Source organism: Chryseobacterium sp. KBW03 (assembly GCF_003852415.1).
In the GTDB taxonomy this organism is placed as follows: Bacteria; Bacteroidota; Bacteroidia; order Flavobacteriales; family Weeksellaceae; genus Chryseobacterium; species Chryseobacterium viscerum.
On record NZ_QAJO01000005.1, the window covers coordinates 550,874 to 666,216 of the forward strand.

Here is a 115,343-nt window from a genome sequence, read left to right on the forward strand (position 1 = left end):
CCATATATTTTCAATCGTCTGGCTAATGGTGTTCACAGTGAATGATTCTCCTGTTTTTTTACCATACATCACTTTTACCAAAGGAGATTCAGCCGAAACAGTCATGACTTTCTGATTGTCAACAGCAATCTCTCCCATTGATACAGAGATATAAAACAACCCCTTATTGGTTTTCACCAATGCTCCGTTCTGAACTTTCTCTGACGGATCGGACGTTATTTTCTGCAAAACAGCCTGCTGGTTCAAAACTTCATTAAGCTGTCTCTGGAGATTATTAATTTCCTGCTGAAGCATTTCTCTGCCGGTTTCATATTTATCACCCATTGAGCTTTTCGTATCATTATTGGAAGCTCGTGTTTCTGCGATAAGGTTTTCAAAAGACTGGATTTTGTCCGCAGCTTTTGCTTTAATTATATTTATTATTTCTTGTTTGTTCATGGTAACACTGGGATTTTTTATTGTGAGTGGTAAACCACCCCGTCAAAATCATAGATTTCGACACCCCTCCAGCGGAGGGGAATTGAGCACCGTTTAAAGACTATCCATTAAGGTTTTACAATTTCAGCCAAAATTTTATGGCTTTCATTTTTGAAATACAGCGTATTCTGAAACCTGGAAGCTGAAATCTTTTCCAGCATTGAAATCTCTTTTTGTTTTATCAAAAACATTTCCGAATGTTCCTGATACATGTTCGTCTTCAATTGAAAAGTTAACAGGTTCTTTCGACATATTCAGAACTACCAGTACTTCATCTTTTCCGTTTTTTCTTACATACGCCAGAATCCTGTCATTGGCTGTAGTATTCAAAAGATAGGTCGTCACATTGGAATCTCCTCCTCTTAGAGCCGGATTGGAAGCTTTTAACTCCAGTAATGTTTTATAGAAATCTGCTGTCTGGTACGTATTGGTCCATTTGATAACATCTTTTTCGAAAAACTCCAGTCTTTTCATGTTGGGAAGTTCCTGACCTGAATATAATAACGGAACTCCATTCCATGTTGCTGAGAATACAGCCATAGGTTTTGTGATGACTCCATATTTTTCATACTCGGTCCCATTCCATGAGTTTTCATCGTGATTTGTTGTAAACCAAGCTCTCATTGAAGCATCTCCAATATTAGAGTATTGTTTCAAAAGGTCTTTAAGCTCCTGAAGAGGTTCATTCTTTTTATAATAGTCGGCAGATTTGTGCATCCACTTCCAGGAATAGCTGGCGTCAAAAACTTTTCCATATTCGGGACTTTCCAACTCATCAAATTCCCCCAGCCAGAAAAGAGGTTTTATTTTTTCTACTTCAGGACGTGCCTGCTCCCAAAAATCTACTTCTACCCATGAAGCCAGATCACATCTGAAACCGTCAATACGGGTTTCCTGCACCCAAAATTTCATAGCATCTATCATCGCCTGGCGCATTTCCTGATTTTTATAGTCTAGCTCAATGATATCATCCATTCCTGAAGCGATATGGAATTTACCATCGGGGTCTTTCAAATAAAATTCTGGATGTGTTTTGGTCCACACATGATCCCATCCGGTATGATTGGCAACCCAGTCTATGATCACTTTAAATCCTAATCTGTGCGCCTCATTTACCATATCTTTAAAATCCTGCAGAGTGCCGAATTCAGGATTAATGGAGGTATAATCTGCTGCGGCATATGGGCTTCCCATACTTCCTTTTTTATTCTGCTGGGCAATGGGGGTAATGGGCATAAACCAGAGTGTTTTTACTCCCATAGATTTCAGGCGGGGCATTTCTTTTGCAAATGCTTTGAAAGTTCCTTCCTGAGTATATTGTCTTATGTTGACTTCGTAAATATTCGTGTTATGTTTCCAATCTTTTGGCAGTTCTGTCATCTTCCGGGTATTTTTTTGAGTGGTACAGGAAACAATTCCCAGACCAATTACAGCTAACAAAATTAATTTTTTCATTAAACTATTTTTAACAAAAGTAAGGATTGTTTTTTGAGAAAAAGTAAAAGGGAAAGTGAAATCATTAAAAGGTTAATGGGTGAATTTGCGAATCAGCTTACTGGCAGTAAGCAGGTGAATAACTATTTTTGAAAATTTGTTTTTTGCCATAAAAAAGCCCCGGATCAAAATCCAGGGCTCATTATATTTTGTTGACTATCTTTCTTCGTCATTGTCATCCTCATCATCAAAGACATCATCGTTGTAGTCTTCTTCTTCCTCATCATCGAAGCTGTCATCATCTTCATCTGAAAAATTTCCTCCTGCTACAAAATCATCATCAAAACCGAACTCATCATCTGCCAGAGGCATTGCTGATTTTCTTTTGGATCCTCCAGCAGTTCCATTTTTGCTAGGTGCTTTCAATGGAACATTTCCAAATCTGTATACTGTGATCGGATAGTTTACGCCTTTTGTTTCTTCAATGACTTCTACAAGCTCACAGAAGAATTCCCAAAGGTCTAGCAGCCCATACTGAAACTGTGCTTTGTCACCTGCATTTGCAAAAGCCTCATCAATGTAAACATCTGACATAATTTCGCCATCACCATCATCACTCATATCTTCCAATGGGACACTTTTTACGATCGTTCCGTCATCTTCTAACAGATTAAAAGTAGAAAGCTCATCTCCCTGCAGACTGAATGCACTTTTAATTCCTAAATGTAAGTTCCATAACGTTTGTTTTCCCTTAACTTCGATATCTCGGAAAATATCTTCTTTCGCATCTAATATTACGCGGATTTTGTAAACCATATCAGTTTCTTAAATTACTTTTTTGCCTTTATAATTATGATAAATCTCTGGTGCAAATATATAATAAATGACATGTGACAAAAAAATATTTCAGGATTTTTTAAAATATTTTTTTTTCTTACATTTTGCAGGAATTATTTACTTTTTTCGAGCATAAAACTGAATTTCGTTCCTTCAAGGTAGACACTTTCTACAGTAATATTTTCGTTATGAGCTTCAAGGATGTGTTTTACAATCGCCAGTCCCAGTCCGGAACCGCCTTCTCTCCTGCTTCTGCTGGTTTCTACACGGTAAAATCTTTCGAAGATCCTTGGAAGAAGTTCAGATTTTATTCCCATTCCGTTGTCTATTACCTCTATCAGTACCTTATTTTTAAGGACACTGGTTTTTACAATGACTTTTGCTTCCTGTCTGTTGGCATAATGAATGGCATTGGAAATAAGGTTAATGAAAACCTGAGAAATTTTCTGTTTATCAGCTTCCACAAAAATCTGTGGATGAAGGGTCTGTATTTGTAAGGTGGTATTTCGTTTTTCAGCTTCAAGATCAAGCAGATCGAAGATTTCCTTGATCAGAAGATTGACATCAAATTTTGAAACGGTAAGGTTGATTTCGCCTGCTTCCAGCCTGTTGATCATATCCAGGTCTGTTACAATAGCAATAAGTCTTTCTACGGATTTGTCTATTCTTTCCAGATATTTATCCCGGATGGTAAGGTTGTCTACCCCACCGTCTCTTAAGGTTTCCACATATCCCTGGATAGAAAATAAAGGTGTTTTCAATTCGTGGGAAACATTTCCGATGTATTCTTTACGGTAGCTTTCCATCTCTTTCATCATATCAATTTCTGATACCTGCTGCTGATTGAGATCTGAAAACCTTTCCCCTAATTCTTTGATCGTGATATTTTCATCGTGATTCTGAACTATTTCCTGGGGAAGAAATCCGGAAAGACCTTTTACCTGTTTTCTGCTGTAGTAATTGAAAAGAAGTTCCAACACTACAGAGTTAATCAGAAAGATCAGGATAATACAGATCAAAAGACCCGTTTTGAACAAAGGGGTCTCATAATAGATATCTTTCAGTGAATCGAATACGACTACTAAAAGGAACATTACCAGTGTCAGCAGACAAGAGGCAACGAGGGTAAGTCTGTAAAATTTCAATTTTACAACATTTTAATGATTGAACGTAAAGGTAAGATTTCTAAATAATTAAACGATCAGTTTATATCCAATCCCTTTTAATGTCTGAATCGTATTGATTCCTAGTTTTTCTCTTAGCCTTCTGATATGAACATCGATTGTTCTTTCTCCTACAATCACATCATTACCCCAAACTTTTTCCAGAATCTCTTCTCTTTTGAAAACTTTTTCAGTGTTGGAAGCCAAAAGGTAAAGCAAATCAAATTCTTTTTTAGGAAGAAGAAATTGCTGTCCGGCTTTGGAAACTCTGAAGTTATCTTTGTCGATAACAAGGTCTCCGATTTCGATTAGTTTTGCATTATCAGAAACCTGAGAGGTCAACTGTAATAATGCATTCACTTTAGAGATAAGGATTTTCGGTTTGATCAGTTTTACGATGTAATCATTGGCACCCGCCTGAAAACCTGCTAACTGAGAAAATTCTTCGCTTCTTGCAGAAAGGAACACGATAAGTGTTTTTTGAAGTTCTTTCACTTTACGAAGTTCCTGACAGGTTTCTATACCATCTTTCTCAGGCATCATGACATCTAGTAAGATAAGGTCCGGAACAATTTCCTTTGCTTTTTCTATACCTTCATTACCATTGGTCGCTGTATAGATATCATACCCTTCCTTTTCCAAATTGTAAGACAGAATCTCTAAAATGTCCAGTTCATCGTCTATTAAAAGAATTTTTTTGCTCATCTTCTAGTTTAAGAATTCCCACAAAATTAATTATTTCAATTGATTTTATCTATCCGTCAAATGTTAACTAATTATTAAAAAACAACATTTTAACTTAAAATTACAAAATCAATAAAAAAATTAAACATTAAATACACATAAATCAAATATACGAAACAATATTGGAAATTAAAACAAAAAATATAATTAAAAAAATTAAACATCAATAACCACCTGTACCGCTCATTCGTTCATACAAACTTCACAATTAATTAAGATTATCCTAAAGTTTTCTTAAAAACTTAGCCCTTATTTTGCCCTTGAAAAAGAAGTAAAAGAAGTAAAATGAAAAAACAACTCCACAAGAGCATTATGCTACTTGCCTTGTTTTCTGCTGGCTATGCCTTTGCACAGAGTCAGATTCTGGAAGGTAGGGTATTGGATGAGAAAGACAACACTCCTATAGAAGGAGTAAAGGTAAAAGTAAATGGCCAGGAAGTAACCACTGACATTTCCGGATACTACTCTATCAACCTATCCCCTGGTGCCAATTACATTGTAACGGTAAGTTCCAATGGGTATAACAGAAAAGAGATCAGTGAGGTTATTATAAAGAATGAAGGTAATACTCATCTTGATATCGTTCTGGATAAGCCATCTACTAAGGAAAAAGAAATCGAGGGAGTTGTCATAAAATCAAACGCCAGAAAAGAAACCATAGCCTCTACAATCGGTTTACAGAAAAACGCCGGTGTAGTTTCTCAGGTTATCGGAGTTGAAGCTATCAAAAGAAGTCCGGACAGAAACACGGGTGAAGTTCTGAAAAGAGTTTCAGGGGTGAGTTTATCTGAAGGAAAATATATCGTAGTAAGAGGGTTGTCAGACCGTTACAACCAGGCGATGTTAAATGGTATTCAGCTATCCAGTACGGAACCAGACAGAAAGACCTTTTCTTTTGACCTTTTCCCTGCAAATGTTATCGAAACTCTTGTTATCAACAAAACTTTCATTCCTGAATATACCGGAGAATGGGGAGGAGCTTTGATTCAGGTAAATACTAAAGATATTCCCAATAAAAATTTCTTCAATGTTCAGGTAGGTGTAGGAGGAAACACAGCTACTATGGGACAGGAATTCCATATGCAGAAAGGTGGAAAATGGGATTTTTTAGGAATTGATGACGGCTACAGAAAGCTTCCTACCAATATGCCTGCAAAAAATGCGTTCAGCATTCTCACTGAAGGTCAGAAAACAGATATTGGTAAAGGATATACAAAGAACTTAGGATACAACAGTATTGGATATCCTGAAAATTTAAGTTTACAGCTTGACGGAGGTTTCAATACAAAGCTTTTCGGAAAAGATTTAGGGGTAATTGCAGTATTAAACTACAGTAACAATAAAAGAAGAACCGAATCTACCAATCGTTTCTTTACCATCAACGACCAGCTTGCTGACACCAACTTCGATTATTTCACAGAAAAATACACCAATGATATTATTTTAGGAGGGATGTTGAATCTTTCTTTAAAATTAAACAACAACAATAAAATTTCCTTAAAGAACATCATCACCAACAATACGGTGAACCATATGTCTTTCAGAACAGGAAAAGATTTTGAATTTGATCCAATCAACGGAACAAATATTATGGCAAGGGAAATTGGATTTAAAGAAACTACTTTCTATAACTCAACCCTTACCGGTACTCATAAAATTGATGCTCTTGGCGGATTTACCGTAAACTGGTACGGAAGCTTCGGGATTCTGGACCAATATATTCCTTTGCTACAGCGTTTGCAGTATAACCAATACACAACCATGGAAGGAAGCCCTTATTTGGCATTGATTTCTAATGGTCTTTCTCAAAAATCAGGAAGTGTATTTTATTCTACTCTAAGCGATTATCTCTATAATGCAGGAGGTGATATCTCCAAGTCATTTACTCTATTTGGGCAAAAACAAACCATCAAAGGAGGTTATTTGTTCCAGGTAAAAGATAGAATATACAACTCAAGACCTTTCTCTGTAAAACTTGAAAACTTCAACCAGGGATTACTTTCCCAACCTTTCGAAACGATCTTCAATCCAGGAAATTTCGGAGGTAACGGAGGATTTACATTTGATGAAATTGCAGGAAATCAGTACAGATATATTGCCAATACCATCCTTAACGCAGGTTATTTACAGTTTGACAACAACTTCACACCATGGCTAAGAGCAGTATGGGGATTAAGAGTTGAAAACTTTGACCAGTTGGTAGGAAGCACAAAAAGAAGTGATGACCGTTTTGTAAACACTCGTGTTACTGACTTTTTACCAGCCGTTAACTTGACATTCAAGGTAAATCCTAAAATGAATATCCGTCTTGCAGGTTCACAAACTGTTGTAAGACCAGAATTTAGAGAGGTTTCTCCTTTAGCATACTATGACTTTGATTTGGGAGCTACTGTAATCGGTAACAAGTCTATTGAAAGAACAAAAATAACGAGTGCTGACGTTCGTTGGGAATATTACCCAAGAAACGGAGAAATTATATCCGTAGCAGGTTTCTATAAAAACTTCAAAAAACCCATCGAGTTATACTTCAACCAATCAGGGGTAGGAACCAGTAACACCTTCAACTACCTTAACGTAGACAAAGCTGATGCTTATGGTGTGGAAGTAGAAGTAAGAAAAAAACTTGATTTTGTAAGTGCTCTTAAAAACTTCACGTTGGGTGGAAACGTAGCTTTAATTAAAAACAAAGTAACAGACGAGGCTACTAAGATAGACAGACCAATGCAGGGACAATCTCCATATACTGTCAATGTAAGTCTTCAGTATGACACTGAAAAATCAGGATGGTCTTCTACTGTACTATTCAACATGATCGGAAGAAGAATCCTTTATGTAGGAAACGATCAGGTACCCCCAATCTGGGAAGCACCAAGACCTCTTTTAGATTTCCAGCTTGCTAAAAAAATATGGAGCAACAAAGGAGAGATCAAGCTTAATGTTTCAGATATCCTGAACCGTCGTGCTAAATTCTACCATGACCTGAACGATAACGGTAAGTATGACAGTAAGGATGCTCTTGCTATTGAAAGGCTTACAGGAACCAATATCAGTTTAACACTGGGATACAATTTTTAATTCATTCAACAAATAATCTAATAAATAATTTAATTCTTTATAACATGAAAAAGTTCGTTTTATATTCTTTAATGCTTGGCGCTCTAGTATCTACTACCGCATGTAGAAATATAGAAGAAGATGGACCTACCATTATTCAAAATGGAGGTAACGGAAACGGAGAGACTGAAAACCTTATTCTTTCAGGAAAGATCACTTCCAGCCTTACGCTTAAAGCAAATAAAATCTATAAGCTAAGAGGGCTAGTATACGTAACTAACGGAGCTACTTTAACTATCGAGCCAGGTACAAAGATTGTAGGTGAAGCTGATAAAAACGGAGCTTTGATCATTACAAGAGGAAGTAAAATCATGGCAGAAGGTACTGCTGCCAACCCAATTATCTTCACTTCTGAAAAACCAAGTCCTAAAAGAGGAGACTGGGCAGGGGTAGTAATTTTAGGAAATGCTCCTACTAATGCTTCTTTCGGTGGAGCAAACGGAGTTGGAGAGATTGAAGGAGGTATCAATAACTCTGATGGTCTTGGACTTTACGGTGGAACTAATGCTGCTGATAACAGTGGTGTATTAAAATATGTAAGAATAGAATATGCAGGATATGCATTCTTACCAGATAAAGAGATCAACGGACTTACATTCGGAGGTGTTGGTAACGGAACGAAAGTAGATTACGTAGAAGTTGCTTACGCTAATGATGACAGTTTTGAATGGTTCGGAGGAACGGTAAACTGTTCTCACCTTATTTCTTACAAAGGTCTTGATGATGATTTCGATACAGATAATGGTTTCGCAGGAAATATCCAGTTTGGTATCGCAGTAAGAGATTCTCAGGTAGCTGACGTTTCAGGTTCTAACGCATTTGAGTCTGATAATGATGCTAACGGTTCTACTTTGACACCTCAGACATCCGCTACATTCTCTAACATGACGATCATCGGGCCAATCAACTCTGCGGCTCCAGGAACGATCAACGCATTATTCCAGAATGCATTACAGATCAGAAGAAACTCTTCGATCTCTGTATTCAACTCTGTATTTACAGGATTCCCAGTTGGTTTATTCATTGATGCTACCAAAGGTGCTCCAACAGATAACAATATTGTAGGGAACAAATTATTCTTTGAAAACAACGTTTTAGCAGGAAATACAACTCCTTTAAAATTCGGACCATCTACATCTACTCCGACAACTTACACATTAAACGATCTTACGACTTGGTTTAATATGAAAGGAAATACAATCCTTGCCTCTACAGCTGATGTAAAACTTGCTGGTGCATGGGCTCCTGCAGGAACTACACCAAACTTCACTCCTAGTGCCGGTTCTCCATTATTAACAGGTGGATTATTTACTAACCCTAAATTAGCTGCTTGGTTTACACAGGTAACTTACAGAGGGGCAGTAAAAGATGCCAACGATACTTGGTACGCAGGATGGACAAACTTCAACCTATAACACAATATAGCAGTTAGATTCAATTTTTAAAAGCCTTCGGAAGTATTTTCCGAAGGCTTTTTTTTATCATTATTATCTGATTTTACTGAAGTCTGACGTTTTCAACATTAAGGGGTGTTCATATTGTAAAAAGGAAAATTCCAATTTGAACAGCTGTTTTTTTATCGAATCCCAGATTGTCACAGATTCCCATATATGTTTATTGAGAAGTTTTGGCTAAAGCCATGGGAATTTATTTTTATTAAGTTTAAACGGGCTAAAGCCCGTTCCTATTGAATATAAAAATTACGAAATTTATAATCCGAATTACGAATCTCGAAACTCATTCAAAAAAATGCCATCAGGAAAAAATCCCGACAGCATTCACAAAAAAACAAGTGTATAAAAAATATATACTTCAATTAATTTCTCCAAAATAAATTCCCATCATTCATCAGGGCTTTTATTTCAGACATTCTGGAAACGGCTTCTGCAGAACATGAAGCATCTGTCAGAACAATCGCTGCTTCATCCCCTGTCTTAGGCCATTGCTGCTTCCCTTTTTCATCCAGAGGAAGAATACTTTGAGTGGCAAACTGCAGGGCTCTTGATAAGGCATATTCTGTCGCATAACCATACAATTCAGCAATCAGATTGGCTTTCTGAAGCATATTTCCGGACCCGAACGTACTCCAATAGTCTTGCACATTATCATTTCCGATGAGTACATTTACTCCATATTTCTTCAGGGTTGGGATAGGCATTACCGTTCCTTTAAAAGGTACAGAAGAAGCAATTCCCACTTTTCCTGCAGCCAGTCTTTCTGCAATCTGTTCTGTTTCTTTCGGTGAAAGGTGAGCCAAAGCAAATGCATGGCTTACAAATGTTTTCCCCTGAAGTTCCGGATTTTCGATCGCTTTATCAATCAGATAATTGATCGTTTTCATCCCGGACTCTCCTACTTCGTGCAGATGAATATCAATTCCTTTATGATGATCTAAAGCTAACTGAACCGTAAAATCCATTACTTTTTCAATGCTTCCGTCAATGCTTAAAGGATCCAATCCACCGATGAAGCTTACGCTTTTCAGCTGTGCGGCTTCTTTCATTAAAGGAGCAGATTCTGTATAATAAACTCCATGTTGCGGGAAGGCTACCAGCTCAGCTTTAAAAGAATCTTTCTTATTTTCAAGAGCCTGTTCAAGATGTTCAAGGGACTTCAATCCCGATGTAGGATCAATGTTGAAATGTGTTCTTGCAAAGTGAGTTCCGTAATGCTGCTGCAGACTGATCAGCTGTTCTGCTCTGCTTACGGAAGTTTTCAATAGCTCAGGAATGATTTCCTGTTCATAAGTAATCATGTCTTTCACCGTTCTTCTTTTCGGAGAAAGGGCCTGCCACGGAAGTCCGTATAATGTTTTATCCAAATGGATGTGCATATCTCTGAAAGCAGGAAGCATCAGATATCCTTTTGCATCTATTGCTGTGGATGTAGGATCGTTTGCTTTTATTGATTTGATCTTTCCCTCTTCAATTTCAATACTGAAAAGGTCAGTTTTTGTTCCGGTTACCTCTTCATTTTCGTATTCAAAACCTGTTTCCAGGCGGACATTTTTCAGGGAATAGTTTCCTTTTGCAGTTAATTGATAGGGAAATTGCATGATTTAAAATTTTAACAATACAAAATTAGCCCAGCTTCAGGATAAAACCGGTGTATCAATTATGTCTTGTTTTGTACAGATTATTCTTTGAATTGGGATGGCGTCATTCCCGTCTGTGCTTTAAAGAATTTGGAAAAGCTGGCATGATCGTAGAAACCAAGATCATACACAATATCTTTCACCGACATTTCGGAAACTTTCAATAGCCTTTTTGCTTCCAGTAAAATACGATCCTGGATAAGAGATGAAGCCGGAGTATTGAGATTTTTCTTGCAGACGATATTCAGATAATTGGCAGAAATATTCAGTTTGTCCGCATAAAAAGAAACAGACCTTTCTGTTTTGAAGTGTTCATCAATAAGATTCAGAAACTTTGAAATAATAGGATTTGAATTATAGACTTCAAAATCTTTAAAAGCTCCTTCCACAGACGTGCTCACCAGCAGACCGATCAGCTCACTCCTTTTTTGAATGAGTTCCCAAAAGATTTTTTCTCCGTTCAGCTCTTTCTGAATGGCTTGAAATTCATACCGGAAAGTCGCAAAGACTTCTTTGGAAAGATTGATAACCGGATGATTCTGATAATAAGAGGCCGAAAATCGTAAGGAAGGCAGAAAGCTTTCATACCAATCCCTGCTGATCATCAACTGATATCCGATGGTTTCTTTTTCAATCACCCATTGATGCACCTGCTCTGGAAAAACCAAATGAATCTGAAGGTCTTTCACCTGATATTCTGTAAAATCTATGGTATGTGAGCCAAGTCCGTGCTCAAAAAGATTGATGATAAAAAAATCATGCTTATGGGGATCGTCAATAGAGCGTGCTCCGTTGAGTTCATTAAACAGCAGGTGACAACCAGACATCTGATTTTCACTAAATTCCTTAATTCCTAAAATAGGAAAATGATCTGTATGGTAACCCATTTTGCCTGATTTTCTCTTAAAATTAATAAAAATAATGAGAGAAAAAATTAAAATAGCCACAAAAAGAAAACCTATTCTTTTTGTGGCTCAAAAACACACTGACTAAATATATATTTATGTAAGATTATTACCTGTTTTTCATTTTGAACTAAAAAACAATATTTCCCTCATGTACCAATGATTCTACCTCTGAAATTCTTGATACAGCTTCTGCTGAACAGCTTGCATTGATCAATACAAAGTCTGCTTTATCTCCTGCTTTTGGCCATTGCTGAGTTCCTTTATCATCTAGCGGCAGTATATTTCCTGTTGCCAGTTTTAAACTTCTCGACAGTAAAAACTCTGTTGAATATCCATATAATTGAGCCATTAAGTTGGCTTTCTGCAGCACACTTCCTGTTCCGAAAGTATTCCAGTGATCTACGATACTGTCATTTCCTGTCAGAACGGTTACATTATGCTTATAAAGGGTTGGTATTGGCATGATCATTCTACCAAAAGGGATTGTAGAAACAATTCCAATTTGAGCTTCTGCTAATTTCTCAGCGATCTCTTCCTGTTTTGCGGCTTCTAATTTAGCTAAGATAAAACAGTGGCTTAAATAGGTTTTCCCTTTCAGAGAAGGGTTTTCATTTACTTTTTTAATAAGATATTCTACCGTTTTCAATCCGGAATCTCCGGTTTCATGCAGGTGAATATCTATTCCTTTTTTATGATCTATGGCAAGCTGAACAGTGAAATCCACCACCTTCTCAATGTTTCCGTCTATGTTGAAAGGGTCTACTCCACCGATAAAATCAATATCCATCTTCGCCGCTTCTTTCAGGTAAGGCGCAGAATCAGTATAAAACACTCCATGCTGTGGAAATGCTACCAGCTCAGCTCCAAAACCTTTCTTTTTATTTTCTAAAGCTTTCTGTAGATTTTTTAGTGACTGAAGTTTTGAAGTCGGTTCAATATTTACATGGCTTCTTGCATAGGAAGTTCCTTTTGACTGTAACAGTTCAATCAATTTTTCTGCTTTGAAGGTCGAATTTTTCAGCATTTCCGGAAGCATTTTCTGTTCCAGCTCTATCATTCCTTTGATCCCTCCGGTTCTTTTTCTAACGGCCTGCCATTGATCTCCATAAAAAGTTTTATCCAGATGAATATGCATGTCTTTAAAGGCGGGAAGCATCAATAATCCTTTTGCATCTACTGCTTTAGCATTAGGCTGATTCGCGGTAATCTTTGTAATTTTTCCGTTTTCAACTTCTACATAAAATAGATCTGTTTTGGTAGACGCTACTTCTCCTTCCTGATATTCAAAACCAGTTTCAAGACGAACATTTTTAAGGCTCATTTTTCCTTTTGCCAAAATATTGTTTTCATCAAAGAAAGGCGATGCCGTCATGATAGTAGGTATTAAAGTGAATCCCGCGACAGCCAGTGCTGAATTTCGGATAAAATCTTTGCGGGAGATGGTATTGTCAGAAGTCTTCATTTCCAATCTATTTATGACAAAATTAAAAAGAAGTCTCCTGAACGAGGTGTATGGTTTATTACAAAATCTGTATGATTTATGCTTTGTGAATATTGATGTTTCAGATAATCATTTTAAAATAGAATTTCCCGTCAGATTGAGGGTACATCCTTGTATAAAAAAACCGGATATAAAATCCGGTTCTATTTATATTTACTTATTGGAATATTCAAATTTCCTTACGGCTTCCAGTGTCATATCAATCTCTTTATCTTTGATGGCATCACTGATGAAGTACGTTTCATAACCACTTGGTGGAAGATACACTCCATTCTGAAGCATCTGGTGGAAGAAGTTATTGAACAATGAATGATTAGCTTCCTGAGCCTCATCAAAGTTTGAAACCCTGTTGATATGGAAGAAAACAGACATCATAGAACCTTTTCTGTTGATTTTATGAGCAATTCCTTTTTCATTTAAAATTTTTCCAATTTCAAAATCTAAGGTTTCTGTTGTTTTATGGAGTCTGTTGAAAAATTCCGGATCATTTTTAATAAGCTGAAGGGTTTTTAATCCTGCTCTCATTGCCAAAGGATTTCCACTTAATGTTCCTGCCTGATATACTCCTCCTTTTGGAGCCAGGTGATCCATAATTTCATTTCTTCCTGCAAAAGCCCCCACTGGCAGTCCACCACCGATTACTTTTCCATAAGTCACCAAGTCTGCTTTTACATCGAAAAGCTCCTGAGCTCCTCCGAAAGCCAATCTGAAACCGGTCATCACTTCATCAAAAATTAACAAAGCTCCATTTTCATCACAGATCTTTCTCAGGTTTTGTAAGAAGTTGTTTTCGGGCAGTACACACCCCATATTTCCTGCAACCGGCTCTATAATTACGGCTGCAATTTCGCCCTGATTATGACGGAACAAATCTTCAACTTGTTCAAAATCATTATAACGGGCTAGTAATGTATCTTTAGCAGTACCTGCAGTTACTCCCGGAGAATTTGGGTTCCCGAAGGTAGCCGCACCGCTTCCTGCTTTAATAAGAAATGAGTCTGAATGTCCGTGATAACAGCCTTCAAATTTTACGATCTTATCTCTTCCTGTGTATCCTCTTGCCAGTCTTACTGCGCTCATACATGCTTCTGTTCCTGAAGAAACCATTCTGATCTGGTCAATGTTCGGAACATTTTCGACGATGAATTTTGCAATTTCTGTTTCCAGTTCTGTAGGAGCACCGAAAGAAAATCCTTTCTCTGCCTGGATTTTCAGTTCTTCCAATACTTCAGGATGTGTATGTCCTAAAATAGCTGGCCCCCATGAGTTGATATAATCGATGTAAGTATTCTCATCTGCATCGGTAAGGTAAGCTCCTTTTGCCGATTTCATAAAAACAGGCACTCCTCCAACGGATTTGAATGCTCTTACCGGAGAGTTTACTCCTCCCGGAATGTATTTGTAGGCTTCATCAAACAAAGCCGAACTTCTTTGATACTTCATATATACTTGGTTGCTGTCGACAGCTGCTGGTTGGCATTTGACTGTCAACGGTAAACTCTCAACAAAAAATTAAATTAGTTTCGTGGTTTTTTGTCTATTAAATAAATAAGCTGTCCTGCAGAGGGCTGCTGTCCTTCATCCATTCTGTTTTTAGCGTATAATTTATGTAATTTGATTCCGAATTTCTGAGCGATATCATGCATATCTTCACCAGATTCTACTTTATAGGTCGCTGTATTTCCTGTAGAATTTTTCGATTCAAGGAAAACAATATCATTCTTTTTTAAAGTTTCATTTTCTAGTTCATTCCACTTCATCAGTCTGCTTTCGCTCACTTTGAATTTGTTGGCAATGAATTTTACATCGGTATCTTCAGGAATGACAATATATTTCAGCCCGTCGTTTGGATGACTTTTGATAAGGATAGAATTCAGAATTTCAGCTTTCGTTTTGATTCTTTCTACTCTTTTTTGCTGTTGTGCGTAAGAAGTCTGTTTGTAAGGAACTTCTACCGTAACCGGTTCTTTAGCTTTTCTGGTTGCTTTTGAAGGCTCAAGCTGTGCCATGAAAGTTCTGTCATCTTTCAGATCCGGATACATTTTAAGAACAGCGTACAATACTTCATTAGAATTGGTATTGTCGTATTCGTATAACTTGTACTTTTCAATTTTGGTGATAAGAATGGAAGCATAACGTGGATTAGTAGCATACCCTGCTTTTTTTAACCCAGTCGCCCATGCTCTGTAATCTCTCATATCCAGCTTGAAAAGGTTGGTGTAATATTTTCTGGTGGACAAAAATATAGAATGATCTTCATAAGACTGTTTGGGATCATCATACACGCGGAAGCATTCGTTGGGTGCATCATCGGTATGTTTCATCGTTTTACCGGTCCAGTCTTCTTTACATTTTATTCCGAAGTGGTTTTTACCTTCCTGTGCCAATCTGCTTTGCCCGCCTCCGGTTTCTAACAACCCTTGTGCAAGCGTAATAGAAGCTGGAATTTTATATTTTTCCATTTCTTCTACGGCATATTTAGCAAACTTCTGAATATACTGATCTTCGGTTGCCCAAGACTGGGCAGAAAATTTTGATAAAACTAAAAGGCTTATGGATAGGAAAAGTCTTTTCATGTTTTTCAATTTTACTTATATAATTAAATTTCTGTTCTGTTTTTCTAAAAGCAGATTAGCCCCCTCAATTCCCTGCAATCCACCTGTGTGAAAGCATAAAATCCTGCTGTTCTCAGGAAAAAAATCTTCATCTATCAGTTCAAAAACTTTCTCCATCATTTTTCCTGTATAAATCGGTTCTAAAGGAATACCATATTTCTCTTTGAAATCATTGATAAAACGGATGTTTCCATCATTTATTTTACCATAACCTCCAAAACATGAATCTATTAGATTAAAATTCTGTCTCAAAGTTAATTCAAAAATTTTATTTTCAAGTGAAGCATCATCTACCACCTTACATCCTATAACTTTCTGATTGTCTTCACAAAATTTTGAAATTCCTGCAATGGTTCCTCCGGTTCCCACTGCGGTGCAAAGATAGTCAAAATCTTTTGTTTGTTCGTTGAGCATCATTTTCACCCCTTCTACAGCCTCTTCATTGGTGCCTCCTTCGGGGACTATTAATGCTTCGGGAAACTCCTGCTGAAGGAATTCTGTCAGTTTTTCTTTGTGTCTGTATTCTTCCCGGGTGACAAATTTCAGGTTCATGCCATTTCTTTTGGCAAAAAGTAAGGTAGGATTGTCACGCCACTTATCTTGCAGTTCTTCTCCCCGGATGATTCCCAATGTTGGAATACCTGCTAAGTTTCCTACTGCTGAGACTGCTGCTATATGATTGGAAAAAGCCCCACCAAAGGTAATAATGTAAGGTCTCTCAGAATTTTTTTCCAGATAGTGATTCACATTATAAAAGAGCTTCCAGTATTTATTGCCTGAAATCAGCGGATGAATCTGGTCTTCCCTTTTAATGAAAAGTCTTACATTTTTATGAATGAAAATTTCCTGAATGGGAATAGGCTCTTGGGGAAGTTGTAATAGCATTTCAGTTTTGACTACTCAAGGTTTATTGTTTGCAAAAGTAGGAAAAGATTTAGTGTTGTGTAGAGTTCTTATTTTTATGAGCTCTCGCTCATTGAGTTTTTCCCGCAGATGAAACAGATTTTCGCAGATGATTTTATTTGATAATGTACGAATTTCGTGTGATGAGGAGTATTAATTTTTTAAGTTTTGGCTAAAGCCAGATGCATTTTGATTGATTTGATAAGTGGGCTAAAGCCCACCCCTATTGAATATTAAATGTTGAATATTGAAAATTATAGTCTAAAATATGAAATCCAAAAACCAAGTTCCAAAGCCTTGAATCCCGAATCCCCGAAGCTCGAAACGCAAAACTCATCATTCGCAACTTTACAGATATTTTCTAAAGTTCCAGAACTTTCTTTTTTTAAGGTAGCTCAGGTTCTTTTCATTGGTATAAGCTTCTCTTTCAAATGAAATCCTTCTGTAGGCAAGATAACCGTCTTTGAGTTTGAAGAACCAATAGTAATATTCAATAACATAGAAAATATAAAAGAAAATGATGAGCATTTCCAATTGTTGCTGTAAATGGATTTTTTCGTGATTGATCAATACATTATTTTCCTTATCTTCGGGTTTCCTAATGAAGATAAAGGGAAAGAGAGCAATGCCATTAATTTTTAATTTTTTTAAAGGCTTTTGGCATACAATTATCATAGTAACAAATATAAAAAGTTTTTTGACAAGCATTTAACTTATGGCCCATTATGACATCAAAGAAGGTGAAGACTTCTACTATAATGAACAGGGGTACAAAGTTTTTACAGAAAAATTTCATCTGAAAAGAGGTCATTGCTGTAAAAGCGGTTGCAGACACTGTCCTTACGGGTACGATAAAAAGACTGATACATTCATTAAAAGCGATAAAAAAAAATAAATAAAATGAAAAAATATATTTTTATTTTGTTGGCGTCTGCTACATTAGGTTTAACTTCTTGTAGCCCTTTTCAGGTACGTTCAGATTATGCTGAAACAGCCAATTTCAATTCTTACAAAACCTATAAAATAAGAATTGATGATCTAAAATTGAATGATATTGATAAAGACAGAGTGCTGAATGAACTGTCGAGACAGCTTCAGAGCAAAGGATTACAGTCCGGAGAAAACCCTGATCTAATTATCAACGTAAAAGCGAATCATAAAAAGGTTACAGATATTAATTCCTCTACACCTTACGGAATGTGGGGATGGGGCGGACCATTCGGATGGGGCGTTGGCATGAACAGAACATGGACAACGAATTATAATGAAGGAGCACTGATTGTTGACCTGATTGATGCAAAAAGCAATAAATTGGTTTGGCAGGGTATCGGAAGCGGAATTTCTGTAGATTCTCCAAAAGCAAAACAGAGACAAATTCCTGAAATTATGGCTGAGATTATGAAAAATTATCCGCCACAAAGAAAGTAAAATTAAGTCATCCATTATATAAGCCGGTACGTTTTGTACCGGCTTTTTTTATGGTTTATGCTTTCCCACAGATGACATAGATTTTCACAGATGATTGTCAAATATGATCTTTTATTCTTTAAGTTTTGGCTAAAGCCGAATGAAAATTGTTTTTATTGTAAATCGAAACCGGGCTAAAGCCCGGTCCTATTGATGGAATAAAGAAACGCTGATATTTAATCACAAAATAATTCATAATTCATAATTCATAATTCATAATTCATAATTCATAATTCATAATTCATAATTCATAATTCATAATTCATAATTCATAATTCTTCCCTCATTACTTCTTACATGCAGTGCATTTTAAAATTAACGATTCCTTAATTTTTTATTCACAAAAATGTGGTAATCTTGTTGAAACTTGTATTGATATGAAAAAAATCATCTTATTTTCAGTATTTGCAGGACTTGCCCATGCACAGGCTCCTGCAGGATACTACAATTCTGCGAATGGACTGAGTGGTGCAGCGCTGAAAACTTCATTAAGCAGTATCATCACCAGCGGTCACCAGGATAAAGGCTACAATGGGTTGTGGACCGCCTATAAAACCACAGATATTGATAAGGATTATGAAAATGACGGTTCTATCCTAGATATTTATTCTGAAAAACCTTCAGGAACTGATCCTTACAAATATACTCCGGGAACCAACCAATGTGGTACCTATTCTACGGAAGGAAATTGCTATAACAGAGAGCATATTATTCCCCAAAGTCTCTTTAATGAAGCTTCCCCAATGGTTTCTGACATTAATTTCATCAGGGCTACGGATGGAAAGGTAAACGGAATGAGAAGCAATTATCCCTTCGGAAAGGTTGGAAGTGCTTCTTTCACCTCAAAGAACGGTTCAAAACTTGGAACTTCAGCTTCTTCAGGATATTCGGGGACCGTTTTTGAGCCGATTGACGAGTTTAAAGGAGATGTAGCCCGTATGATTTTCTATTTTGTAACCCGCTATCAAAGCAAGCTTTCTAGTTTTTCATCGGGAGATATGTTGGGAAGCTCTGCTTTCCCGGGATTGCAGACATGGGAACTGAATGTTTTGCTGGCTTGGCACAATCAGGATCCTGTTTCTCAGGCTGAGATCAAAAGAAATAATGCTTCTTATACTTATCAGGGGAATAGAAATCCATTTATTGATAATCCTAATTACGCTAATCTTATCTGGGGCTCTCAGCAGCCTTCAAGCGACACTCAGGCTCCTACCACAGCGACAGGACTGAATGTTTCAGGAAAAACGTCCAGCAGCATTTCTCTTGCATGGAATGCTTCTACAGATAATGTAGGCGTTACCGCTTATAACGTCTATATGAACGGAAGCCTGAAAACTACAGTAAGCTCTACTTCTACAACTATTTCAGGGCTTACTCCTTCAACTTCCTACAGCTTTTATGTTGTAGCAAAGGATGCGGCAGGAAATTCTTCATCGAACAGTTCTACCGTTTCCGGGACTACCAATGCCGGAACGACGACTCCGGCTACCAATTGTGCCAATGAAAGTTTTGAAACCATTCCTGCAGCCAGCGCTACTTATTCCAGCAGAACCTGGAGTAACGGAGGGATCTCATGGACTGCAACGGATGCAAGAACTGACCAAACTCTCAATAATAAAGCGATTACAGTAAGAAGCGGTTCTTTAACTTCTGGCAATTCTGCCAATGGTATTGGATCTCTGACGGTAACTACACAACTTAAGTTTACAGGGAGTAATGATACTTTTGATGTAAAAGTGAATGGAACAAGTGTAGGAACGATTCCTTACAGTGCTTCAGCAGCAACTACAACTATCAACAATATCAATATTTCCGGAAATGTAATGATAAGCCTGGTGAACAATTCAACAAGTAACAGAGTTGCTATTGATGATCTTTCATGGACCTGTTATTCCGGATCAACGGCAAGAATGGTTCAAAGTACGGCTTCGGAAACAACTTCTAACAGCTTTAAAATCTCACCCAATCCAATTACCAATCAGGAAATTTTTGTAAAAGGGGATCTTCAGAAGGTAAAAAAAGCGGAGATTTATAATCTTCAGGGGAAGGTGCTTCAGACCATTGATCAGCCTTTCAGAAGTGGAAATTCTATCAAAACAAGAAATCTTGGGCAGGGAATTTATATTTTGAAACTGGATCAGACTACAATACAGTTTTTAGTAAAATAATTCAAATATTCATTTAATATAAAATGGCTGGTCTTCTATGAAAACCAGCCATTTTTCTTTTTGAAACTCTCGCAGATTTTGCGGACTGAGCGGATGTTTTTTAACGCAAAAGTTTTATTTTCTTATGCCTTATTTTTAGAGAGCACAGAGAAATCAGCTGGCTGATTTGACTAAGCGGATGTCTTAATTTTTTTTGTTGCTTTTATCTTAATTCAATGAATTTTATCCAGATCGGGATACCCTGATCCTTTCAGGAGGTCTTTCCATTCTTTATTTCTGAATACAAAGAGATTGCAGCGGTATTCGTCTGGTCTGTTATCTATTTTGGTTTCGCAATAGTAATAGAGCATGTCTTTGTTTCTCCAGATCGCTACTTCCTGTGTGAGTTTATTATGTGTCTGGATGATCTCATTATCTTTAACTTCTGATTCAAAACCTTCATGGATGGTATCAAAACTAGGTTTCTGCAATGTTTTGTTTAAATTATCCAAGAGTGCTGTCTTTTGTTGTTCTGTATAAATATCAAGCTGATACATTCCCAGTTCATCTTCTTTTTCATTGGCAAGAGGACCTATTTCATGATCTACTTTTCCGAAGTGTAAAATTACTTTATTGGTATTTTTATTATTCTTCCCTTCCAGATCTATTCCGTTGAAGTGTAACAGTTCTTTTGAGGAAAAAGCCAGTTTTTCATTTCCTATCAGGGTAACTTCATTGGTACGTACAGCTTCTTTTGCTGTGGCTCCGGCAGATTTTAAAATTTCATTGATGTTTTCTCCAACAGCAATTTTGGCAAGATTAAAGGGTTCTGTCTGAGTACTGCCTTGCGTTTCAATCAAAGACTCAGTATCTTTATTTTTCTGATGGCCGCATGAAGCAAGCGTCCAACAGATCATTGGTATTAGAATATTTCTTAATCTTTTCATAATGTTAGTGTTAGTATCAGTTTATCAATAATAAAACAAAAAAATGATTCAAGTATCCGGAAAGGATTTTTTATTTGTCTTGTCCTATTTTAACTACCTTTATTTAATTCATATACTTATCCTGAGGGGTAGATATTTTAATTCAAAATTACTGATTTTGTTTTTCTTTTATGATCTTGGACCAATCTTTAAACATCTTGGTAATGGTATTGGCATTGATTAAACTGAAAATAAACATTCCCGTGAAGACCGTAAGCCAGCAGTAAGCCAGTTTCACGCCGTTTTTATCTGTGATAAAGAAAAGTACAAATATGGTAATAGCTCCCAATACAAATGTAAAAAGCAGGGTATACAGCAGTACATGAATGATGTACATATTGAATTTAAGCTTTCTGAAGATCCAGCCTATCAATGCAATCGGAATAACCAACAAAACCGGCAGGAGCATAGCTCCGAAAATGGTGACTTCCGGGTAATCTGTTATTCTATCTTCTAATCCGAAAAAGGTATTAAAACTGAACTCCATTATATTGTTTTTCAGCATCTGTTATCTCAAGTAATGTTTTGTCTTTATATGCAAGCATTTTTGCCAGTATAACATTTGGAAATTCATGAATTCCTATATTATAAAGGTTAACGCTATCATTAAAAAATTCTCTCCTGTCCGCTATTCTGTTCTCCAGTTCGGAGACTCTTTTCTGCAGCTCAAGAAAATTATGATTAGATTTCAGCTCGGGATAGTTCTCAGAAACGGCAAAGAAGGATGATAAAGCTTTTGAAGTTTCATTTGCCAAGGCTGTCCTTTGGTCTGCATCTGTAGTGTTGTTATAAAAAGTTCTGAGCTCCGTAAGGCGGGTAAGGAGCTTTTCCTCGTAGTTCATAAAGTGTTTGGCTACAGTGACCAGATTGGGGATTTCATCTGCCTGCTGCTTCAGCACCACATCAATATTTCCATATGCTTTTTCAACGTTAAATTTGAGCATAACCAATTTGTTATACAGATTGATAAAAAAGCTGATGATAACAACTCCCAACAGGATAAGTAGTATAATTGCAACGGTCTGATTCATTATTGTATGAGTATATAAATAATTATTAAAAGGATAATGGAGCAGGTAAACACAAATGACCTCAGCAGCGGCTGATACTTATTCCAAACGGTGATTCCTGATGCTGAAGTAATCCCAAGGATTTTATAATAATCATCTTTTCTTATGAAAGGAACTCCGTTTTTAGAATCTGTATATCCAACCAACAGCATTTTCTGACCATCCTTCAAAAGAGTTTCTGTATATCTTTTGCTGCCATGGCTGCTTATATTGGTTTCTCCCAGCAAAACAAGCTCAATTCCATCAGGTTCTACTTCTATGGCTCCTGTATCATCTTTTATATGAAAAACATTACATTGTGTCTCCCGGTGAACTGTGCGGTATGTTTCTTTACCGTCAGAATCTCTGTCTATATTTTCAATAGTATAATAATATCCGATACAAACTTCATTTTTCACCGGTGAAAATAAAGGATTCTTCATTATTAAAGTTCCTTCAACCTCTACCAACCCCTTGGCTACTGAATGTATCTTTGATGTTGGAAGGGATGACTGTAAACGTAAAAACCGTTTAGCAGCATTAGGTTTCATTAAAGCAATAAAGATGAGTACAAAAATCAATAGAGGAATAAAAATTATTGCCTTTTCTGCATAGCTGTCATAATTATTGGCAATTTCAAAAGCATATTCATGCAGCGGCATTTTTTCTTTGAAAATAATCCACAGTATAAAATAAACAAAGCATACGGCTATTATTCCTAAAATGATATATGCGATGTATGGTCTTTCTTTTTTTATTCCCATCTGTTCTGTTCTCAAGTCCAAGTAAAAATATCTGAGCGTTTATTCTTCTATTTTCACTTTTTTCTCAATGACTTTTAGTTCATGTATTTATACCACGGAGAAGCTGGAGGTGTTGGATATTTCAATCCAAATACGGCATTATTACGATATGCGTCTTTCGTAACGGAAATGTATTTATTTCTTATTTTCCCATCATCTTCAATAGAGATACTTAGTATAGAATAGTTTTTCCCATCATCCCAGAAGAAAGAGGTAGGATATGTAAAGGAATTTTTCTCATTTTGGTTCCATGACACTTTTTCCGGAGACAGTTTTTTAAGCTTTTCAAAAACCGGTTTTACCAGTTTGGCATCTACAGTTGCTTTATCTGTAATAGAAGCTGTAGGATTCCCATGTTTTTTTATTATTTTTTCCACAAATTCCAAAGAGTATTTTTCGGCAGCATTGGTATCGAGAGCCCCTACTTTTCCTTTGTATACTGTAATCCTTGTACCCATTGTATTATCTAATGGGATATTTCCGTAGGTCATTCCTTTGTTTTCATCAGCATAATATTGAATGATATCGGTTTTTGTGGCATCTTTCATAAATAAGTCTTTGTTTTCAAAATCATACTTTTTTGCATCATCGCCTAAGGAAACTGACGACAGGTCAAATGATTTATTTCCACAACAGATATTGATCAATACTACAAAAATCAATACCAGCACTCTTGCTTTTTTCATAATACTTTATATTTTGATGATTACTATAATTTGTTATCCTTTTGATAAGCTGCTTTTTTTAAAAATATTTTTTATGATTTCAAATATATGAATACTATACAGGAAATATTAATGAAAATAAGTAATAATGCAAGCCGGACGGACCAGCTCATTCTTTTTTTCATAGGATATGATGTTGTGTAGGTAGAAATTAAAGAAGCAAAAAATGCAGCAAATCCTGTGAAAATACAACCTGCAGCAAACATCACCCAATCCAGCTGAAGAACATTAGTACTTTCTTCACCTGCTTTATCTGTTATCTTTAGTTTCTGTCCCATAGAAGGTGGATTATCACTTGTAATATCTAGTGTTTTTATCACTTTTTTCCCATTGTTATCTGTATATTCTACTTTTGGAAAAAAAATCACTTTATCTCTATAAGTAGAGTTTGAAAAGCTTTTAAACTTCGTTATTTCTTTTTTATATCCCACCACGGTTGCTTCATACTTTGGCTCATCAAAGGTTCTGTAAGCCTTTTCCCAGAAAAAGGTATATGACAGTACGAACGTCATTGCATTTACCGAGATCATGATGATTGAAATGATAAAAAGAAGAAAGCATTTTTCCAGAAGACCTGCTTTTTTTCCTGACTGATCTCTATTTGCAGCAAATTTCGTAAAGATTTTATATCCTTTATACAGAGAGAATATGACAATAATTGTTGTAAAGTATCCTAAAAAAGTCATCTTCAATGATTAAATAATACTGAACCCTTTTTCTTTTGTTCTCATATGAAGCTTCACTTCTAGTTCTATATTGCTTTGTTTTTCAATATCCGGACTTTTGAATTGTAATGGCTGTGAGCCGTCTTTTCTCATCAGTCTTACTAGTTTTCCGTATCCCATTACTTCAAGCTGGAGATCAGTTTCATGGAGTTCTTCGACTTCTAAGTTCTGAGAAAACAGCTGGCTGGCACTCTCTAAAAAGCTTTTTTTTCTTTCTTCCGTATAGTATAAGGCCTGTTCCTGCAATTTCATTTTGTCCTGTGACATTTCCAGATATTTTCCGGCATTATGACTTTGCAATACCGTTCTGATTTGTTTATAATATTGTAAGACATCACTAAAAAGGTCTTCTTTTTTGATGTCTTTCAAATCTACTGAATTTTGCCATCCGTCTAATACAAAAGGAAGTTCAACTTCTATTTCATTTGTGATTTCAAAATGAGGATATTTGATATTGTCACTCAGGCCATCCCATGGTGATTCAAGTTTAGGATGAAAAGTAAACCGGGAAGCCTTCCAGTTATCAAGTTCAGCACAGAAAAAATCAATAGACATCATATCGTCTTCATCCAATACATTTTTTCCTAAACGGGGATACATTTTCCCAGTCACTTTATATTTTCCACTCTGAAGCAATGCCTGATTGATCATGGTATCACCTCCGAACCCTCCTTCCTTTGTTTCGTCTCCGTACCAGTCTATCACAGGCACATCATTTACGTAGATGGTTCCTGAGCAGTACAGTCTTGGATATACAGAATATAATGGTTTTTTGAAATTATGCATACGTCAATTTAAGTTAAATATTTTTTTTCCAGATAGAAAGTTTCTTCTTTTATTGCTTTTTCTTCTACTTTAAAATTACTTTTCCACCAGCCTACTTCTCCTTCTATTTCTACTGAAAGAACTACTCCTGAGAATTTCAGGATCGGCTGTATGAATAATCCTTTAGAATCAGAATCCAGTACAATATCTCCTCCAAAGTAAGAATCGGCTTTTGCAGCGGCTTTAAATGTCATAATCGGTTTCGATTTGGTTCCTTTTACTTTTCCGATCTCGACACTTACACTGAGTTCAATGGTGGCTCCCATTTTTCCTCCAATAGTGGTTTTCCCTTGCATATTGATCCCGTTGATGCTGTCAATTTTCAGGGCGTCTACCATTATCTCCAATTCGCCATAAAATGTTGCTGTAAAGGTCACCGAAGCTCCCAGTTTTTCTAATCCTCCACGGAATTTATTGATAATCCTTGCAGCAGCAGGGTTTCCTGTAGCTCCATAAGAGGCGGCAGCAATAGCGGCTCCAAGAATATCTATGATTACTTCAGCTCCTATGAGGGGTTTAAATCCAAATCCTACTTCACCAATTACGCTGAGTGTATTTCTTTCGTTTACCCTTTCCAGATACCATTTTCCGACGACTGTAAATTTTGGATATCTGACATTGAACCCTACCGGTATTGCTGTTTCTTTTGCTGCACTTTGCGCATAGTTGATTGCATTTTGTACAATATTTACAGCAGTGGCAATCATTCTTGCTACCAGTTTAATTTTATCTGCAAATTCATTGGTAAAGCTTCTCTTTTCTCTCCCGGCATCCCATTCAGCGGATAGGCCAACTCCTATTGAAATCGGAACTTTTCCGGTTTCATTCATTCTCATTCTGTTGTATCCTGCCTGTCTGGATTTTTCCTGATGTTTTGCATAAACAGATCCGGGCGGCATATTGGCAGCTTTATAATTGGAGACATTCACCAGAAACTCAAGAGCAAGTTCCCATTTGATATCAGGATAAGCTTTGATCAGTACCGTAGTTCTTTTTTCATTGCTAAAATATCTGCAGCTATGAACATGCAGATGAAACTGATTCGGGTTGGTTGCTGAAGGCCAGATATATTCTATTGGAAAAGCACTGACTCTTGACAGGTTTGAATATACTCCATAAGTAAATGAAGGAGTTGCAAATGTCTTTACGGTATCTCCTTTATCTATTGCCTGTCCTACATCTACCACCAAGGTTTGCTTTTTATGTTTTCCTTTACTGTCTCTGAAACATTCATTGGTTTGAAAGCCTGTGATATCAATGATCAGATTTTTCTTTGTAGATACACTAGGTGCTGTTACTTCATAATTAACAGTTTGTGCATCATGGGCGTTGAATACAAATGAGATATCTACTCTGCGGTTATTTTCGTAGTCTTTCTCATTTTTGTATTTGATATTATCTCTTCCCATTTTATCATCTGTGGGATCTACTTCTCCTTTTCCTACAGAGATAATCCTTCTGGGATCCAATCCTCCGTCAGCAAAGAATTTCTTTACGACATCAGCTCTTCTTTGTGAAAGTCCTCTGTTGTAATTTTCTTTTCCTATAACGCAGGCATAACCACTGAGATTCATGGTAGCATCTTTATGTTCCAAAAGGAATTTGAGAACATTATTCAATATTGTAACTCCATCTTTATCAATGACTGTAGAATCAAATTTATAAAAGATCGTTCTCTGAATATGTTCCTGTAATGCAGCGGAATGGATCTGTTTTACACCGTTCCCATTGTCAAAGACTTTGACTGTTGTATTGCTGGCTTTTCCGTCCTTCGTTTCATTTTCAGTGATCTTGATGATTTCAAACTTACATGGTTCAAGTCTGACTGAGTTTACATCCGGCTTATATACTTTGGTTGGAGTCTGATTCTGGGCTCCATTGGTATTGGTAGTAGCTATCTTGCTTTTTACATTAAGATAGATGGCATGCAGATCATCACCTAGTTTATCTTTAATATATTCTTTTGAAGCAATATCTTTTACTTTCACATAGAATTCTTCTACATTCTGAATGTTGTCTACAGAAGCCATCCAGGAAAAGGTATTCTCTATTTTTAGATTTACTTCACCGTCTATAACGTCTACATTGTTGTATACATGTACGAGTTTATCTTTTTTTGCAGACTGCTGGTTCCAAAGCTCAATGATAAGGGAATTTCCATTGAGACCTTCTGTCATTAAGTTCAGATGAACGATATGTCCGTAGGAAATATATTCAGTCTTTTTATTGTTTTTGATGCTCTTGCCATTCTTTTGTGTAGACCATTTGCTGCTGACAATTTTAGGTTCACACCAACCTTTTACATATAATCCTGTATTATTTTTAGGATCTCTTACTCCCGAAAGACTGGCTTCTATATAAAAATGATAGCTCCCGCTGTATTGCTTGTCTATTAAAAATTTATATCCGCCCGCAGAAGTCACCTGATTGATGATAATTTTCCTGCTGTTGTTCTGCCTCATCCAGGTAAGAGGTTTCTTTTTGTCTGCCTCTGTGGTATCCGGCAGCCATTCGTCAATACCGAACTGTACCCACTGATCAGGTTTTATCGTAACCCTTTGTCCTGATACGGACATTTTGGGATAATAAACTCCACTTACAACTTTTACTTTTTTAACGCCTTTTGCCATTTTTTATCATTTAGATTGCACTATCCTGCCCTCCTCCTGAAGGCTGCTCCTTATACATTTCCTCGGAATCTACCAACGGATTGATCTGCTGCTGGACATCTTTGTCTGCATTTTTAAAATTCTGCTGGCTGGCTTCCGCACGTTGTCCATGGTCTATAATTTCAATGCATGGGATACCCGCAACGGCACATACGGCCTTGCTGTCTTCTACAATGATATATCCTCCATTGCTGAGCTGTACTTTATCATAGAATTTCTGCCATTCTGTAACCATGATTTTGCAGGGCGGCGGCGGAACTCCCATTTTGGTACAGTTTCCGAATGTATTTTTTTCAAATGTGGCTCCTCCTATTTCTTTGGTCGTAACGATCAGTTTTTTAGAAGCATTTTTATCATTGGCATATTCTTTTTGGTGTGTAAGTACTTTGAGCTTGTCGGGAGCTTGCCCGAACTGGCATTTGCACATGGCTCCCTGTACTACAATATGTTTTTCTGCCATATTAATTTTATCTTTAGTGAAATGGTAATTTAGTTTTCATCAATTCCTGATACTGATACTGAAATCTTTTTTTCTTCCTGCAGCATGATTGTGCATTCCAGATAAAGTGATTCCGGCAATGCGTTTTCTTCTTTCATATAGCCTATTATCCTGAAAAATCCTTCTTCATTCATCACAGATTCATCCTCTATAATCAACGAGAAAGGGGATCTTCTTATAAAGTCATCAGTATCTCTTTCGTCATTTAATTTTCCTGATCCTTCGATGGTGATCAGTCCTGTTTCTCCTTTCAGCGGATCTGTTTCCAGTGTCAATTTATATCTGGGTTCCATCGCATTGTCCACTACCGGAAAGGTTGCTGTCATTTCTGTTCTATAATCCTGTCCGAAACTCTGGTGTATTCCAAAAAACAAAGCACGGATGAAGTAATCATTTTTGAGGTACAGATCAATAGCCTCAGGCTCGCTGATCACTCTTTCTATCTTCCCGCAGTATTCATCTACAGTTTCTCCATCAAATTCTTTATACAATTCTTCTTTAATCCCGGACCATCTTTTGAGAAATACATCCGCATTTTCAACGGCCTCAAATTTTCCCTTCTCATCTGTACTGATCTGTAAAGGATATAAAACCTTAGATGTTCTGTAAGCCAGCAAATCTGCAATTTCATTCACTTCTTCTTCATTAAGATAAAGGTTTGATGTTCTGTCTATCTCAAAAAAGTGAAGTCCTTTTTCCTTTTTCAGCCATCGGACTGAGGTTTCATATTTTAATTCGCTTTTACTTTCTCCTTTTTCAATAGTAATAACGACACTGTATTTTCTCACTGAACCTGCCGGCTGAAGGATAAGACTGTTTCCTCTTCCGAACTTTACCAATCTGCTTTTATCGGTGACGGCTGTTCGTGGTATAAAAAGCTCTTTCTGTCCGTTAAGATTGATCAGGATCATATCCTTAACAGTACAGAGATTGTTGTGGAATAACTTTAAAGCATCTGTATCCAGATTGTAAAGTGCCGCAATACTTTTTAAGGTTTCATCTTTCTGAACGGTATGTATGTTATATTTCTGCATAGAAATGTTCCTGCTTCAATTTCTTTCTTTGTATGATATTCTATTAAAAATGGATAACTCTTTCTCTGTTTGGTCTCGGATCCATACCAATGCCTTCTCTTCTTGCCGACCAGTGAAGATATTCATGGCGAAGCTTTCTTAAATCATCCTGTTCTTTTACTTCTTTCTGGTAAGCAGCATAACGGTCTTCCGGGATTTCGTTTCCTCCATAAGCATCACGCAGTGCTTTAAAATGTTTGAAGGAATAAGGTTTGCCATCTCCCATTACATAAGATCTGAGACGGTCTTTTATTCCTATTAAAAACTGATCATCCAAAATGGAATATTTTTCGTCTGTCAGTTTCTTTATGGTTATAGGAAGATTTTTATCTACACCATATTCCGCCATAAAATGTAAAGGAATATAGCTGAATGTCTTTAGCAGATAGCGCGACCCTCGTAGTGACAGATAAAATCCGGGCGTAATGGTAAGCTGGCCTTTTGCATACCATCCTTCGGTTTCAAGCTCTGTTTTTAATGCTTTTAGTTTGGTACTGGTTGTCCATGAAGTTTCAACTTCTTCCCATGTTTCCTGTCCGTTTTCGTAAGCTCCGCCTACATCACAGTGTACACCGGGGAAGTTTTTTTCAGTTCCAATATGTACTCTTGTCAGGTCAAAATTTTCTCTGTGCTCATCTTCTGCAGTAAAGTGAACTACAGTCTGAGCTTTCCCGATATCATTCAGGCTCAGTTCTTCAACGTCATTGCTGAAATTGGGTACTGGTGAGAGGTATTTTGAATAGGAAGAAACGGTATCGTAAATTCCCAGGAATCTTACTTTTAAAACATCTACTTTTAGTCCGGCTTCTTCGAGTTTAAGACCAAGATGTCCCCATTTTGGAAGTTCTTCTGAACCTACCCCTTTTCCGTCATCATCTGAATAGGTGGTAATGGAAACCGCTTCATTGGCAACTGTGCGGGAAGTGGCTTTATATTTTGCTTTTCCAATTTCGTATACAAAATTGCGGGCAGCAGCAGCTCCACGGCTGAAACCGAATACATCAAAAGTAAGCACGGCAATTTTATCGGCTTTCTTTTCTGCTTTAATGGTTTTCACCTTTTTTACGATTTCTTCACAGCCTTTTCTTACTTTAGATCTAATTCCGGTTTCGCCAGTTCCGAAAGCATATCCCAACGTAGCATCTCCTTCTTTATCCTGTGTACCGATACCTTCTATGTAAATACCGAAGTTTTTATCATAATTATCCCACATACGGGCTACATTACTCCAGTCATTGTTGTAGCTGGTATTGTCTGAAGATTTCCCACCATGTTTTTTATGAGCATCCGTCCCCTTTTTTCTTTCGTCTGTATTGGTTTTATTATTCAGGGTTCCGTCAAAAAAAATCCCAATGGTAATATCCAGTACTTCCTCTTTGGATACAGATGGTGTATAACTTCCAAATTGATTGTTGTGCATAGTTCTCGTTTTTAAATTGACTGATTGAATGCTATCATTCTATCTTTCGGGATACTCTGATTTTTGCTTTGGTAACTGCCAGGTTTTCTTTTCCAGATTCTAAAGACACTAAGATTTTGGTATTGTCTTCGTTTACTTTAATGGTAAGGTCAATATTTTTGTCTTTCCCTAATTTCTGAAACAGGTCAAATATTTCTTTGTCATCAAAAGCGTCTATCCATACTGCATATCTGTTGTTGTTTTTATCTTTCCAGTAAAAACCACAGAATCTTGGTACGGCTCTGCTTTTATAAGTATTCTCTTTTAAGCTCTGGTCAAAAAGATTTTCCTGTTCACCGTTATAATTGGTAAACCCGAAATCTATCCATGTTGCTCCTTCAGGAAGAATCACGGCAGGTTTCCAGTTGTATTTTTCTCTATAGACATTATAAATGTCTGCTGCAGGATAGCCTTCTTTTTCAATTTTCTCTCGAACTTCCGGCTTGAATGTCTTATAAGACGGGTCTTTCAGCATTCTGTCTGCAAATCCTTCTTTCAGCATATACTGAGCGTTATCGTAAGCTTTTTCTTTAGTAATAACAGTATCATGAGCCTGAAAAGCGCCTATTTCTTTCTGGTTTCCTGCGCCTTTCATCCAAAGCACAACTCTTCCTTGTGGGGCTAATCCTACAACAAAAGAGTTGTAAGTAGATTTCTTTTTTGTGTCCTGATCTACAAATCCTTCATCAAAAAGTTTTTTTATCTTTTCTTTATCCAGATTCCATTTTCCGGTATAGAATTTTTTTTCTACCAGAGAATACCATGTAAACTCCAGCTCATGAGGAGCATTCATTCTTTCGGTGGTCACGTTCATGGTGCCGCCTTCTTTACCCCATCCTGTATTCTGTGTTCCCCAGATTGCATCAAAGCTGTAAGTAAAACCATCGGCAACAATAGCTCCTTCATACACTTCCATCGGGTATTCCTGTGGGGCAGAAACGGTTCCCAGCCAACTGTATTTTTCTTCCATTTTTTTATTCTGACAATTCGTTAATGAAAAACACCATATAAAAAGAATCAGCAGGTTGTATTTACTTATGACCATGGGACATAATCTTCTTGTTACTTGCTAAAACCAGATTTTCTTTATGGGCTTCCACATTGATTTTCTTTGCAATTTTCTCCACCTTTTTGCCTACGCTCAGATGATAAGAATCTTTGACTGTAATGCGCAGATTGGTTGCTGTCTTTATGATCGCCATATTAGAAAAGTTTTGATTTTTCAGCACTGTTGAATTCTACGATCTTTCCACTTTGCATGGTCATATTTTCCATTTCGCTGAACATGGAAATTTCACCAGCTATTTCGTTAGATGTTTCAGATTGTCTCTTGAATTCTTTTTCAATCATTTCTGTCCTGGTATCTGAAGTTTCTGTAATATCTCCTGATGCCGTAAGTTTCATATCTTTTCCTGCTATAGAAACAATATTGTCGTTTGCTGTACTCGTAATACTTGCTCCTGCCCCTATTGAAATTTCTTTTCCTGCGGTGATATTGATATTATCGCCTGCATTTAAGGTAAAGTTTTTAGGGGCTTTCATACTGATATTCCCCTGTCCATCCATAAAGTAGGTATTACCACTTGGATCAAGAATCGTTACGCTTCCTTCCTCATCATTCATTAGAATTCTGATTCCGCTTCTGGTCTGTATCGATTTCAGGTGATTGTTAACACCTCCTCCTAAAGCGATACCACCATGGAACATTCCTCCCATTACAAATGGTCTGTCAGGATGACTGTGCACAAAGTTAACCATCACCTGGTCTCCCACTTCAGGAATAGCTACATAGCCTCTGTTTTGGGTAATCTGATCTGTTCCTCCTGCATCAGGACTCATCATACGGATAAAGTGAGTGGTATCGTTGGTCTGCCAGTCAAATCGCACCTGTATTCTTCCCTGTCCCTCCGGATCAGTATTGGAGATTACTGTAGCAGTCTGCGGCTCAGCCTTTGGAATGGTAAATTCTGGTTTTGGAAGAAAGCCTGTATCTGCAGCAATTCCCACGAAGCTTCCATTATAGTGACCAATGGTATCAATCTCATGTTCTACTTCTGTAATCATGATTCTGGTGAAATAAGAGGTTTCGTTAGAATCCTGCTTACGCATCTGTACATCTGCTACACAACCCGGATGCAGGAAAGGAACCGTTGTATTTCCTGAAGTGGAAAAAACATTGACCGCTTCACTTCCCGAAGCACTTTTTTGGGAGTACTCAACGTCTAAGTGGGTAGAAGCTTTGATGGGAGCCATCTGTAAAGCCGGTGTTTTATAAATAGATTCGTTATGACCGTATGCTGTTTTCGCCAGGTCACCTACATGTTTGATTGGCGTTGCACCGGAAGTCAGTTTTTCATTCCTGTTGCTGTTATACCCATAGTATTGCGGCTTGGTGTGTACTGCTTTCAGCTCAACTTTTATATCGTTGGCACTGCTTCCGTAGGTAAGGGTAATGGGTTTATTCTGAGCAGGAAGCTTTCCAAAGTGTAAAACTTCACCATCATAGTAGAACTGTTCTCCGTAAGCCTCAGCCATTCTTGCCAGGTAGTTATAATGGGTTTCATCATACTGGCTGCTGTAGATAATTTGAGAAAAATTATTAGCCTCTACCCTGATATCGAAACGGCTTTTATCAATTCCCTGTTTAATTACTTCTTCTGCAATAATTCCTACGTTAACGGGCTGCGTACCTCCGAAACTCTGAATATGAGGTGCTCCGTCAAGCAGGATTGTAGGACTGTATCCGGTAAGTACAATATTTCCTAAGCTCATTTGTTCCTGGCTGAATCCTACTCCGGTAATTACTCCTACAAAAGTTCTTTCAGGGCTGTTATCTATATCTTTATAGGAAATCACTGCTGTAAGTCTTTTTCCAAGAAACTTATTGGCTTCTTCCAATGAATGGGTCTGCCTGTCTCCCAGAGTATCGTGTGCCAGTGTCAGCGTAAATTCGTGGTGTCTTCTGGTGCTTTGTTTAAGCTTGAAATGTTTATAATATTTGATAATTTTCCCTTCTATGACAAGAGAAAGTTTTACCAAACGGTTGATACCTGTATGATGGTTTTCGGAAATACCATCTGCATTCTGCGTGGGACGAAAAGACGTCGCTTGTGATTTTCCAGGTGTATTTGACATATTTTTTGTGATTTGATTAGTTTTTGTAAACGATTATTCAGCAGGGTGGAAATATACAAGGATAACCCAAGGATCCTGCAGAATATCGTTTAAGGTAAAAAAAGACCGTCTTATAAGGACAGTCTTTTATTTTTTGTTCATGAAAGACTTAGCTCATTGGCCAAAGCCCATCATAGGATGAATTTCCATAGGTAATGCTTTCAGCACTTATGATAAAGCTGATCAGCATACTGTTACTATCGATAGCATCAAAGTCTACTTCATGCTGAATTACATATCCGTTTTCCCACTTCAAATTGATCAATGTTCCTTCTTCGTGAGACTTGTTGAATGTAATCTCTCCGCTTGTAGGTTTATATTTGCTGTTTAATAAGCTTTCTAAAACATCAGATTTTTCTGTTGCTTCAATTGTTACTTTAATCAGTGCGTTTGACGGATCAGATGCTACACGTCCTGAAATGTCTGTAGATCTTGATACGCTGTAGTTAAGCTTTAATAATTTCTGACCTTCTCCTCCATTGAATTTTAAGATTCCTCTTGAATTTCCTGCCATATTCTTAAATTTTAATCATTAACAATTGTTCCCTGCTATAGGATTTATAAAAACAAAGATAGACTTCATGTTCTAATGTAAAAAGTTTTTGAAGCACTGTTTCAGAAATTGTAGTAGTTCTACGACATTTATTAAATTTTCGCAGTAGAAATTAATTTTAGAATTTTAAACTAACTTATTTTATTTTTCATTAAAAATCTTCTACATGACTAATATGTAAAAGGAACTTCTATATCCCATATTATTCAATATATGGTGCCTGGCTTACATTTCTGGCTGCATTAATGATGTTTATACAGATACGCAGTTATCATAATAATAAGATTAACGATTATCATAATCATTAAGATGTTACTGTATTTTCTTTTTTTATCAATAAAGCTCAGCCCAAGGATAAAAAAAAACAGCAATAAGGTATATACCGCAGGATACATCTGAAAAGCCTCAGAAAACTTCCCTTCAAACACCAGGACAATTGCCCTCTGAGCTCCACAACCCAGGCATTCTACTCCAAGGAACTTTTTACTGGGACATGAAAGCATGAAATCTTCGATATTCATTTCTGAAGTTTTAGATTACTCTATTCATTAAGAAGAGATTTTAGCTCTCGTATATTGGTGTGGGAAAAAGCAGTTTTCCTGCATTTCAAAAGATCCCTGAACGGCAATGTATGGATTTCTCAGAATCTCTCTCGCTACAAAAATAAGGTCTGCATCTCCTTTCTGAAGGATTTCCTCTGCCTGCTCCACCTTCGTAATTAATCCTACAGCTCCCGTATTTACAGAAGCTTCATTTCTCACCTGTGATGAAAGCGGAACCTGATAGCCATCAAACACTGAAATTTTCACCCCATGTATATTCCCTCCGCTTGATACATCAACGAGGTCAACAGCATGTTCTTTTAAAACTTTCGCCAATTCAATGCTACTTTCAATATCCCAGCCGTTTTCAGCATATTCTGTTCCGGAAATTCTTACAAAGAGTGCTGTATTTTCATTGAGCTCTTCATTGACTGCATCTACAATTTCAATCAGAAACCTGATTCTGTTTTCAAAACTTCCTCCATATTCATCTGTCCTGATATTGGAAAGCGGCGACAGAAACTGATGAATCAGATATCCATGCGCTCCATGAATTTCAATAATATCAAAGCCTGCTTTCACTGCTCTTCGGGCTGCTGTTTTGAAATGCTGAACCATCTCCTTTACCTCATCCGTGGTCAATACATGCGGAATCCTCTCTGTGGGATGATATGGGATAGGGCTTGGTGCAACAGTTTCCCAGCCTTCTTCAATAGAAATCTGCAGGTTATTCCATGTTGAACCTTTTCTTCCGGCATGCGCCAGCTGGATTCCTATTTTGCTGTCAGAATTTTCATGAACAAACTCTACGATTTTCTGTAGTTTTTCCGCCTGCTCATCATTCCAGATTCCCATGCAGTGATTGGTAATTCTTCCTTTCGGCACTACTCCTGTAGCTTCCACAAACAGTAATCCCGTACCTCCCTGTGCCCGGCTTCCGTAATGAACGAAATGGAAATCATTGGCCATTCCGTTTTCACATGAATACATACACATAGGTGACATTACCCATCTGTTTTTCAACTCTACATTTCTGAATTGTATTGGTGTGTATAACATTTTACTCTTTTAAAAAATTGAACGTATTTACTGGAAGAATAAAATATTGTCCACCTCATTAAAAAGAACTAATTTTACCCCCCTTTTTTAGTTGACAATATATGAAAAAAGACATACAGATCAGTTACGAATATTTTAAAAATAGCAGTGAACTGAGTGATATCGAAAATAAATTATTTGAAAGAGCCAAAGAGGCTCGTGAGAACGCCTATGCCCCTTATTCTCAGTTTTTGGTAGGCTGTTCCGTGTTATTGGAAAACGGAGAAATCTATTCCGGAAACAATCAGGAAAATGCAGCCTACCCATCGGGACTCTGTGCAGAAAGAACGACTGTTTTTTGGGTAGCCGCTAATTTTCCAAATATGAAGATAAAAAAGATCTTCGTGGTAGGGGGTCCTAAAGAATTCCATGAGAAAAATCCACCGATTCCTCCTTGTGGAGCATGCCGTCAGAGTTTGATAGAGTATGAAACCAAACAGGACGAGGATATCGACCTTTATTTCTCAAGCATGAATGAGGAGGTGGTAAAAGTGCATGCAGTGAAGGATCTGCTGCCTTTTTATTTTGATTCTACGTTTTTGTAAGACAAAGAAAGAGTAAAATGTAAAGAAATTTCTACACCATGTCAAGGTTTAAAACCTTGACATGGTGTAGATAGTAAAAAGCTTCACATTTCAGCATAAAAAAATCTGTTTCATACATTGAAACAGATTTTTTTATTACTCTTCAGATTCTACATCCTCATCGTCATCGTCTTCATATTGCTCCAGATAATAGCTAAAGCTGAAGTCTTCAACTTCTTCTTCAGCATCTTCAAGGGTAGTCAGCAGGTCTTCAAAAATCTCAAGCTGATCTACGGTCATATTTACGAATTCGAGGTGGAGTGGCATTTCCACATCCCCGGTAATGCTGTCAAAAAGCGCATCAAGATTATCACCAAAAGGTTCAGGAAGCTGAATTTTTTCCTTTAACTGGGTGTAAAAATCTTCATAGTCACCTATGTCTGTAAAATCGATATATACTGTCTTCATATAGAACTAAATTTCCAATTTTTATTGATTAAAAAAGTTTTGCATTTTTTGCAGAAATCCGTTTCTTCATTGGTGGGATTTTTGCCTTCTGCATCTCTCATAAAACACATTTTTTCAGGGCAATGGGGCAGCCCTTGTGTATGACCCAGCTCATGAATGGCTATTTTATAAAACTGCTCATCCTGGTTTTCTTTGCTTAGTCTGAATTTTGAAGCTACACAAGCTTTTCCCGGTCTAAAGCCCAATCCCATGATTCCAAAGTCTTTTATTTTTCCTCTGGTGGCACTGATGTCTTTTGAAGTCAGGCCAATCATCACAAAACCTTCTTTTGTTTTACTGTTTAAAAACTTAATGATAGAATCGGCCCGATACCGGTTTCTCTCTTTATAATAGGTATTTTCCGGAAAGTCTATGGCAGTCAGAACTTTTACATTTGGATATACTTTCTTTATACCTTCCGCTATTTTTTCTACACTTTCAGGTTGAATATCTTTAAACGGCTGAATGAGTATTGTTATGGCTGGTTTTTCTTCTTTTTTCTTTATTGCACTCTGTTTTTCTGAACATGAGAATGTCAGAAAGAAGATTACGATAAAGTAAAAGAGGCTATAATCTTTCAAAATTAAGATTTATAATAATTACAATGCAAATTATACATTGGTCATTGCGAGGAGTTATACGACGAAGCAATCTCAGAAAACATCCATAATATTTTCAACATCGCCTGTAAGGTCTTTCCAATCAGAATTTATACTATTAATTAAATCCAGTTTCTTTTGTCTGGAACCAGCTTTTATCTGTTTTTCTCTAAATATAGCATCACCTATTTCCTGAAAGGATTCCCAATACACAAGTATATACAAATTATATCTTGAAGTAAAACTTTGAGAATAATATGACTCCTTATGTTGTTGAACGCGTTTGGACAGATTTGAAGTAACTCCTGTATAAAGAGTTGTGTGATTTTTATTCGTCATAATGTAGACAAAACCTGCTTTCACTTCTTTATCTTTTTATTGAGATTGCTTCGTCACTTCGTTCCTCGCAATGACTACTATTTATTGTTTTTCAAAGCTTTTGTAATGGTTCTTAGTAAGATATACCTCGCCATTTTGAGTGTAGATGATACGGTCAGCATTTCTTCCTCCGCAATGATAGTTTACATCTGCTTCAAAATATTTTTCTCCATCCGGCAAACGCCCTTCTCTGTTTCCGAATTTATCTCCGCCAATCGCTTTTCCGGGAAGTATATCACACAGATTTCCCTGAGAAGGGTTCCAACCCATTTTTCTTGCTTCGTTTTTGGTGATATAATAATCCGGCAGCTTATGATTCTGTTTCACGTAACTGATTACTGTCTTTTCTTCTGTAAGCTGATCAATAGAAACTTGAGCAGAAGAATTTCCGGCACTGTACTGGCTTTCCGAAGAGGTGCTTCCATATTGTACCGTTTCTTTTTTTACAGAATCTGACTGATCTTTTTTATCTGCAATAAAATTTTTGTAAATATACATTGCAGACATTCCGAAAAGAAGTCCCAGGCATATAAAAAATACAGATCTTATTTTACTGTTCATAACAATGGTTGTATTAATATGACTATTTTTCAATCCTGCAATGCATCAATTTTTGTTACATAATTACATTGCTGAATGGGTATATTTTACGATGTTCTCCACTCTTCAGGAATATCACAAACCGGAATAGGATCTATTTTATGCTTCGCTGCTTTATGCATTCTGTCGAAGATTTGGAACACTTCCTTATCTCTTCCTTCATAGTCATCAGCTGTTTTCGTTCCGTATTCTTTCTGGATTTTTTCCAGTTCCGGATAAGTAGCGCCAATCTGTTGTTCGTCTGTTCTGTCTACATCCCAGAGTCCATCAGTAGGAATAGCTTCCTGAATACTTTTAATAAGGTTTAACCCTTTAGCAAGTTCATATACTTCGGTTTTATAAAGGTCTGCAATTGGAGAGACATCTACTCCGCCATCTCCATATTTTGTATAAAATCCGATTCCGAAATCTTCCACTTTATTTCCGGTTCCGCATACCAAAAGTCCGTTCAACTGTCCGTAATAATAGAGCGTAAGCATTCTCAGGCGGGATCTTGTGTTAGCAAAAGCCAGCTTCTCATTAGGATACAAATCATCTTTTACATCAAATATTTTGTACAATTCCTCAAACGCAGGGGTCAGGTCAACAGACATTATTTCTACATTCGAAAATCTGGATTTAAGGTCATTCATATGATCCTGTGCACGATCTACCTGATCTATTTTCTGGCGGATCGGCATTTCGATCAGTAATGTTTTAAGCCCGGTCATCGCTGCCAGTGTAGAAACCACTCCTGAATCTACTCCTCCGGAAACTCCGATTACATATCCATTTACTCTTGCTTTTGTTGCATAATCTTTTAACCAGCTTACAATATGATCTATCACTTTTTGTGTCTGCATCGTTTATATTTTTTAGTTTATTCCAAATTCCTGAGGGTATTTCACCACTCCTTTTTTATTTTTTAATCTGTCTTTTACCAATTCTAAAGCCATTCCGTTTTCTTCCGGAATATCGAATGGAAAAGAAATCCCAAAATTACTTGTTTTTTTGTAATCAAAGCGCGGATAATATTTTTTCATGTCCAATCAATATTACAGATTCGTATCCTAATTCTTTCGCGATATGATCGCCCTGAAGAATCAATTTCGCTCCGATTCCCTAAAGGCTTATTTTGCAAGCTGAAAGACCTGTGGATGGTCTTTCTTTTCTTCCTGCCGTATTGTTATCATCTTTTTATATATTTTTCGCGCTTCAGTTCATACCAGAAACACATTCCGTCCGGTTCTTCAAATTCACCGGTTTTTTCAAAGCCTAATTTTCTTAAAATATGATTGGAAACCTCATGTTCAGAATGGGCATAGGCATAAATAACCTCTGCATTCAGGTCATTAAAACCGTAATCCAGGGAAGCAATTCCTGCTTCCACAGCATATCCTTTCCCCCATGATTCGGGAAGAAAACGATATCCCAGTTCCAATACATTTTTGTAGCCATTGACAGGTTTTGTCAGTAATTTTAATCCACTCCATCCTATCAGCAGCCCGCTTTCTTTTTCTACAACGCCCAATCTTCCCACTCCATTTTCCTCATATTGTTTCTGAATTGTATTAATGACATTTCTTGACTCAATAATATCTGTCAAAACAGGTACACCAATATATTTCATTACCTCAGGATCGGAATCCAAAAGAAAAATACGTTCTACATCTGTCTCTTCAAGTTTTCTTAAAATAAGTCGTTTGGTTTCTATTTTCATACTCATTAGTTTTATTCTCCAGCTCCAAAAATGGTGACATCCGTTTTTGTTCCTTTCTTAATGTCTCCTTCCTTTATTTTATTCCCGGTTACATTCAACGTTTGTAAGAACTGATTCCCGGAAATATCAATTTTTTGAAGCTTATTGTGCTCTACATTCAGTTTTCTTAATGCTTTAAACTGAGTCAGGTCAATTGTTTTTAGTTGATTTAAAGATAATGTTAATTGATCAATTTTCGGAATTCCTGTCAGCGAAATACCTTCCAACAGATTATTATCCAGGTATAATGAACTTAAATTCTTCAGGTTTTCTGCTTTGAATGAAGAGATTTTACATCCTGTACACGAAAACAATTCCAGTTGGTCCAGGTTACTTATCACCATATTGGAGATCACATTATTATCCAGGACAATCATTTTTACATTTTTAAAAAAGTGCAGATCTTCCGTGGAAGTAATTCCCTTTTGAACAAGGAACAGATTGGTAATCATAGCAGCTTCCGGAGATTCCAGTATTCCGTTTTTATTCAGATCAAAATTTTCAAGAATTGCCTTTTCAAAGTTTTTATCTTTAAACTCAAGCTTTTGACCATAGCAAAAAGAAAGTCCCGAAATAAGGCAAAAGGCTGTAAATATTTTAATTTTCATCATGAATTGTGTATTAAATCCTTATTTTTGTAAACTTAAATTCCATGTAAAAATAATGAAGATTTTTAGATATATTGCGCTTTCTTCTGTTTTAGCTGCCGGGCTTGTTTCCTGCAAAAAAGAAACTGAAAATCAATGGAAGGTAGAAGTCAAAGAAACTGCCGAAAAAGTTGACATCACTGATATTTCCAAAGAATTTTACAATCCGGCTGTTCCGTTGGATCAGTTTAAAGCTAAATTTCCATGGTTTCAAGGAAGTGTTTCTGATGCCGATTTTGGAAAGAGAAGAACTGATGCTGAAGAGATAAAAATCTACAAGGAGGCTATCGGAAAAATAGATCAGACTCAACTGCAAAAGGAACTTCAGAGTTTATTTTCACATATTAAATATTACTTCCCACAGTTTAAAAGTCCAAAGGTATATCTGTTTTCATCTGCCCTACAGATGGTTCAGGATCCTATTTTTTATGATCAGAAAGGAAATCTGGTATTTATAGATGTTACCGGTTTTATGGGAGACGGCAATGCTAATTATAAAGGATTGGAACTGTATTTCCAAAAATCGATGAACCCGCAGAATATTGTTCCGAAGGTGTCACAGCTTTTTGCAGAAAACATCGTAACAGAGTCTCCTGATCATCAGAAATTTATTGACCAGATCATTCTGAATGGAAAAGTAATGATTCTCCAGGATGCTTTTCTTCCTGATTTCCCGGATTATCTGAAAATGAATTATACTAAGAAGCAGTATGAATGGGCAACGAGCAATGAAGCGAATATCTGGAATTATTTTGTAGAAAGCAACCTGATCTTCGGAGATGATCCAAGACTTGGAGAGCGTTTTATCTCGCCGGGACCTTTCTCGAAATTTTATACGGAGATCGACAACGAATCTTCACCGCAAATCGGAATTTTTACAGGATGGCAGATCTGTAAAGCATACCTTAAGGAAAAACCTGAAACGAAGTTAACAGCTTTCCTGAAAATGGATGCAACCACCATTTTTAATCAATCCGGTTACAAACCGAAACTTAAATAATAGAAAATTTAGAATTTAGAAAAAATAGAAAAATGAGAAAGACTCAGATTACGATAGATGTAGAGCTTGATGAAAATCATATCCCTGAAAGTATTATATGGAACGCTCAGGATGGAGGTGTTGAAAAACAGGAGACTAAAGCAACGATGATTTCTGTTTGGGATGAAAAAGCAATGGAGGCGCTAAGAATAGATCTTTGGACCAAAGAAATGCCTGTAGACCAAATGAAGATGTTTATCCATCAGATTTTAATCTCTTTAGGAAATACTTATCAGAGAGCAACAGGAGAAGAGGATGTAGCACAGTGGATAGAAGAAATTGCGGAAGAGTTTGCTGTGAAATCTGCTATTAAGTAAAAAAATATAATATGTGATATGCTGCAGGCAGTAAGCGGTAAGCTTTTTGTATTCAGCCTAGAGCAAATTTTAATAAAAAACAATGAGCTTAAGCAATACTTCCTATTGCTTAATGCTCAAAGCCTAAAGCAAAAAATTATGAATTTTAATACAAAAGTAATTCACGGAGGGCAGCACCATGAGTCTGCAACAGGTTCTGTAAATGTACCTGTATTTTTGACCTCTACGTTTGCACAGAAAAGCCCGGGTGTACATTCCGGATATGAATATTCAAGAGCTGCCAACCCTACAAGACAGGCATTGGAAGATTCTTTGGCAAGTATTGAAAACGGAGCGAGAGGTTTAGCCTTCGGTTCTGGTCTTGCAGCAATCGACTGTGTTTTGAAATTATTGAATCCTGGTGATGAAGTAATTGCTGTAGATGATCTTTACGGAGGTACTTACAGAATGTTTACAAGACTTTTCGAAAAATATCAGTTGAAATTTACTTTCGTCAATTTTGATGATGTTTCTAAAATAGCTGATGTTATCACTGATAAAACAAAACTGATCTGGGTAGAAACACCAACCAACCCATTGATGAAATTGGTAGATATCAAAGCAGTTGTAGAGATTGCTAAAGGAAAGGATATCTTAGTTGCGGTGGATAATACTTTTGCAACACCTTATATTCAGAGACCGATTGATTTGGGAGCTGACATCGTGATGCACTCTGCGACAAAATATTTGGGTGGACACTCTGATGTAATCGCAGGAGCTCTTATCGCTAAAGATGCTGAATTGGGAGAAAAGCTTCACTTTATTCAGTTTGCAAGCGGTGGTATTTTAGGTCCTCACGATTCTTACCTTGTATTGAGAGGGATTAAAACCTTGGCACTAAGAATGCAGAGACATTCTGACAATGGTCTTGCCGTAGCAAAATATCTTGAAACTCATCCTGCCGTAGATAAAGTAATCTACCCGGGATTAGAGTCTCACCCTCAATATGAATTGGCAAAATCTCAGATGAAAGAATCAGGAGGAATGGTGTCATTCACATTCAAATCTGGAAAGAAAGAAGATGCAATCAAATTCCTGGAGAAAGTGAGAGTATTCACACTAGCAGAATCTTTAGGAGGGGTAGAATCTCTGGCCAACCACCCTGCTTTGATGACTCATGCTTCAATCCCGGCAGAAAAACGTGCTGAATTGGGAATCACTGATGACCTTGTTCGTTTAAGCGTAGGTATTGAAGATGCAGAAGATCTTATTGCAGATCTTGAGAAAGCTTTTTCTTAAACATACAATACACTAAAATGAGAAGGGTTATCAAATCCTTCTCATTTTATTATAACCACCAAACACCTATGAAAGATACAAGAAAAGCAGTCATTTCTGACTTGCCTCAATTGGCTGAATTATTTGATCAGTACAGAATATTCTATCATAAAGAATCTGATATTCCTGCAGCGGCAACTTTTCTTCAGGAAAGGCTTGAAAATAAAGATTCCGAAATTTTTGTTGTGGAAGAGAATGGTGAACTGACAGGTTTTGTACAATTATACCCTATATTTTCGTCTACAAGAATGCAGCGCTACTGGCTGCTGAACGATCTCTATGTGAATGAAAACCACAGAGGAAAAGGCTATTCCAAAGAATTGATTGAGAAATCTAAAGAACACTGCCGATCTTCAAAAGCATGCGGTATTCTTTTAGAAACAGGAAAAAGCAATGATATTGGAAATCAACTTTATCCAGCTTGCGGGTTTGAGCTTTATGACTCTGTTAATTTTTACGAGTGGACTAATCATAAGTAATAAGTAATTTACAAATTACACTCACTAATCCGAAAACTCGTACCCCAAAACTACCCTTAAAAACAAAAAATAATATGACCGATTTTCAAAAATATATTCAGAGATATCTAGATCAGATTCCATCCGGAAACTGGTTGAATGAATTAAAAATTTCAGCAGATAGAACTATAGGAATCTATTCTAATCTTACAGAAGAGCAATCTACCTTTGCTTATGCAGAAGGAAAATGGACATTAAAAGGACTTTTACTCCATTTATCGGATACAGAAAGAGTTTTTCAATACAGAATACTAGCTTTTGCCAGAGGAGAAAAAAACAATCTTCCGGGATTTGATGAAAATGAATATGCTGACCAATCTTTCGCTGATCAAAGAACGCTTGAATCTTTGTTAGAAGAATACAAATTGGTGAGAAAATCTTCCCATATTTTACTGGAAACCCTTCAACCTTCCGCTTTACAAAATATTGGTACAGCCAATGGTCATGAAATTTCTGTAGAAACCATCGGGAAACTGATTGTAGGACACAATTACCATCACCTGAACATTATTGAGGAGAGGTATTTATCGAAGTTGGGATGGATGTAGGAAAATAAAAAGATGTTTAATTCCAAATGAGGCCACTAAAAAAATTAAAAATCACAGAAAGTATTCAATCTAAAAAATTAGTTTTTGAAGAAAGCTCATATGACAAGTTTGATACTATCTCAATCTATTTTGGATTTTCAGTATTAGCAGTGGCCACTCTGTTCTTTTTAAAAGATTTAACTTTTTCACTGAATAGCGGCTTAGAACAATTTATCCTTACCTGTTTACTGATCTTTAGCTTATATGTACTATACTGTAAATTTACAGAGAAACATTTAAAGCAAATTACATTTACTATTCACAAAGAAGAAGCCAAAAAGAGAATCCTTGAGTATGGAAAAAAACATCATTACAGAATTTCAAAGATTTCTGGGAATCTGATTTTTCTTAATGAACCTTGTGATATTTATAGTCCCGGAAAAGATTATGAACAGACAACCATTGTATTTTTTAAAGACAATACTATTCTTTATACTTTCATTAAAGAAGGATCAAGATCAAATTTTCCAGTATTATTTTCAAAATATCTAACCAAAATGGATTTCAAAAAAATACTTAGATCAGACTATATTGAACCTATTAAACGGACAACTTATTTTAATTCGTTTTTTCACGGATTATAATTTTTATGGGTTTACTGGCTTTACCTATATAAACACATTTGAGCCTCAATTTTTTTGCCTAAAATCCTTATATTTTCTACCTTTATCAACTCTTTGAATTCACTTACAATTATGGAACATATTATCGAAGTACTAAAATCCGGCGGAACCATCCTTTATCCTACAGATACCATCTGGGGAATTGGTTGTGACGCTACTAATATAGAAGCTGTTAATAAGATTTTTGACATCAAAAAGCGCGAAAAGAACAAATCCATGATCATTCTTGTAGAGTCTGAAAAAAGACTTCAGGATTTGGTGGATGTTCCCGAAATGGCTTGGGAAATCATTGATCTTAGCGAAAAACCGGTAACAATCGTTTATGAAAATCCAAAAGGTTTACCTAAAGAACTTCTTGCTGAAGATGGAAGTATTGGAATCCGTCTTGTAAAAAATGATTTTTGCAAAAAACTGATTACAAAACTGAACAAACCTTTGGTTTCTACCTCTGCCAACTTCAGTGGTGAAAAAAGCCCGTTGAAGTTTTCCGATATTTCTGAGGAGATGATCAGTCTTGTAGATTATGCAGTGGAAGAAGACAGAGAAAAAGTTTCAAAATACTCTGGTTCTTCTGTGATCAAAATATGGAGTGATAACAGAATAAAGGTTCTTAGGGAATAGAAATTTTGAACCTTTCTGTTTATTTTTTTAGAGTCTTGTCAGTTCATATCGGCAGGATTTCTTTTTTTTAATTCTATCTTTGCAAACTCAACTCATAAATTATTTGCTATGAATCATCAGGAATTTGCTCAAATATGGGTTAATGCATGGAATTCTCATGATTTAGAGGATATTCTCTCCCATTACTCAGATGATATTGAGATCACAACTCCCATGATTGCTATGGCTACAGGCGGTAAGGAAAGCTCTTTGAAAGGAAAAGCAGCAGTCCGTGAATATTGGAGGAAGGCGCTGGATAAATTTCCGGATCTTCATTTTGATTTGATTCATTCTACGGCAGGAGTAGATTCGGTAGCATTATTTTATAAGTCGATTATGGATAAACATGCTGTTGAAGTCATGTTTTTTAATGAAGACGGAAAAATTAGTAGAATGTATGCTCATTATGATTAATGGGTAACATTGGTAGAAATTGACACTATTATTAACGATGATAATTAATCTTAATCAAAATAAAAATTTAAAACTATTTAAAATAATTTCTGAAGCGGCAGAAAGGAATAATCAGTCTGTATATATTGTAGGCGGTTATGTGCGTGATCTTCTGATGAAAAGAAAAGCTTCTACAGATATAGATTTTGTAACGGAACAAAGCGGTATTGAACTTGCCCAGAATGTAGCTCAGGATATAGATCCTAAATTAAAGGTTTCCGTATTCAAAACGTATGGAACAGCCATGATCAAGTATAAAGAACTTGAACTTGAGTTTGTGGGAGCAAGAAAGGAAAGCTATACAGAAAACAGCCGCAAACCTGAAGTGGAAGGAGGAAGCCTGGAAGATGATCAGAAAAGAAGAGATTTCACCATCAATGCGATGGCTATTTCTTTAAATAAAGATAATTTCGGAGAAATGATTGATCCATTCAGTGGAATTGAAGATCTTGAAAAAGGAATTTTAAGAACGCCTTTAGAACCTGCACAGACCTACTCTGATGATCCGTTGAGGATGATGAGAGCGGTACGTTTTGCGTCCACTTTAAATTTAAAAATTGAGGAAAACTCTTTGAATGCTATTCAACAGGAAGCAGAAAGGATCAGTATTGTTTCTATGGAAAGAATCATGGTAGAATTCAACAAAATCATGCTTTCTGAAAAACCTTCTGTGGGACTAAAATTAATGGAACAAACAGGTCTTATGAAGCTGATTATTCCTGAACTGATCGAACTGAAAGGTGTAGAAGAAGTGGAAGGACAGACTCATAAGGATAACTTTTACCATACCTTAGAAGTCGTGGATAATATTTCTGTGAATACAGATAACCTTTGGCTTCGTTGGTCTGCCCTGCTCCATGATATTGGAAAAGCTCCTACGAAAAAGTATGTAGAAGGCACAGGATGGACATTTCACGGACATGAATTTTTGGGCTCAAAAATGGTAAAGGCACTTTTCCAAAGATTAAAACTGCCATTGGGAAGTGATATGAAATATGTTCAGAAGATGGTAAAGCTTTCATCAAGACCAATTGCTTTAATCACTGATGATGCTTCAGATGCTGCGCTGAGAAGACTTTTATTTGATGCCGGAGAAAACCTTGAAGACCTTTTCACACTTTGCAAAGCAGATATTACTACTAAAAACTCTAAAAAACAGGAGAAATTCAAAAGAAACTTTGAATATGTAGCGGTTAAGATCAAAGAAGTGGAAGAAAAGGATCAGGTGAGGAATTTCCAGCCACCGATTACCGGGGAAGAGATCATGGAAATGTTTAATCTTAAGCCAGGACGTGAAATTGGTATCTTGAAAGAGAAAGTAAAAGAAGCTATTCTTGAAGGGGAAATTCCTAATGAAAAAGAAGAAGCGACAAAGTTTGTCATTGCTGAAGCAGAGAAACTGGGATTAACAATCTAATTCAATCTATAGATAATATAAAAAGCCCGGCGGGATGTTCCATCCCGCCGGGCTTTTTTGTTCCAGTATAAAAACAAAGCCGGCCGGTTTCAAAGAAACCGACCGGAAAAAAACACAAATGATGAAAAAATAAAAAATTATATTTTTATATGCTGTGAAGCATTATTGATTCAAAACAGTACCGTTAGCACCCAGACCTCCTGTCGTAACAGACATGATCTTGCTCCCTGTAGCTGCTGAATACACAACCATTTCACTATTTTCTGTGAACTTCTTAACATCTGATGCAAAGATTCTTCCATCAATAACGTTAAATCCATAAAGAGTATAATACTGACCACCATCAGCAGCTGTTAATAATGGAGTTGTAGGAATTGTTGGAGCAGCTAAGCTTGTTGTATACACTTTATTTGCTGAACTGAAATAGATTTTATCGTTATCAATCTGAAGGTTGGTAGCGTTTGGAATTCCTGTCAGCGTAATTACTGGTGTCATTGTACCCGTACTTGTAATCTTATAGATATAAGAATCTGCAGCCGTTGAAGAAATTGTGTACACATTAGAGTTATACGAAACGGTGTTATTAACACTACCATTCGGTACGGTAATTTCAGTTTTACTATCATTGGAAGTATTGATATAAGTAATCTTATTCCCATACCCAGATGAAGCATTCTGTATGAAAACATTTCCTCCTGCTTCTACTGCTTTATCAGAAACTTCAGTCATGCTGATTTTACTTACAAATGAAAGGTCAGAAATTTTATATTTCGTTACACTTTTAGTATTTGCAGTGAAATTCGTGTTGGAAACATAAATAAATCCATTAGCAAAAGTAATCCCTCTTGGGTTATCAATCTGATCCGTAATTACTCCTACTCTTTTAAATGTATAACGATCAACAACAACAATTTTGTTAGAATTATTGATTACAAGATACGCCTTATTTCCATTAAGACCGATGGTCTGAAGTACATCACCCAAAATATCTTTATTGTTGTTATACCCATACACATCGTCTTGCTTCAGGCTTAGGTCTCTTGTCAGGAAAGTTACTTTAGCCCCCTGGCTGTTGAAGTTCCCTTCATTAGAGATAAAATATCCGTTCTGATATGTGATCGGGGACATTTCAAACTCTGCAGAATCACTTGAACATGAAGAAATGTTAAACAATAACACTACTGCAAATAATACAGTTAAAAGTTTAGTTATTTTCATAATTTATTCAATTTTAATTTTTAAAAATTTATTGCGGCATACACACTATAATTTCTTTTGGGTAAAGGATAAAAAGAAGCTGTTTTATAGTAGGTATCCGTTAGATTATTCACTTTGAACCCTAAGGTATATTTTTTTGCTAATGTTGCAGAAACTCCCACGTTCAAAAGAAAATAAGGATCAATAGCATCTGATCTCTTTTCATCACTGGTCGTATAGGTAACACCATTCAGCAGTCCCTGTGCGAAAAACTTAAAGAAGCCATATTCATAATCTATATTGGCAGTTCCCCTGTGCATAGGAACATAAGGTCTCTGCATGTTTGTTTCTTTATCGATAGATTTTGCGTAATAATATCCTGCATTGGCTCGGATCTTATGATTGCCCAACTGTTTACTGAAAGACAGCTGAGATTCTAATCCGTAAGATTCAGATTTATTGACATTAAATGCCTGCCAATATCCCAATGCTGTAGGCAGCCATACAATAAGATCCGTCACATTCATATAATAAGGAGACAAAGTAAGCCTGAAATCTCCCGCTTTGAACTCATTCGTCATATCCACCTGAGTAGAAGTTTCCGGCCTCAGATCTTTATTTCCTCCCGGTTCATAATAAATATCATTAAATGAAGGATATCTGAAATTCTTTGACACATTAATGCTCACATCATACCATTTTGCAGCGCTCCATTTTCCGGAGAATGAATACAAAAACGGTGACTTTACATCTTCCACGAAGTCTTTCTTAAATCCACCCTCAAAACGAAGGTCTTTCGTTGCAAAATATCTCAACAATCCGGAAACAGAACCAATATTTCTACTGACGCTGGATATTCCGCTCTGATACCCTTCCCCTTTATTGACCTGAAATTCCCCAATAAGGTTAAAATTCCATTTTGAATTCAGGAAATAATTAAAATCATTTTTAAAGATATAATTTTTCCCTGTTCCACCACTTGATTTAGGAAGATTTAGCGAACCGAAATACTGAAAGTTCTCTTCTGTATAAGCCGCTTTCAAGGAGTTACTGAACTTTGTTTTGTTCCAATCCCACGAAAGAAGACTTCTTACACTTTGGGTCTTATATTTTGTTTTGGTTCCCGTTTCTTCATATACAGGAAAATGCTGTGAAGAATCAAAAAACTGGCTCTGCCACGAAACTTTATGATCACTGTTGATCTTATAGGATGCTCCTACATTGAATGTCGTATTGTAATAACTTCCGTTTCTGTTGATATAATTCAGATCGCTTACCTTATAATCATTTTCGCTTACAGAATAATTTCCGGAAGCTTTAAAGCTGAACTTATCATTGCTGTAAGATCCTTTTACAAAATTATTATAGGTATTAAAAGAAGCTACTTCAGAAAATAATGAACCATGGAAACCTTTATTAAAATCAAGGGTATTATTCAGGTGTATACTTCCCCCGATCGCGCCACTTCCATATACTACACTTCCACCGCCGGCTTTTATACCAATCTGGTCATATCCGAACAAAGCAATATTATTGATATCCCCCTGTCCTAAAAAATTGGAGTTGATATTAATTCCGTTCCATACAAAAGCCGTCTGCTGAGCAGTAGTTCCTCTGAAAGATGGTGAAGAAACAGCACCACGCCCATTTTCTTTGATATAAACCTGCGACTGAAATCTCAGGAGTTCTGAAAGGTTACTGGAGTTTTTCTCGGCCTCTTCTGCCGAAATTGTTTTTACGGGATGAAAAAGTTTCACCCTATTCATCTGGTTGTCGAAGACATAAATAGTGTCAATGGTCTTCTCTTGTCCAAAAAGAAAACAGCCATAAGATGAAAAAAGCAGTACTAAAGATCTTTTTATATCCATACTCTTTTACTTTTCCTCCGAAAGCAATATGTTTTTTTTATTATAATGTTGGCAGGTCTCCTGACTTTCGCATTCTGCTCCTTCCCGTTTTTAGACAGTGGTTTTTTGCAGAAACTTTTGTTGCGATTTACAGTTGCGGGGACAGTCCGGGGGTTACACCCGATTCCCTTTTCATTCCAATATACTGGAAACCAAATTTCTTGCAAAGATAGCTTTTTATATGTATTCGCCAAAAACCGGACTTATGCTTAAAAAAACTTATCTCTCTGCTAATTAAATACAAAAAGAACAGCCGCTTTCAACATTGAAAACGGCCATTCATCCCACTACTTTTACTATTTATATATGTTTAATTTTTTATGAATTTATAGGCTTGTTTTTCTCCTTTCACTGAGTATTGTAGAATATAGTTTCCTTTTGGCAAGGATGAAACATTCAACTGCTCTTCTACAGTATTGAATGTTTTCACCCTTTGTCCAACCAAATTATATATTTCAGCTTTCTCTATTTTTCCTGTTCCTTTAAAATAAAGTGTATGAGTTACAGGATTAGGATAAATACCAATATTGTTTTTTTCTTTCATTGTATCATTTACTGATAAAAATTCAGAGGTATCCAGATAAAAAGCGACTATCTGACCGGAGGCATTAGTTCCCGTTCCCGCAATTTTCTTTCCGTCCTGTGAAATGGCCAGGGGAAGTCCCATTGTTACTCCATTCGTTGCAATTCCTAAGGATACTGCATAATCATTCAGATTGATCCTTCCGGTGGATGAAGTCCAGATAAAGCCTTCTCCCGACATTGGAGGCGCTCCAAATGCCCTGTAATATCCAATCACCGTTTTCCCGTCTGCCGAAATTCCCGTAGCTCCTCCTTTGAAATTGAAAGAAGCATTAGGATGTGTTATATAAGTAAGCCCGCTTGTGGCATTCCAGACATAGGGATTAGGATTAGCTGCTCCTATGATGGTATTTCCATCAGCAGAAATTCCTCCTGCCTCGCCTACATTATTTCCGTTATTATCTGTAATAAAACTCTCTACTCCATCCTGCCATTTTGCACCGCTTCTGGTACCTGTCGGTTCATCCTGCCAGCCCACAATCACCGTTCCTGCCGCATTGATTGCATTGGCTCTGGAGCTACGCCCGGAAACCATACTTCCCAAGTCTATCATTCCACCTGCTTCATCCCATTTCACAGCGTGTGCATTGGCTGCGGTAAGATATCCCAGACCTACAACTGTGCTTCCGTTGGTAGACATTCCCCAGGTGGAGCTTACGCTTCCGTCCCATCCGGTAGGAACAAGCCCACCTCTGTTTACCCATGTAGAAGAAGCTACATCATAAGTAGATATTTCATTGAACCCCGTTGCTGCATTGGTAACGGAAGACGATATTTTGGTTCCGTCATTCGAAACAACAGTTCTTCCTGCAGCCGGATATCCATTGGATATTGATCCTATCTGTATAAGTCCGCCGGCAGCATTCCATTTATAGATTCCTCCTGCACTGGTATGCATACTTACCACTCCATTATCTGAAACTGCGCCTACATTATAATTTCCCAAACCCATTACAGTAAGCTGTGCTTCTGCAAAACCAAATTTCAGGAAAAGACAAGCCGTCAATATTTTCATTGACATTCTGTAAAAATTTTTCATATTTTATTATATTTAGCGTTTCGAATTGGTGGAAACAATATTAATACAATATTCATCCTTTCAAAAGAATTTGACTTTCAGAATTCGTGAATTTAAAAAGAACTTAATTTTTAAAACTTTAATAACCAAATAGATACAAAACCCCATTTTGAATATGGATTTTACCAGAACTATTCAAAAAAACACAAAAAACAAATTATCAAGACAAAAATTATTTCAAAATAGTAGAAAAATAATACTGTTTATTTCTATTTGCTGCTCGCTTATTACCAATGGGCAATCCGGTCCGGACTTTACGATTCTCGCTGATAAGGCATTTCTGAAGCTCTATCAGAATTCTGACGAATGCATCAGCTATACCCAGGGAATTCTTGTCAGTGACCAGAATACCGAACATAAAATGGTACTTCAAAACATCATTTCCCAAGCGTTTGCGATGAAAGGTGACTATGTACAGTCTGTGAATATTTTTGCTCAACATGAAGATACTGATCAAAAAACAGGACTTTCTTATTTCATGCAGGTCTTCAATGATTATAATCTTGCGGATCAATACCAAAATCTGGGCTTGTATAATCAGTCCAAAAGAATTATTACCCATCTTTTATCTGATCAAAAGCTTCTTAAAAGCAATGATCCTGCTCTGAAAATTACCACGGCAAAACTGTACCAGCTTCAGGCTTTGAACTCAGGAATCAACAGAGATTATCCTACAGCATTACAAAATCTGGATAAAAGCAATCACTATCTGAGTGATCGTAATGAAGAAAATGCAATTATAAAAATGGAAAACAGGATTTTCCGGGCTTCTTATCTGTTGAAACAAAATAAACTGATCGAGTATAAAACACTTATAGAAAGTATCATTTCTAATCTTGAACATCAGGAAAACAAACCTTTTCTGCTAGGTCTGGCCTATGAGAATCTTTCCCAATATTATTTTCTGAAACAGGATTATACAACCTCTATTGAAAAACTGGAAGCCGGGCTTTTATTGATTGAAAACCTACCTTTTAACAATTTAAAGATTAAAATTTATGAATCTCTATCCCGTAACTATTACGCGGTTCATAATGATGCAAAATACCATCAATACAATAAACTTCACAATGATTTAAAAGCAAAAACAGATTCAAGTTCGAAAGAAGGAATACGATATCTTGTGAAACTTGTTGAAACCAATCAAAATAAAAATATTGAATTCCAAAAGCATATGCTTACCAGATCTTCCTGGTCTTTGGCTCTCGTTTTATCATTGATTGTCGTAGGGCTGTTTATTTATTTTCTAATCATTAAAAGCAAAAATAAAGACTTAAAAAAACAGTTTGACTTTTTTGAAAAACAGATCAGTCAGAAACCTCAACCGGTCATCTTAAACAAAACGAATGCACCAGCAAAAGATTCCGGCTCAACGAAAATATCCAGAGAAAAGGAAGATGAAATTCTCCAAAAACTTGAGGAATTTGAAAAATCTGACCGCTATCTGAATAAAAACATGTCCCTTTCTCTGCTTTCCTCTCAAATGGAGGTCAATACAAAATACCTTTCGGAAGTCATCAACAATAAAGAGAAAAATTTTAACGGATACATCAACAAACTCAGGATCAATCACATTGTACAGCTATTAAGAGAGGATTCTACTTTTCTTAATTATAAAGTAAGCTACCTTGCAGAATATTCCGGTTTTTCGTCACACAGTGCGTTTACAACCGTTTTCAAATCTGTTACCGGAATGTCCCCTAATGTCTATATTCAGGAAATCAGTAAAACTAAAGCCGTATGAAACCATTTTTAAAGATATTTCCACTATGCTTCTTATTCCTTTGTGTTTTCACTAAAGCTCAAAAGACACCGGATAGTGTCTTAATAAAAAGAGCTAAACTTGAAATTTACGACAACCCTGACAACGCGATTAAAATCGGAGAACAGTTGTTAAAAAAGTCTCATGATGTGAAAACTTCCATCAATCTTTACATGCTTCTTTCCACCGCCAATATTGCTAAAAGAAACTTTGAGAAATCATTAAAATATATTTTGAAAGCGAAGGAACTTTCTCAGAAAACCAATGATCCCAGGAACCAGGCGGGAGTTCTTATTTCAGTGGCTATACAGTATCAGCAAATGGAACTTTTCAGCAAATGCCTTGAAACACTGAATGAAGCGGATCAATATATCGCAAAAATACCTGAGAAAAATCCTGAAAAATATATTGAGACTGCTGCCAGCCATGCGATAAGAGGAATGGTGTATAAAAGCCAGTCTAATTCGGAAATTGCTTTGGAGAAATTTTTGATTTCGATACAAAATTATGATAATGTTCCCGTGAAGAAAACTACCTATTCCAATATGAGTGTGGTGTATTACAATATTGGGTACTGTTATCTTAATCTCAATCAAATTGACAAAGCACAGGAAGCTTTTTTGCAGTCTATCAACTATGCCCGAAAGAATCATGCAAAAAGTCTGGAAGCATTCGCCTTAAAAGGAATTGCTGAAATCCACAAACAAAAGCATGAAAACCAATCTGCCGTCAATCTTTTACTAAAAGCTGAAAACCTTTGTAAAAATACCGGAGACATCACCCTGAATGAAGGACTTTATAAGGAATTATCCGACAATTATCTGGCTATGGGACAGCAGAATCTCTATCAGCAGTATAATAAAAAGCATCTGGAAATGCGTTTTAAAAGAAAGCAGAATGAACTGAAATCCATTAACCAGGTAATCGATAATCATAATAAGGAAACCTCTTTAAAAAGTGAAAACCTAAAATCTTATTACCGTTACATTAAAATTGGTTCTGTGCTGTTGGGATGTATTCTTATTGGTGTTCTTTTATATTATATTCTAAAAATCAGAAAACAGAATAAGAAATTTCATAAAGAGATACAGCAAATGATCAGAACGTCATAAGCTATGAAAACAAAAAAGCATTCCTGAATGGAATGCTTTTTTTATCATGTATAAATTTCAATTTATCTACCAATAACTTCCGTAATCGGGTTTCCTACATTTCCACTTGGGAACTGAATTTTCAATAAAGAAGATACCGTAGGTGCAATATCTGTCATGTGATAAGCCTTGTTGCTTTCTCCCTGCTTCACCCCCCATCCCATAAAGATCAATGGAATATGAGAATCATAGGAGTTCCAAACGCTGTGTGTAGTTCCTGTTTTAGAATACGGAGGAAGCATAGAGTCATGAGAAATTAACTGAATATCTCCACTTCTCTGTCTGTTGATTCCGTTGATAATTCTTTGCTTGATCGGCTCCGGAATACTTGATTCCTGAACTTTATCCACTGAAACAGCATATAAAACGGTAGGATCTTTCTCCAGTTCTTTTACCGCAAAGTTTCTTACATCATCCAATTCAAGCTTGCTGTCTGCCAATACTTTTCTGTCAAAATAAATCTGATAGTTATCAATCGCATTGATCAATTTATCTGCCCCAAATTTATCTTTCAGTTTTTGGTTCAGGTTCTTTTCTGCATCTTCACCGAAGAAACCTGTCGTGATTTTATGTTCTTTAAGGAATCCTACAGAATGCGCTCCACCGTGGTCAGCAGAAAGAAAAACCGTATACTCTCCTTTTCCTACTTTTGAATCCAGATATTTAAAGAATTCTGCTAAATCCTGATCTAATCTGATATAAACATCTTCCACTTCAATAGAATTCGGACCAAATTTATGTCCTGCATAATCTGTAGAAGCAAGGTTAATCGCTAAAAAGTCTGTAATATTATCTCCACCCAGTTTTTCACCTTCTACAGAAGCTTCTGCCAACTTCAATGTCAGTGTATTTCCAAAAGGTGTATAACGGATATTATCTTTTTTCTTCTGATAATCCTGAGCTAAATTGCTGTAAGGGAAAGTAGGTGTTTTTGAGCTTCCCAACAGACCTTCCCAAGGAGAATTGTCAGGTGCACTTTCTGTATATTCGTTGATTGGAAGTAAGGTGTTCCAACCGTTGGCTACTAATTTTTCAGGAAGATTCTGAGAATTGAATGATTTTACCCATTGAGGAAGATCATTCATATACCATGTACTTGTGATGAAATTTCCTGTGCTGTCATCAAACCAGAAAGCTCCGTTTGGAGTGTGTCCTGCAGGAAGAATAGAAGCTCTGTCTTTCAAAGAAACTCCAATTACTTTCCCCTGGAAGTTGGTAGCCAGCCTCAATTCGTCAGTTACCGTAGTAGACCAAAGGTTTTTCGGAGAGTGGCTTCCGATTTTCACATTGGTAGTTCCTACCGGCTGAACGCTCTCATCCGCAGTACAGTAAACTCCTTTACCTGTTTCTTTATCTGTCCAGTCGTTTCCAGCAATCCCATGAATAGCCGGCACAGATCCTGTATAAATACATGTATGTCCCAAAGCGGTAATCGTAGGCACATAAGGAATATGTACATTATTCAAAGAATATCCTGTATTCAAAAGTCTTTTGAAACCATCGTTCCCATACTTACCATAAAAACGGTATAAATAGTCCCAACGCATCTGATCTACTACCAGACCTACAACTAATTTGGGTCTCTCAAGTTGGGTATTTCTGTTCTTCTGCGCATTGATTGTAACCACGGACAAAAAAGTAGCTGCCGCAATTGAAATGTTCCTAAGCATCCAAGTAAATTTTTATTGACAACAAATTTAAGGGTTTTGAAAGTTTTGGAGTGTGAAATTTTATTTAATTTTGATTATTGTACAATTCATCAATCAACCCTCTATGATTCTAGGCGTATACTGGTATTTCAAATTCCCAGATCATTTATATGATTTTCAGTTTTTCAAATTTTATCCGGGATATGGTGGGCATGCCGATAATCCAGCCGAGCTGGCAGCAAGAGTGCAGGTTGAAAATACAGATGATTTTATCCGAAAACTGGAAGAACTGAAAACAGATTTCAAAGAAACCTATTTACAGCTGAACATCGATGGAAATCAGCTGATCATCAAAATCGGAGACCATCTGCTTTTTGATTTTCATTTTCAGTTTGCCCTAGAAATTGAAGAACTGCTGATCTGTGAAAATGCTGTATTATTAGATTCCAGTGCTCCTTTTACCATTCAATCCAGCAAAACTTATGCACCGGAAAGAGAAGGATTCAAAACTATTGAACATCGTTTCATTCAAATGGTGGGTTCAGATTTTAAAAAGTACAATGCTGAAAATTTTTCAATTAGAATCGATTGTAACATGCCTTTACAGAATAAAAAAAGCTTTATTCATGACTTGACACAGCTATGTCCTGAAGAAAACCTCAATGTATTCTACTATACTGATTTCGATTTTGAAAATCATTCCAACCTGATGCTCTTTTTCACCAATGGCAGACAGAAGAAAGAAAGGATTCAAAAGGTGGATATTAATTCTTTTGGAACTAAAGTACGGCAGCTTGCCCAGAAATACCCTCTTCATTTCGGTCATTTCGGAAGTTTCAAACAGTACCCTTTACATGGTCCTCATATAGAGCTGATGGTAGATGAAGAATACATTATAAATAAAAAATAAAACCATTTTAATTCAAAAATATGATCAACTTCAAATATGTCATTCTTTATGTTGAAAATGTAGAACAGTCCATGAATTTTTATAAAAATACTTTTGGTACTGAAATAAAATTCATTACTCCGGAAAAAGATTACGGAGAATTATCTACTGGAGAAACCAGTCTTTCATTTGCTTCTGTAAGCCTTGCAGGGTCCAATATCAAAAAAGGCTTTTTAACCTCAAAAGCTGAAGACAAACCTTTTGGAATGGAACTGGGATTTGTAACTGATGATGTAGAAGCATTAGTTGAAAAAGCAATACAAAATGGAGCCGTTCTTTATGAAGATATTGCAGTAAAACCATGGGGACAAAAAACAGCTTATATCAAAGATCCGGACAATTATCTGGTAGAAATATGTACTGAAATTCAATAAGCTTAAAAATACTTGATGTGGAAATAAGAAAATTACAACAATTAGCTTCTAATCCAAGCTTAGACTGGGGACATAATGGGTATACGACAGACAGAATATATTCAGTTTCCTCCATTGAATTTGGAGGTTCTTTTGAATTTAGCTTAAAAGAAAAGGCCCTACCCTATACCAAAATCTGGGAAACCACTTCTGAAGACCTTGAAGAACTGAATATCATCATTGAAAAAGGAAATTCTTTTGGGGTTTTTATAAATGAGGAGCTGGCAGGCTGGATCATCTGTGAACACAGAACATGGAACAACAGTTTTTATATAGAAAACATTCTGATTGACGAGAAACAAAGGCGGCAGGGAATCGGAATTATGCTGATTAAAAATGCTATTAAAGAGGCCCGGAAATTAAACTGCAGAGTTATTGAACTCGAAACACAGAATACCAATTACCCTGCTATCCAGTTTTACAGAAGAATGGGATTCAATATTACCGGACTGAATACAAGACTATACAATAATGCAGAGGAAATCGCTTTTTTCATGACCTTAGATGTGGAATAGATACATTATAAAAAGGGATTATGATAAAATCTTTTACTCTCTGTTAATTAAAACACTTGTAGGTGTGCTAATTTTTCTATACATTAGTAATCAACAAATTAAAACATGATTACTATGAAAAATGTGAAAAAATTAAAGAGAAGCCAGCTTGTGCTGATCAGTGGTGGTGACACTCCCTATGCAATATGTGATATGGATGGCAATTGTCCGCCAACGATAGGTTCTTACTATTGCAGCGATGGTACCTGTTACAGAGTTTCCGGAGGTGGCGGTGGCAACCCAGGATGCAACGAACCAATGCATCTTTGCCAGGAATGGGAAACTGGATGTGGCTGCGTTTATATGTAAAATATTTTGTTAGATAAAATCTTGTGGGGGGCGGTTTTTACCGCTCTTTTTTATAGCCCGTTTCAAAGGAAAATATACTCATAGTTTCTGGTGATTTCATTTATATATAAATTATTAAATTGAAGATAATTTTCTAAACATGTCAGTTTCCTTTATTAAGCAACCTCGAGAACTGACCAATGGAGCTTAGGGAGGAGGTAAATAGAAGCTAGAGGTATAATAAGGGCAGGCGTAATCTATTAAATAACAAAAAGAAAACATGGAAACTAAAGTAATTAAATCTAGTAATAAAAAATTTTTGTTATCAATAATAGGATCTTTAATATTTATATTTTTAGGAGGATGGTTAGCAATTAACCCGGAAAAATTCGTATCCGCAATATTTAAAAATACATTTTTTATGCGTATTGCTGGTATTGCATCTTTATTATTTTTTGGTTTCGTATTACTTACAATAATTAAAAAAAGATTATCTGATAAAAATATGGGGATTATAATAAATGAATTAGGAATTATTGATAATTCTAGTTTTGCAAGTGTTGGCCTCATTAAATAGGAGGATATAATTTCGATAGAAAAGAGCAATGTATTATCGACAAATTTTTTGCTTATAAAGGTTAAGAATCCTGAGCATTACATTAATACTTCAACAGGTGTAAAATCAAAATTACTCAATGGAAATTATAAATCTTATGGTACTCCTATATCAATATCATCAAATTTTATAAGTTGTAGTTTTACTCAACTGGAAGACACTCTATTAAACAGTTTCGAAAAATACAAATTGAATAATTAATTGGGTAATATTCCAAATGTATGAACAAGAAATTAAAGTATTAAAAATCAATACTCTTCCGCTGGCATGAGCGTGTAACTTGTGTTCATGAATAAAACAACAAACCACTGCTTTTGCAGTGGTTTGTTGTTAATATAAACGAACTTCTTTCCAAAATAATACTAATATTTTATCACAATTTTTCCTGTTGCTCCTTTTTCAAGATGAGAAAAAGCAGATTTTACATCTTCAAATGGATATACACGATCTATGACAGGGTGTATTTGATGCGCTGCTAAAGCTTCATTCATATGGGTAAACATTTCTTTAGAACCCACTTCTATTCCCTGCAGTCTGATTTGTCTGGACATAATTTTTACGGTATTCAGTTCAGCACTTAATCCACCGATCAAGCCAATGACTGCGATGGTGCCGTCAAGGGCAATTACATCCATGGATCTGTTGATATTACTGCCTCCTACCACTTCTACAATATGGTTTACCCCTCTTCCACCGGTAATATCCATAACGTTTTTTTCCCACTCGGGGATTTGACGGTAATTAATAAGGTGATTAATTCCCATCTTTTTACCTAACTCCAGTTTCTCATCACTGCTTGATAATAAGATCACTTCAGCACCAGCCATCAGTGCAAATTGAGCAGAAAATAAAGAAACACCTCCTGTCCCCTGAATGAGTACTATAGTACCGGGTTTAAGATCTCCTTTTTCCATTACGCCATGCCATGCTGTCAATCCTGCGCAAGGTAACGTTGCTGCTTCCTCATCGCTTAAAAAATCCGGGACCTTAATGACTTCATTTTCATCAAACACGGCATATTCCTGCAACAGTCCGTCTGTTTTTGCACCGCCAAGAGAACCACCCGTCTTTTCATCAGTCAGATTTCCATCTATCCATTTGGGTAAAAATAATCCGGCAACGCGGTCATTTACGGCTAAAGTTGTGACTGCACTTCCTTTTTCGACAATAATTCCAACTCCATCAGAAACCGGTACCCTTCCTACCGGAGGTTTCCAGGAAGAATAGCCTGTTACCACCATCAGATCTCGGTAGTTAAGAGAATTGGCTTTCATTTTCACTAATACTTCATTGGGTAAAAGTTTTGGATAGGATTTATCAACCAGTTCAAGAGAAGATATACTGTACTCCTTATTTACCTGATATGCTTTCATTTTACTTATTTTAAAATTGTTACACTATAGAGAAAAACCGTAATTTTATAAGACAAATGTATGCTGAAAAAATCACGAAGAATAACCTGCAGCCCATTGTGAGCTACTAATAAATAAATGAGTATGAGTAAAAAGAAGCTGAGTTCTACCAATACAATCAATGAACATTATCTGGACGACAGATGTACCCTGAACAAAGTACTAAAGATTATTGGTAAGCGATGGGTAGCAGAAGTTTTATTACTGATTACCCATGATGTCTCACGATTCTCTCAATTGAAGGAAACTTTGACTGGGATTTCAGACAATGTACTATCTTCAGTACTCAATGAATTGGTTAAATCAAATCTGATCACCAAGAAAATATTCAATGAGGTTCCTTTAAGAGTTGAATATCACATTACACCCAGCGGATCAGAATTGACAAAGGTGATGCACCAGCTCTGCAGTTGGGGAAAACAGAATATTCCTTATGAGGTCAGAATTCTTCCGGGATCAATGAAATAGTGAACGTGACCATCATGACCTTTAGATGGATAAGGCAAAAGGAAGTTTTTTTTTATTTTAGTAATAAACAGCCCTTTACAATTGTTATGAATATATGAAAACAATCTCTTTCCTACTCTTCTTTTTCGTTTCCCTGACTGTTGTTTCAGCTCAGAATAATTCTTCTGAAGGATTTTATGAAACCTCTGATCATGTCAGAATCAAATATAAAATCTCCGGAAAAGGAGAAGCCTGCTTTTATATTCCCGGAGGTCCCGGCCAGGGATATCCGTCCTTTGAACTGATGGGTGGAAATAGTCTGGAAAAAAACATGCAGATGGTTTATATGGATCAACGGGGTTCCGGGGAATCCGGCACATCGGAAAATTATCATCTCGATAAAATGATTCAAGACATTGAGGAACTGAGACAGCAACTCAAATTAAAAAAAATATTTCTGCTGGCACATTCTTTCGGGGGAATCATTGCAGTCAGTTATGCAAAAAAATATCCCCAGCATACCAAAGGGCTTATCCTTGCCAATGTAACACTCCATTTCCTGAATGATGAATCTATCAAAGAACAGATTGAATATGGAAACAGCCTTTTACAGGCAAAAAACAGAGAGGTTCCTAAAGACAATCTTTCCTCAGAACTTTCAAAAATCAGCTGTGCATTAAGAAAAAAAAGAATAGGATATAAATTCCTGACCGAAGATATCGAAACCATAAAACAATCGGATAAGGTTGATTCTCTTCATCCCCGCATCATCGACTTCGGAATGGCGGTAATCTCAAATCCCAAAGACTTCCCGGAATACTATGCCGATTATGCCCCTATCACAAAAGATATTCATGTCCCTGTACTTATCATCACAGGAAAGAAGGATAAGGCAGTCGGAACTCAGCACTATAAAACCTTCCGGTTTCCCAATCAGAAAGTAGTTTCCATTGATGGTGGGCATCTTTTGTATTATGAGAAAAATAAAGACTTTGTGAAGGCTGTAAGCCATTTTGTGAATACAACCAAGTGATATTGCATTGACAATTTTATAATATTACGTTTTGGCGCGGCCTTCGGCCGCGCCAAAACCCTTTAGAAGCCATTCATTAAAAAGCCAAACTCGACCTTACCTCTTTATTCATCTTAATGGTTCAAAATTATACCCCCCTCCGCTGGCGCGAGCGTCCCGCTCGTGTCACCACAACAATTGACTTTTGAAAATTTAATTTCTAAAAATAATAATCTGAGTTTTATTACTTTTAGACTATGAGCAGAAAATATAAATTTCATGAAAAAGAAGGAGCTTATTTTATAAGTTTTGCTACGGTATTTTGGATTGATATTTTTACAAGAATCGAATATTTTGATATTATTATTGAAGCATTGAATTATTGTAGAAAGAATAAGGGTATGACTATTTTCGGGTATTGTATTATGCCAAGTCATATACATCTAATCTTCAGATCAGAAAAAGGTCAGCCTTCAGAATTAATAAGAGACTTTAAAGGTTTTACGGCTAAAAAGTTACTTAGGGCTATTGAAGAAAATGCTCAGGAAAGCAGAAAAGATTGGTTATTATGGATGTTCAAAAAAGCAGGAAGTCAAAATTCTAATATAAAAAAATATCAGTTTTGGCAACAGAATAATAACCCCATAGAAATCTGGACGTTAAAAGTATTTGAGCAAAAATTAAATTATGTTCATCAAAATCCGGTAGAATCCGGATTTGTAATGGAACCTTGGGAATGGAAATATAGCAGCGCTAGAAATTATTGTGATAATTACGAGGAGATACTGGAAATAGATGTTAATTTATAAACGTTGGCACGAGCGGGACGCTCGCGCCAGCAAAAGAGGAATTATTGAAAATTAAATAAATAGAGAATAGTACAAAATCATTGATTATCCTTAATCAATCTTCCCCTCTTCATTTTTCTTAATGGGTTAAAATTATAAAACCCCTCAAAAAACAAAACAGGCTGTTTCAAATTGAAACAGCCTGTTTTTATCTATTGTAGCACCTGCTTAAAAGCCGGTCAATTATTAGAATTTAAGATCTCCATTCACCTCTCTTACTGCATTAGCAGCTTCAGCGAACTTCAATTGCTCTTCAGCAGTTAATGTTACGTTTACGATTGATTCTACTCCGTTTGCTCCGATGATAGCAGGAACTCCTAAGCAGATATCGTTTTGTCCGTATTCTCCTTCAAGCATTAAAGAACAAGGGATCATTTTCTTTTGGTCACATGCAATCGCCTGAACCATTACAGAAACAGCAGCACCTGGAGCATACCAAGCTGAAGTTCCTAATAATTTGGTAAGAGTAGCTCCTCCTACTTTAGTTTCTTCGATTACATATTTTTGCTGCTCTTCGTCTAGGAATTCAGTTACAGGAACACCATTTCTTGTCGCTTTGCTCAATAGAGGAAGCATACCTGTATCACTGTGAGCTGCGATTACCATTCCGTTTACATCAGAAATTGGAGCTTCCAATGCTTCAGCCAATCTGTACTGGAATCTTGCAGAGTCTAATGCACCACCCATTCCGATGATTTTGTGCTTAGGAAGACCTGAAGTTTTGTGTACCAAATAAGCCATAGTATCCATTGGGTTAGAAACTACGATGATGATTACTTCCGGAGATTGTTTTACTAAGTTTTCAGTAACTTCTTTCACGATACCAGCGTTGATACCGATCAATTCTTCTCTTGTCATTCCAGGTTTTCTTGGAATCCCTGAAGTGATTACTGCTACATGAGAACCTGCAGTTTTACTATAATCTCCTGTTGTACCCGTAATTTTTGTATCAAATCCGTTAAGAGATGCTGTCTGCATCAAATCCATTGCTTTTCCTTCAGCAAACCCTTCTTTAATGTCTACCAAAACTACTTCTGAACAGAAGTTCTTCATTGCGATGTATTCTGCACAGCTTGCTCCTACAGCGCCTGCACCTACTACAGTTACTTTCATATTGTTACTTTTTAAAAATTATTTTTTGTTAGTTAAGTTTAAATTTGAAACTCCCCAAATTTAACAATTCCTGAAAAAATGCGCAATCTTTCAGGAATTTAATTAGAATTAAAATAAATTAGTTGACGTTCAGTAAAAACGTATAAAGTTTTTTCGCCCCGGAAAGCACGTCGTTGTAGTTTTCTTCAGCAACTTCGGTATCCAGAACTTCTTTAAAATTCTTCCACATAGGTCCCGTATTCTCCTGATAACATCCGAAAAAGTTGAAAGTAACCTCATCAAATCCTTCTGTTTTGGAAAGCTGCTTGGCAATAACGTTACCTCCCAGCGTAGAACCTTCAATCACATACATCGCTCCCAATGCTTCATGCTCATTCTCAAATTCAAGATCGTGAGACTCCATCTGGTTTTCCAGAGAAAGACTTTTAAGATCTTTTTCAATAAGAGAAAGCTTCTTTCTTGCATCAAGCTGAAGTTTTTCTGAAAACTTATCAGAAAGGCTGCTGAATATTTTATCTTCACTGTGAAGAAGCATCAGATAATTCGTGTGAATAATCTTTTTATAATCCTCTAAAGTGAAGGTTTTATTAAAAATCTTTTCAGAATTAAAAAGTTTTTCTGCCGCATCGTGATAATCCGCTGTATTCTGTTTAAGATATTCTGATACCATAAATAACGTTTTAAAAGTTTCTCAAATGTAAGGCTTTTTGAACTTTAAAATAAAGGAAGTCCCCTCTTTATTGCTCTCAAAATCTACATTCCCCCCTATTCTTTTCATAATACGGTGCACAATAGACAACCCTACTCCATTTCCTTTGAATTTCTTGGCATTGTCCATCCTGTTGAAGATTTTAAACATTTTATGCTTCTCCTCTTCAGGAATACCAATTCCATTATCAGAAATCCTGTAGATAATAGTCTGCCCGTCTTCCGTTCCTTCAATTTCTACTTTCGGATGATCCTGGTGAGAAGAATATTTCACGGCATTATTGATAATATTGAGAAATACCTGATGAAGCATGGTTTTATCAGCCAAAACATCCGGACATTCTTTAATAATAACTTCGCTTGCTGCGCTGCCATACGTCATCTTTGCATTTTCAGAGATTTTATGGATCGTAGGAGCTGTTTTCAGACTTTCAAGCTGAACTTCACTATGCTTGGCGCGGCTCAGCTGTAATACATCCTGCATCATTTCAGCCATATTATCAATCTCCTCGATAATTGTATTGATCTTGGTTTTGCTCTTTTCAGCATCAGCCATTAGATTTCCCAACAGCATCTGGGCATTCAGCTTCATCACCGTCAATGGAGTTCCTAAATCATGAGAAATAGTATAGGAAAAACTGTCAAGCTCTTCATTCACTTTTTTAAGCTCATCATTAAGACCTTTGATCGCATTATAGTTTTTGTGGGATGTTTCTAAAATCAAATCCCTTACAGCATGTACTGCACTTATATTTCGTGAATTCCATCTTGTGGAATACCCTTTAATATTCTCTGTGAAGATACGGAAAGACGTTCTTGGTGATATCATCTGTTTTTCCTCTCCGTTTTGAGAAAAAACTTCTACCCTTTTTTGAGGATTACCAGCCCAGTCGATATGTTCATTAAACTCCTTGCGGAACCAGATCAGCATCTCGTTTTTATCCCTTTCGATGAAATAAATAACCACTCCGGCTGCACTTTCAGACAGTTGAAGTTCTTCACCGTAATCTTTAAGGAAACTTCTGCTTACATAGACACGATCATTTGTATTTGCCAATCCCCATTGCGCAATCTTTGCAATACTTTTGAGATCTGGAGTACTTCCGGCTGCTACAATACTTTCATCCGAAATAATGGCCAGCCCATCAGCTTCCGGAAGATTTTGAATCTCTGTTTTACTTTCGATAAGAGAGTCAAAAAGATGATTATGTTTTAAAAACTTTGTTTTCAGCTGAGATATATTTTCATTCAGCTCCAGGCGGTAGTTCAATTCACGTTTGGACTTAAAGGAAGAATAGGCATTCGCGGCCAATGCCGTAAAAATACCTGCCTGTACTCTGTCCTCAAGATCAATATGCTTAGGTTCTATATTCTGGCAGGTGACTAATCCCCAGAGGTGATCATCAATAATAATAGATACACTGAAACTGGAAGCTGCACCTGAATTTTTAAGATACTGCCCATGAACAGGCGACATTCCTCTGGATGCAGAAAAAGTAAGATCTATATTTTCAGGATTCTTGCTTAGAATAGGAACCAGATCAGCATACACATTGCTGAAGATTCTTTTTCTTTTTTTAAGATAAAGATCCCTTGCCTGTTTCGGAATATCAGATTCCGGGTAATGAAGTCCCAGAAAGCTTTCCATATTTTCATTCTTCTTCTCGGCAATGACCTTCCCGGAACCATCCATCATGAATTTATAGACCATCATCCGGTCATAATTCACCACCTTTGAAAGGGTCTCCAAAAGATGATCCCAAAGCTCTTTTTCATTATCGATGATGTAAAAATTATCATACTTATTCGAAATCCGCTTATTGGGATTAATCAGAACCTCCTCAAACTCTAGGAAAATATAAAGATCACTCTTGAAAACAGAAAAGTGATATTCTTTATCATTAATAAAAATTTTGTCAAAATAGGTTTCGTTTTTACGTCTCGTAAATCGGTCTAGTGAAGTATAGATCTCTGAATCAATAATGCTATGAAAACTATGGGGAAAGTCCGTGATCTTTCTCCCGAATAGTTCATCTGAACTCTCGATTGTAAATATATCCGAAATATTCCTGCTAAAAAAAGTAATGGTACGGGACTCCGCATCAATGCCAATCAAATAACCAAAACTTTGAATAGAACCCGGAATATGGATAGGTTCTTCATGGCATTCTATAAAATTCATATATCTCTTCAGTCTATTAACCAAATATAGCATTTTTTCTGAACAGCATTCTCTTTTGTGGTACTTAATTTTAAGAGCCCTTCAGCCTGCATCCATCGAATATTCTATTAGAAAAAAAGGTTGAAAAATACATTGAAGTATTCTCCATTTTAACCCCCTTTTTATATGATATCACTAAAAGATACGAAAAAAAATCCAATTAGGATACTTTACTACCATTAACCATGATTCATTACATGAATTACGGATTATTAAACGTAAATATTATGTTATTTAAACAAATTTTTCTAAATTTATGTCACCAAATAATGAATACAGCCTCAATACATTGAATTATTCATAATAAATTCAACGTAAAATTTAAATTCAAATAATACTATTATGAAAAAGTTCCCATTAATTTTATTTTCTCTAGTCCTTTCTATAGGATTATGGAATCCATCAGAAGCCTGCACAAGGGTGGTTTACAAAGGTCCTCAGAATACCGTTATCACAGCCAGATCTATGGACTGGCGCGATGAAATCCCGGCCAACCTTTGGGTTTTCCCAAAAGGAGCAGACCGCAACGGACAAGTAGGCTCTAAATCTCTAAAATGGACTTCTAAATACGGAAGCCTCATCAGCTCTTCCTGGGACATTGCTTCAGCCGACGGGATGAACGAAAAAGGATTGGTCGCCAACATGCTTTGGCTGGGAGAATCTCAGTACCCGAAATTTGATGGAAAAGGGAGTAAAAAGGGAATTGCCATTTCATTATGGGCACAATATTATCTTGATAATTTTGCCACAGTAAAAGAAGCTGTAGAATTTTCACGAAAAGAACCGTTTGTCATTGTAAGTGACTATATTCCGGGAACAGAGAAGTTTACAACAGTTCATCTTTCCATTTCGGACGCTTCAGGAGACAACGCGGTATTTGAATATATTGACGGAAAACTGGTAATTCATCATGATCCCTCTTATACCGTAATGACCAACTCTCCTGTTTTTGAAGAACAACTGGCTCTTAACAATTACTGGAAAGGAATTCCGGGAACGGTGATGCTTCCGGGAACCAACCGTGCTGCGGACCGTTTCGTAAGAGCATCTTACTATATTAATGCAATTCCTCAGACTGCCGATACCCGTACTGCTGTGGCGAGTGTTTTCAGCGTCATCAGAAACTGCTCGGTCCCTTATGGAATCTCTTCTGAAACGGAGCCAAATATTTCATCAACAAGATGGCGCTCTGTCTCGGATCAGAAAAACCTGGTGTATTATTTTGAAACCGTTTTCACTCCAAACACGTTCTGGGTAGATCTTAAAGATTTTGATCTTAGCCCTAAAGGAAAGGTGATGAAACTGGATTTGAGTAATAACAACACCTATAATGGTAAATCCAATGCGAATTTTAAAGAATCTGCACCATTCACATTCTTAGGATTAAAATAAATATTTCACCACAAAGACGCTTACGCTAAGTAAAATAATCTGTTTTCAGCAGAGGAAAGGACGTAAGTATGCCACATGATGATTGAATGAGTAATCATTCTCTTCCTCTGAAAGGAGTGTCAAGTCAAAGATTTGATGGGTGGCTTAAAATGCTTTCAAGTTCATTTACAGTAAGAAACTAGTGGCAACATAAAGTTCCACAATAAAAAAACAAAAAAGATATGGCCTTTTTTTCGATTAAAAAGAAAAGCCTGATCCTGTGCATGCTGGCCTGCGGGTTATCAGCGTATGCACAAAATCAGGATTCTCTGAAGACCACACCTCCTCCACAGGAAGAAGACAATGTAAAATATCCGATACTGCAGATCAAAGGCCTTTTTCAGGCACGTTATCTGGTAGGGATGTCCAAGGATGTTGATGTAAACGGACTTCATCATACCGATGGCTCCGGAACTGATAATAATTTCATGCTCAAATACATGAGAGTGCAGGTTCGGGCACAAATCAGTAAACGTACAGAAGTTGTTGTTTTGGCCAACCTTGCCGATTTTAAAAATGATCCTAAAAGCAGAGTTCTTGAAAATGCTTATCTGAAGTACACCTTCAACCCAAAATTAGCGATTACGGTAGGACAGTTCAGACCCTGGTTCGGTATTGAAGAGACTTACCCTATTGACATTATTAAATCTTTAGACTGGTCTAATCAGTATACAGAGTTTGGGAAACTGGGCTGGACAAGTTTCCAGATCGGCATGTCCGCCACAGGACAGCTTCAGCTTGGAGAAATACCCTTCCAATATGCAGTTTCTATCGTCAATGGAAACGGAAAGAACCAGATCAATGATAACGACAACGGAAAACAGTATTCGACCCGTTTGGTTTTTGGACTCTCAAAAAAATACAATTTCAATGTAGGTCTGAATGGGGGTACCGGGGAAGTTTTCAGCAAAAAGGTATATGCTCTGGGAATAGATCTGAGCTCACTGATCCAGTTTGATCCAAAATGGAGTCTGGATATGCAGCTGGAAGCCAAACAGGCTACCAATCACGTACTCTACAATTCCATTGCCCCCGAATTACGTCCGGATAATCCTGATCAGTATTTGATCCGTGGTGCTTATTTCCTTCCCAATTTAAGATATGAGATCAACCATAGAAATCTCAGTGCTTTTGAATTATCCTGCCGATACGAATATCTTGACACCAATTTCAGACTGGCTTCTAACCCAAGACAGACGATTACCCCAATGTTCGGGTTAGAATTTTTGAAAAATTATGGAGCAAGAATTCAGCTCGGAGTACAGTTTGACCGTTACAAATATCAGGTAGAAAATACCTCACAATACAATAACAATCTATTCATAGTGCAAGTACAAAGTAGATTTTAACCCACTAAATAGTTAGTATCATGAAAGAAATTAATATCAGAAACGTAGCGATCACATTTGCCGTTGCGTTGATCATATGGTTCATTCCTGCCCCGGAAGGCGTTGCCGAGAATGCATGGCATCTGTTTGCCATCTTTGCAGCAACCATATTAGGAATCATCCTTAAGGCAGCTCCTATGGGCACCATGTGTATGATGGCCATAGGTTTTACAGCCCTTACACAGGTGGTAGCTCCCGGAGATGCCGGAAAATCTATTACAAAAGCACTTTCGGGTTTTGGAGATAAAGTGATCTGGCTGATCGGGATCTCATTTTTTATCGCCAGAGGATTTATCAAAACAGGGCTTGGAAACCGTATCGCTTTTGTATTTATAAGAATTTTTGGGAAAAGTTCATTGGGATTAGCATACGGATTAGGACTTGCCGATGTTTGTCTGGCTCCTGCTATTCCGAGTAATACCGCGAGAGGAGGTGGAATTATCTACCCGATCATGAAATCTATGGCCATAAGCTTTGATTCCGTTCCTGAAAAACCGGAAACCCATAGAAAACTAGGGTCATTCTTAACATTGAACAGCTACTATATGAACCTCATCGCTTCTTCTATGTTCCTTACCGGTACTGCGAGTAACCCGATGTGTCAGAAATTTGCAGCCAACCTTGGTATTGATATTACCTGGATGTCATGGGCAGCAGCCGGATTTCTTCCCGGTGCAGTAGCATTCTTTGTCGTTCCTCTGGTATTGTACAAATTATACCCGCCTGAATTGAAAAAAACCGGTGATGCTCCGAAAATGGCAGCACAGAAGTTAAAAGAAATGGGGCCTATCTCTAAAAATGAATGGCTGATGTTATTAGCATTTTTCATTCTATTAGCCCTTTGGATATTTGGTGGAGCACTTTCTATTGATGCCACAACCACTGCATTCATTGGATTAACATTGTTACTGCTAACCTCAGTACTAACCTGGGAAGACGTAAAAGGAGAAAAAGGAGCATGGGATACCATCGTTTGGTTTGCCGTTCTGGTGATGATGGCGAGTTCTTTGAACGAGCTGGGCTTCATTGGCTGGTTCAGTGATCTTATCAAAGTAAAAATCGGTGGTCTGAGCTGGCAGGTAGCTTTCCCTGTAATCATTCTGGTGTATTTCTTCAGCCATTACATCTTTGCAAGTGCTACCGCTCACGTAGCGGCTATGTATGCAGCATTGCTTGGTGTAGGGGTTTCTCTGGGAATTCCTCCTATGTTATTGGCTATGATGCTTGGTTTCATGGGTTCAATTTATGGGGTGCTTACCCACTACGGACACGGTCCGGCTCCGGTATTTTTCGGAAGCGGATATGTAGACCTGAAAGCCTGGTGGGTCAGAGGTCTTGAAATAGGAATCGTTCTGCTGATCATTTATATGGTTGTAGGAGGATTGTGGATGAAAGTCTTAGGATATTATTAATTTTTAAATCAAAAATATGTTATCAACATTGTCAAGAAAAATGCTGATGTGCCTTACAGGACTCTTTTTGGGATTCTTCCTGTTGATTCATTTCCTTGGAAATCTTCAGCTTTTTCTGCCACAAGAACAGGCACACCTGCAGTTTAATGCTTATTCGCATTTTTTATCAGGAAATATTATTATCAAAATAGTGTCTTACGTTTTGTATGCCAGTATTATTCTGCATGCCGTAGACGGGCTGATTATTACTTTAAAAAATAAAAAATCCGGCGGCGGTTATCAGTCGGACAGACGTGGAAGAGCCAGCCAATGGGCTTCCAGGAATATGGGAATCCTCGGAACATTAATCCTGATCTTCCTGGTGATCCATTTCCAGAACTTCTGGTATATCTACAAATTTGGAAATCCTCCTTTGGATGAGAACGGAAATAAAGATTTATACATTCTGGTAGTGAACGTTTTCAGAGAATGGTGGTATGTAATCATCTATGTACTCTCAATGATTGCTCTGTGCTACCATTTGATCCATGGGATTAATAGTGCAGTAAGAACATTGGGACTCTATCATCCCAAGTTTGTCAAATGGTTCAAAACTATCGGAATTGCCTATTCAATCATTATCTGTATCGGTTTTGCGTTGATGCCGGTGTATGTATTCTTTACTTATCAATAAACAGACTGTTATGATTTTAGATTCAAAAATACCACAAGGCCCATTGGAGCATAAGTGGGAAAATTATAAAAAGAAAGCCAGACTGGTGAATCCTGCCAACCGTAAGAAACTGGATGTTATCGTAGTAGGAACAGGACTGGCGGGAAGCTCTATCGCTGCTTCTTTAGGAGAGATGGGATACAATGTGAAGTCGTTCTGCTTCCAGGACAGTCCGAGAAGAGCGCACTCTGTGGCAGCACAGGGAGGCGTAAATGCTGCAAAAAACTATAAAAACGATGGTGACAGTGTCTACAGGATGTTTGTAGACACCTTGAAAGGAGGTGATTTCAGAGCCCGTGAAGCCAATGTATACCGTATGGCAGAATGTTCTCTGAACCTTATCGACCAGGCCGTGGCCCAGGGAGTTCCTTTCGGTCGTGAATATGGAGGATATCTAAACAACCGTTCATTCGGAGGGGTTCAGGTAAGCCGTACTTTCTATGCGAGGGGACAGACCGGGCAGCAGCTGCTTCTTGGAGCGTATCAGGCTTTAATGAGACAGGTGGGAAAAGGCTCTGTACAATTATTTTCAAGACATGAAATGCTTGATCTGGTTACTATTGACGGCAAAGCCAGAGGCATTATCGTAAGGAATTTAGACACAGGAGAAATTGAAAGACATGCAGCCCATGCTGTCGTACTGGCAACCGGAGGTTATGGAAAAATCTATTATCTGTCTACCCTTGCCATGGGCTGTAACGGATCGGCAATCTGGAGAGCTCATAAAAAGGGCGCTTTAATGGCTTCCCCAAGCTGGATTCAGGTACACCCTACTTCTCTTCCTCAATCCGGAGATTATCAGTCTAAGCTGACATTAATGTCCGAATCATTACGTAATGACGGACGAATCTGGGTGCCGCTGAAGGAAGGTGAAAACAGACCTCCGAATGATATTCCGGAAAATGAAAGAGATTATTATCTGGAAAGAAGATATCCCGCTTTCGGAAACCTTGCTCCAAGGGATATTTCTTCCCGGGCAGCCAAGGAAAGAATTGATGCCGGTTTCGGAATCGGACCTTTAAAAAATGCTGTATATCTTGATTTTTCAAAGGCCATACAGGAACAGGGAAAAGATAAGATTAAAGAAAAATATGGCAACTTATTCGACATGTATCTGAAAATAACAGGATACGACGCGTATAAAGAACCCATGATGATATCCCCGTCTGCGCACTTCTCTATGGGTGGACTCTGGGTAGATTATGAACTGATGACTACCGTTCCGGGATTGTTTGCTTTAGGGGAGGCTAATTTTGCGGATCATGGAGCCAACAGACTGGGAGCAAACTCTCTTCTGCAGGCTTCTGTAGACGGATATTTTATTGCCCCTTATACGATTGCCAATTATCTGGCTGATGATATTCATACCGGGAAAATTTCACCGGATGCTCCGGAATTTGAGCAGGTTGAAAATGCAGTAAAAAACCAGATTCAGGGATTTATGAATATCAAAGGAACCAAAACCGTTGATTATTTCCACAAAACATTAGGAAAGCTGCTGTATGATTACTGTGGACTGGCCAGAAACGAAGAAGGGCTGAAATATGCCATTCAGGAAATCAGAAAACTAAAAGAAGAATTCTATAAGGACGTAAGAGTTTCCGGACAGGGAGACAAAATGAATACCGAACTGGAAAAAGCAGGCCGTGTTGCCGATTATTTCGAAATCGGAGAACTGATGTGCTATGATGCTTTAACCCGTAACGAATCCTGCGGAGCACATTTCCGGGAAGAGTTCCAGACTCCGGATGGAGAAGCCATGAGAAATGATGCGGAATACCAGTTTATCTCCGCATGGGCATGGAAAGGTGAAAAGGGAGAACCTGAGCTGATTAAAGAGCCTTTAGCCTTTGAAGAAATTCAGCCAACGGTAAGAAGTTACAAATAAAAAACAGAAAATTATGGATTTACATCTTAAGATATGGAGACAGAAAGATAGAAAAAGTGAAGGAAAACTGGTCAACTATGACCTGAAAGGATTGAATTCCCATATGTCTTTCCTGGAAATGCTGGATACCTTAAATGAAAAACTGATCATTGAAGGAGATGAACCCGTAGAGTTTGATCACGACTGCCGTGAAGGGATCTGTGGACAGTGTGGAATGATGATCAATGGTATTGCGCATGGTCCTTTAAAAAACACAACGACTTGTCAGCTTCATTTACGATCTTTTAAAGATGGGGAAACCATTCTGATAGAGCCATTCCGTGCCGGAGCATTCCCTGTAAAGAAAGATTTAAAGGTAGACCGGTCAGCTTTTGACAGAATTATATCATCAGGAGGTTTTGTATCGGTTAATACAGGTCAGGCTCCTGATGCAACAGCTATTCCGGTTACCCATCAGACTGCTGAAGAAGCCTTTGATTCTGCAGCATGTATCGGGTGTGGAGCCTGTGTTGCGACTTGTAAAAACGGAAGTGCCGCCTTATTTACATCTGCAAAGATCACCCATATGGCGCTCCTTCCTCAAGGGAAAGAAGAACGAAGCAAACGCGTTTTGGACATGATCGCTCAAATGGATACCGAACTATTTGGTCACTGTTCCAATACAGAAGCCTGTGAAGTGGAGTGTCCACAGGGAATTTCTGTTCTGAATATCGCCAGAATGAACTTTGAGTATAACAGAGCATTGTTTTTCAAAAAGAAAAATTAGATCAAAGAATAAAAAGATAAAAGCGCGAATTTATACACAGATAAATTCGCGCTTTTGTTTTTTAGAAGAAAGTTTTCACCTATTCATTTATCATCGCCACTACTCTTGCCGGAGCTGCAGATCCACCCACAATTTTAAGGGGGAATACACATATTTTAAATCCGGATGGAGGCAGGGCTCCCAGATTCGTAAGCTGCTCTATGTGTAAATATTCTTTTTCGATTCCTACGCGGTGGCCTTCCCAGAAAAATTCGGGGTCATTCATTTCTTTGGCTTTTTTAGCCATATATCGTAAAGGAAGATCCCAACCCCATTGGTCAATTCCCATGACTTTTACGCCCTGGTCGATCAGCCATTCTGTAGCTTCTTTGCTCATTCCTGTTCCTTTTTCTACAAAATCTGAAGTGCCCATCATTTTATCACGATCAGTCCTGATAAGCACTATATTTCCTTCCTGTATGGTGATTCCGTTTTTATCAAGATCTTTTTTCAGATCATCAACCGTGATGGCAACAAAGTCTTCTTTATGGGTACAGTCGATTACAATACCGTCACCATAACACCATTCCAAAGGGATCTGATCAATCGTTTTTGCAGGCTTTCCTTCTACTACAGGACCGTAATGCCACGGAGCATCAATATGGGTTGTAGCATGAAGTCCCATATTTTTGATGGTATCATCTGCCCAGCCTGTCCAGTTTTTAGGAAAAAGCCTCGCTGGAAGTCTCAGCGCCAGACGAATCAGCCAATGTGATTTTCTATGTGCTTTATGTTTGATTTTCACCCGCATGAACCATGGGTCTCCTGCATTGTATTGAATGGGTTTAGAGAGATCAACAATTGTTGTTTTCATATGATTTAGCTAAGGAGGCAAAGGTAATGAATAAGCTAAAAAGACGAATAGATATTAGCAAACGAAAAAAGATTAGCTATTACTACTCTTTTTCTAATTCTATCGGGTTTTCGTATTTTTTGCTTTTTTCTCTTTCTTTTTGTCTTTGCTTTATCATTTCTTGACCTTGAATAATAGTGGTTTCAGAACTTTGGAGTACTCCAATTAAATTTGCATTAGCATCTTTTAATGCTTTTTCAAATTTTGGTCGAGTTGTTTCAAAAGCTTCATTATATCGATTTTCGTTTATCTTAATTAATGTACCTTTTAATCTAGATGCATTTATAGATCTTACAAGCTCAAAATCATACTCCTCTTTATCATCTGTTATTTTAACAATCAATCCAGGCAAACCGCTAAATTTATATGGCCCGTAAGGCAAAGGAATTTCGGGAGAATACCAGGCGATCCAATTTCGCCCCTTAAAGGTAACTTCCGCTTTTTTACAATTAATTGTGTTTATTATTTTTGTATCATTACTCAATTTCCAATTTTTAATGATCGGTTCTTTGTAAGTAAGTATTGACATTCCAACTAAGTTGAAATACTGTATATTTTCATTTGATTGTAGTATGGTAAAGGAAAATTTTGTTTTTGGAACGGATACTCCTTTTGAGCTTAACAGTTTTGCGCCATTTTCTAAAGTTTTTATTGGAAGTGTTTGGAATACTGAATCTCTTTTCAGTGATTGAATACTTGCAAAAAAAGCACGTTTATCGCCTACCTGTAATGAAAAAAGTTCTTCATGTCTATAATCAGGAGTTAATGTATTCAATTTAGCTTTTAATAAATAGGTAAACTCACCACGCAGAGTATCTTTTTTATGTAATTGAGAAAAAAATAAGACACTAAAACATAAGGCTAATAATTGAAATATTTTTTTATAGTAGTACATAGAATTATTTTTGATTGCAAAAAATATGCACTTATAACTTTATAAGGTCATAAGTGCAAATAATTAATATGAAACAAATATTAATTACAGTAATTTGCTTCAAGATTAGCAAGCCACTGATTTGCTTGTTCAGCAGTCCAATCTTGAGTTGTAGTAGCAGTCTGACCACAAAATTCTGCAATCCAAACTTGTTTAATGCCCCCTTTTACAGTTTTGGGGTCTTCACGAGTCAATTTTTTAATTTTTTTCATAAAATATATTTTTTATTTAGTTCTCAAATATATAGAACTAACTCAAACCTACAGAATATCTTTCATTATGTTAAGTAGCTGTTTATCTGGTAAAAACATATTTTTTACTTGAAAATTTCCCATATAAAATTGAATTAATTTATGATTTTATTTAAACAAAAAACCATTTATTAAAAAAATGCTTTTTTATTTTTTTTTATATGTTAAATAATGAATTTCAAACAGAAATCTTTACATCTAAAGTCTAAAAATGGTTTTAATTATTTTGATGTATTTTTTTCCTTTTGCTTTGTTGCTTTTTCCCTAAATCCCTTTTGGAATGATAATCTTCTTTGGGTCATTCTCATCATACATGATCTCAACGATTCCCTGTTTAGGAACGGAAGACAGATTCAGGAGCGTGACAATTTTCTTATAAACAGCAATATGCTCAACCCCTCTGAAATCTTTGAAACTCACCTGAAACATGATCTGTGGCTGATCATTTACTGTAAGACCGGTCTGGCTTACACTGATGATATTGGCTTCGGCATTTCTTCCGGAAAAGAGGATATATTCTTCTTTTTTATTTTTAAAAAACTTCCCGACAATCAATTGAAAAGCCAATACATAAATAATCGTCATTACTCCGCTAAAAATAATAGGATGCATAAATGTCAGAAACCGCCAGCCAAAATCAAAGGATTCCCGTGTATAGAAATAAGAGTATAACCCAATTACATAAGCAATTAACAATATACCAAACACGATTCTTAAAACGATTCCTAATGTATTAAACCTGACTTTCTGATCACTTAAAATAAAATAAGGTTCCTGTGACACATTTGGATTTAACAATACTTTTACCTTGTTTCCGGTATTGAATCTTTTTTCCTGTGGTTTGGAATCCTGAAACATCATTTCATGTTCAATCAATATATTTCTAAGGTTAGGAAATGAAAGAACAATCTGAATGACGTTTATATTGGTTTTGGGAATGTATTTCAGGAGTTTATAATCGATGATTTTTGCCTCTCTTGGAATTCCGTTCTGCAGAATAGACTGCATGGTATTTTTCTCCTTAAAAGTTTTTATGAAAAGGGTATTGATAAAGAAAACAATTACATAGATCCATATCAGCAAAGAAAAACCGAGATATCCATAGCTCACGGCTAATGAATTTCTCGGTTCTGTTGCGAACTCATCACTCATCATATAAATGAAAATAGGAAACGGAACGCAGAAAAAGAAGAGTAAAGCTCCCCAGAAAATGATCATGAATTTCATAACTACTATTTTGTGATGTGCAATAAAGTTATGATATTATTATTGAATAGACGTTTTCTTTTTTAAACCTCTTTTTCGAAATAAAGTCTGTAGTATTTTCCTTTATCATCCTCTCCCATTTCTAGTTTCTGTCTGTCTCCGTGGATGTAGATGTGGAAATTTTTATCCAGTTTAATGATACTTTTAAAGTGTCTCTGAGTCTTTTTTACCGCCGCTTCACTGATCGGGAATTCTTCTGCTATATTTACCTGCATATCCTGTTCGTAATCTGTCTTAAAGTTGACAAAGCTTTCAATCACATGTTCGTCTCCCAATACTTCAGTGGCAAACTCATCAAGTTTAAACTCTTCCTTCTCTTTGAAGAAATTGATCGACTTATTCAGAAAATCTGCCTGGTCTGCTTTGGAAACTTCAAATTCCTGAGGCAGCTGCTTTGTGATATAATCTTTATAGACCATCAAAGCCTCCTGCGTGTGGAAATATTCGTCATCACGCTGCTTTACTTTCAGGAAATCTTCGAACCAGTAGTACATGTCTCCATTTTTGTTGTTGTCAACTACGGAAAGTACATATCCTGTGTCTTTATTATTGTTGTAGATCAAAGCCGCTTTATCAATTTTAGATAACCCGATTCCCTGATCTTTTTCAATATCAAATGTTTCTTCTGCAGGATTTATTTTCAGGAAAGATTCTCTCTTTTCCGTTTTGAAAATACCGATCTTGTCTACTCTGTCCGGACGGTCACTTTCATCTTCGAAAAGGACGATGAAAAGTTCTCCACTCTGAACTCTTGGGTTTTCAGCCGCTTCGAAAAGATGTTTTGCTATATTCTCAGACTCCCAAATGAACTTGGATTTATCTTCAAAGATTTCAGAAACAGCACTGTAAATTGGGTTATTTACCAGATAAGTATCACTATAAAAATGGAAGGTTTCTTCCGATTTGAATGATCCTAAAAAGTAATTCTCAAGCAGTTCTGCCATTCCTTCTTCCAGCTTCAATTCCTCTTGTGAAAGCGTCAAGGAATCTCCGTTGATCTTATTTCCGACTCTGTGTACTATTATTTTTGAAAACATTTTTCTGAATATTTGGACTGCAAAGATATTCATTCTTATCCTTTCTGCGAAACTTAAAAAATGTCATGACGTGGGATAGATTCTATAAAGGCAAAATTTTTACCACCCCGTCAAAAATTCTTTGAATTTTCGCCACCCCTCCAAAGGAGGGGAATTATCATTCATTCATTTGTAATAGATATTATAGAAGGAGTTTTTTGACTTTTCTTTTCCAAATTGAGAAAAACCATATCATTTTGACATGCTTTTTTGTTTAAAAAACCAACCTTAAAAAATCACAATATATTAAATATCAATACATTAAATCAATATCATTTCTAACGGAATACCATTGGCATCATGATTTGAAAACATAGAATATGGACTTAAAAACATTAAACAGAATAGACAAGCTCAGAAGATTAAAAAGCAAAGGACCTGAAACTCCAAAGTGGCTGAAGCCTTATCATATGCTTTTTTTTGCTTTTTTAACCATTTTCATCTTTGGGGCCATCATCAAAATACTTGAACACAATTAACATTATAATATTATGAACTACCTACAAGCCGTACAGGAAATCACAGATGTGGTTCCCGATTTTGAAAAAGAAGTAAAAGAGATCAAAATTCAAAACTCATACAGCATCATCCGGACCTTCACGGAACGCATTAAAAATATGATCCGCCAAAATGACAGAAAACTGTTGTTCAGAAGCTTACAAAAAATGGACAAAATTTATACTGACGGAGATACTGTATTAAAGAATGCTATTGAGACTACTTTCATTTATTCTCTGGACAATTCTACCGCTTTCTGCAGTGAGGAATACAGAAAAGTGATTTTTAGTCACATTTCGGCCAACCTTCAGAAGGTATATTCAAGACAAATTTACAGCCACGGTATATAAAGGTTTTATTACATTATTGAGCCGTTTCATTACAAAGTGTTTAAATTAAACAAAAATTAAAATAACTCACAATCAATTGATTATGAAAAATAAAATCAGAAGGATTTCAGACTGGAAAACCTGGAAAACCACGACTAACAGACACAATACAGAGATATTACTCACTCACGTTGCTGTGATAGTAGGTGTATTTATTTTTGCTGCCTGCCTTTAAATTTTGGTATACATTTCGCTGCAATAAAAAGTGTTTGAAAAATTCTTAATTATGATGAAAGTACAAATGCAAACTATTAATCAAAAGGTAGCTGTTGAATACTTAAAATTTTTCTATGCGCCACTTCGCAATGAAATCACACAGTTGTCTGTTCAGGACAATTTTGCTGGGATCATGCAGGCAACCGTAAATTATCTGAAGAATCTGTTACAGGAATCGAAGATCAGTGTCATAGCCCATCACATCAAGCTGATGGATTGGCTTTACAGAAATGGTAATTCTTATGTAAGAGACATGATTGAAAACATGTTTGTAAGATCTTTCGAAAGTTTCAAAAAGCACGCAAGAATCCAACATTGGAAACTTCTTTATCAATACATGCCTGCCAGCTTCCAGATCATTTATAATGAGCAGCAGAAGCAGGATCAGATGTATTTTGGAAAATAATAAGTATAATAAAAGAGCGAAAAGGTAAATAAGCCTATTCGCTCTTTTTATATGTTACAATAAATGGCTGTATTTTTTGCAGGTTGAGAAAGAGAAGGAAGATTAACACTTTATATTCTCTACTTGGTACACAAAAATTACAACTGCGTAAAGAAAAAGCTAATCCGTTTTTTTGCAAATTTACCCTTTACCCTTTTTTTTTCGCTTTTCCACCTATTTACAGGCAACTTTTACCCTATTTTACTTCATCAATACGTACAAAACCTCTATTTTTGTGAAAAAACCGATGAAAAACTCTTTTTATGCTGTGATGATGTTAATGCTGCTAATCTCATGCGGAAATAATGACAATACAAATGATGATCCGAGGCCGATCGATAGAGAAATTTATCAGTTTGAATTCAAAAGTTACGCTGTAACAGGAACCATACTTTACAAAGGGTCAGCCGGCAGTAAATCTACTCCTGACGAGTCCTATCTGGGCAATTACTGGAGTCTGTACAAAGAACCGGCATGGAAGAAGATCGTTCTTGATCTGAAAAGCAATTCTATCCAATTAATAGCCGGAAACTCAGCTGATCTGACATACAGTTTTAAAATCGTCAATGATTCAATTTTAGTCAATGACAGTAATGCGAATAAGCCGACTTATATTGGTGATTTTAATAAAGAAAATTCCACTTTTACTTTAAAGAGAACCTTTAGATATACAAAACGAGAATCGAGAAATACCGGTGATGGATTAACTATTGTTCAAAATGCGTGTTTCGGGACCACCCAATATGAAAATATGTTTGGAGCTCTTTTTACCACTCCGTCTGAGATGACAAAATCTGAAGACCAGGTTTTATGGAGTAATATTGAGTATTATTATAAAAAGTTCTAACAACTGATCAATATAATAAAAACAGGCTATCTCACGAGCCCAATTATTTGGATTTTGAGATAGCCTATTTTCTATTTTTTATCGTGTTATTTTTTCACAAATACCTTTTCGATAGTCTGAGATTCTTCTTTAGTCAGTTTTGAAGATTTTCCCAGTTTAGCAATAAAAGCGGTTACTTCTTCCGGGGTTGCCGGTGATCCAAGGTTTTGGCCTTTGTCATCAAAAGAATCAGCCAGTACTTCTCCTTTTGGGCTTAAAACCAGCCAGAAAGGAAGTCCTGCATTTTCACCTTTATATTTATTCATCAGCTCCTGTCCGCCAGGGTTTTCAAGGCTTTTCTTATCTCCTCTTTCCTGAACATCCAGATAAGCAGTGACAAATCTTTTATCAAAAATGGGTTTAGCTTCTGGAAGATCCATATTTTTTTCCATCATCTTGCACCATTTGCACCATGACGCATGGAATACCAATAAGACGTTTTTCTTCCCTGTTTTAGCTTCTTTAAAAGCCTTATTTAATACAACATCTGCTTTTTCCTGCGCTGCTCCTAACTGAAACAGTAAAAGAGAAACAATAACAATAATTTTAGAGTATTTCATTCTGAATTTTTATTTTATTACTAAACGAATTTAGGTATTTTTCTTTAAAAAAGGTTTTTCAATTTTAATCAATTGAGTTAAACATTTTTGTAATTTAGTCATCATAAATTGGTTTCCTGAAATAATATAGAAACAGAAATGTCACATTTCTAATAGGTTTAAAAATGATTGAAATAAAGAAATATTCTAATCAGGCAGGACATCCTGAACCCAGACGGGTCATCAAATACACTTTATTCTGGTGTAACCATGGAAGTACTGAAATATTGATTGACGAAAATATTTTTGTCTTAAAAACAGGACAGGTTGTAACGATTACTTCCGGACAATTTCATCAATTGAAATCTGTAGAAGGAGAAATTACTGCTTTGGAATTTACGCTTGATTTTTTCTCTAAAAGTGACAGTGACATCGAACTTATTTTTCACAACGGATTATTTTGTCATTTCGGAATGAATGAAATAATTACCGTACAGAATCCGACATTTTTCACTGAAACATTGACTATCATTGAAAAAGAAATTCTGGAACAGCCCTATCAGTATCTGATCTCCACCCATTCTCTGGTTGAATTGCTATTGGTAGAAATCAACCGCAGTAAAATTGCCAATGGTGATGAAATCTGGAAACCGGATGCTTTATTTTTAAATTTCCTGGAAAGTGTCAGGGACCATTTTAAAAACAATTATCAGGTTTCTCATTTTGCCGATATTCTTGGAACGACTGAGGCTAAACTGAATGAGATATCAAAGCTTCACACCAATAAAACTGCTCAGAATGTTATCTACAGCCTTATTATTTCAGAAGCGAAGAGACTTTTGCTTTATGAAAAGCTAACGGTAAAAGAAATCGCTTATCTGCTGGGCTTCAATGATCCTTTTTATTTTTCGAATTTCTTCAAAAAACATACTTCGCGATCTCCTAAAGATTATCAGAAAGCGGTAAAGGAAATTTAGAAGATTTCTATTTTATTGTTTAAATATTATATGCTTTTTCCGGAATTGTCTATTCTTTAGACAACGGCTTTCGCTGAACTTTGTACTGTAATTAAGACCTAAAATGACACGTATGAAAACTCAACAGGATACCGCCGTTTTTTTATTAAGGATTGCACTTGCTTTTGGTTTTTTATCTGCTGTTGCCAGTAGATTAAATCTTTGGGGAGCCCAGTCTTCAGGCTGGAAAAAATTTATCGACTATACAGCTGAAACGAATTCATTTTTACCCCATTCGTGGGCATCTGCAGTTGCAGTATTATCGACTACTGCTGAATTATCGATTGGCATTTTGCTTCTGGTAGGCTATCAGCTGCAAAAGACGGCATGGTGTTCCTCCGTTCTCACTTTATTATTTGCTGTTGCCATGAGTATTTCTTTTGGAATCAAAGAACCTCTGGATTACTCGGTCTTTGTTTTCAGTGCAGCAGCATTTCTCCTGAGTACATTTTCAAATTCTCCATGGAGCCTGGACCAATTTCTACCTCAATAACAATTAAAATTTAATATGATGAACACCAACATCCACGATTACATCGTAAAAACTGAACAAAAAGAATGGCAGCCTTTAATTGAAAAAGGAATACATTATGAAGGTATTTTTGTAAAATCTTTAAAGTTTGATCCTGAGAAAAACCGCTCTACCAGCATTCTTTTAAAATTTGATCCGGGAGCCAGCTATCCTTATCACAATCATCCTGCGGGAGAGGAACTGTTGATCATGGAAGGTGATGCCACTATTGCCGGCGCCCAGCTTGAAAAGGGAGATTATCTGTATACTCCGCCTAATTTTAAACATTCCGTGACATCTGAGCATGGCTGCACCATTCTTTTTATAGTGCCTGAAGAAGTAGAAATTCTTTAGATTGATCAAAAAAACAAAACCACAGTAAAAAGTTTACTGTGGTTTTCCCGTTGCCTATTTGACGAAATATATTTTTAAAGCTAATTGAAGTAATTATTTTAGAACTGTTTCATCTGGAGCTATCGGTCTGAAAACAATTAACGTTTTTTTCTTTCTTACAAGATCTACCAAAGTCTGAACTGAGAATGTAAGAATAATATAGAGTACGATAAGTACCAGTACATAGCCAATTTCATGCTGTCTGTATCCAAAAATACCTTTCCCCCAGGAGATTAGTATCCATTGTATCATATACATTGAGGTTAAATTCCTGCTGCAGTATTTTAAAACGCGCATAAAGCCATTTTCTTTAACCTTTGAAGTAATGGTATTGATCAGCCATAGAAATATCAGGGTCCAGCCTGCAAAGTAAATAACACCTCCCGGTCCCATATGATAAAAGCCATTGTAATTATATTTTCCATACAGAAAAACCAAAGGTGCTCCGACAGCAATAAACGACAGACCTACATACAGCATATTTCTAAATAATTGCGTGCTGTTGTAGTTCAGTTCCAGATACCATTTCCCGAAAAACATTCCGATGATGATAAAAGACATCCATGGAAAAACAGGAAAATATACATAAGCTGGATAATCAGTGCTGAAAAGAAGATCCAGAATATAATTAATGACAGGATAATCAAGATTGATTCCGCTTACTTCCCGGGATACAAGGGCTACCAATAACCCTATGGCAAGAATGACATATTTATTTTTGACATATTCTCTGATAAAACCCACGAATAATAAGGACATCCCGGCAAGCTGTAAAATGTCCCCCAGCATTACCAGATATACATATTGCTGTTCTATGGGGGCGTGCCATCCATATTTTTGGATAAAATTATCCGGAGCAAAATTAAAAATCACAGGGATCATAAACTTCATGAAATTCATGAAAAGGCCTGCGAATACAAGTAAAACTCCGCGCTTTAATGCACTCTTAAGGCTTTGATGGCTGGAAGTCATAAAGGTGATTCCCATACAGATTAAAAATATTGAAGTTCCCCGGCCTAAAAAGACAATAAAACTGCCAATAGCAGATTCTGATTGTGATTTTACATTGGCATAAATAAGTAAGGTATGGATAATAATCATTCCTATAACACTCATTCCTTTTATCAAATCCAGTGCAGGAATTCTTTTGCTTCGTTCTTCCATTGTTTTCAGTTTTTTTAAGTTTTTCACCAATACTATTGATCAGACAATATTTTTGATTACGTTTAGATTTTTGTAGATATATATAATTTAAATTAATTCTCTTATTATAATTGAGTAATCCTTATTTACATTAGGTTTTATCCCAACAATAATTTTAATATTTTTATTAATTCTAAATAAAAACAAATATACATATTAAAATTATATCATTTAATTTCTTTATTAATTTTCATGATTAATTAATCATCATATTTTGTAAAAGAACTTTAGGACTGAATCGAACAGGAAAATAAAAGATCTGATTCTTATGAAAACAAAACACCTCTTTCAATTATCTTGAAAGAGGCGTTTATACTTATTATTTTATTCCGTTAGTCTATGATTTCGGTAATTCCGGCGGGCGCATTTTATATTTGTAGCTGTTCAGGGTTTTTAAAAATTCTACAATATCGAAAACCTCATCATCGGTTAAATTCAGTTTTTCCACCATTCCTGATTTGTGAGGAAACTTAGGATCATTGATCTGATCACCTTTGGGAATTTCTCTGCCCATTCCTGCATTGTACATCATGACGATATTAGCCAGTTCAGGGAAAAGTCCGTTATGCATGTAAGGTTTGTTCTCTGAAACTTCTCTCAGGGTAGGAGTTTTAAATTTCCCTACGTCTTCATTCTTTTTAGTCACGATATATCTTCCCAGATCTTCATACTTTCTTCCGTAATACGTGAGTCCAAGATTATGGAATTTCTGATCAGAAAAATAAGGGGTATTATGACAATTGATACAATTGGCCTTGGTACGGAATAAATGAAGCCCGTTGATTTCAGAATCTGTTAAGGCATCTTTTTTTCCGGAAACAAATTTATCAAACTTCGATGGTGGGCTTATCAGAGAGCGTTCAAATGTTGCAATGGCTTTTGCAATTTTCTCTTCTGTAACGTCCCCATTTCCGAAAGCTTTTACAAAAAATGGTTTATAATCTTTAATCTTTTTGATATTCTTTGTCGCCATCGACATATGAAGATTCATTTCCACCGGATTTTCGATAGGCGCTTTCACCTGCTCTTCCAAAGTTGCTGAACGACCGTCCCAGAAGAATGTTTTGGCATATCCGATATTCACCAAAGTAGGAGCATTTCTAACTCCCGTCTGTCTGTCGTGTCCAAACGAAACCCTGCTTCCGTCTGACCATCCTATTTCTGGATTATGACAATTTGCGCAGGAAATCTGTCCGCTTTTGGACAATCTTGGATCAAAGAACAACATTTTTCCCAACTCCATCTTGTCTTCGGAATAGGGATTATTTTCAGGAAAGTTCATTTTAGATAAAGGTCCGATATCCTGAAAACCTTCTTTAGCCTCATCAAATAAGTGAGCAGCCGGCCATTTGCTCTGATCTCCGCTGCTGTATAAAGTACGAAGCTCTTCCACGGAATATCCCGTGGGGTCATTAGAAGTATAACTTAATAAAGATATCATTCCGGCAATTGCCAGAAAAGCGATATATCTGTCTTTCATTTTTTTTAATAATAAACATTGAGTCCTACCAAAGCAACATGATTAGCTCTGCCATTGTAGTCTACTTGATTTTTATACGTACTGTTCATCAGCCATGTCTGAGAAAAGCTCCCAAACAGCTCATACCTGATTTTATTCTGATCGAAAATATAACTTGCGTTAAAATTAAGACCAATTTTGGGTGTTGCATCATAGGCAAAATCCGGCTGAGCAATTTTAGTTGCAAAGATATTCTCTTTTGTACTTTGATAAGGCTGATAATTGAATTCTTTTTCCAAAGGTACATACAGATTTTGTGAAAGACCAATGGCCAGTTTATGAGAAGGTTGTAAAGCAAATTCTTTTTCTGCTCCCAAACGGTAATTGAAAAAAGAAAGTTTACGGTCTATTACCACCGACAGATCCTTTACATGATTTTTTCCATAGGCTGCATCAAAAAGAATTTTAAAAGCTTCATTTTTATGATTGAACCAAACTACACTATTCTGCCAGGAGAGATTCTTTTGTTCCAGACGGTAAGTTCTATACTCCAGCGGATAATTGTAATTGGTATCCAGCTGATCCTGATAGGTCACCGTAGAAGCCCATTTTTTCCCATTATAATTTCCTAAAAAATTAAGGTAGAAGCTATGCAGATCTGTTTTTAGTCCGGAATATTTTGTATAGTCTTTCTGCCAGCTATAATTGGCATCCTGATATTCAAAAACTCTGTAGAAACGTTCAATCAGATTTTTATAATCATATCCTGCAGAAAAATGAGTATCAGCACTATTAAAGGCATATTCTCCTCCCCAGATATATCCTCCCATTTTATATTCGGATGTTTTATATTCGGTATTTCCGATGTACTGATTACCGTAGCCTTCATTATAGCGGATATAAATGCTGTCATTCGCAGGTACATTTCCTTTCATATTCACAAACATGATATTATTAGCCTTGTAATGGTGTACATAACTAAGTTTTCCAAAAATAGCGTGCTGTTTCCATTTCAACCCTAGTTTCGCAAATGCTTTATATTTATAATCATCTACTTTGGGTCTTGGATCTGCATTCTGGCGGTAAGATTTAGCATAAATCCCTTCTCCCCCTACTTGAAGAATCACTGGTTTTACAGGATTATAGGCAAACTGTCCGTTGATAAAATAGCTTTGTTTCTGCCATCTTGCTGTGCGTGGAACCCAATAATAAGAAGGATTGTAAATAAAAGATGAATTAGCGGTTCTCTCATCACTTAGGATATAAGGAACATCTTCTTCGGTAGTTTTGTCTGCTTTAAGTCTCCCCGATAATGCAATTTTATCATTGAGTTTGTAAACTCCTTCAGACAGGAAACTAAAGCTTCCCGTTTCTCCCGCAGTCTGTACTCTTTTAAAATTTTGTTTTGTAGAAGAATACTGAAAGGTTGTCCGTGAGAAATCCAAAGGCTGAAAAAATGAGAGATAAGGATCATTTATCCTGATATTCTTTTCTACAGAACTGATGTTGATACTATCTAACTGAGTCGCCTGAGCATGGAAGAACTGACTGCCTAATGCAGCCAATCCCAACATACTGTATTGAAAAACTTTAATTGTCTTATTTTTATTATTGTGCATATCCTCGAGGGTTTGCTTTAATCGTTACAAAATCATTGGCAGAATTATTCGTATCCTGCAGTACCACACGTCCATTGATAATCTCTTTTGTTTTACGGATTACGGAAAGTCCAGTAAAAGTAGCTTCAGCCTGTCCCACTGTATTGACAATGAAAGTTCTTGATGCGTCTATGTCCGCAGGAAAGTCTTTAGGTGCTTTTTGTTCTTTGTCTGTAATGTCAATTCCGTCTATGATATAGTTCTTTGGAATCTGTAGAAATAAAGTTCCGGTTGGGGCTTTAGGAGCAGCCACTTTTTTCCAGCTTGCCACTTCTGCATCTGTTGCTCTCAGAATCCCAACTCCCAACATTGAAGTTACATTAAGAATTAAGTCATTAGAGGCAATACTCCAGTATGACACCAGCATATCCGGCACCATAATATTCTGGACATCCCATGCAAATGGTTTCTTACCGATACTTGTATTATAATCTCCCATATAGGTTTCAAAATCTGCATGACTCAGGTCTATTGTTCTGTCAGGTTCCTGAATCGCGACTCCCGTACCGTTGATATCATCAAAGGGTTTTTTATGGTTAATGGCCGTTTGAGCTACAATAATACTTTTCCCCGGTAAAATAGGATATTGGCTTCCGCTTCCAGGAATTTTAATAAATATATTGGAATATACATAGTCTGTATTTGCAGCAGATCCACCACCAGCAGTTTTGCTCCAGTCATACTGCCCATTGGATAAAGTATAAGTGGTTGGGTTGTTATTTGTATTACCTTCCAGAAATACCAGATATAAACCATCAGCATAAATAGTCTGATCAGAGTTGTTATGAATCTCAATGAACTGATCTCTGAAATTGGCACCTAATTTTGTATCAGACCCTGCATAATAATATTGTTTAATAACAAGATCCCCAAGGTTTCCGTTTGTAATTCTGACCAATTTTGAAGAGGTATTGGCATTAATCGTTACTTTTTCATCAAAACCTCCAAAGTGTACAATTTCATAGCTGGTTTCTTCTCCTATCTGTTGTTCATATTCATTCTGCTTCAATTGCAGTTCTGCCTGAACACTATAGTTTCCGGGTAAAACAGCATTTAATTTCAGATCACCGTTTGCATCTGTTTTTCCTATAATCTGATCTTCTGTTGCTGAGTTTTTCAGGATAACGGTTACATTCGCGACACCTTTATCTGCAATGGATGGGTATTTTGAAGCATCATATTTGATATTTACTGTAAATGGAACAGGCTTGATCTCGTTATTTTTTCCAAAGTCATCATCTCTGTTACACCCTATGAGTGTAAAGACAGGAATTATTAGTAATAGTATTAATCGTTTCATTATGTTCAAGTTTATTTTTAAATAGTATTAAAATCTGTATGAAATATTTCCCCCAAACGAAGTAGAAGTAAAGTTGCTATATACACTTCCTCTTTCGTCATATGCTTTTAAGTTGAAAACATTACTTACATATATCGACAGTCTGAATCCACTTAAGAAATCCTTGGTTACCCTCAAATGAACATTATGCAGGGTTTTGTTATATAAACCAGAAAGTTTTTCATCTGAAGGCTTCAGAAACAGTCCCTGATACTTTGGATTAGTACGATCACTTTCCGGAATCATCTGTGATTCTCCATCGTATTTTATATACCCTATCGGATAAATATCGTTGGCTCCGTTCAATTTTCTGTCTGAAAGAAAATGGTCTGTTCTAAGACCAATAATTAACCCTGATGAAGCCAGATGGTAATCAAAACTGAAACTTGCTCTGGCCATAGAACTTTTGTTTCTGCTATCGTTATAAATTCCGTATTCGTAATCTTTATCCTTAATAGTGGGAGCACTTATTTTGTAAAGACCTTCATCTTTATAACCGGAAGTTTCTACGTAACTGGCATTGAAACCAATAACAAGATTTAAGGCTTCTATCTTTTTGAAACTTGCCATCAGTTCCAGCCCTTTATCCACTGATGAATATCCGTTGACAATGCGATTCTGGAGATAATTAAATTTTTCAGTTCCTACAATTTCGAAAGTTGGTACGTTTGTTCCTGATATATTGACATTCACTTTCGCTTTGTCCATAATTTTATGAACACTTGCTGTAGTAAATCCATCAAATAATCTGTTGTAATAAGCCGTAAGGTTAACAGTCGCAAAAGGAAATCTATAGTCAACTCCTACTTCAGTTTTCCAGCTTCGGGATGGTTTCAGATTAGCATTATCCCCTGGAGTCACTACAGTCTGCATGATAGCAGCTGAGTAATATCCCGGCAAACGATAATCCCCAAGAAGGAAATCGAAATATCTCGGTGCTGTATAGATCTGATTCAATGAAGGCGCTTTAGAAGTAAGTCCAAAACCTCCTCTCACAGAAAATTTTCCCATCTGATATGAGGTATTAACCCTTGGTGAATAGGTTGAATATGAATTCTGCAGATCGTAACGAAGTCCCAGATTGGTTCTCAAGATATGTTTGTTGGCAAAAGCTTTCGTAATATTATCCTGAATATAAAATGCATACTGCTTAGTGGCAAAAACATTATCACGATAATTAAAATCTCTCATTCCATTTGAACCCTGCCCTGCAGCATTAATGGTTGTGAACTGTCCTGCTGTTCCGTAACGGCCTTTTCCAAAATTGTTCCCATATCTGAAATTCGCCCCGATGCTGTACATGTGAACCCATTTGGATGCGGTCATTTTGCTGCCGTTTACACTTAAATCAGTGAAAATATTAAGAGGCTTTCCATCCGAAAAGGCCTGATTCTCATAACTTGGAGGTGTATAAGGAGCATAATAAACACCATCTGTCGTTGAGTTTCCATAAGGACGGGCACCCTGGTTCAGCCAGTATCTGCGCTCTGTAAGCTGTGTTGAATAACTGATTCCTACATCTGCACTTATCGTTCTGAAAAACGGCTTTCTTCCGTTTCGGTTAAAATTATAACTGATGTTATTTCCTAATGAAAAGCTCTTGTTATCCACATTGATGATCATTCCATCAAGATCGTCCGGATCTTTCTTTCCTTTACTGGTATTGGTAGAAAATGATGCTGAAAGTTTATTACTAAACCCATTACTACTTCTTGATGACCAAAGAAAATTAACATTCGTTCTGTCATATCCTACCAGGCTGGTTCTTGGATCAGAAAGTGAATTCATGTAGTCTACAGACACATTCAGCGCATTGCTATTTTTGAGCTTAAAACCTTTTGTAACCCCTACCTGATAAGTTCCTTCTCTAAGAGAAGCGTCCAAACGAAGTGGTGATGCCTTGGCAATGGTTGTTACTTTAATAAGTCCTGACGTTAAATCTCCGTACTTAGCATCAGGAACACCTTGTATGACTTCAATACTTTCAATATTCTCCGTTGGGATTTCTCTTAAATCGACACCGTAATTCGGTTGGCTCGGCGTTAAGTTTCCTCCATTGGTTGTAGTATTAAAACTTATTCCAAAAGGACCGCTGTTTGCAGAATCGTAGCTCTGCATATTTTCATTGTTAGATAAGGCAATATCGTTGACCATCAACTGTACTCCAAATGCCCTGTTCCCAAAATCATCGCCTCCGGGAATATTTCCGGAACCAGTAACTGAAGCACCACTGGCTGTTCTGAAAACGATATTTTTAAACTGGGTATTGTCAAACTGCTGTACATATTGACCTGGTAATTGCTGCAACACATCTCCAAGAGAGAAAGATTGTAGATTCTGAAGGGCTTCCTGCTGGATAGCAATTTCTGAGAACTGTTTTTTTCTTGCAGTAAGTTGTACGCCTTCGATTCTGATTTCTGATCTTTCGCGGGATGAGCTTTTAGGTGACAGGATCTGAAGCTGTAGTTCATCTCCCTCTTTTATGATAATAGTTTCTTCTCTATTGTTGGCATTCAGGAAGACGATCTGACATTTCCCCTTAAGAACCATAGAATTATCTTTCTTATGAATCTCTTTACACTCTTTGAAACCACCATTAACAAGTTCTCCTTTTTTGAGTTGCCCATTATGATAAAATTCTACTTTTTGAGCAGACAAGAATCCACCTGCTGTTAAAAAAACAGCACCAACTAATAACGATACTTTCACCCTTAAAATATTTAGACGGCAAAATTAATTATAATTATTCTAAATAAAAAGTAGATTTGCGAAATAATTAAAGTTATTTTAACTTAAAATAAAAGAATATTTACATGTAAATCCCCACATAAAGAATAAAACAATAAAGTAAATCATCCTTAATAGTTCCTTCTAAGGCTTGCTATAATTGTTAGCCTCAATTTTTTATCTTAAAATATATTCTATACAATAAAAAATCATCACAACTTATTGCGATGATCTTAGAAAAACGAAAACCCTACAGCAAACAAGTAAGATTTCCTATATTAATTTTTTTTGAAAACTTTCTTCAATAATCGTTTTATAAATTAACATCAACTGTAAATCCTAATTTTTCAAAAGATCTTACACAAATATCCTGTTTGCTTTAGTGTCTTTATTTTGATTTACCCATTAAAAGCTTTGAATTTGTTGACTTATTTATGAATATCAAATAATCAAAAGACTCAGCTACATTGGTTTTTGTAAATTCATTTTTATTTGTACCTGATCCTGTTTTGCGAAATAGAATATCTTTCAATATCCAATTGCCAAGTTTGTTGTCATCCTTTCTGATGGCTTTCAGATCCAAAATAAAAATTGGAATATTGAGTGAGTTAAGCTTATATTCTAATGTTTCAGGGCCGGCTTTTTCTGAATTATAGGTACCAAGCTTACCATCAATACTTGCAGAATAAGTACCTTCATAAAAAGCAAATCCAAAATTTACAAAATCCTGACCATACATTTCATTGATCCAATAACCCATTCTGTCTGAATTTAATTTTGCAATATGATAATTATGAGCCGAGACAATTACTTTAGAATTCAAATGGTTTTCTTTTAACCATTTAATATTTTCCGACATGAATTTGTCTCTCTTAATAAAATTTTGTTGGATATATTGTCTAATAATATCTACATTTTGCAGGAAGCGCGATTTTTCTTCCGTATTTTTTATTGATATACTTTTTTCTTTTATTAAAAATAGATACTCAGATAATATTTTTTGACTTTTTTTAGAATACGTTCTGAAGCCCCTGTTGTTTTCCTTTAAAGCTGTTTCCAGGTCATTAATCTCTTGCTCGGACAGCTGATTTTCCTGATATGTTTTTCTTATTTGATCTATCGCTCCTTTAGCATATTGCATATCGAAACCATCAAAAAAAACTTTTGAACTATGATTTTCATTGTAATTTTTTAACCATTCAACAAAAGTTAAAGTTTCTTCAGTTTGCCACAGCCAAAAATACATTCCTTTTAAAATATCTTTGGGGTTTCCTTTTTCTTCCTGAATATATTGATTCATTAAAAAGCTTTCAGGCATATTGGCTTCAAGCGAAAAGACATTGAAATCTTTATTAGCAATCAAATATTCACTTATTCTGTATTTCATTTGATATATTTCACTCGAACCGTGAGTAGATTCTCCTAATCCAACTATTTTAGAATTTCCAATAAGTTTGTTTAAGATGAGCAAATCACGATAGTCTCTTTCGTCAGGATTAAAAGTTTTTATGGGATATATAAACTTTGAAATATATTCTTTCTCTTCAGAATTTAAATCATTTTTTGATTGTGCACTGATGGTTACAAAAAACAGAACCAACATAAAGGATAAATTCAAATTCATTTATTGCTTATAATTAGATTACAATTTTACAAAAAATATTACTTAAAAAAATCCAGTATAAGTTTAAATAATATTCGATACCAACGTCTATTTTTTTAAGCCGCAGATCATTTGCTATAACTGATACCCTAACAGTTTTCTAATCTGGTAGAAAAAACGTTCAATCAATCTCAGATCTTCTGTGACGATTTCTGCGTTACCTCTGAGCTCTTTGTCAAAAGGAAGTTTTTTGTTATAAGATGTTTTTAAACCCTTTGGAAGGGTAATATCAACGTAATAATTACCATTTTCATCAGGAGAGATAGAGATATTCTGCACTTTCCCTTCTATAATGCCGTATTCCTGAAAACGGTAGTTATCTAGTTTTATCAGTACTTTTTCACCTGAAGCGACTTTACCTGAATTGACAGAAGGAATCTGCATTCTTCCGACCAATGCTTCTTTATTCTTAGGTAAAACTGTCACAATAACCTCTCCGGATTTCACAAACTGATTTTCACCAAAGAACTGCTGAAAACTTACCATTCCATCGGTTGACGAAATAATGAGGTAGTTTTGTTCCCATTGTTTCAGGGATTTTCTAAGCTGTTCAAAAAGCTGCAACATTTGGGAAGAATAATTACTCTTATCTTTTTCAGAACTGATATTTGCAGCGCTTTTGGTTTTGTTAAGATTAGAAATACCTTCCTGTAACTGAGATAAAGAAATAGTGATATTTTTTAAATTCTGTTCTTCCTGCAAAAATTTGATTTTTTCATTTTCCAGTTCCATTGCGGCAATCACGCCCTGATCGTATAAGTTTTGGGAGCGCTGATAGTTTTTCTTGGTCAGTTCATATTTTACCTTTTCAAGATTTCTCTGCTGCTGTAAAGTGACAATTCTGCTTTTATATTCAGATAAGCTCTGGTTGGCTGCGAGATTTTCCGGAGCATAAGGCTGTAGTCTTGTAAACAGTTTTTCATCCTGAAAAGCTTTTGAAAACTGGTTATAATCACCCTGGAGTTCACCCAATCTAAAACCAGACGTTTCACCTATCGGAAAGGAAAACATCTGATCCGGAGCAATAGAATCCATCAATTTTCTAAGTTTTAAAACATCCTGATAATTAGCCGTAGATTGCAAAATCATTAAAACGTCATTTTTCCTTACTTCCTGATGGTCTTTAATTAAAATTTTTTCGATCTTAGAATTAATTCTTGCCTGAAGCTTTTCTGGCGGTTCTTGTGAGGTCACAATAATCGGGGCCGGAACAAATTCCGGATATTTGATAAACCAACTCATGATCAAAACCATTATAAGAATAATGAAAATAACAGAGTTTCCCCAACGGATCATCCAGTGCGGCGGTTGCGTCAGAACATCCTGAACGCTCTCTGAGCGCAGCTCAATATTGTCTAATATGTCTTTTTTAGTTTCCAAGTTCCAGTTGATTTTTAACGAGCCTGTAATATTCACCTTTCAGTGCAACCAATTCTGTGTGATTCCCTTCTTCCACTACCTTACCTTTGTCCAAAACAATAATTTTATCTGCGTGTTTTACAGTTGAGAGACGGTGCGCGATAACAACTGCTGTTTTTCCTTTGAAGAATTGTTCCAGATTTTCCATAATGACTTTTTCATTATTGGCATCCAAAGCGGAAGTTGCTTCATCAAAAAAGATATATTCCGGAGATTTATAAACCGCTCTTGCTATGAAAAGCCTTTGCTTTTGCCCGCCTGAAACTCCAACACCTTCGTTACCGATTTTGGTATTATAGCTTAATGGAAGGCCTTCTACAAAATCTTTGATATTGGCAATCTCAACAGCCATTCTTAATTTTGATTTGTCAATATAATCTTCACCAATGGCGATATTATTAGCAATCGTATCATTGAAAACATAACCTTCCTGCATGACAACTCCACAATGGTCTCTCCAAAATCTTGGCGATATATTTTTTAAATCAGTATTCCCGATCTTAATCTCTCCTGAATTGGGCTCATAAAATTTCATTAATAACTTTAATAAAGTTGTTTTCCCGCTTCCACTGGCTCCCACAATGGCAGTAGTTTTTTGATAAGGAATCGTTAAATCCAGATTCTCAAAAACAAAAGAATTAGAACCAATGTATCGGAAAGAAACATCCTGGATTTCCAAATCTTTTTGAGGAATTTCTGTTATATATTGTTCATCAGTAATTTCTTCATCTTCTTTATCGTGGATTTCACCCAATCTTTCAAGCGAAATTTTAGCGTCCTGAGTCTGACGGATGAAATCTACTAATTGAAATAGCGGACTGTTCAGCTGTCCGATAATATATTGAACCGATAGCATCATTCCAAGGGTCAGATTTCCACTCAACACTAATTTAGCCGACAGAAAGCTTACCAAAATATCTTTCATCTGATTAATAAAGTTTCCGCCAACTGATTGCCATTGTTCTAAGGATAGCGATTTGATCTGGATTTTAAATAATTTGATCTGCAGAAATTCCCAGTCCCAGCGTTTTTGCTTTTCAGCATTATGCATTTTGATTTCCTGCATCCCATTAATGAGTTCGATTACCTTGCTTTGTTCCTGCGAAACCTGAGAAAATCTTTTGTAATCCAGCTCTTTTCTTTTTTTTAGAAAAAAAGTAATCCAACCAATATATAAAACAGCACCAGCCAAATAAACCAAAAACAATTTATAATCATAAAACAGTAAAACGATACTGTAAATAATCAGATTAACCAACGAAAATAATGTATTGAGCGAAGAAGTGGTCAACAATTGCTCAATCCTGTGATGATCGTTGATTCTCTGCATAATATCTCCGGTCATTCTTGTATCAAAAAAACTGATTGGAAGTTTCATCAGCTTGATAAAAAAATCGGAAATGATGGAAATATTGATTCTTGTAGAAAGATGAAGTAAAATCCAGCTTCGAATAACTTCGATACCCGTCCTACCTAAAAATACCATAATCTGAGCCAGCAGAACCAAATAAATGAAATTAAGATCTTGATTCTGAATCCCTACATCTACGATGCTTTGGGTCAGAAAAGGCAGAATTAATGATAATAAACTCCCTGCCAACAAACCAACAGACAGCTGAAATACTAGCGATTTATACTTCAGTAAATACCTGGATAAAAAGCTAAAACTGGTTTTGCTGTTAGTTTCATCAAATTCATTCTGATAAAAAGCAGGGGTAGTTTCCAAGAGTAATGCAACTCCCTCTTCAGTGGTTTCATTGGCATTTTCACCTATCCAGAATTTAATGAATTCTTCTTTTTCATAGGTTATTAATCCATAGCTTGGGTCAGAAACATATATCTTTCCTAATTTGTCAATTTTGTACACAACTACAAAATGAACTTTATTCCAGTGGACAATGCATGGCAGAGGGATTTCTTCCGCAAATGTCTGGAAATCAGTTTTTATACCAAGACTTTTAAGTCCTAAGTTTTCTGCGGCATTGCTTAGCCCCAGTAAACTGCTGCCCTCTCTTGTTGTTTCTGATAAATTTCTTATTTGCTGGAGTGGAATATCCTTACCATAATATTTGCTGATAATTCGCAAACAGGTAGGACCACAGTCTTTGAAGTCTGGTTGTTTATATGAAGGGAACATTTAAGTGATTTATGGAAAAGTTTTCACACTATTTTCTATGGCATACTTTGATTTGTAATATCTAAAAAGGAAATCATAACAAACCATCTCATGGGCTCTATTTTTAGATTTGAACAAACGATTCATCATCATATGAATATGGCTTGCCATAAGACTATTGATATTAACATCTAAAGATTTTGAATGATGCAATGCTAAAATTTCATCACTTAAATTTATAATTCTCTCATTTCTCTCATTAATTATTTCATAAATATTATTTGTGTTTTTACCTTCAATGGTATCTGAAATAACTTGCCTGTTGGCTCTGAATTTATCGCTCAGATTAGAATTCAAAATTTTTGTTTTTCCAAATTCTGTTTTAAAAGCAATGCTTAACTGCTCCATAAAATTCTTTTTATCAGACAATTTATACTGGAATAGATTCAAAAAGTCATCAATTGCCTTTAAACCAAATAGCCATCTTAGATTTTCGTCCTTAAAGTTTTCCAAATAATTTACCGTCATCACACTATCGAAAAAAAATAACTGCTCTGATATCTCCATTGTTTTAAGACCGTATCTTTCTATTTCTTTATTATAGGTATCCAGCTGAACCTTCCAAATAATAAATTCTTCAATTAAAGGCAGTAAAATATTATGCATTCTTGAAGTAATTTCATGGAGAAGAATGGGATCAGTACATTTGAATCTTATGCGTAAGTGGTATTTTGGATCATTGTACCGAATAAAAAACCATTGATCTATAACATTTTCTGCCATTAATTGATCTGCAAGAGGTTTAATCTTATCTACAAGTATTTCATCTGCAGATTTTGTCCCCATATACAACTTATAGTAAATCCAATTGCCCCCAGGTATGTTATATGCTCTCATATTGTTGTATATACTATTAATTTTTGTAAAATGACATTATAATTTCATTGGAAAAGTTATGCCCAAAAGAATCTTTGACTACTTGTTTGTCTTGATTAAAAATAAATTCAGTCAACTTAAAATTTTGTCTGGTTTTGACCGTTTCAATAAGCATCTCAACAGAAGTTAGATTATTTAAATTGATAAGCAACTCATTATCACCGTCACTTAAAAGAATTAAATCAGGAAGAGAAAATTGCTGTTTGAAATTTTCCACCTTTTTTTGCAGATCATTTTGTTTTTTTCCCTCAATTAAAGATTTTATATCATCAATACTGAAATTCCACGAAGCATAGGAGAGAATGATATTTTTATATTCTATTCTAGGAATAAATTTATATAAGCGATCAAAATTACTTACATCGATATATAATGCAGAATAATTATTCAATTGCATGTCACTTAAAAAATGATAGATTGGAAGAGTATTACTGTTGGAATAATTATGAGCATTAGTTAATCTTGGCAATATTTCTTTATTATGAGCTCTGGATCGCAAAACAATTTTATTATTTCTCACAGATACCATAATATCGTCTAAACTTATCTGCTTGTCTAAAGGTTTGTTAGAACGAGCCAAATATGGAATTTCAAAATCTCTAAAATCTGGTCTGGATAAAATGTTCCCAACTCTTGCTTCCGGAAGGTGAACTATTTCTGCAATAATTTTTTCCGAGTTATAATCTGTTTCGAAGTGAATGATCTCGTTGACCAATTCATTTATATTTTCATCACTGTGGCAAAATCTTGCTAATAAATTGGCTCCGCTTCCACCTCCGCCTCCTGAGAATTTTATCTTAGAAAGATTGTTTTCTTCAACAATTTCAATCATTAGAGATATTGTTTCAGGTAAATCTTCATACGTAACTTCCGGCAGAAAGGAAAAATCCTTATCTTCTAATGTTATTATTAAGTGATTTTGTTGGATTGCACTTATTATCTTTTTCTGAATGACGTCATCTATTACTGTCCACTTTATTTCTTTTGGCTCCTTTATATCCTTGTCCGGCTGCAGGATTAATAAGTCATCAATTAAAGGATTATCATCATTGGATTGGGTATTAAAACCATATCCAATACCTATCTCCGGATCTAAAACTTTAGATATAGGCATTTCGTGGTCTTCATATCTTTCATAAAAACCTTCTTTAAATTGATCTAAATAATTCTTAGCCTTATTTTTTCTTAATCGATTAACGAATCTGATAGCCTGTTCAATATTTTTTATAATCTTTTTATCAATAGAATTATATTGAGTTGAAATCACTAAATCGCATTGAAAAAGGTATTTAAGATCAAAAGGAATTTCTTTTTTCCCAATCTTATTACTGATATCAATATATTTTTCTAATGAGTTTCCAATTACCTGGTCTATACTCTCCAGCTCTTTCTCAATCGAATCTATAAATGTGAGATATTCATTCTGAGATTCAAATTTTTCTTTTAATACGTTAATGAGCTGATTTATATATTCAAGTCCGGATACGGACGGTTCAATTTCACTAACAAGAATTTGGTTTTCAATTAATTCTTCTACAAAATCCTTAGCTTCTTCATAGTCGATATCTTCCCCCACTAGACTGTCGATAACCTCACTAATATATAATCCCTTTTTAGTAATACTTATAATTTCTTCTAAATATTCCGAAAAGTCAACAGCAACAATGTCATAATGTCTAGTATTGTCTTTATAAAAGTATTCTATATATCTTAACTTGTCCCCAATTCTGTAAATACTGGAGTTAGGATAGAATTTTAAACAATCCCTGACCTGTTTGATTTTTAATAATTCATAAGATAAAGCAACTACATAGTTCATATCCAATCTGGTATGGCGTTGATGGTTTGTTGGGTTATCCAGTATTATTTGGGTTTGATCTGAAAAATTCCCAACAGAACAGCCTGCAAATAATCCATACGGAGTACATCTTGAAGACATTCTTGAAAGATATTTTAAAATGCTATGCTTTAATTTTATTTTTTTCTCAACATCAGTAATTTCACCATTAATCCATCTTTCAATTTGAGCAGAAAAAGAAGGAGAGGCTAAAAATATGGCCTCACGAATAATTTCATTTTTGCAAGTATCAATCAATTGTTGATCGGATATGATTTCTGCAGATGTTAGATTTTTAAAAAAATCTAATGATAAAAGAGGTGTTCTTAATATGAACTTTTCAAAAGGAAGATAGTGTGACTTTTTCATAATCTATGTTAACTTTTATTCTAATAGGAAAATAGAATCCCATTGTATTGAAGAACTGTTGTTTAATAAGTTATCGACAAAAAAAACTCCTATTCCTGCTATTCCATCTAAAAGTCCTAAAGCAGTTTGCTTATCTCCTGTACCTGTATTCTTTAGGTAACCAGCCAGTCCTTTCTCTTCATTAGAAAGAGATAAAGTGAGTTGAGTAAATTTTTTATATAATTCCAAAAATCTAGTATCTTCAGTTATTAAGTACCACTTTTTATGATAATAAGCCACGGAAATGGTTCCGTGACAAAATCCCGGATCACAATTTTCGTCATGTAATAATGCTGTTCCAAGTGAGTCTCTCCTCAATGTGGATAAAGCTATTTCCTTAGAAATATTAACTAAATTTTCATCATTTAATGTCTTCCCAGCTTTATAAAGCCCATAAGAGACTGATTGATCCCCATAGCACCAGCCTAAGTGAATATTGTAAAGTGCAGTTTTTTTGTTCACAGCTATGCTGGGAAATAAGCAAAATTCGCCTTCCTGTTCATTTTTAAATAGTAAAACTGTTTTTACGCTGCTTTCTAAAGCATCCTTCACTTTACTGTTTTGAGGGAAAATTTCTAAAAACTTTGAAAATAATAAAATGAATGAAATATGCCCGTGTGCCAAGCCAAGATTTGTTTTGTGCAAATCTTCTGTGATTTGATCGATGTCTTTAACTTCTAATGCTCTTCTATAATCCCGTTCTACTATTTCTGATAGTTTTTCAAATAAGATTATAATTTTTTCTGAATAGATTTCTTTCTTCTCTCTGGAAAGAAAATAATGGGCAAGGCCAGAAACTCCATGAAGAAAATCTACCTGTTCCATGATGTATTCACTTTCGATATTATCTATGTAGGAGAGAAAGTGGTCAACAGTATCTAATAATATTTCATCAAATGTTTCAAGAGCTTCGGAGAAATCAATATTAATGTCTCCTGACTTTTCTAAAAAGTTCAGCATATAAGCTATTCCTGCAAGTCCTAAGCAATAAGTTTTAGGAATAGTGTCTTCACCTTCATTTAATCTTTCAAAAATAACATTAAGCACTTCTTCTATTTTATTCAAATATTTTGGCTCGTTATTGTATTTATATAACATATAATAGAAGATAGGAATACCACTAATTCCCGTAAGTAAAGAAAGGTCTGAAATATAAGGTTCTTTATGCCAGTTTTGGTCTATTACGCTTTCTATCTCTAATAATTTATTCTCTATACTCATTACGCGTTTATAATACAAGCTCTATAAATTTATAGAGCTTGTTGGTTAATAGTTTTTATCAAATGCTTAGTTTGAAGGCTCTATACAGTTGTTAGTTTTTGAAGGGCCATCACCTCCGTTAGTACACCAACAACAAGTAAAATCATTCCAAGAACTGCTTGCAGAAGCTTTACCTCCGTTAATAGAAGCAGACTGTTCTTTTGTTAGTTTTACAACTCTCTCTTTGTTTAATGATAATTTTTTCTGTTTCATGATAAAAAATTTAATAATTGTTTTTTTTAAAATTCTATAATTAGCTACAAGCAAAGCATTCAGATACAGCACAAGTATTCCAAGAATCTTTTGTACCATCACCTCCAGTACAAAGTCCACAAGTAAAATTATGTCTTGTACTTACTGCTAACTTTCCTCCTTTTATAGTGGAAGATTGAAGATCTGTCAATTTGCTGACTTTCTCTTTGTTTAATTTTAATTTTTGTTTCATAATGTGAAAATTTAATTGTTGATTTTAATAATAAAGTCGACTTTATATAGTTATTTGATCCGGATAAAATTTAATTAGGATATACAATCGCTCGATTGAGCTCAACAGGGTTATTGTATTTTTTTATATTCCTTCGTAAAGATTCGTTAATTTCCCTCGTATTAAGAGAATTGACTTTTGTACCATTATTCAAAAAGAATTCTTCATTTTTATAATCACCAACACTATTTTGAATAAAATTCACAGGAGATTCATAAAATTTGATCTTGGTACTTTTGTATTTTTCCCATTCAACAGCAACGGCCTGTTGTTTTGATATTTCTATAAATTGATTTTCTTTTTTTCCATTGTATTTTTCAGACTTTACCAGTTCAAATCTATAGTTATCCTTATCATCATAGAGTTCTACAATCAAACCAGGTAATCCATGAAATTTATATGGTCCTTCCTGAAAAGGGATTTCTGTGGTAAACCAAGCTGTCCAATTTCTTCCACCCCAATTAGTTACAGCCTTTTGCAAAAACAATTCTTTTATCTTCTTTTTTTCACCAGTCAACTTCCAATTTTGGAAATCTTTTGTTTGTAATTTTAGAATCGTATTTTCCAACAAGTCATATTCATGATAATTATTGTCTCCAATTCTATGGGTAATAATCGTTGAAGTATTTAACTTCATATTTTTTGGAAAAGGAATATTATTGTTGATTAAAGAATCTGCAATAAAAAAGTCTCTTGTATAATACAGCACTTCGCTTTTATTAATGTCTAAAAGATAATTCTCTTTTGTGGTAAGATTTGAAGTTGAATCCTTTTTGTACTCAACATCATATACAAATCTGTGTGTTTGAGAATTTGCGAAAAAAAATGATAATAACATTAATAAAAAACTATTCTTGATATGATTTTTCATCTATAAATTTTTGTTCTTCTTCTGATAATAAAATGCTGTTGTTTTGCTTCTCCAGCTTAGGAATGTTGTCCCAAATTCTTTTAGTTAAATCAATCTTTTTCTGAAGACCACTTGTTTCTGTCTCAGTAAATTTTTGAAAGATTATTTCTCTGCTAAAGCTGTTTTTTTGCTTCTTTCCATCATATGTACAATAACTAAAACCTTTGGTTCCTGAAATAGAAGGAACATACTTGCCGTTTATTTTGTAAAAATCATAGTAGGTAACACCGTTTCCGACTTTGAATTCATACTCTAATCCATTTTTGGTTTTTACTTTATAAGATGGATATTTACTTTGATCATATTGCAGTTCATAATGAATAATGGTTTTATCCATTTTTTGGTACACAATTGTTCCTGTCACCTCTATTTCTGGGTTACTGATTTTATAAACAATAGTCTGTTCATCATTAGAATCATCAACAATTCTGCCCGAAAACTTTGCATCTTTTGTCTTGAAATAATAATTAACCCGGGCTAGTTCGTAGTTGAAAAAAATGTTCCCAACAAAATCTTTGGACTGATTCAAAGATTGTCCTTTGCAAAAATCATTTTCGGAAATAGTGGATTTGAAATATTTTACAGAATCTATTTCCATTTGGATGAAATTATCAAACCTTTTATTGAATGCGTCCTTATAATTGTAGGTATTGGACTCCATCCAAAGTTTACCATTGGTTATCAGAAGGAAACTTAAATTATCATCATCGCTATTTTTTTGTCTGTAAAGTATATCATATAGAGAGCGCTGATCATAATATCGTTTCTCATAATTTTTTAAAACATCTGAAAAGATCTTCTTGATATCAACATTTATTATTTTAACCTCATCAATATCTTTATATAATGGTTTTAATTTTATAATTGAATTATAATTAACAAGTTTTTCCGTTTCATAACCAGAGGCTGAAACTTCAAGATTGTTTGAATTTTCAGGCAGCAAAATGAAACCATCATCATTGCTATACAACACCGTATTAGATAAAATAATTCTTGCGTGTGGAACCGGATTACCGCTTTCTGAATCTACAATTTTTAACTTTAAAGATTGTGCATTGAAAAATCCTAAAATTAAAAAGATAAGAAGAATAGTGTAGAATTTTGTTTGTGCCATGTTTACTCGTTTCGATTACAAACATACACCGTTATAATCTGTCACAAAAAAACTTAAATATAGATTTATAAATTTATAGATTTGATATATAAATCTATACCATATAATTGCTATTTTTCATTAAAAACAGCTAGTAAAAAACCAATTATTATATTGATTTTCATGCAATTAAAATCACAACACATTCTATTAACAAAAGATTGTCATTTTACAAAAAAAAAGATGCTTTTAAAAGATAAAAATGATGAGTTATTCCTGAGATTGATTAATTTCTTTGATATAAGTCCTCAAAATGGTTCCTGTTTTTTTTCGGAAAGCTGAAGCAAAAGCCTGTTCATTATTGTAACCTAATTCTTCAGCAACAACAGTTAATTTATAAGAACGGAATTTTTTATCTTGCACCAATCTGTTCAAAGCATAATCTATTCGAAGATCATTGAGATAAGAAGCAAAGTTCTTTTCTTTATAAGTATTAACCACATCGGATAAGTATGCAGAATTCGTTTTAAAATCTTTTGCAAGACTACTTAAAGTAATTCCTTTTTGTAAAAATAATTTGTTGTTCTCAAATCCTTCTAATTCCTTCAGAATCTTTTGTACAGTATTCTCTGAGATATTTCTAATGACAGATTTCTCAATTTTTGAAGCAGTCTCGATTTTAGAAGGAATAAAATCTCTTCTTTCTTCTTTTTCCTCTATTTCTGATTTCTTTTCATTAATAGATTTTATTAAATCCTGTGCTATTTCCCTATATTTCTTTTCTGATTTTTTAGATCTATAAAAAGAAAAACCTACACCAATCAGTGCCAATAGTAAAACTCCTAAACCGGAAAACAAAAAATATTTCTTTTTTTCTAAATCATTGATAATATTTTCTTTTTCTTTTAAGAGTTTTGGAGCATCATATTTTCTTGGTAATTCTCGCGATACATATTTAAACTGAGAATCAAGAATCTTATCAACGGTCAGGAATCTTTCAATATAATAAAGTTGTTTTTCCTTGTCTTTTTTCTCTTTGTAATAATCTACAAGATAAGTGTAAACATCACGAAGCTCAGGAAAAGTATTATTCGTTTTTTGAATAATAGAATCAATTTTAACGAAATTCTCAGCAGCCTTATCTTTTTTATTAGAATTTAAGTATGACTCTCCTAAGTATAACATCGTATAATTAGCATCAAAATCAAGATTATTCTTTAAAAAATATTTTTTACAGATTTCTAAGTTGGATATAGCATTAGAGTAATTTTTAGTTTCAAAATTATATCTGCCCAACAAGATCAAATACTTGTTATATCTTATTACTTCGTTATTTTTTGATGCATCGCTTAGTCCTTTTTTTATAAATTTCAATGCATTATTATAGTCATAAACATCAATATATGCATCTGCCAAACTTATTTGAATGTGTTCAATATCTTGGGGAGTTAAAAATTCAGGATGTCCGTAATAGTATTCCAGAACCTTCACGGTCTCTTTATGTTTTCCAATATATCCATTGAGATAAGCAATTTGAAGATCAGCGATAGCAATCTGTCGTTTGTTGTTATTTTCCTTGGCATGGCTTAACGCGATTACAAAATTATCCAACGCTAATTTTTCGTTATCATAATCAAAATACAATTTGCCTCTCAACAAATATATACGAGCAGGATATCTAGTATCATGAAGTCTGTTACTAATGAATTCTAAACTATCTATGTATTTTAGGGAGGCAGCTAAATTCTGATTATATTGCATGAATACATACCCTTCAGCAATATTATTGATTATCATTTCTTTCTTTGCCCTTTTCAAGTAGTATTCAGCAATGATTTTAGATTCTTTAATTTTGTTATTGTCTTTGTAATTGTAGAATTTTTCTTCTAATTCTAAATAGTCATATTTAGACAAAGTATCAATTAAAACTTTATTTTGAGAATAATATTGGTTGTATGCTAATAAAAGAAAGAAAAAATATTTTAGGCTTTTCATAAACTAAAGTATGCTGTACAAAAATATCCATTTTATTGATCACAAGTAATATAATAAAAACTATTTTTAATATTATAAGTGGAATTTATTTTTTAATACTATAATTAAAATTATCATTTCAAAAAAAATCAATTTACAATACTCTATTCTTTACAAAATAAAAAACTATAGATTTATAAATTTATAGTTCTTGTTCCAGCAGGATTCGAAAAATATCATTTTATTTGCATAATTAAATAAGTTAAAAATTTCAAAATGAAGAAGAACATTAATGAGAAAAAGCTTTCGCTTAACAAAGTAAAAATCTCAAAAATTATCAATTTAAATTCTATCAAAGGAGGAAAAGGTTTAGACGAAAAGATTAGAACTTGTGCTTTTCCAGATAATGCTAGTAAGGACCCACAAGGACCAATCAAAATTTAATCAAAAAAATTCTTGAATTTTACCTCGGGGAATAAGAGTTAAGATTTGAAAAGACAAAGAACTTTTCATCGAAATAAAAAATTATTTCCAGTAATACCCAGTGGGCTTGCCCCGAGGTTGTCTATCCTAATATCAAATGAAAATATATATATTTATTTTTTTTTCACTATCCTTAGGTGCACAAAAAACAAATTTAGCCCCTTCTGTGCCTGCTATTGATCATTATTTTGGCACTCCAATCATTGATGATTACAGAAATCTAGAAAATTTAAAAGATTCCGCAACTGTTCGATGGATGAAATCGCAGACAGACTATACCAATTCTTTGATTAATAAAATCCCTAATAGAGATTATTATATTAAAAAACGCTTAGAATTTGACAAAAGACAAGGGTATTCAGTATCTGATTTAGAAATAACTGATAATGATAAATATTTTTATCTAAAAAAAGGTTCTGAAGAAAGAACTGCAAAAGTTTACTATAGAAATGGTTTTAACGGGACGGAACAGTTACTGTATGATCCGGAGAGTTTCATATCCTCTTTTAAAGATTCCTCAAGTAAATCTAAACATCAATTTTTAGTCAATCTATTAAGTCCTAGCTGGGACGGAAGCAGATTGGCTGTTTCATTGACTGAAGATGGCAAAGAAATCTCTCAAGTTATTGTAATAGATGTTGAGAATAAATATGTTCACCCAGAAGTCGTAACTAACACCAATCCTTCCAGCATTGGAGGTATTAAATGGTTACAAGATAATTCGGGTTTTTTTTATGTTTATTATCCTATCATTGACAGTAATTCTAAAGATTATGTAAAAAATGTTCAGACAATCTTATATAGAATAGGCGAAAATCCAAAAAAACTGAATAATGTATTTTCCAGATCTAATAATCCTAATCTAAATATAGAGGAAAATTCATATCCAGCTATTATGGCATTTAATGCTGATGATAAGTATTACGTAGGAAATCTGGTAGATTCAGAAGACTTTAGGAAAACATTTATTATCAGTAAGGAAGACTTATTAAATGGTAAAAAAACCTGGAAGCCTTTATATACGAAAGAAGATAAAATACCTTATATGCGGTTAGCTGGAGAAGATATCTATTTTTTATCCGGCTATAATAATACTTTGAATTACAAGCTCTGTAAGACCAGCGCTAAGAATCCAAATTTCAAGAATCCACAAATATTGGTACCTGAAATGCCAGATGAAGTGATAACAGGATATGCTCTAACGAAAGATGGAATATATTATACCAGAACAAAAAACGGTGTAGAAGCAAAATTATATTTGTACAAAGATGGAAAAGAACAAAATATAAAAACACCATTTGTATCTGGAAATATATATTTGGAGGCAAAAGGAAAAGATTTTTCAGATATATGGATTAGTTGTTCAGGCTGGGCAAATGATGAGCAAAGGTTTAAATATGACCTGAAAAAGAGCGAGTTTACTCCAGAAAATATTGCCCCGCTCATTGAATATCCTGAATTTAAAGATATTGTAGTTGAGGAAATTACGGTAAAGTCTCATGATGGCGTAGAAGTTCCATTATCTTTAATTTACAATAAAAATATTAAAAAGAATGGAGAGATTCCAATCCTTATGAATGGTTATGGTGCTTACGCTGAATCATATTCTCCATATTTTTCTATTAGTTACCTATTGTGGGCAAATCAAGGGGGAATCGTTGCTGTTCCGCATGTAAGAGGAGGTGGAGAGAAAGGAGAACAGTGGCATATTGATGGACAAAAATCTAAAAAATCAAATTCTTGGAAAGACTTGATTGCCTGCACCGAATACTTAATTAATAAAAATTATACTTCACCAAAGAAAGTAGCCATCTTGGGGGGAAGCGCAGGCGGAATATTAATGGGAAGAGCAATGACCGAAAGACCTGACCTTTTTGGTGCAGTAATTATAGAATCAGGAGTTCTAAACACTTTGAGAAACGAGTTTGGAGGTGTAGGAAAATCTGCGGCTCAAGAATATGGTAATCTAAATAATTCTGCTGATTTTAAGGGACTATTGGAAATGGATGCTTACCATCACATTAAAAAAGGAGTAAAATATCCCGCAACTCTAATTACATCGGGAATCAACGATCCCAGAGTCTCTCCTTGGATACCTGCAAAATTTGTTGCCAAATTATTAGCAAATAATTCTTCCAATAATCCTATTTTGTTGAAAATAGATTATGCCGGCGGTCACGGAGGTGATATACCAACAGCACAGCGATATGCTAATATTGGAGATATTTTTGCGTTCGCATTATGGCAATTAGGAGTATCAGATTATCAGCCAATCGGAGATATTACTAAATAAAGCGTATTTCTATATAAAAGCTCAATAAAAACACAAAAAAAGAAAAACCCCATAAACAGCTGTTTATGGGGTTTCCTATATTTTTATTAATTAATATTAATCAATAATTATTTTACTTCTTCGAAGTCTGCATCCTGTACATCTTCAGCCCCAGCGTTTCCACCAGCGTTCTGAGCTCCTGCACCTGCATCAGCACCTGGCTGTTGACCAGCTGCATATAATTCTTCAGAAGCTGCCATCCATGCTGCATCTAACGCTTCAGTTTTAGCTTTTACGTCATCAGCATTTTTAGCTTCGAAAGCCGTTTTTAATTCTGCGTGAGCTGCTTCGATTGCTGCTTTTTTGTCAGCAGAAAGTTTTTCACCGAATTCTTTCAATTGCTTTTCAGTCTGGAAGATCAATCCGTCTGCTTTGTTGAAAACTTCAACTTCTTCTTTTTTCTTAGCATCTGCTGCAGAGTTTTCCTGAGCTTCTTTCTTCATTCTTTCGATTTCTTCGTCAGAAAGACCAGAAGAAGCCTGGATTTTGATCGTCTGCTCTTTACCAGTTCCTTTATCTTTAGCAGATACACTTAGAATACCATTAGCATCAATATCGAAAGTTACTTCGATTTGAGGAACTCCTCTTGGTGCTGGTGGAATATCCTGAAGATCGAATCTACCGATTTCCTTGTTATCGTTGAACATTGATCTTTCACCCTGTCCTACTCTGATGCTTACAGCTGGCTGATTGTCAGAAGCTGTAGAGAATACCTCAGATTTTTTAGTTGGGATGGTAGTGTTCGCTTCAATTAATTTCGTGAATACAGACCCCATTGTTTCGATACCTAAAGAAAGTGGAGTAACGTCAAGTAATAATACATCTTTTACATCACCTGTCAATACACCTCCCTGGATTGCTGCACCAATAGCTACAACCTCATCCGGGTTAACTCCTTTAGATGGTTTTTTACCGAAGAATTTTTCTACTTCTTCCTGGATAATTGGGATTCTTGTAGAACCTCCTACCAAGATTACCTCATCGATATCAGAAGTTGATAAACCAGCATCTTTTAAAGCTTTAGCAACCGGCTCCATAGATCTTCTTACAAGATCAGCAGATAATTGCTCGAACTTAGCTTTCGTTAAAGATTTTACTAAGTGTTTAGGACCTGTAGCCGTAGCAGTGATGTAAGGTAAGTTGATCTCAGTCTGAGCAGAAGATGACAACTCGATCTTAGCTTTTTCAGCAGCTTCTTTCAATCTTTGAAGAGCAATAGCATCAGCTTTTAAATCTACACCTTCTTCAGCTTTGAACTCATCAGCCATCCAGTTGATGATCACATCATCAAAGTCATCACCTCCTAAGTGTGTATCACCATTTGTAGACAATACTTCAAATACGCCATCTCCTAAATCAAGAATAGAGATATCGAAAGTACCACCTCCAAGGTCATATACTGCGATTTTCTGATCTTTATGGCTTTTATCAAGACCGTAAGCTAACGCTGCAGCTGTAGGTTCGTTGATAATTCTTTCTACTTTAAGACCTGCAATTTCTCCAGCTTCTTTAGTCGCTTGTCTTTGTGCATCGTTGAAGTATGCAGGAACAGTAATTACCGCTCTTGTCACTTCTTGTCCAAGATAATCTTCAGCAGTTTTCTTCATTTTCTGAAGCGTCATTGCAGAAATTTCCTGTGGAGTATATTCTCTATCGTCGATTTTTACTTTTACAGTATCATTTGGTCCGGAAACCACTTTATAAGGTACTCTTGAAACTTCAGAAGCATCATCTTTAAAGTGCGTTCCGATAAATCTTTTGATAGAGTAAACAGTTTTTGTTGGATTCGTTACAGCCTGTCTTTTTGCAGGATCACCTACTTTTCTTTCTCCGTCTTCTGTAAAAGCTACAATAGAAGGAGTAGTTCTCTTACCTTCTGCGTTAGGAATAACAACAGGGTCTTTACCCTCCATTACAGCAACACAAGAGTTGGTTGTTCCTAAGTCAATTCCAATTATTTTACTCATAATATTTTATATTTTTTCTATTTTTAATTTAATTTACACTCTCAATTTCTCAATATCTATACCATTCAAAGAATTATGACAAAATGACACAATAAAAACAAAACCCCTGATAAAATCGGGGGTTTGTATGATTTAATATGGAAATATTTTCATATAATTTTTACAAGAATAGCTCTTAGCCTATTTAAATCTATTCATTAATTCTTTTTCTTTTTTCTGACATATTTTATAATATAACATTTTGCTGTACATTTAATATAAATAATCCTTATTAACTTGATATATCTTATCATTTGCTGCATAAAAGTAGAATTTCTCAATATTCACTTTATAAAACATATTGATTATCAACACAATTATTATCAAGACAACAAATTAATTCACCAATATTTAAAAATTAATTAAAGTTTAACCTAAGAAATAGAGACAGAATCTGTACGAATTATTATTTTTGATAAAATATACACATTTAGAATGTCATTACACTTTAATCCACGAGATATCACATGGCTTGCCTTTAATGAAAGAGTTTTACAGGAGGCCATGGATGAAAAAGTTCCTTTACATTTAAGAATACGTTTCCTTGGAATCTTCTCCAATAATTTAGATGAATTTTTCAGAGTACGTGTTGCCGGATTAAAGCGTGCCATGGATTTTAAGGAAAAAGTGATTGCTGAGTCTTTTTATCAGCCACCATCCAAAATCCTTCAGAGAATCAATGAAGTAGTTATGAGGCAACAGCTGAATTTCGACAAAACCTGGAAGAAAATCCAGACTGAAATGGCTGATCACAAGGTTTCCATTAAAAATTCTAAAAATCTGACAGCAAAACAAAAAGAGTTTGTCAGACAATATTTTGACGAAGTGGTAGAATCTAATGTCATTCCTATCCTTCTTCATGAAAATACACCGATGCCCTACGTGAGAGACAAAAGTCTTTATTTGGGGGTAGCGATGAGAAAGAAAGACTGGCAGTATTCCAGCAATTATGCCATTATTGAGATTCCTTCCCGTTTTGTAGGACGATTTGTATTGCTGCCTACAGAAGATCCGGAAGAAAAAAATGTAATGCTGTTGGAGGATGTAATTACCTTTAACCTTCCACACATATTCTCTTATTTCGGATATGATGAATTTGCCGCTAATGCCTTTAAAGTAACAAAAGATGCCGAATTGGATCTGGACAATGACATTCGAACCAATTTCGCAGAAAAGATAGAGAAAGGACTCAAAAACAGAAGAAAGGGAAAACCTACCCGTTTCGTTTTTGATAAAGATATGGATAAAGCTTTGCTGGAACTCCTTATCAGAAAGCTGAATTTAACTAAGAAAGACAGTATCATCCCTGGAGGAAAAATTCATAATTTCAAACATTTCATGGATTTTCCTGATGTTTTTGAAAAGTATGAAAGACCTGTGGAAAGAACTTCTTTCACTCACCAGGCATTTGAGCATGGTGAAAGAGTGACAGATGTTATATTAAAAGAAGACATACTTCTCACCTTCCCTTATCATAAATATAATCCGGTCATTGACCTTCTTCGTGAAGCGGCAATGGATCCGGATGTAAAATCTATACAGATCACGGCTTACCGTCTCGCCAGCAGCTCAAAAATTATCAATGCATTGATCTATGCTGCAAGAAATGGCAAAGAAGTAACTGTAATGCTGGAACTTCAGGCAAGGTTTGATGAAGAATCCAATCTGGAATGGAGAAATATGCTGGAGCCAGAAGGAATTACTGTTCTTGTAGGAATTCCAAACAAAAAAGTGCATGCCAAGCTGTGTGTTATCAAAAAAAGAGCACATAACAAAACTATTCAATATGGATTTGTAAGTACAGGAAACTTTAACGAGAAAACGGCAAGAATATATGGTGACCATTTGCTGCTGACAGCAGATCGTGGCATCATGGCAGATATCAATAAAGTTTTCAATGTTTTGAAAAAACCAAAAGATGACTTTATTCCGGTTTTGAAAACTTGTAAAAATTTATTAGTTTGTCCTCAATTTATGCGTGAAAAGATTGTTCACCACGTTGATAAAGAAATCGAAGAAGCTAAGGCAGGACGAAGAGCAGAGATCATCGTTAAAGTAAATTCTCTGAGCGACAGACTATTGATTGAAAAATTATATGATGCAGCCAAAGCAGGAGTGGTGGTCAGATTGATCGTAAGAGGAATCTATTGTGCCGTAAATCAGAAAGATTTTAAAGAGAAAATAAAAGCCATCAGCATTGTAGACGAATACCTGGAACATGCCAGAGTCATGTATTTTTACAATAAAGGAGTCGAAGACATGTATATTTCTTCCGCAGACTGGATGACCAGAAACCTGGATTACAGGATTGAAGCAGCGGCTAAAATCACGGACAAAAATCTCAAGAAAGAATTAAAAGATATTCTTGACATTCAGCTTAGAGATAATGTAAAAGCCAGAATTTTAGACAAAAGACTGAGCAATGAATATATAAAAAATGATAAAAAAGAATGCCGTTCACAAATAGAAACCTATAAATATTTAAAAGCTAAAACAATCAAAAAATGAAGATAGCAGCGATAGACATAGGGAGTAATGCAGCCCGACTTCTTATCAATGAAGTAAAAGTAAATAACAGAAAACCGGAATTCATCAAGTTGAACCTTCTCAGAATACCTCTGAGACTGGGAATGGATGTTTTCACCATCGGAAAAATAGGTCCGGAAAGAGAAAAAATGGTCATCGATTCCATGAAAATCTTCAGTGACCTGA

General features: G+C 35.7%; 109 protein-coding genes, 1 pseudogene and 1 riboswitch (2 of these 111 running past the window's edge). Of the genes and pseudogenes, 42 read left to right on the forward strand and 68 right to left on the reverse strand.

The genetic code is table 11. The annotated features are described in order from the left end of the window. From DBR39_RS14030 to DBR39_RS14050, 5 genes are all read right to left on the reverse strand, one after another. Positions 1-438: the 5' portion of a hypothetical protein gene (locus tag DBR39_RS14030; protein WP_124534096.1), read on the reverse strand. It extends 3 nt beyond the left edge of the window; only the first 438 of its 441 coding nucleotides appear in the window; the start codon lies at positions 436-438; its stop codon lies off the left edge, out of view. 144 nt (positions 439-582) lie between these two features. Further along, entirely contained in the window at positions 583-1,932 is a 1,350-nt protein-coding gene (locus DBR39_RS14035; protein ID WP_124534098.1) for an alpha-amylase family glycosyl hydrolase, read from the reverse strand. Positions 1,933-2,127: 195 nt separating this feature from the next. Then, positions 2,128-2,727 carry an IS1096 element passenger TnpR family protein gene (locus DBR39_RS14040; protein ID WP_124534100.1) on the reverse strand — a complete coding sequence of 200 codons (600 nt, stop codon included), beginning with the start codon at positions 2,725-2,727 and terminating at the stop codon, positions 2,128-2,130. A 134-nt stretch (positions 2,728-2,861) separates the two neighbouring features. Beyond that, positions 2,862-3,893, reverse strand: a complete 1,032-nt coding sequence (locus DBR39_RS14045; protein ID WP_103234227.1) for a sensor histidine kinase — start codon at positions 3,891-3,893, stop codon at positions 2,862-2,864. Between the two features lie 48 nt (positions 3,894-3,941). Further along, on the reverse strand, positions 3,942-4,616 hold the full coding sequence (locus DBR39_RS14050; protein WP_109737926.1) for a response regulator: 675 nt from the start codon (positions 4,614-4,616) through the stop codon (positions 3,942-3,944). A 324-nt stretch (positions 4,617-4,940) separates the two neighbouring features. Here DBR39_RS14050 and DBR39_RS14055 point away from each other — a divergent pair, with 324 nt between their 5' ends. Beyond that, the gene (locus DBR39_RS14055) at positions 4,941-7,730 is read left to right on the forward strand and encodes a TonB-dependent receptor domain-containing protein (RefSeq protein ID WP_124534102.1); all 2,790 of its coding nucleotides are present in this window, start codon (positions 4,941-4,943) and stop codon (positions 7,728-7,730) included. A gap of 44 nt (positions 7,731-7,774) precedes the next feature. Beyond that, positions 7,775-9,184, forward strand: a complete 1,410-nt coding sequence (locus DBR39_RS14060; protein WP_124534104.1) for a hypothetical protein — start codon at positions 7,775-7,777, stop codon at positions 9,182-9,184. A 401-nt stretch (positions 9,185-9,585) separates the two neighbouring features. Here the strand turns inward: DBR39_RS14060 and DBR39_RS14065 are convergent, their stop codons facing one another. From DBR39_RS14065 to DBR39_RS14095, 7 genes are all read right to left on the reverse strand, one after another. Then, complete coding sequence (locus DBR39_RS14065) at positions 9,586-10,824, reverse strand: amidohydrolase (RefSeq protein ID WP_124534106.1); 1,239 nt, start codon at positions 10,822-10,824, stop codon at positions 9,586-9,588. A gap of 80 nt (positions 10,825-10,904) precedes the next feature. After that, the gene (locus DBR39_RS14070; protein WP_103231508.1) at positions 10,905-11,750 is read right to left on the reverse strand and encodes a helix-turn-helix domain-containing protein; all 846 of its coding nucleotides are present in this window, start codon (positions 11,748-11,750) and stop codon (positions 10,905-10,907) included. A 148-nt stretch (positions 11,751-11,898) separates the two neighbouring features. After that, positions 11,899-13,233, reverse strand: coding sequence for an amidohydrolase (locus DBR39_RS14075; protein WP_124534108.1), 1,335 nt, complete (start codon positions 13,231-13,233; stop codon positions 11,899-11,901). A 192-nt stretch (positions 13,234-13,425) separates the two neighbouring features. Continuing rightward, on the reverse strand, positions 13,426-14,715 hold the full coding sequence (gene hemL / locus DBR39_RS14080) for a glutamate-1-semialdehyde 2,1-aminomutase (protein WP_103231530.1): 1,290 nt from the start codon (positions 14,713-14,715) through the stop codon (positions 13,426-13,428). A 74-nt stretch (positions 14,716-14,789) separates the two neighbouring features. After that, positions 14,790-15,848: a glucosaminidase domain-containing protein gene (locus DBR39_RS14085; protein WP_103231510.1), complete on the reverse strand. Its 1,059-nt coding sequence runs from the start codon at positions 15,846-15,848 to the stop codon at positions 14,790-14,792. Positions 15,849-15,863: 15 nt separating this feature from the next. After that, a complete protein-coding gene (locus DBR39_RS14090; RefSeq protein WP_124534110.1) occupies positions 15,864-16,772 on the reverse strand; it encodes a 1-aminocyclopropane-1-carboxylate deaminase/D-cysteine desulfhydrase in 909 nt (302 codons plus the stop codon). Positions 16,773-17,138: 366 nt separating this feature from the next. Further along, on the reverse strand, positions 17,139-17,465 hold the full coding sequence (locus tag DBR39_RS14095) for a hypothetical protein (protein WP_124534112.1): 327 nt from the start codon (positions 17,463-17,465) through the stop codon (positions 17,139-17,141). Positions 17,466-17,505: 40 nt separating this feature from the next. Here DBR39_RS14095 and DBR39_RS14100 point away from each other — a divergent pair, with 40 nt between their 5' ends. The 3 genes from DBR39_RS14100 to DBR39_RS14110 all read left to right on the forward strand — a co-directional run bounded on the left by DBR39_RS14100 (position 17,506) and on the right by DBR39_RS14110 (position 20,425). Further along, positions 17,506-17,685 (forward strand): DUF5522 domain-containing protein, encoded by a 180-nt coding sequence (locus tag DBR39_RS14100; RefSeq protein WP_089690100.1) that lies wholly within the window; start codon positions 17,506-17,508, stop codon positions 17,683-17,685. A 5-nt stretch (positions 17,686-17,690) separates the two neighbouring features. Next, a complete protein-coding gene (locus tag DBR39_RS14105) occupies positions 17,691-18,218 on the forward strand; it encodes a DUF4136 domain-containing protein (RefSeq protein WP_124534114.1) in 528 nt (175 codons plus the stop codon). Between the two features lie 416 nt (positions 18,219-18,634). Next, positions 18,635-20,425, forward strand: coding sequence for an endonuclease (locus DBR39_RS14110; protein WP_124534116.1), 1,791 nt, complete (start codon positions 18,635-18,637; stop codon positions 20,423-20,425). 212 nt (positions 20,426-20,637) lie between these two features. Here DBR39_RS14110 and DBR39_RS14115 read toward each other — a convergent pair whose 3' ends face one another. From DBR39_RS14115 to namA, 17 genes are all read right to left on the reverse strand, one after another. Next, positions 20,638-21,351 carry a hypothetical protein gene (locus tag DBR39_RS14115; RefSeq protein WP_124534118.1) on the reverse strand — a complete coding sequence of 238 codons (714 nt, stop codon included), beginning with the start codon at positions 21,349-21,351 and terminating at the stop codon, positions 20,638-20,640. 148 nt (positions 21,352-21,499) lie between these two features. Continuing rightward, a complete protein-coding gene (locus DBR39_RS14120) occupies positions 21,500-21,877 on the reverse strand; it encodes a hypothetical protein (RefSeq protein ID WP_124534120.1) in 378 nt (125 codons plus the stop codon). Continuing rightward, the gene (locus DBR39_RS14125) at positions 21,861-22,421 is read right to left on the reverse strand and encodes a LemA family protein (RefSeq protein WP_124534122.1); all 561 of its coding nucleotides are present in this window, start codon (positions 22,419-22,421) and stop codon (positions 21,861-21,863) included. The genes DBR39_RS14120 and DBR39_RS14125 overlap by 17 nt, the downstream gene beginning before the upstream one ends. Beyond that, positions 22,421-23,203, reverse strand: coding sequence for a hypothetical protein (locus tag DBR39_RS14130; RefSeq protein WP_124534124.1), 783 nt, complete (start codon positions 23,201-23,203; stop codon positions 22,421-22,423). The genes DBR39_RS14125 and DBR39_RS14130 overlap by 1 nt, the downstream gene beginning before the upstream one ends. A 74-nt stretch (positions 23,204-23,277) precedes the next feature. Then, complete coding sequence (locus tag DBR39_RS14135; protein ID WP_124534126.1) at positions 23,278-23,928, reverse strand: hypothetical protein; 651 nt, start codon at positions 23,926-23,928, stop codon at positions 23,278-23,280. A gap of 71 nt (positions 23,929-23,999) precedes the next feature. After that, positions 24,000-24,653 (reverse strand): hypothetical protein, encoded by a 654-nt coding sequence (locus DBR39_RS14140; RefSeq protein WP_124534128.1) that lies wholly within the window; start codon positions 24,651-24,653, stop codon positions 24,000-24,002. Positions 24,654-24,662: 9 nt separating this feature from the next. Then, the gene (locus tag DBR39_RS14145) at positions 24,663-25,478 is read right to left on the reverse strand and encodes a hypothetical protein (protein WP_228447838.1); all 816 of its coding nucleotides are present in this window, start codon (positions 25,476-25,478) and stop codon (positions 24,663-24,665) included. Between the two features lie 8 nt (positions 25,479-25,486). Next, positions 25,487-28,147, reverse strand: a complete 2,661-nt coding sequence (locus tag DBR39_RS14150; RefSeq protein WP_124534130.1) for an OmpA family protein — start codon at positions 28,145-28,147, stop codon at positions 25,487-25,489. A gap of 10 nt (positions 28,148-28,157) precedes the next feature. After that, entirely contained in the window at positions 28,158-28,646 is a 489-nt protein-coding gene (locus DBR39_RS14155; protein ID WP_124534132.1) for a DUF4280 domain-containing protein, read from the reverse strand. A 29-nt stretch (positions 28,647-28,675) separates the two neighbouring features. After that, positions 28,676-29,719: a LysM peptidoglycan-binding domain-containing protein gene (locus DBR39_RS14160; protein ID WP_124534134.1), complete on the reverse strand. Its 1,044-nt coding sequence runs from the start codon at positions 29,717-29,719 to the stop codon at positions 28,676-28,678. A 43-nt stretch (positions 29,720-29,762) separates the two neighbouring features. Then, on the reverse strand, positions 29,763-31,178 hold the full coding sequence (locus DBR39_RS14165; protein ID WP_124534136.1) for a T6SS phospholipase effector Tle1-like catalytic domain-containing protein: 1,416 nt from the start codon (positions 31,176-31,178) through the stop codon (positions 29,763-29,765). 34 nt (positions 31,179-31,212) lie between these two features. Continuing rightward, positions 31,213-32,187 carry a DUF2931 family protein gene (locus DBR39_RS14170; protein WP_262697075.1) on the reverse strand — a complete coding sequence of 325 codons (975 nt, stop codon included), beginning with the start codon at positions 32,185-32,187 and terminating at the stop codon, positions 31,213-31,215. Positions 32,188-32,248: 61 nt separating this feature from the next. Next, positions 32,249-32,419, reverse strand: a complete 171-nt coding sequence (locus tag DBR39_RS24265) for a hypothetical protein (RefSeq protein ID WP_153816338.1) — start codon at positions 32,417-32,419, stop codon at positions 32,249-32,251. A gap of 1 nt (position 32,420) precedes the next feature. Then, positions 32,421-34,352, reverse strand: coding sequence for a type VI secretion system Vgr family protein (locus tag DBR39_RS14175; RefSeq protein WP_124534140.1), 1,932 nt, complete (start codon positions 34,350-34,352; stop codon positions 32,421-32,423). A 148-nt stretch (positions 34,353-34,500) separates the two neighbouring features. Then, positions 34,501-34,905, reverse strand: a complete 405-nt coding sequence (gene tssD, locus DBR39_RS14180; protein ID WP_124534142.1) for a type VI secretion system tube protein TssD — start codon at positions 34,903-34,905, stop codon at positions 34,501-34,503. Between the two features lie 281 nt (positions 34,906-35,186). Beyond that, the gene (locus DBR39_RS14185; protein ID WP_124534144.1) at positions 35,187-35,465 is read right to left on the reverse strand and encodes a DUF2752 domain-containing protein; all 279 of its coding nucleotides are present in this window, start codon (positions 35,463-35,465) and stop codon (positions 35,187-35,189) included. A gap of 27 nt (positions 35,466-35,492) precedes the next feature. Further along, positions 35,493-36,545, reverse strand: coding sequence for an NADPH dehydrogenase NamA (namA, locus tag DBR39_RS14190; RefSeq protein ID WP_124534146.1), 1,053 nt, complete (start codon positions 36,543-36,545; stop codon positions 35,493-35,495). Positions 36,546-36,646: 101 nt separating this feature from the next. On the opposite strand from namA, the gene cdd reads away from it, so the two are divergent. Continuing rightward, complete coding sequence (gene cdd, locus DBR39_RS14195) at positions 36,647-37,129, forward strand: cytidine deaminase (protein ID WP_109737919.1); 483 nt, start codon at positions 36,647-36,649, stop codon at positions 37,127-37,129. A gap of 135 nt (positions 37,130-37,264) precedes the next feature. On the opposite strand, the gene DBR39_RS14200 is transcribed toward cdd, so the two are convergent. The 8 genes from DBR39_RS14200 to DBR39_RS14235 all read right to left on the reverse strand — a co-directional run bounded on the left by DBR39_RS14200 (position 37,265) and on the right by DBR39_RS14235 (position 41,541). Next, the gene (locus tag DBR39_RS14200) at positions 37,265-37,576 is read right to left on the reverse strand and encodes a barstar family protein (RefSeq protein ID WP_124534147.1); all 312 of its coding nucleotides are present in this window, start codon (positions 37,574-37,576) and stop codon (positions 37,265-37,267) included. Beyond that, positions 37,573-38,196, reverse strand: coding sequence for a Zn-dependent protease (locus tag DBR39_RS14205; RefSeq protein ID WP_228447839.1), 624 nt, complete (start codon positions 38,194-38,196; stop codon positions 37,573-37,575). The genes DBR39_RS14200 and DBR39_RS14205 overlap by 4 nt, the downstream gene beginning before the upstream one ends. A gap of 72 nt (positions 38,197-38,268) precedes the next feature. Further along, positions 38,269-38,577: a GIY-YIG nuclease family protein gene (locus DBR39_RS14210; protein WP_124534149.1), complete on the reverse strand. Its 309-nt coding sequence runs from the start codon at positions 38,575-38,577 to the stop codon at positions 38,269-38,271. Between the two features lie 57 nt (positions 38,578-38,634). After that, positions 38,635-39,153 carry a ribonuclease domain-containing protein gene (locus DBR39_RS14215; RefSeq protein ID WP_228447840.1) on the reverse strand — a complete coding sequence of 173 codons (519 nt, stop codon included), beginning with the start codon at positions 39,151-39,153 and terminating at the stop codon, positions 38,635-38,637. A gap of 86 nt (positions 39,154-39,239) precedes the next feature. Next, positions 39,240-40,034: an NAD(+) synthase gene (nadE, locus tag DBR39_RS14220; protein ID WP_124534151.1), complete on the reverse strand. Its 795-nt coding sequence runs from the start codon at positions 40,032-40,034 to the stop codon at positions 39,240-39,242. 12 nt (positions 40,035-40,046) lie between these two features. Then, on the reverse strand, positions 40,047-40,214 hold the full coding sequence (locus DBR39_RS14225) for a hypothetical protein (RefSeq protein WP_228447841.1): 168 nt from the start codon (positions 40,212-40,214) through the stop codon (positions 40,047-40,049). 146 nt (positions 40,215-40,360) lie between these two features. Beyond that, on the reverse strand, positions 40,361-40,891 hold the full coding sequence (locus tag DBR39_RS14230) for a GNAT family N-acetyltransferase (protein WP_228447842.1): 531 nt from the start codon (positions 40,889-40,891) through the stop codon (positions 40,361-40,363). Positions 40,892-40,902: 11 nt separating this feature from the next. Then, positions 40,903-41,541: a leucine-rich repeat domain-containing protein gene (locus DBR39_RS14235; protein ID WP_124534155.1), complete on the reverse strand. Its 639-nt coding sequence runs from the start codon at positions 41,539-41,541 to the stop codon at positions 40,903-40,905. A 52-nt stretch (positions 41,542-41,593) separates the two neighbouring features. Here DBR39_RS14235 and DBR39_RS14240 point away from each other — a divergent pair, with 52 nt between their 5' ends. The 8 genes from DBR39_RS14240 to DBR39_RS14275 all read left to right on the forward strand — a co-directional run bounded on the left by DBR39_RS14240 (position 41,594) and on the right by DBR39_RS14275 (position 48,508). Continuing rightward, positions 41,594-42,577, forward strand: a complete 984-nt coding sequence (locus DBR39_RS14240; RefSeq protein ID WP_185147187.1) for a gliding motility protein GldB — start codon at positions 41,594-41,596, stop codon at positions 42,575-42,577. Positions 42,578-42,609: 32 nt separating this feature from the next. Next, complete coding sequence (gldC, locus tag DBR39_RS14245) at positions 42,610-42,933, forward strand: gliding motility protein GldC (RefSeq protein WP_103233952.1); 324 nt, start codon at positions 42,610-42,612, stop codon at positions 42,931-42,933. An 18-nt stretch (positions 42,934-42,951) separates the two neighbouring features. Next, positions 42,952-44,211, forward strand: a complete 1,260-nt coding sequence (locus DBR39_RS14250) for a cystathionine gamma-synthase (RefSeq protein WP_262697076.1) — start codon at positions 42,952-42,954, stop codon at positions 44,209-44,211. A 68-nt stretch (positions 44,212-44,279) separates the two neighbouring features. Beyond that, the gene (locus DBR39_RS14255; RefSeq protein ID WP_124534159.1) at positions 44,280-44,729 is read left to right on the forward strand and encodes a GNAT family N-acetyltransferase; all 450 of its coding nucleotides are present in this window, start codon (positions 44,280-44,282) and stop codon (positions 44,727-44,729) included. Between the two features lie 74 nt (positions 44,730-44,803). Next, entirely contained in the window at positions 44,804-45,316 is a 513-nt protein-coding gene (locus DBR39_RS14260) for a DinB family protein (RefSeq protein ID WP_124534161.1), read from the forward strand. A 734-nt stretch (positions 45,317-46,050) separates the two neighbouring features. Further along, positions 46,051-46,599 (forward strand): L-threonylcarbamoyladenylate synthase, encoded by a 549-nt coding sequence (locus DBR39_RS14265; protein ID WP_103234424.1) that lies wholly within the window; start codon positions 46,051-46,053, stop codon positions 46,597-46,599. Positions 46,600-46,707: 108 nt separating this feature from the next. Continuing rightward, entirely contained in the window at positions 46,708-47,052 is a 345-nt protein-coding gene (locus tag DBR39_RS14270; protein WP_124534163.1) for a nuclear transport factor 2 family protein, read from the forward strand. 37 nt (positions 47,053-47,089) lie between these two features. Next, on the forward strand, positions 47,090-48,508 hold the full coding sequence (locus DBR39_RS14275; protein WP_124534165.1) for a CCA tRNA nucleotidyltransferase: 1,419 nt from the start codon (positions 47,090-47,092) through the stop codon (positions 48,506-48,508). 162 nt (positions 48,509-48,670) lie between these two features. Here DBR39_RS14275 and DBR39_RS14280 read toward each other — a convergent pair whose 3' ends face one another. The 3 genes from DBR39_RS14280 to DBR39_RS14290 form a co-directional block, all read right to left on the reverse strand. Next, positions 48,671-49,726, reverse strand: coding sequence for a DUF5074 domain-containing protein (locus DBR39_RS14280; protein ID WP_124534167.1), 1,056 nt, complete (start codon positions 49,724-49,726; stop codon positions 48,671-48,673). 20 nt (positions 49,727-49,746) lie between these two features. Next, a complete protein-coding gene (locus DBR39_RS14285) occupies positions 49,747-51,573 on the reverse strand; it encodes a TonB-dependent receptor plug domain-containing protein (protein WP_124534169.1) in 1,827 nt (608 codons plus the stop codon). A gap of 32 nt (positions 51,574-51,605) precedes the next feature. Continuing rightward, positions 51,606-51,784, reverse strand: a riboswitch (cobalamin riboswitch). 138 nt (positions 51,785-51,922) lie between these two features. Next, positions 51,923-53,233 (reverse strand): T9SS type A sorting domain-containing protein, encoded by a 1,311-nt coding sequence (locus tag DBR39_RS14290; RefSeq protein ID WP_124534171.1) that lies wholly within the window; start codon positions 53,231-53,233, stop codon positions 51,923-51,925. Between the two features lie 154 nt (positions 53,234-53,387). Here DBR39_RS14290 and DBR39_RS14295 point away from each other — a divergent pair, with 154 nt between their 5' ends. Beyond that, positions 53,388-55,016: a helix-turn-helix domain-containing protein gene (locus DBR39_RS14295; protein WP_124534173.1), complete on the forward strand. Its 1,629-nt coding sequence runs from the start codon at positions 53,388-53,390 to the stop codon at positions 55,014-55,016. Then, positions 55,013-56,146, forward strand: coding sequence for a tetratricopeptide repeat protein (locus tag DBR39_RS14300; protein WP_124534175.1), 1,134 nt, complete (start codon positions 55,013-55,015; stop codon positions 56,144-56,146). Before DBR39_RS14295 ends, DBR39_RS14300 begins: the two co-directional genes overlap by 4 nt. Before the next feature lie 62 nt (positions 56,147-56,208). On the opposite strand, the gene pafA is transcribed toward DBR39_RS14300, so the two are convergent. Beyond that, positions 56,209-57,855, reverse strand: a complete 1,647-nt coding sequence (gene pafA, locus DBR39_RS14305) for an alkaline phosphatase PafA (protein ID WP_124534177.1) — start codon at positions 57,853-57,855, stop codon at positions 56,209-56,211. A 103-nt stretch (positions 57,856-57,958) separates the two neighbouring features. On the opposite strand from pafA, the gene DBR39_RS14310 reads away from it, so the two are divergent. From DBR39_RS14310 to DBR39_RS24555, 5 genes and pseudogenes are all read left to right on the forward strand, one after another. Beyond that, positions 57,959-58,744, forward strand: coding sequence for a hypothetical protein (locus tag DBR39_RS14310; protein WP_124534179.1), 786 nt, complete (start codon positions 57,959-57,961; stop codon positions 58,742-58,744). Between the two features lie 20 nt (positions 58,745-58,764). After that, a complete protein-coding gene (locus tag DBR39_RS14315; protein ID WP_124534181.1) occupies positions 58,765-59,157 on the forward strand; it encodes a VOC family protein in 393 nt (130 codons plus the stop codon). Positions 59,158-59,174: 17 nt separating this feature from the next. Then, on the forward strand, positions 59,175-59,711 hold the full coding sequence (locus DBR39_RS14320) for a GNAT family N-acetyltransferase (RefSeq protein ID WP_124534183.1): 537 nt from the start codon (positions 59,175-59,177) through the stop codon (positions 59,709-59,711). Positions 59,712-59,825: 114 nt separating this feature from the next. Then, a complete protein-coding gene (locus DBR39_RS14325) occupies positions 59,826-60,059 on the forward strand; it encodes a hypothetical protein (RefSeq protein ID WP_124534185.1) in 234 nt (77 codons plus the stop codon). 259 nt (positions 60,060-60,318) lie between these two features. Continuing rightward, positions 60,319-60,855 (forward strand): annotated as a pseudogene (locus tag DBR39_RS24555) (STM3941 family protein). Positions 60,856-61,016: 161 nt separating this feature from the next. On the opposite strand, the gene DBR39_RS14335 reads toward DBR39_RS24555, so the two are convergent. After that, positions 61,017-62,027, reverse strand: coding sequence for a zinc-dependent alcohol dehydrogenase family protein (locus DBR39_RS14335; RefSeq protein WP_124534189.1), 1,011 nt, complete (start codon positions 62,025-62,027; stop codon positions 61,017-61,019). 123 nt (positions 62,028-62,150) lie between these two features. Between DBR39_RS14335 and DBR39_RS14340 the strand changes: the two genes are divergently transcribed. The 3 genes from DBR39_RS14340 (at position 62,151) to DBR39_RS14350 (ending at position 64,334) form a co-directional block, all read left to right on the forward strand. Next, positions 62,151-62,534, forward strand: a complete 384-nt coding sequence (locus DBR39_RS14340) for a winged helix-turn-helix transcriptional regulator (protein WP_185147188.1) — start codon at positions 62,151-62,153, stop codon at positions 62,532-62,534. A gap of 94 nt (positions 62,535-62,628) precedes the next feature. Continuing rightward, positions 62,629-63,546: an alpha/beta fold hydrolase gene (locus DBR39_RS14345; protein ID WP_124534193.1), complete on the forward strand. Its 918-nt coding sequence runs from the start codon at positions 62,629-62,631 to the stop codon at positions 63,544-63,546. Positions 63,547-63,782: 236 nt separating this feature from the next. After that, entirely contained in the window at positions 63,783-64,334 is a 552-nt protein-coding gene (locus tag DBR39_RS14350; protein ID WP_124534195.1) for an REP-associated tyrosine transposase, read from the forward strand. A 225-nt stretch (positions 64,335-64,559) separates the two neighbouring features. Here the strand turns inward: DBR39_RS14350 and DBR39_RS14355 are convergent, their stop codons facing one another. The 3 genes from DBR39_RS14355 to DBR39_RS14365 form a co-directional block, all read right to left on the reverse strand. After that, the gene (locus DBR39_RS14355; RefSeq protein ID WP_103232743.1) at positions 64,560-65,486 is read right to left on the reverse strand and encodes a malate dehydrogenase; all 927 of its coding nucleotides are present in this window, start codon (positions 65,484-65,486) and stop codon (positions 64,560-64,562) included. A gap of 118 nt (positions 65,487-65,604) precedes the next feature. Beyond that, entirely contained in the window at positions 65,605-66,156 is a 552-nt protein-coding gene (locus DBR39_RS14360) for a biliverdin-producing heme oxygenase (RefSeq protein WP_124534197.1), read from the reverse strand. A 21-nt stretch (positions 66,157-66,177) separates the two neighbouring features. After that, positions 66,178-68,376: an ATP-binding protein gene (locus DBR39_RS14365; protein ID WP_124534199.1), complete on the reverse strand. Its 2,199-nt coding sequence runs from the start codon at positions 68,374-68,376 to the stop codon at positions 66,178-66,180. A gap of 381 nt (positions 68,377-68,757) precedes the next feature. Between DBR39_RS14365 and DBR39_RS14370 the strand changes: the two genes are divergently transcribed. From DBR39_RS14370 to DBR39_RS14395, 6 genes are all read left to right on the forward strand, one after another. Continuing rightward, entirely contained in the window at positions 68,758-69,807 is a 1,050-nt protein-coding gene (locus DBR39_RS14370; protein WP_124534201.1) for a linear amide C-N hydrolase, read from the forward strand. 221 nt (positions 69,808-70,028) lie between these two features. After that, the gene (locus DBR39_RS14375) at positions 70,029-71,195 is read left to right on the forward strand and encodes a porin (RefSeq protein ID WP_124534203.1); all 1,167 of its coding nucleotides are present in this window, start codon (positions 70,029-70,031) and stop codon (positions 71,193-71,195) included. Positions 71,196-71,215: 20 nt separating this feature from the next. Further along, the gene (locus DBR39_RS14380) at positions 71,216-72,646 is read left to right on the forward strand and encodes an anion permease (RefSeq protein WP_124534205.1); all 1,431 of its coding nucleotides are present in this window, start codon (positions 71,216-71,218) and stop codon (positions 72,644-72,646) included. A gap of 16 nt (positions 72,647-72,662) precedes the next feature. Then, a complete protein-coding gene (locus tag DBR39_RS14385; RefSeq protein ID WP_124534207.1) occupies positions 72,663-73,319 on the forward strand; it encodes a succinate dehydrogenase cytochrome b subunit in 657 nt (218 codons plus the stop codon). Between the two features lie 10 nt (positions 73,320-73,329). Then, positions 73,330-75,246 (forward strand): fumarate reductase/succinate dehydrogenase flavoprotein subunit, encoded by a 1,917-nt coding sequence (locus DBR39_RS14390; protein WP_124534209.1) that lies wholly within the window; start codon positions 73,330-73,332, stop codon positions 75,244-75,246. Between the two features lie 13 nt (positions 75,247-75,259). After that, on the forward strand, positions 75,260-76,012 hold the full coding sequence (locus tag DBR39_RS14395) for a succinate dehydrogenase/fumarate reductase iron-sulfur subunit (RefSeq protein WP_103235536.1): 753 nt from the start codon (positions 75,260-75,262) through the stop codon (positions 76,010-76,012). Between the two features lie 79 nt (positions 76,013-76,091). On the opposite strand, the gene DBR39_RS14400 is transcribed toward DBR39_RS14395, so the two are convergent. The 5 genes from DBR39_RS14400 to DBR39_RS14415 all read right to left on the reverse strand — a co-directional run bounded on the left by DBR39_RS14400 (position 76,092) and on the right by DBR39_RS14415 (position 80,392). Then, on the reverse strand, positions 76,092-76,865 hold the full coding sequence (locus DBR39_RS14400; RefSeq protein ID WP_124534211.1) for a cyclase family protein: 774 nt from the start codon (positions 76,863-76,865) through the stop codon (positions 76,092-76,094). 82 nt (positions 76,866-76,947) lie between these two features. Further along, on the reverse strand, positions 76,948-77,799 hold the full coding sequence (locus DBR39_RS14405; RefSeq protein WP_124534213.1) for a GLPGLI family protein: 852 nt from the start codon (positions 77,797-77,799) through the stop codon (positions 76,948-76,950). 80 nt (positions 77,800-77,879) lie between these two features. Beyond that, on the reverse strand, positions 77,880-78,050 hold the full coding sequence (locus DBR39_RS24270) for a hypothetical protein (RefSeq protein ID WP_185147189.1): 171 nt from the start codon (positions 78,048-78,050) through the stop codon (positions 77,880-77,882). A gap of 303 nt (positions 78,051-78,353) precedes the next feature. Continuing rightward, a complete protein-coding gene (locus DBR39_RS14410) occupies positions 78,354-79,316 on the reverse strand; it encodes a hypothetical protein (protein ID WP_124534215.1) in 963 nt (320 codons plus the stop codon). Positions 79,317-79,378: 62 nt separating this feature from the next. Further along, complete coding sequence (locus tag DBR39_RS14415; RefSeq protein WP_109739374.1) at positions 79,379-80,392, reverse strand: nucleoid-associated protein; 1,014 nt, start codon at positions 80,390-80,392, stop codon at positions 79,379-79,381. A 359-nt stretch (positions 80,393-80,751) separates the two neighbouring features. On the opposite strand from DBR39_RS14415, the gene DBR39_RS24275 reads away from it, so the two are divergent. From DBR39_RS24275 to DBR39_RS14430, 5 genes are all read left to right on the forward strand, one after another. Beyond that, positions 80,752-80,910, forward strand: coding sequence for a hypothetical protein (locus tag DBR39_RS24275; RefSeq protein WP_185147190.1), 159 nt, complete (start codon positions 80,752-80,754; stop codon positions 80,908-80,910). 12 nt (positions 80,911-80,922) lie between these two features. Continuing rightward, positions 80,923-81,279 (forward strand): hypothetical protein, encoded by a 357-nt coding sequence (locus tag DBR39_RS14420; RefSeq protein ID WP_124534216.1) that lies wholly within the window; start codon positions 80,923-80,925, stop codon positions 81,277-81,279. A gap of 82 nt (positions 81,280-81,361) precedes the next feature. Then, positions 81,362-81,493, forward strand: a complete 132-nt coding sequence (locus DBR39_RS24510) for a hypothetical protein (RefSeq protein ID WP_262509928.1) — start codon at positions 81,362-81,364, stop codon at positions 81,491-81,493. A gap of 51 nt (positions 81,494-81,544) precedes the next feature. Beyond that, positions 81,545-81,940 (forward strand): hypothetical protein, encoded by a 396-nt coding sequence (locus tag DBR39_RS14425; RefSeq protein ID WP_124534218.1) that lies wholly within the window; start codon positions 81,545-81,547, stop codon positions 81,938-81,940. A gap of 286 nt (positions 81,941-82,226) precedes the next feature. Continuing rightward, positions 82,227-82,826, forward strand: coding sequence for a hypothetical protein (locus DBR39_RS14430; RefSeq protein ID WP_124534220.1), 600 nt, complete (start codon positions 82,227-82,229; stop codon positions 82,824-82,826). Between the two features lie 86 nt (positions 82,827-82,912). Here the strand turns inward: DBR39_RS14430 and DBR39_RS14435 are convergent, their stop codons facing one another. Continuing rightward, positions 82,913-83,425 (reverse strand): thioredoxin family protein, encoded by a 513-nt coding sequence (locus DBR39_RS14435; protein WP_124534222.1) that lies wholly within the window; start codon positions 83,423-83,425, stop codon positions 82,913-82,915. Between the two features lie 164 nt (positions 83,426-83,589). Between DBR39_RS14435 and DBR39_RS14440 the strand changes: the two genes are divergently transcribed. From DBR39_RS14440 to DBR39_RS14450, 3 genes are all read left to right on the forward strand, one after another. Further along, complete coding sequence (locus DBR39_RS14440) at positions 83,590-84,381, forward strand: helix-turn-helix domain-containing protein (protein ID WP_124534224.1); 792 nt, start codon at positions 83,590-83,592, stop codon at positions 84,379-84,381. A gap of 112 nt (positions 84,382-84,493) precedes the next feature. Continuing rightward, positions 84,494-84,913: a DoxX protein gene (locus tag DBR39_RS14445; protein ID WP_124534226.1), complete on the forward strand. Its 420-nt coding sequence runs from the start codon at positions 84,494-84,496 to the stop codon at positions 84,911-84,913. 18 nt (positions 84,914-84,931) lie between these two features. After that, positions 84,932-85,285, forward strand: coding sequence for a cupin domain-containing protein (locus DBR39_RS14450; RefSeq protein WP_124534719.1), 354 nt, complete (start codon positions 84,932-84,934; stop codon positions 85,283-85,285). Between the two features lie 93 nt (positions 85,286-85,378). On the opposite strand, the gene DBR39_RS14455 is transcribed toward DBR39_RS14450, so the two are convergent. The 16 genes from DBR39_RS14455 to DBR39_RS14530 all read right to left on the reverse strand — a co-directional run bounded on the left by DBR39_RS14455 (position 85,379) and on the right by DBR39_RS14530 (position 107,831). Further along, positions 85,379-86,488: a heparan-alpha-glucosaminide N-acetyltransferase domain-containing protein gene (locus tag DBR39_RS14455; protein WP_124534228.1), complete on the reverse strand. Its 1,110-nt coding sequence runs from the start codon at positions 86,486-86,488 to the stop codon at positions 85,379-85,381. Between the two features lie 376 nt (positions 86,489-86,864). After that, positions 86,865-88,007 (reverse strand): cytochrome-c peroxidase, encoded by a 1,143-nt coding sequence (locus DBR39_RS14460; RefSeq protein ID WP_124534230.1) that lies wholly within the window; start codon positions 88,005-88,007, stop codon positions 86,865-86,867. 5 nt (positions 88,008-88,012) lie between these two features. Continuing rightward, on the reverse strand, positions 88,013-89,605 hold the full coding sequence (locus tag DBR39_RS14465) for a DUF6850 family outer membrane beta-barrel protein (RefSeq protein WP_124534232.1): 1,593 nt from the start codon (positions 89,603-89,605) through the stop codon (positions 88,013-88,015). After that, positions 89,595-90,944 carry a DUF4876 domain-containing protein gene (locus tag DBR39_RS14470; protein WP_124534234.1) on the reverse strand — a complete coding sequence of 450 codons (1,350 nt, stop codon included), beginning with the start codon at positions 90,942-90,944 and terminating at the stop codon, positions 89,595-89,597. Before DBR39_RS14470 ends, DBR39_RS14465 begins: the two co-directional genes overlap by 11 nt. A 27-nt stretch (positions 90,945-90,971) precedes the next feature. Continuing rightward, positions 90,972-93,692 (reverse strand): TonB-dependent receptor plug domain-containing protein, encoded by a 2,721-nt coding sequence (locus DBR39_RS14475; RefSeq protein ID WP_228447843.1) that lies wholly within the window; start codon positions 93,690-93,692, stop codon positions 90,972-90,974. 406 nt (positions 93,693-94,098) lie between these two features. Beyond that, positions 94,099-95,313 carry an erythromycin esterase family protein gene (locus DBR39_RS14480; RefSeq protein ID WP_185147191.1) on the reverse strand — a complete coding sequence of 405 codons (1,215 nt, stop codon included), beginning with the start codon at positions 95,311-95,313 and terminating at the stop codon, positions 94,099-94,101. Between the two features lie 135 nt (positions 95,314-95,448). Further along, a complete protein-coding gene (locus tag DBR39_RS14485) occupies positions 95,449-96,753 on the reverse strand; it encodes an HlyD family secretion protein (RefSeq protein WP_124534238.1) in 1,305 nt (434 codons plus the stop codon). Then, positions 96,743-98,929, reverse strand: a complete 2,187-nt coding sequence (locus tag DBR39_RS14490) for a peptidase domain-containing ABC transporter (protein ID WP_124534240.1) — start codon at positions 98,927-98,929, stop codon at positions 96,743-96,745. The genes DBR39_RS14485 and DBR39_RS14490 overlap by 11 nt, the downstream gene beginning before the upstream one ends. Before the next feature lie 9 nt (positions 98,930-98,938). Further along, a complete protein-coding gene (locus DBR39_RS14495) occupies positions 98,939-99,805 on the reverse strand; it encodes a thiopeptide-type bacteriocin biosynthesis protein (RefSeq protein WP_124534242.1) in 867 nt (288 codons plus the stop codon). A gap of 16 nt (positions 99,806-99,821) precedes the next feature. Further along, complete coding sequence (locus DBR39_RS14500; RefSeq protein ID WP_124534244.1) at positions 99,822-102,050, reverse strand: lantibiotic dehydratase family protein; 2,229 nt, start codon at positions 102,048-102,050, stop codon at positions 99,822-99,824. Between the two features lie 15 nt (positions 102,051-102,065). Next, a complete protein-coding gene (locus DBR39_RS14505; protein ID WP_124534246.1) occupies positions 102,066-103,310 on the reverse strand; it encodes a lanthionine synthetase LanC family protein in 1,245 nt (414 codons plus the stop codon). Positions 103,311-103,376: 66 nt separating this feature from the next. Beyond that, complete coding sequence (locus DBR39_RS14510; protein ID WP_124534248.1) at positions 103,377-103,562, reverse strand: class I lanthipeptide; 186 nt, start codon at positions 103,560-103,562, stop codon at positions 103,377-103,379. Positions 103,563-103,602: 40 nt separating this feature from the next. Continuing rightward, positions 103,603-103,794 carry a class I lanthipeptide gene (locus tag DBR39_RS14515; RefSeq protein WP_124534250.1) on the reverse strand — a complete coding sequence of 64 codons (192 nt, stop codon included), beginning with the start codon at positions 103,792-103,794 and terminating at the stop codon, positions 103,603-103,605. A 70-nt stretch (positions 103,795-103,864) separates the two neighbouring features. Continuing rightward, positions 103,865-104,704, reverse strand: a complete 840-nt coding sequence (locus DBR39_RS14520) for a GLPGLI family protein (RefSeq protein WP_124534252.1) — start codon at positions 104,702-104,704, stop codon at positions 103,865-103,867. Then, entirely contained in the window at positions 104,682-105,857 is a 1,176-nt protein-coding gene (locus tag DBR39_RS14525) for a carboxypeptidase-like regulatory domain-containing protein (protein ID WP_124534254.1), read from the reverse strand. Before DBR39_RS14525 ends, DBR39_RS14520 begins: the two co-directional genes overlap by 23 nt. Positions 105,858-106,106: 249 nt before the next feature. Next, positions 106,107-107,831 carry a helix-turn-helix domain-containing protein gene (locus DBR39_RS14530; protein WP_124534256.1) on the reverse strand — a complete coding sequence of 575 codons (1,725 nt, stop codon included), beginning with the start codon at positions 107,829-107,831 and terminating at the stop codon, positions 106,107-106,109. Positions 107,832-108,086: 255 nt separating this feature from the next. Between DBR39_RS14530 and DBR39_RS24280 the strand changes: the two genes are divergently transcribed. After that, positions 108,087-108,254 carry a hypothetical protein gene (locus DBR39_RS24280; protein ID WP_185147192.1) on the forward strand — a complete coding sequence of 56 codons (168 nt, stop codon included), beginning with the start codon at positions 108,087-108,089 and terminating at the stop codon, positions 108,252-108,254. Between the two features lie 136 nt (positions 108,255-108,390). Next, complete coding sequence (locus DBR39_RS14535) at positions 108,391-110,586, forward strand: prolyl oligopeptidase family serine peptidase (RefSeq protein WP_124534258.1); 2,196 nt, start codon at positions 108,391-108,393, stop codon at positions 110,584-110,586. Positions 110,587-110,693: 107 nt separating this feature from the next. Here the strand turns inward: DBR39_RS14535 and dnaK are convergent, their stop codons facing one another. Beyond that, entirely contained in the window at positions 110,694-112,592 is a 1,899-nt protein-coding gene (gene dnaK, locus DBR39_RS14540) for a molecular chaperone DnaK (RefSeq protein ID WP_109738442.1), read from the reverse strand. 474 nt (positions 112,593-113,066) lie between these two features. Here dnaK and ppk1 point away from each other — a divergent pair, with 474 nt between their 5' ends. Together ppk1 and DBR39_RS14550 are read left to right on the forward strand one after the other, a co-directional pair. After that, complete coding sequence (ppk1, locus tag DBR39_RS14545) at positions 113,067-115,139, forward strand: polyphosphate kinase 1 (RefSeq protein ID WP_124534260.1); 2,073 nt, start codon at positions 113,067-113,069, stop codon at positions 115,137-115,139. Next, a protein-coding gene (locus DBR39_RS14550; RefSeq protein ID WP_124534262.1) for an exopolyphosphatase crosses the window boundary here: on the forward strand, positions 115,136-115,343 show its 5' end (the start). 677 nt of this gene lie beyond the right edge of the window; 208 of the gene's 885 nt are visible here — the first part of the coding sequence; it begins with the start codon at positions 115,136-115,138; its stop codon lies off the right edge, out of view. Before ppk1 ends, DBR39_RS14550 begins: the two co-directional genes overlap by 4 nt.

Coding starts and splice junctions, on each gene's coding strand:
- DBR39_RS14035 (WP_124534098.1), bottom strand. CDS start 1,932: ATGAAAAAATTAATTTTGTTAGCTGTAATTGGTCTGGGAATTGTTTCC.
- DBR39_RS14040 (WP_124534100.1), bottom strand. CDS start 2,727: ATGGTTTACAAAATCCGCGTAATATTAGATGCGAAAGAAGATATTTTC.
- DBR39_RS14050 (WP_109737926.1), bottom strand. CDS start 4,616: ATGAGCAAAAAAATTCTTTTAATAGACGATGAACTGGACATTTTAGAG.
- DBR39_RS14055 (WP_124534102.1), top strand. CDS start 4,941: ATGAAAAAACAACTCCACAAGAGCATTATGCTACTTGCCTTGTTTTCT.
- DBR39_RS14060 (WP_124534104.1), top strand. CDS start 7,775: ATGAAAAAGTTCGTTTTATATTCTTTAATGCTTGGCGCTCTAGTATCT.
- DBR39_RS14065 (WP_124534106.1), bottom strand. CDS start 10,824: ATGCAATTTCCCTATCAATTAACTGCAAAAGGAAACTATTCCCTGAAA.
- DBR39_RS14070 (WP_103231508.1), bottom strand. CDS start 11,750: ATGGGTTACCATACAGATCATTTTCCTATTTTAGGAATTAAGGAATTT.
- DBR39_RS14075 (WP_124534108.1), bottom strand. CDS start 13,233: ATGAAGACTTCTGACAATACCATCTCCCGCAAAGATTTTATCCGAAAT.
- hemL (WP_103231530.1), bottom strand. CDS start 14,715: ATGAAGTATCAAAGAAGTTCGGCTTTGTTTGATGAAGCCTACAAATAC.
- DBR39_RS14085 (WP_103231510.1), bottom strand. CDS start 15,848: ATGAAAAGACTTTTCCTATCCATAAGCCTTTTAGTTTTATCAAAATTT.
- DBR39_RS14090 (WP_124534110.1), bottom strand. CDS start 16,772: ATGCTATTACAACTTCCCCAAGAGCCTATTCCCATTCAGGAAATTTTC.
- DBR39_RS14095 (WP_124534112.1), bottom strand. CDS start 17,465: ATGATAATTGTATGCCAAAAGCCTTTAAAAAAATTAAAAATTAATGGC.
- DBR39_RS14100 (WP_089690100.1), top strand. CDS start 17,506: ATGGCCCATTATGACATCAAAGAAGGTGAAGACTTCTACTATAATGAA.
- DBR39_RS14105 (WP_124534114.1), top strand. CDS start 17,691: ATGAAAAAATATATTTTTATTTTGTTGGCGTCTGCTACATTAGGTTTA.
- DBR39_RS14110 (WP_124534116.1), top strand. CDS start 18,635: ATGAAAAAAATCATCTTATTTTCAGTATTTGCAGGACTTGCCCATGCA.
- DBR39_RS14115 (WP_124534118.1), bottom strand. CDS start 21,351: ATGAAAAGATTAAGAAATATTCTAATACCAATGATCTGTTGGACGCTT.
- DBR39_RS14120 (WP_124534120.1), bottom strand. CDS start 21,877: ATGGAGTTCAGTTTTAATACCTTTTTCGGATTAGAAGATAGAATAACA.
- DBR39_RS14125 (WP_124534122.1), bottom strand. CDS start 22,421: ATGAATCAGACCGTTGCAATTATACTACTTATCCTGTTGGGAGTTGTT.
- DBR39_RS14130 (WP_124534124.1), bottom strand. CDS start 23,203: ATGGGAATAAAAAAAGAAAGACCATACATCGCATATATCATTTTAGGA.
- DBR39_RS14135 (WP_124534126.1), bottom strand. CDS start 23,928: ATGAAAAAAGCAAGAGTGCTGGTATTGATTTTTGTAGTATTGATCAAT.
- DBR39_RS14140 (WP_124534128.1), bottom strand. CDS start 24,653: ATGACTTTTTTAGGATACTTTACAACAATTATTGTCATATTCTCTCTG.
- DBR39_RS14145 (WP_228447838.1), bottom strand. CDS start 25,478: ATGCATAATTTCAAAAAACCATTATATTCTGTATATCCAAGACTGTAC.
- DBR39_RS14150 (WP_124534130.1), bottom strand. CDS start 28,147: ATGGCAAAAGGCGTTAAAAAAGTAAAAGTTGTAAGTGGAGTTTATTAT.
- DBR39_RS14155 (WP_124534132.1), bottom strand. CDS start 28,646: ATGGCAGAAAAACATATTGTAGTACAGGGAGCCATGTGCAAATGCCAG.
- DBR39_RS14160 (WP_124534134.1), bottom strand. CDS start 29,719: ATGCAGAAATATAACATACATACCGTTCAGAAAGATGAAACCTTAAAA.
- DBR39_RS14165 (WP_124534136.1), bottom strand. CDS start 31,178: ATGCACAACAATCAATTTGGAAGTTATACACCATCTGTATCCAAAGAG.
- DBR39_RS14170 (WP_262697075.1), bottom strand. CDS start 32,187: ATGGAAGAAAAATACAGTTGGCTGGGAACCGTTTCTGCCCCACAGGAA.
- DBR39_RS24265 (WP_153816338.1), bottom strand. CDS start 32,419: ATGGCGATCATAAAGACAGCAACCAATCTGCGCATTACAGTCAAAGAT.
- DBR39_RS14175 (WP_124534140.1), bottom strand. CDS start 34,352: ATGTCAAATACACCTGGAAAATCACAAGCGACGTCTTTTCGTCCCACG.
- tssD (WP_124534142.1), bottom strand. CDS start 34,905: ATGGCAGGAAATTCAAGAGGAATCTTAAAATTCAATGGAGGAGAAGGT.
- DBR39_RS14185 (WP_124534144.1), bottom strand. CDS start 35,465: ATGAATATCGAAGATTTCATGCTTTCATGTCCCAGTAAAAAGTTCCTT.
- namA (WP_124534146.1), bottom strand. CDS start 36,545: ATGTTATACACACCAATACAATTCAGAAATGTAGAGTTGAAAAACAGA.
- cdd (WP_109737919.1), top strand. CDS start 36,647: ATGAAAAAAGACATACAGATCAGTTACGAATATTTTAAAAATAGCAGT.
- DBR39_RS14200 (WP_124534147.1), bottom strand. CDS start 37,576: ATGAAGACAGTATATATCGATTTTACAGACATAGGTGACTATGAAGAT.
- DBR39_RS14215 (WP_228447840.1), bottom strand. CDS start 39,153: ATGAACAGTAAAATAAGATCTGTATTTTTTATATGCCTGGGACTTCTT.
- nadE (WP_124534151.1), bottom strand. CDS start 40,034: ATGCAGACACAAAAAGTGATAGATCATATTGTAAGCTGGTTAAAAGAT.
- DBR39_RS14225 (WP_228447841.1), bottom strand. CDS start 40,214: ATGAAAAAATATTATCCGCGCTTTGATTACAAAAAAACAAGTAATTTT.
- DBR39_RS14230 (WP_228447842.1), bottom strand. CDS start 40,891: ATGAAAATAGAAACCAAACGACTTATTTTAAGAAAACTTGAAGAGACA.
- DBR39_RS14235 (WP_124534155.1), bottom strand. CDS start 41,541: ATGATGAAAATTAAAATATTTACAGCCTTTTGCCTTATTTCGGGACTT.
- DBR39_RS14240 (WP_185147187.1), top strand. CDS start 41,594: ATGAAGATTTTTAGATATATTGCGCTTTCTTCTGTTTTAGCTGCCGGG.
- gldC (WP_103233952.1), top strand. CDS start 42,610: ATGAGAAAGACTCAGATTACGATAGATGTAGAGCTTGATGAAAATCAT.
- DBR39_RS14250 (WP_262697076.1), top strand. CDS start 42,952: ATGCTGCAGGCAGTAAGCGGTAAGCTTTTTGTATTCAGCCTAGAGCAA.
- DBR39_RS14255 (WP_124534159.1), top strand. CDS start 44,280: ATGAAAGATACAAGAAAAGCAGTCATTTCTGACTTGCCTCAATTGGCT.
- DBR39_RS14260 (WP_124534161.1), top strand. CDS start 44,804: ATGACCGATTTTCAAAAATATATTCAGAGATATCTAGATCAGATTCCA.
- DBR39_RS14265 (WP_103234424.1), top strand. CDS start 46,051: ATGGAACATATTATCGAAGTACTAAAATCCGGCGGAACCATCCTTTAT.
- DBR39_RS14270 (WP_124534163.1), top strand. CDS start 46,708: ATGAATCATCAGGAATTTGCTCAAATATGGGTTAATGCATGGAATTCT.
- DBR39_RS14275 (WP_124534165.1), top strand. CDS start 47,090: ATGATAATTAATCTTAATCAAAATAAAAATTTAAAACTATTTAAAATA.
- DBR39_RS14280 (WP_124534167.1), bottom strand. CDS start 49,726: ATGAAAATAACTAAACTTTTAACTGTATTATTTGCAGTAGTGTTATTG.
- DBR39_RS14285 (WP_124534169.1), bottom strand. CDS start 51,573: ATGGATATAAAAAGATCTTTAGTACTGCTTTTTTCATCTTATGGCTGT.
- DBR39_RS14290 (WP_124534171.1), bottom strand. CDS start 53,233: ATGAAAAATTTTTACAGAATGTCAATGAAAATATTGACGGCTTGTCTT.
- DBR39_RS14295 (WP_124534173.1), top strand. CDS start 53,388: ATGGATTTTACCAGAACTATTCAAAAAAACACAAAAAACAAATTATCA.
- DBR39_RS14300 (WP_124534175.1), top strand. CDS start 55,013: ATGAAACCATTTTTAAAGATATTTCCACTATGCTTCTTATTCCTTTGT.
- pafA (WP_124534177.1), bottom strand. CDS start 57,855: ATGCTTAGGAACATTTCAATTGCGGCAGCTACTTTTTTGTCCGTGGTT.
- DBR39_RS14310 (WP_124534179.1), top strand. CDS start 57,959: ATGATTCTAGGCGTATACTGGTATTTCAAATTCCCAGATCATTTATAT.
- DBR39_RS14315 (WP_124534181.1), top strand. CDS start 58,765: ATGATCAACTTCAAATATGTCATTCTTTATGTTGAAAATGTAGAACAG.
- DBR39_RS14325 (WP_124534185.1), top strand. CDS start 59,826: ATGAAAAATGTGAAAAAATTAAAGAGAAGCCAGCTTGTGCTGATCAGT.
- DBR39_RS14335 (WP_124534189.1), bottom strand. CDS start 62,027: ATGAAAGCATATCAGGTAAATAAGGAGTACAGTATATCTTCTCTTGAA.
- DBR39_RS14340 (WP_185147188.1), top strand. CDS start 62,151: ATGAGTAAAAAGAAGCTGAGTTCTACCAATACAATCAATGAACATTAT.
- DBR39_RS14345 (WP_124534193.1), top strand. CDS start 62,629: ATGAAAACAATCTCTTTCCTACTCTTCTTTTTCGTTTCCCTGACTGTT.
- DBR39_RS14350 (WP_124534195.1), top strand. CDS start 63,783: ATGAGCAGAAAATATAAATTTCATGAAAAAGAAGGAGCTTATTTTATA.
- DBR39_RS14355 (WP_103232743.1), bottom strand. CDS start 65,486: ATGAAAGTAACTGTAGTAGGTGCAGGCGCTGTAGGAGCAAGCTGTGCA.
- DBR39_RS14360 (WP_124534197.1), bottom strand. CDS start 66,156: ATGGTATCAGAATATCTTAAACAGAATACAGCGGATTATCACGATGCG.
- DBR39_RS14365 (WP_124534199.1), bottom strand. CDS start 68,376: ATGAATTTTATAGAATGCCATGAAGAACCTATCCATATTCCGGGTTCT.
- DBR39_RS14370 (WP_124534201.1), top strand. CDS start 68,758: ATGAAAAAGTTCCCATTAATTTTATTTTCTCTAGTCCTTTCTATAGGA.
- DBR39_RS14375 (WP_124534203.1), top strand. CDS start 70,029: ATGGCCTTTTTTTCGATTAAAAAGAAAAGCCTGATCCTGTGCATGCTG.
- DBR39_RS14380 (WP_124534205.1), top strand. CDS start 71,216: ATGAAAGAAATTAATATCAGAAACGTAGCGATCACATTTGCCGTTGCG.
- DBR39_RS14385 (WP_124534207.1), top strand. CDS start 72,663: ATGTTATCAACATTGTCAAGAAAAATGCTGATGTGCCTTACAGGACTC.
- DBR39_RS14390 (WP_124534209.1), top strand. CDS start 73,330: ATGATTTTAGATTCAAAAATACCACAAGGCCCATTGGAGCATAAGTGG.
- DBR39_RS14395 (WP_103235536.1), top strand. CDS start 75,260: ATGGATTTACATCTTAAGATATGGAGACAGAAAGATAGAAAAAGTGAA.
- DBR39_RS14400 (WP_124534211.1), bottom strand. CDS start 76,865: ATGAAAACAACAATTGTTGATCTCTCTAAACCCATTCAATACAATGCA.
- DBR39_RS14405 (WP_124534213.1), bottom strand. CDS start 77,799: ATGTACTACTATAAAAAAATATTTCAATTATTAGCCTTATGTTTTAGT.
- DBR39_RS24270 (WP_185147189.1), bottom strand. CDS start 78,050: ATGAAAAAAATTAAAAAATTGACTCGTGAAGACCCCAAAACTGTAAAA.
- DBR39_RS14410 (WP_124534215.1), bottom strand. CDS start 79,316: ATGAAATTCATGATCATTTTCTGGGGAGCTTTACTCTTCTTTTTCTGC.
- DBR39_RS14415 (WP_109739374.1), bottom strand. CDS start 80,392: ATGTTTTCAAAAATAATAGTACACAGAGTCGGAAATAAGATCAACGGA.
- DBR39_RS24275 (WP_185147190.1), top strand. CDS start 80,752: ATGGACTTAAAAACATTAAACAGAATAGACAAGCTCAGAAGATTAAAA.
- DBR39_RS14420 (WP_124534216.1), top strand. CDS start 80,923: ATGAACTACCTACAAGCCGTACAGGAAATCACAGATGTGGTTCCCGAT.
- DBR39_RS24510 (WP_262509928.1), top strand. CDS start 81,362: ATGAAAAATAAAATCAGAAGGATTTCAGACTGGAAAACCTGGAAAACC.
- DBR39_RS14425 (WP_124534218.1), top strand. CDS start 81,545: ATGATGAAAGTACAAATGCAAACTATTAATCAAAAGGTAGCTGTTGAA.
- DBR39_RS14430 (WP_124534220.1), top strand. CDS start 82,227: ATGAAAAACTCTTTTTATGCTGTGATGATGTTAATGCTGCTAATCTCA.
- DBR39_RS14435 (WP_124534222.1), bottom strand. CDS start 83,425: ATGAAATACTCTAAAATTATTGTTATTGTTTCTCTTTTACTGTTTCAG.
- DBR39_RS14440 (WP_124534224.1), top strand. CDS start 83,590: ATGATTGAAATAAAGAAATATTCTAATCAGGCAGGACATCCTGAACCC.
- DBR39_RS14445 (WP_124534226.1), top strand. CDS start 84,494: ATGAAAACTCAACAGGATACCGCCGTTTTTTTATTAAGGATTGCACTT.
- DBR39_RS14450 (WP_124534719.1), top strand. CDS start 84,932: ATGAACACCAACATCCACGATTACATCGTAAAAACTGAACAAAAAGAA.
- DBR39_RS14455 (WP_124534228.1), bottom strand. CDS start 86,488: ATGGAAGAACGAAGCAAAAGAATTCCTGCACTGGATTTGATAAAAGGA.
- DBR39_RS14460 (WP_124534230.1), bottom strand. CDS start 88,007: ATGAAAGACAGATATATCGCTTTTCTGGCAATTGCCGGAATGATATCT.
- DBR39_RS14465 (WP_124534232.1), bottom strand. CDS start 89,605: ATGCACAATAATAAAAATAAGACAATTAAAGTTTTTCAATACAGTATG.
- DBR39_RS14470 (WP_124534234.1), bottom strand. CDS start 90,944: ATGAAACGATTAATACTATTACTAATAATTCCTGTCTTTACACTCATA.
- DBR39_RS14480 (WP_185147191.1), bottom strand. CDS start 95,313: ATGTTGGTTCTGTTTTTTGTAACCATCAGTGCACAATCAAAAAATGAT.
- DBR39_RS14490 (WP_124534240.1), bottom strand. CDS start 98,929: ATGTTCCCTTCATATAAACAACCAGACTTCAAAGACTGTGGTCCTACC.
- DBR39_RS14495 (WP_124534242.1), bottom strand. CDS start 99,805: ATGAGAGCATATAACATACCTGGGGGCAATTGGATTTACTATAAGTTG.
- DBR39_RS14500 (WP_124534244.1), bottom strand. CDS start 102,050: ATGAAAAAGTCACACTATCTTCCTTTTGAAAAGTTCATATTAAGAACA.
- DBR39_RS14505 (WP_124534246.1), bottom strand. CDS start 103,310: ATGAGTATAGAGAATAAATTATTAGAGATAGAAAGCGTAATAGACCAA.
- DBR39_RS14510 (WP_124534248.1), bottom strand. CDS start 103,562: ATGAAACAGAAAAAATTATCATTAAACAAAGAGAGAGTTGTAAAACTA.
- DBR39_RS14515 (WP_124534250.1), bottom strand. CDS start 103,794: ATGAAACAAAAATTAAAATTAAACAAAGAGAAAGTCAGCAAATTGACA.
- DBR39_RS14520 (WP_124534252.1), bottom strand. CDS start 104,704: ATGAAAAATCATATCAAGAATAGTTTTTTATTAATGTTATTATCATTT.
- DBR39_RS14525 (WP_124534254.1), bottom strand. CDS start 105,857: ATGGCACAAACAAAATTCTACACTATTCTTCTTATCTTTTTAATTTTA.
- DBR39_RS14530 (WP_124534256.1), bottom strand. CDS start 107,831: ATGAAAAGCCTAAAATATTTTTTCTTTCTTTTATTAGCATACAACCAA.
- DBR39_RS24280 (WP_185147192.1), top strand. CDS start 108,087: ATGAAGAAGAACATTAATGAGAAAAAGCTTTCGCTTAACAAAGTAAAA.
- DBR39_RS14535 (WP_124534258.1), top strand. CDS start 108,391: ATGAAAATATATATATTTATTTTTTTTTCACTATCCTTAGGTGCACAA.
- dnaK (WP_109738442.1), bottom strand. CDS start 112,592: ATGAGTAAAATAATTGGAATTGACTTAGGAACAACCAACTCTTGTGTT.
- ppk1 (WP_124534260.1), top strand. CDS start 113,067: ATGTCATTACACTTTAATCCACGAGATATCACATGGCTTGCCTTTAAT.